Origin of the sequence: Limnohabitans sp. T6-20, from assembly GCF_003063505.1 — a bacterium.
In the GTDB taxonomy this organism is placed as follows: domain Bacteria; phylum Pseudomonadota; class Gammaproteobacteria; order Burkholderiales; family Burkholderiaceae_C; genus Limnohabitans_A.
On sequence record NZ_NERW01000001.1, the window covers coordinates 979,364 to 1,088,844 of the forward strand.

121 protein-coding genes, 5 tRNA genes and 1 pseudogene (2 of these 127 running past the window's edge) are annotated in these 109,481 nt (G+C 59.7%); 84 read left to right on the forward strand and 43 right to left on the reverse strand.

What is annotated here, in order from left to right:
- The 7 genes from B9Z33_RS04670 to B9Z33_RS04700 form a co-directional block, all read right to left on the reverse strand.
- Positions 1–117, reverse strand: the 5' portion of a protein-coding gene (locus B9Z33_RS04670; RefSeq protein WP_108285786.1) for a zinc-finger domain-containing protein. The gene continues 87 nt to the left of window position 1, outside the view; the window shows 117 of its 204 coding nt (coding positions 1–117); the start codon lies at positions 115–117; its stop codon lies off the left edge, out of view.
- A gap of 11 nt (positions 118–128) precedes the next feature.
- Positions 129–1,067 (reverse strand): branched-chain amino acid transaminase, encoded by a 939-nt coding sequence (locus B9Z33_RS04675; RefSeq protein ID WP_108285787.1) that lies wholly within the window; start codon positions 1,065–1,067, stop codon positions 129–131.
- Between the two features lie 102 nt (positions 1,068–1,169).
- Positions 1,170–1,610 (reverse strand): glycerate kinase, encoded by a 441-nt coding sequence (locus B9Z33_RS04680; RefSeq protein ID WP_108285788.1) that lies wholly within the window; start codon positions 1,608–1,610, stop codon positions 1,170–1,172.
- Positions 1,611–1,655: 45 nt separating this feature from the next.
- Positions 1,656–3,041, reverse strand: coding sequence for a DNA repair protein RadA (gene radA / locus B9Z33_RS04685; RefSeq protein WP_108285789.1), 1,386 nt, complete (start codon positions 3,039–3,041; stop codon positions 1,656–1,658).
- Between the two features lie 28 nt (positions 3,042–3,069).
- Positions 3,070–4,119, reverse strand: a complete 1,050-nt coding sequence (locus B9Z33_RS04690) for an NAD(P)H-dependent flavin oxidoreductase (RefSeq protein WP_369916400.1) — start codon at positions 4,117–4,119, stop codon at positions 3,070–3,072.
- Between the two features lie 3 nt (positions 4,120–4,122).
- A complete protein-coding gene (locus tag B9Z33_RS04695; RefSeq protein ID WP_108285790.1) occupies positions 4,123–5,103 on the reverse strand; it encodes a hypothetical protein in 981 nt (326 codons plus the stop codon).
- A gap of 126 nt (positions 5,104–5,229) precedes the next feature.
- Positions 5,230–7,914 carry a response regulator gene (locus tag B9Z33_RS04700; RefSeq protein ID WP_108285791.1) on the reverse strand — a complete coding sequence of 895 codons (2,685 nt, stop codon included), beginning with the start codon at positions 7,912–7,914 and terminating at the stop codon, positions 5,230–5,232.
- A 192-nt stretch (positions 7,915–8,106) separates the two neighbouring features.
- Between B9Z33_RS04700 and hpaR the strand changes: the two genes are divergently transcribed.
- The 12 genes from hpaR (at position 8,107) to B9Z33_RS04755 (ending at position 18,110) form a co-directional block, all read left to right on the forward strand.
- A complete protein-coding gene (gene hpaR, locus B9Z33_RS04705) occupies positions 8,107–8,598 on the forward strand; it encodes a homoprotocatechuate degradation operon regulator HpaR (RefSeq protein ID WP_108285792.1) in 492 nt (163 codons plus the stop codon).
- Positions 8,595–9,227, forward strand: a complete 633-nt coding sequence (locus tag B9Z33_RS04710) for a fumarylacetoacetate hydrolase family protein (RefSeq protein ID WP_108285793.1) — start codon at positions 8,595–8,597, stop codon at positions 9,225–9,227. Before hpaR ends, B9Z33_RS04710 begins: the two co-directional genes overlap by 4 nt.
- Positions 9,224–9,988, forward strand: a complete 765-nt coding sequence (locus tag B9Z33_RS04715) for a fumarylacetoacetate hydrolase family protein (protein WP_108285794.1) — start codon at positions 9,224–9,226, stop codon at positions 9,986–9,988. The genes B9Z33_RS04710 and B9Z33_RS04715 overlap by 4 nt, the downstream gene beginning before the upstream one ends.
- Positions 9,989–10,085: 97 nt before the next feature.
- Complete coding sequence (hpaE, locus tag B9Z33_RS04720) at positions 10,086–11,555, forward strand: 5-carboxymethyl-2-hydroxymuconate semialdehyde dehydrogenase (RefSeq protein WP_108286164.1); 1,470 nt, start codon at positions 10,086–10,088, stop codon at positions 11,553–11,555.
- Positions 11,556–11,557: 2 nt separating this feature from the next.
- Positions 11,558–12,484 (forward strand): 3,4-dihydroxyphenylacetate 2,3-dioxygenase, encoded by a 927-nt coding sequence (gene hpaD / locus B9Z33_RS04725; RefSeq protein ID WP_108285795.1) that lies wholly within the window; start codon positions 11,558–11,560, stop codon positions 12,482–12,484.
- A 94-nt stretch (positions 12,485–12,578) separates the two neighbouring features.
- Positions 12,579–13,010 carry a 5-carboxymethyl-2-hydroxymuconate Delta-isomerase gene (locus tag B9Z33_RS04730; protein ID WP_108286165.1) on the forward strand — a complete coding sequence of 144 codons (432 nt, stop codon included), beginning with the start codon at positions 12,579–12,581 and terminating at the stop codon, positions 13,008–13,010.
- A gap of 107 nt (positions 13,011–13,117) precedes the next feature.
- A complete protein-coding gene (hpaH, locus tag B9Z33_RS04735; protein ID WP_108285796.1) occupies positions 13,118–13,933 on the forward strand; it encodes a 2-oxo-hept-4-ene-1,7-dioate hydratase in 816 nt (271 codons plus the stop codon).
- A 163-nt stretch (positions 13,934–14,096) separates the two neighbouring features.
- Positions 14,097–14,912, forward strand: coding sequence for an aldolase/citrate lyase family protein (locus tag B9Z33_RS04740; RefSeq protein WP_108285797.1), 816 nt, complete (start codon positions 14,097–14,099; stop codon positions 14,910–14,912).
- Positions 14,913–15,050: 138 nt separating this feature from the next.
- Positions 15,051–15,839 carry a class II aldolase/adducin family protein gene (locus B9Z33_RS04745; RefSeq protein WP_108285798.1) on the forward strand — a complete coding sequence of 263 codons (789 nt, stop codon included), beginning with the start codon at positions 15,051–15,053 and terminating at the stop codon, positions 15,837–15,839.
- A 17-nt stretch (positions 15,840–15,856) separates the two neighbouring features.
- Positions 15,857–16,852, forward strand: a complete 996-nt coding sequence (locus B9Z33_RS04750; RefSeq protein ID WP_233252728.1) for a 2-dehydropantoate 2-reductase — start codon at positions 15,857–15,859, stop codon at positions 16,850–16,852.
- A 109-nt stretch (positions 16,853–16,961) separates the two neighbouring features.
- Positions 16,962–17,123 carry a hypothetical protein gene (locus B9Z33_RS15505; protein WP_158270174.1) on the forward strand — a complete coding sequence of 54 codons (162 nt, stop codon included), beginning with the start codon at positions 16,962–16,964 and terminating at the stop codon, positions 17,121–17,123.
- 144 nt (positions 17,124–17,267) lie between these two features.
- Positions 17,268–18,110, forward strand: coding sequence for a DMT family transporter (locus B9Z33_RS04755; protein ID WP_233252729.1), 843 nt, complete (start codon positions 17,268–17,270; stop codon positions 18,108–18,110).
- A 161-nt stretch (positions 18,111–18,271) separates the two neighbouring features.
- Here the strand turns inward: B9Z33_RS04755 and rsmI are convergent, their stop codons facing one another.
- The gene (gene rsmI / locus B9Z33_RS04760; RefSeq protein ID WP_108285801.1) at positions 18,272–19,171 is read right to left on the reverse strand and encodes a 16S rRNA (cytidine(1402)-2'-O)-methyltransferase; all 900 of its coding nucleotides are present in this window, start codon (positions 19,169–19,171) and stop codon (positions 18,272–18,274) included.
- 14 nt (positions 19,172–19,185) lie between these two features.
- On the opposite strand from rsmI, the gene B9Z33_RS04765 reads away from it, so the two are divergent.
- The 3 genes from B9Z33_RS04765 (at position 19,186) to B9Z33_RS04775 (ending at position 20,881) form a co-directional block, all read left to right on the forward strand.
- Positions 19,186–19,572: a YraN family protein gene (locus B9Z33_RS04765; protein WP_108285802.1), complete on the forward strand. Its 387-nt coding sequence runs from the start codon at positions 19,186–19,188 to the stop codon at positions 19,570–19,572.
- Between the two features lie 97 nt (positions 19,573–19,669).
- Positions 19,670–20,254, forward strand: coding sequence for an SIS domain-containing protein (locus B9Z33_RS04770; RefSeq protein ID WP_108285803.1), 585 nt, complete (start codon positions 19,670–19,672; stop codon positions 20,252–20,254).
- Positions 20,255–20,881 (forward strand): BON domain-containing protein, encoded by a 627-nt coding sequence (locus B9Z33_RS04775; protein ID WP_108285804.1) that lies wholly within the window; start codon positions 20,255–20,257, stop codon positions 20,879–20,881.
- Positions 20,882–20,955: 74 nt separating this feature from the next.
- Here B9Z33_RS04775 and B9Z33_RS04780 read toward each other — a convergent pair whose 3' ends face one another.
- Positions 20,956–21,861 carry an NAD(P)-dependent oxidoreductase gene (locus B9Z33_RS04780; RefSeq protein ID WP_108285805.1) on the reverse strand — a complete coding sequence of 302 codons (906 nt, stop codon included), beginning with the start codon at positions 21,859–21,861 and terminating at the stop codon, positions 20,956–20,958.
- Positions 21,862–21,974: 113 nt separating this feature from the next.
- On the opposite strand from B9Z33_RS04780, the gene B9Z33_RS04785 reads away from it, so the two are divergent.
- Complete coding sequence (locus B9Z33_RS04785; protein WP_108286166.1) at positions 21,975–22,658, forward strand: YggS family pyridoxal phosphate-dependent enzyme; 684 nt, start codon at positions 21,975–21,977, stop codon at positions 22,656–22,658.
- 31 nt (positions 22,659–22,689) lie between these two features.
- Here the strand turns inward: B9Z33_RS04785 and B9Z33_RS04790 are convergent, their stop codons facing one another.
- Positions 22,690–23,706: an asparaginase gene (locus B9Z33_RS04790; RefSeq protein WP_108285806.1), complete on the reverse strand. Its 1,017-nt coding sequence runs from the start codon at positions 23,704–23,706 to the stop codon at positions 22,690–22,692.
- A gap of 62 nt (positions 23,707–23,768) precedes the next feature.
- On the opposite strand from B9Z33_RS04790, the pseudogene B9Z33_RS04795 reads away from it, so the two are divergent.
- A pseudogene (locus B9Z33_RS04795) lies at positions 23,769–25,688 on the forward strand (carboxyl transferase domain-containing protein); the annotation flags it as partial.
- Positions 25,689–25,715: 27 nt separating this feature from the next.
- Here B9Z33_RS04795 and fahA read toward each other — a convergent pair.
- From fahA to purU, 8 genes are all read right to left on the reverse strand, one after another.
- Positions 25,716–27,041, reverse strand: coding sequence for a fumarylacetoacetase (fahA, locus tag B9Z33_RS04800; protein ID WP_108285808.1), 1,326 nt, complete (start codon positions 27,039–27,041; stop codon positions 25,716–25,718).
- 10 nt (positions 27,042–27,051) lie between these two features.
- Positions 27,052–27,588 carry a VOC family protein gene (locus B9Z33_RS04805; RefSeq protein WP_108285809.1) on the reverse strand — a complete coding sequence of 179 codons (537 nt, stop codon included), beginning with the start codon at positions 27,586–27,588 and terminating at the stop codon, positions 27,052–27,054.
- A 25-nt stretch (positions 27,589–27,613) separates the two neighbouring features.
- Entirely contained in the window at positions 27,614–27,802 is a 189-nt protein-coding gene (locus B9Z33_RS04810; RefSeq protein WP_108285810.1) for a DUF2783 domain-containing protein, read from the reverse strand.
- A 9-nt stretch (positions 27,803–27,811) separates the two neighbouring features.
- Positions 27,812–29,500: an FAD-dependent monooxygenase gene (locus B9Z33_RS04815; RefSeq protein ID WP_108285811.1), complete on the reverse strand. Its 1,689-nt coding sequence runs from the start codon at positions 29,498–29,500 to the stop codon at positions 27,812–27,814.
- 23 nt (positions 29,501–29,523) lie between these two features.
- The gene (locus tag B9Z33_RS04820) at positions 29,524–30,006 is read right to left on the reverse strand and encodes a MarR family winged helix-turn-helix transcriptional regulator (RefSeq protein WP_108285812.1); all 483 of its coding nucleotides are present in this window, start codon (positions 30,004–30,006) and stop codon (positions 29,524–29,526) included.
- A gap of 154 nt (positions 30,007–30,160) precedes the next feature.
- On the reverse strand, positions 30,161–31,669 hold the full coding sequence (locus tag B9Z33_RS04825; RefSeq protein WP_108285813.1) for an FAD-linked oxidase C-terminal domain-containing protein: 1,509 nt from the start codon (positions 31,667–31,669) through the stop codon (positions 30,161–30,163).
- 237 nt (positions 31,670–31,906) lie between these two features.
- Complete coding sequence (locus tag B9Z33_RS04830) at positions 31,907–32,782, reverse strand: LysR substrate-binding domain-containing protein (protein ID WP_108286167.1); 876 nt, start codon at positions 32,780–32,782, stop codon at positions 31,907–31,909.
- Positions 32,783–32,830: 48 nt separating this feature from the next.
- Positions 32,831–33,679, reverse strand: a complete 849-nt coding sequence (purU, locus tag B9Z33_RS04835) for a formyltetrahydrofolate deformylase (RefSeq protein WP_108285814.1) — start codon at positions 33,677–33,679, stop codon at positions 32,831–32,833.
- Positions 33,680–33,889: 210 nt separating this feature from the next.
- Between purU and B9Z33_RS04840 the strand changes: the two genes are divergently transcribed.
- Positions 33,890–35,224: an aminotransferase class III-fold pyridoxal phosphate-dependent enzyme gene (locus B9Z33_RS04840; RefSeq protein WP_108285815.1), complete on the forward strand. Its 1,335-nt coding sequence runs from the start codon at positions 33,890–33,892 to the stop codon at positions 35,222–35,224.
- A gap of 57 nt (positions 35,225–35,281) precedes the next feature.
- Complete coding sequence (locus B9Z33_RS04845) at positions 35,282–36,364, forward strand: AbrB family transcriptional regulator (RefSeq protein ID WP_108285816.1); 1,083 nt, start codon at positions 35,282–35,284, stop codon at positions 36,362–36,364.
- Between the two features lie 36 nt (positions 36,365–36,400).
- Here B9Z33_RS04845 and B9Z33_RS04850 read toward each other — a convergent pair whose 3' ends face one another.
- From B9Z33_RS04850 to B9Z33_RS04860, 3 genes are all read right to left on the reverse strand, one after another.
- Entirely contained in the window at positions 36,401–36,682 is a 282-nt protein-coding gene (locus tag B9Z33_RS04850; RefSeq protein WP_108285817.1) for a DUF3567 domain-containing protein, read from the reverse strand.
- 70 nt (positions 36,683–36,752) lie between these two features.
- Positions 36,753–37,949: a DUF3108 domain-containing protein gene (locus B9Z33_RS04855; protein WP_233252730.1), complete on the reverse strand. Its 1,197-nt coding sequence runs from the start codon at positions 37,947–37,949 to the stop codon at positions 36,753–36,755.
- Positions 37,950–37,964: 15 nt separating this feature from the next.
- Complete coding sequence (locus tag B9Z33_RS04860) at positions 37,965–38,795, reverse strand: IclR family transcriptional regulator (protein WP_108285819.1); 831 nt, start codon at positions 38,793–38,795, stop codon at positions 37,965–37,967.
- Between the two features lie 103 nt (positions 38,796–38,898).
- Between B9Z33_RS04860 and B9Z33_RS04865 the strand changes: the two genes are divergently transcribed.
- Positions 38,899–39,909 (forward strand): fumarylacetoacetate hydrolase family protein, encoded by a 1,011-nt coding sequence (locus B9Z33_RS04865; protein ID WP_108285820.1) that lies wholly within the window; start codon positions 38,899–38,901, stop codon positions 39,907–39,909.
- On the opposite strand, the gene B9Z33_RS04870 is transcribed toward B9Z33_RS04865, so the two are convergent.
- On the reverse strand, positions 39,902–40,315 hold the full coding sequence (locus tag B9Z33_RS04870) for a type II toxin-antitoxin system VapC family toxin (RefSeq protein WP_108285821.1): 414 nt from the start codon (positions 40,313–40,315) through the stop codon (positions 39,902–39,904). The two genes, B9Z33_RS04865 and B9Z33_RS04870, sit on opposite strands and share 8 nt — an antisense overlap.
- A 9-nt stretch (positions 40,316–40,324) precedes the next feature.
- A complete protein-coding gene (locus B9Z33_RS04875; protein ID WP_108286168.1) occupies positions 40,325–40,585 on the reverse strand; it encodes a type II toxin-antitoxin system prevent-host-death family antitoxin in 261 nt (86 codons plus the stop codon).
- Between the two features lie 156 nt (positions 40,586–40,741).
- Between B9Z33_RS04875 and B9Z33_RS04880 the strand changes: the two genes are divergently transcribed.
- Complete coding sequence (locus B9Z33_RS04880) at positions 40,742–41,863, forward strand: Fic family protein (RefSeq protein WP_108285822.1); 1,122 nt, start codon at positions 40,742–40,744, stop codon at positions 41,861–41,863.
- Between the two features lie 148 nt (positions 41,864–42,011).
- Positions 42,012–42,284, forward strand: a complete 273-nt coding sequence (locus B9Z33_RS04890; protein WP_108285823.1) for a BrnA antitoxin family protein — start codon at positions 42,012–42,014, stop codon at positions 42,282–42,284.
- 47 nt (positions 42,285–42,331) lie between these two features.
- Here B9Z33_RS04890 and B9Z33_RS04895 read toward each other — a convergent pair whose 3' ends face one another.
- Complete coding sequence (locus B9Z33_RS04895; RefSeq protein ID WP_158270175.1) at positions 42,332–43,108, reverse strand: metallophosphoesterase; 777 nt, start codon at positions 43,106–43,108, stop codon at positions 42,332–42,334.
- Between the two features lie 56 nt (positions 43,109–43,164).
- Positions 43,165–43,797, reverse strand: a complete 633-nt coding sequence (locus B9Z33_RS04900; protein WP_146183822.1) for a hypothetical protein — start codon at positions 43,795–43,797, stop codon at positions 43,165–43,167.
- Between the two features lie 139 nt (positions 43,798–43,936).
- Between B9Z33_RS04900 and B9Z33_RS04905 the strand changes: the two genes are divergently transcribed.
- From B9Z33_RS04905 to B9Z33_RS04915, 3 genes are read left to right on the forward strand one after another with little or no spacing between them, the layout of a single operon-like run.
- Positions 43,937–44,740, forward strand: coding sequence for an ADP-ribosylglycohydrolase family protein (locus tag B9Z33_RS04905; protein ID WP_108285826.1), 804 nt, complete (start codon positions 43,937–43,939; stop codon positions 44,738–44,740).
- Positions 44,740–45,528 (forward strand): macro domain-containing protein, encoded by a 789-nt coding sequence (locus B9Z33_RS04910; RefSeq protein WP_158270176.1) that lies wholly within the window; start codon positions 44,740–44,742, stop codon positions 45,526–45,528. Before B9Z33_RS04905 ends, B9Z33_RS04910 begins: the two co-directional genes overlap by 1 nt.
- Positions 45,525–45,776, forward strand: coding sequence for a hypothetical protein (locus B9Z33_RS04915; RefSeq protein WP_108285828.1), 252 nt, complete (start codon positions 45,525–45,527; stop codon positions 45,774–45,776). The genes B9Z33_RS04910 and B9Z33_RS04915 overlap by 4 nt, the downstream gene beginning before the upstream one ends.
- Positions 45,777–45,863: 87 nt before the next feature.
- On the opposite strand, the gene B9Z33_RS04920 is transcribed toward B9Z33_RS04915, so the two are convergent.
- The 4 genes from B9Z33_RS04920 to gatC all read right to left on the reverse strand — a co-directional run bounded on the left by B9Z33_RS04920 (position 45,864) and on the right by gatC (position 50,171).
- Positions 45,864–46,793: an HTH domain-containing protein gene (locus B9Z33_RS04920; protein ID WP_199220281.1), complete on the reverse strand. Its 930-nt coding sequence runs from the start codon at positions 46,791–46,793 to the stop codon at positions 45,864–45,866.
- Between the two features lie 28 nt (positions 46,794–46,821).
- The gene (gene gatB / locus B9Z33_RS04925; RefSeq protein WP_108285829.1) at positions 46,822–48,291 is read right to left on the reverse strand and encodes an Asp-tRNA(Asn)/Glu-tRNA(Gln) amidotransferase subunit GatB; all 1,470 of its coding nucleotides are present in this window, start codon (positions 48,289–48,291) and stop codon (positions 46,822–46,824) included.
- Positions 48,292–48,384: 93 nt separating this feature from the next.
- Positions 48,385–49,863 (reverse strand): Asp-tRNA(Asn)/Glu-tRNA(Gln) amidotransferase subunit GatA, encoded by a 1,479-nt coding sequence (gene gatA / locus B9Z33_RS04930; protein WP_233252731.1) that lies wholly within the window; start codon positions 49,861–49,863, stop codon positions 48,385–48,387.
- Positions 49,864–49,871: 8 nt separating this feature from the next.
- Positions 49,872–50,171: an Asp-tRNA(Asn)/Glu-tRNA(Gln) amidotransferase subunit GatC gene (gatC, locus tag B9Z33_RS04935; protein ID WP_108286170.1), complete on the reverse strand. Its 300-nt coding sequence runs from the start codon at positions 50,169–50,171 to the stop codon at positions 49,872–49,874.
- 211 nt (positions 50,172–50,382) lie between these two features.
- Between gatC and B9Z33_RS04940 the strand changes: the two genes are divergently transcribed.
- The 4 genes from B9Z33_RS04940 to mrdA all read left to right on the forward strand — a co-directional run bounded on the left by B9Z33_RS04940 (position 50,383) and on the right by mrdA (position 54,955).
- Positions 50,383–51,426 carry a rod shape-determining protein gene (locus B9Z33_RS04940; protein WP_100174197.1) on the forward strand — a complete coding sequence of 348 codons (1,044 nt, stop codon included), beginning with the start codon at positions 50,383–50,385 and terminating at the stop codon, positions 51,424–51,426.
- A gap of 72 nt (positions 51,427–51,498) precedes the next feature.
- Positions 51,499–52,461, forward strand: coding sequence for a rod shape-determining protein MreC (gene mreC / locus B9Z33_RS04945; RefSeq protein ID WP_108285831.1), 963 nt, complete (start codon positions 51,499–51,501; stop codon positions 52,459–52,461).
- Positions 52,458–52,979 carry a rod shape-determining protein MreD gene (gene mreD / locus B9Z33_RS04950; protein WP_108285832.1) on the forward strand — a complete coding sequence of 174 codons (522 nt, stop codon included), beginning with the start codon at positions 52,458–52,460 and terminating at the stop codon, positions 52,977–52,979. The genes mreC and mreD overlap by 4 nt, the downstream gene beginning before the upstream one ends.
- Before the next feature lie 2 nt (positions 52,980–52,981).
- Positions 52,982–54,955, forward strand: a complete 1,974-nt coding sequence (gene mrdA, locus B9Z33_RS04955) for a penicillin-binding protein 2 (RefSeq protein ID WP_108285833.1) — start codon at positions 52,982–52,984, stop codon at positions 54,953–54,955.
- A gap of 25 nt (positions 54,956–54,980) precedes the next feature.
- Here mrdA and B9Z33_RS04960 read toward each other — a convergent pair whose 3' ends face one another.
- From B9Z33_RS04960 to B9Z33_RS04980, 5 genes are all read right to left on the reverse strand, one after another.
- The gene (locus tag B9Z33_RS04960) at positions 54,981–55,580 is read right to left on the reverse strand and encodes a MarC family protein (RefSeq protein ID WP_108286171.1); all 600 of its coding nucleotides are present in this window, start codon (positions 55,578–55,580) and stop codon (positions 54,981–54,983) included.
- A gap of 5 nt (positions 55,581–55,585) precedes the next feature.
- Positions 55,586–55,999, reverse strand: coding sequence for a VOC family protein (locus B9Z33_RS04965; protein WP_108285834.1), 414 nt, complete (start codon positions 55,997–55,999; stop codon positions 55,586–55,588).
- 66 nt (positions 56,000–56,065) lie between these two features.
- Complete coding sequence (locus B9Z33_RS04970; protein WP_108285835.1) at positions 56,066–56,440, reverse strand: hypothetical protein; 375 nt, start codon at positions 56,438–56,440, stop codon at positions 56,066–56,068.
- A gap of 21 nt (positions 56,441–56,461) precedes the next feature.
- Positions 56,462–56,821: a TraR/DksA family transcriptional regulator gene (locus tag B9Z33_RS04975; protein WP_199220282.1), complete on the reverse strand. Its 360-nt coding sequence runs from the start codon at positions 56,819–56,821 to the stop codon at positions 56,462–56,464.
- A 77-nt stretch (positions 56,822–56,898) separates the two neighbouring features.
- Positions 56,899–57,546: a glutathione S-transferase gene (locus tag B9Z33_RS04980; protein ID WP_108285836.1), complete on the reverse strand. Its 648-nt coding sequence runs from the start codon at positions 57,544–57,546 to the stop codon at positions 56,899–56,901.
- Positions 57,547–57,659: 113 nt separating this feature from the next.
- On the opposite strand from B9Z33_RS04980, the gene B9Z33_RS04985 reads away from it, so the two are divergent.
- The 6 genes from B9Z33_RS04985 to B9Z33_RS05010 all read left to right on the forward strand — a co-directional run bounded on the left by B9Z33_RS04985 (position 57,660) and on the right by B9Z33_RS05010 (position 63,494).
- Positions 57,660–58,025, forward strand: a complete 366-nt coding sequence (locus B9Z33_RS04985) for a DUF2946 family protein (protein WP_108285837.1) — start codon at positions 57,660–57,662, stop codon at positions 58,023–58,025.
- 72 nt (positions 58,026–58,097) lie between these two features.
- Positions 58,098–60,422: a TonB-dependent receptor gene (locus B9Z33_RS04990; protein ID WP_108285838.1), complete on the forward strand. Its 2,325-nt coding sequence runs from the start codon at positions 58,098–58,100 to the stop codon at positions 60,420–60,422.
- 12 nt (positions 60,423–60,434) lie between these two features.
- The gene (locus B9Z33_RS04995) at positions 60,435–60,989 is read left to right on the forward strand and encodes a YcnI family protein (RefSeq protein WP_369916418.1); all 555 of its coding nucleotides are present in this window, start codon (positions 60,435–60,437) and stop codon (positions 60,987–60,989) included.
- 30 nt (positions 60,990–61,019) lie between these two features.
- Entirely contained in the window at positions 61,020–61,490 is a 471-nt protein-coding gene (locus B9Z33_RS05000) for a copper chaperone PCu(A)C (protein ID WP_108285839.1), read from the forward strand.
- Between the two features lie 61 nt (positions 61,491–61,551).
- Entirely contained in the window at positions 61,552–62,256 is a 705-nt protein-coding gene (locus B9Z33_RS05005) for a PhaM family polyhydroxyalkanoate granule multifunctional regulatory protein (RefSeq protein ID WP_108285840.1), read from the forward strand.
- On the forward strand, positions 62,253–63,494 hold the full coding sequence (locus B9Z33_RS05010) for an FIST N-terminal domain-containing protein (protein ID WP_108285841.1): 1,242 nt from the start codon (positions 62,253–62,255) through the stop codon (positions 63,492–63,494). Before B9Z33_RS05005 ends, B9Z33_RS05010 begins: the two co-directional genes overlap by 4 nt.
- Before the next feature lie 102 nt (positions 63,495–63,596).
- Here the strand turns inward: B9Z33_RS05010 and tgt are convergent, their stop codons facing one another.
- Both tgt and B9Z33_RS05020 read right to left on the reverse strand, forming a co-directional pair.
- Positions 63,597–64,769, reverse strand: coding sequence for a tRNA guanosine(34) transglycosylase Tgt (gene tgt / locus B9Z33_RS05015; RefSeq protein WP_108285842.1), 1,173 nt, complete (start codon positions 64,767–64,769; stop codon positions 63,597–63,599).
- Between the two features lie 138 nt (positions 64,770–64,907).
- Complete coding sequence (locus tag B9Z33_RS05020; protein WP_108285843.1) at positions 64,908–65,843, reverse strand: LysR family transcriptional regulator; 936 nt, start codon at positions 65,841–65,843, stop codon at positions 64,908–64,910.
- Positions 65,844–66,051: 208 nt separating this feature from the next.
- Here B9Z33_RS05020 and B9Z33_RS05030 point away from each other — a divergent pair, with 208 nt between their 5' ends.
- Genes B9Z33_RS05030 through B9Z33_RS05040 form a run of 3 tightly spaced genes read left to right on the forward strand, consistent with a single transcriptional unit; the run spans position 66,052 to position 68,119 of the window.
- Positions 66,052–67,317: an aromatic ring-hydroxylating dioxygenase subunit alpha gene (locus B9Z33_RS05030; RefSeq protein WP_108285845.1), complete on the forward strand. Its 1,266-nt coding sequence runs from the start codon at positions 66,052–66,054 to the stop codon at positions 67,315–67,317.
- Positions 67,318–67,328: 11 nt separating this feature from the next.
- A complete protein-coding gene (locus B9Z33_RS05035) occupies positions 67,329–67,793 on the forward strand; it encodes a nuclear transport factor 2 family protein (protein ID WP_369916421.1) in 465 nt (154 codons plus the stop codon).
- A 14-nt stretch (positions 67,794–67,807) separates the two neighbouring features.
- Positions 67,808–68,119, forward strand: a complete 312-nt coding sequence (locus tag B9Z33_RS05040) for a non-heme iron oxygenase ferredoxin subunit (protein ID WP_108285847.1) — start codon at positions 67,808–67,810, stop codon at positions 68,117–68,119.
- Here B9Z33_RS05040 and queA read toward each other — a convergent pair.
- Together queA and B9Z33_RS15390 are read right to left on the reverse strand one after the other, a co-directional pair.
- Complete coding sequence (gene queA / locus B9Z33_RS05045; RefSeq protein WP_108285848.1) at positions 68,107–69,195, reverse strand: tRNA preQ1(34) S-adenosylmethionine ribosyltransferase-isomerase QueA; 1,089 nt, start codon at positions 69,193–69,195, stop codon at positions 68,107–68,109. The genes B9Z33_RS05040 and queA overlap by 13 nt on opposite strands.
- 157 nt (positions 69,196–69,352) lie before the next feature.
- Positions 69,353–70,069, reverse strand: coding sequence for a hypothetical protein (locus B9Z33_RS15390; RefSeq protein ID WP_146183823.1), 717 nt, complete (start codon positions 70,067–70,069; stop codon positions 69,353–69,355).
- Between the two features lie 128 nt (positions 70,070–70,197).
- On the opposite strand from B9Z33_RS15390, the gene B9Z33_RS05055 reads away from it, so the two are divergent.
- The 4 genes from B9Z33_RS05055 to ubiA all read left to right on the forward strand — a co-directional run bounded on the left by B9Z33_RS05055 (position 70,198) and on the right by ubiA (position 74,670).
- Positions 70,198–70,611, forward strand: a complete 414-nt coding sequence (locus tag B9Z33_RS05055; RefSeq protein WP_199220283.1) for a hypothetical protein — start codon at positions 70,198–70,200, stop codon at positions 70,609–70,611.
- A 42-nt stretch (positions 70,612–70,653) separates the two neighbouring features.
- Entirely contained in the window at positions 70,654–72,723 is a 2,070-nt protein-coding gene (recG, locus tag B9Z33_RS05060) for an ATP-dependent DNA helicase RecG (RefSeq protein WP_108285850.1), read from the forward strand.
- Between the two features lie 16 nt (positions 72,724–72,739).
- Complete coding sequence (locus B9Z33_RS05065) at positions 72,740–73,702, forward strand: LysR substrate-binding domain-containing protein (protein ID WP_108285851.1); 963 nt, start codon at positions 72,740–72,742, stop codon at positions 73,700–73,702.
- Positions 73,703–73,812: 110 nt separating this feature from the next.
- Positions 73,813–74,670: a 4-hydroxybenzoate octaprenyltransferase gene (gene ubiA / locus B9Z33_RS05070; protein WP_108285852.1), complete on the forward strand. Its 858-nt coding sequence runs from the start codon at positions 73,813–73,815 to the stop codon at positions 74,668–74,670.
- A gap of 27 nt (positions 74,671–74,697) precedes the next feature.
- Here ubiA and proC read toward each other — a convergent pair whose 3' ends face one another.
- Positions 74,698–75,522, reverse strand: a complete 825-nt coding sequence (proC, locus tag B9Z33_RS05075; protein WP_108285853.1) for a pyrroline-5-carboxylate reductase — start codon at positions 75,520–75,522, stop codon at positions 74,698–74,700.
- An 87-nt stretch (positions 75,523–75,609) separates the two neighbouring features.
- Between proC and glpK the strand changes: the two genes are divergently transcribed.
- The 20 genes from glpK (at position 75,610) to B9Z33_RS05175 (ending at position 87,915) form a co-directional block, all read left to right on the forward strand.
- Entirely contained in the window at positions 75,610–77,112 is a 1,503-nt protein-coding gene (gene glpK / locus B9Z33_RS05080; protein ID WP_108285854.1) for a glycerol kinase GlpK, read from the forward strand.
- 4 nt (positions 77,113–77,116) lie between these two features.
- Positions 77,117–78,730 carry a glycerol-3-phosphate dehydrogenase/oxidase gene (locus B9Z33_RS05085; protein ID WP_233252733.1) on the forward strand — a complete coding sequence of 538 codons (1,614 nt, stop codon included), beginning with the start codon at positions 77,117–77,119 and terminating at the stop codon, positions 78,728–78,730.
- A gap of 282 nt (positions 78,731–79,012) precedes the next feature.
- Positions 79,013–79,381 (forward strand): 50S ribosomal protein L14, encoded by a 369-nt coding sequence (gene rplN / locus B9Z33_RS05090; RefSeq protein WP_019427444.1) that lies wholly within the window; start codon positions 79,013–79,015, stop codon positions 79,379–79,381.
- 9 nt (positions 79,382–79,390) lie between these two features.
- Entirely contained in the window at positions 79,391–79,711 is a 321-nt protein-coding gene (gene rplX / locus B9Z33_RS05095; protein WP_108285855.1) for a 50S ribosomal protein L24, read from the forward strand.
- 2 nt (positions 79,712–79,713) lie between these two features.
- A complete protein-coding gene (gene rplE, locus B9Z33_RS05100; RefSeq protein ID WP_100120212.1) occupies positions 79,714–80,253 on the forward strand; it encodes a 50S ribosomal protein L5 in 540 nt (179 codons plus the stop codon).
- An 8-nt stretch (positions 80,254–80,261) separates the two neighbouring features.
- Positions 80,262–80,567: a 30S ribosomal protein S14 gene (gene rpsN / locus B9Z33_RS05105; RefSeq protein WP_108285856.1), complete on the forward strand. Its 306-nt coding sequence runs from the start codon at positions 80,262–80,264 to the stop codon at positions 80,565–80,567.
- 18 nt (positions 80,568–80,585) lie between these two features.
- Positions 80,586–80,981, forward strand: a complete 396-nt coding sequence (gene rpsH / locus B9Z33_RS05110) for a 30S ribosomal protein S8 (protein WP_108285857.1) — start codon at positions 80,586–80,588, stop codon at positions 80,979–80,981.
- A 13-nt stretch (positions 80,982–80,994) separates the two neighbouring features.
- Positions 80,995–81,528, forward strand: a complete 534-nt coding sequence (gene rplF, locus B9Z33_RS05115; protein ID WP_108285858.1) for a 50S ribosomal protein L6 — start codon at positions 80,995–80,997, stop codon at positions 81,526–81,528.
- A gap of 11 nt (positions 81,529–81,539) precedes the next feature.
- A complete protein-coding gene (gene rplR, locus B9Z33_RS05120; protein ID WP_108285859.1) occupies positions 81,540–81,905 on the forward strand; it encodes a 50S ribosomal protein L18 in 366 nt (121 codons plus the stop codon).
- Positions 81,906–81,922: 17 nt separating this feature from the next.
- Complete coding sequence (gene rpsE, locus B9Z33_RS05125) at positions 81,923–82,441, forward strand: 30S ribosomal protein S5 (RefSeq protein ID WP_019429274.1); 519 nt, start codon at positions 81,923–81,925, stop codon at positions 82,439–82,441.
- Positions 82,442–82,455: 14 nt separating this feature from the next.
- Positions 82,456–82,638, forward strand: coding sequence for a 50S ribosomal protein L30 (rpmD, locus tag B9Z33_RS05130; protein ID WP_019429275.1), 183 nt, complete (start codon positions 82,456–82,458; stop codon positions 82,636–82,638).
- Positions 82,639–82,648: 10 nt separating this feature from the next.
- Positions 82,649–83,080, forward strand: coding sequence for a 50S ribosomal protein L15 (gene rplO / locus B9Z33_RS05135; protein WP_108286176.1), 432 nt, complete (start codon positions 82,649–82,651; stop codon positions 83,078–83,080).
- Between the two features lie 22 nt (positions 83,081–83,102).
- Positions 83,103–84,422 carry a preprotein translocase subunit SecY gene (gene secY, locus B9Z33_RS05140; RefSeq protein ID WP_108285860.1) on the forward strand — a complete coding sequence of 440 codons (1,320 nt, stop codon included), beginning with the start codon at positions 83,103–83,105 and terminating at the stop codon, positions 84,420–84,422.
- Positions 84,423–84,621: 199 nt separating this feature from the next.
- On the forward strand, positions 84,622–84,735 hold the full coding sequence (rpmJ, locus tag B9Z33_RS05145; RefSeq protein ID WP_011481465.1) for a 50S ribosomal protein L36: 114 nt from the start codon (positions 84,622–84,624) through the stop codon (positions 84,733–84,735).
- A gap of 24 nt (positions 84,736–84,759) precedes the next feature.
- Positions 84,760–85,125, forward strand: a complete 366-nt coding sequence (gene rpsM, locus B9Z33_RS05150) for a 30S ribosomal protein S13 (protein ID WP_019429278.1) — start codon at positions 84,760–84,762, stop codon at positions 85,123–85,125.
- 19 nt (positions 85,126–85,144) lie between these two features.
- On the forward strand, positions 85,145–85,549 hold the full coding sequence (gene rpsK, locus B9Z33_RS05155; protein WP_108285861.1) for a 30S ribosomal protein S11: 405 nt from the start codon (positions 85,145–85,147) through the stop codon (positions 85,547–85,549).
- A gap of 85 nt (positions 85,550–85,634) precedes the next feature.
- Positions 85,635–86,258, forward strand: coding sequence for a 30S ribosomal protein S4 (gene rpsD, locus B9Z33_RS05160; protein ID WP_019429280.1), 624 nt, complete (start codon positions 85,635–85,637; stop codon positions 86,256–86,258).
- A 100-nt stretch (positions 86,259–86,358) separates the two neighbouring features.
- A complete protein-coding gene (rpoA, locus tag B9Z33_RS05165) occupies positions 86,359–87,351 on the forward strand; it encodes a DNA-directed RNA polymerase subunit alpha (RefSeq protein WP_108285862.1) in 993 nt (330 codons plus the stop codon).
- An 82-nt stretch (positions 87,352–87,433) separates the two neighbouring features.
- Complete coding sequence (gene rplQ, locus B9Z33_RS05170; protein WP_108285863.1) at positions 87,434–87,820, forward strand: 50S ribosomal protein L17; 387 nt, start codon at positions 87,434–87,436, stop codon at positions 87,818–87,820.
- 18 nt (positions 87,821–87,838) lie between these two features.
- Positions 87,839–87,915 (forward strand) — tRNA-Met (locus B9Z33_RS05175).
- 84 nt (positions 87,916–87,999) lie between these two features.
- Here B9Z33_RS05175 and B9Z33_RS05180 read toward each other — a convergent pair.
- From B9Z33_RS05180 to apaG, 4 genes are read right to left on the reverse strand one after another with little or no spacing between them, the layout of a single operon-like run.
- Positions 88,000–88,473 carry a CinA family protein gene (locus B9Z33_RS05180; RefSeq protein WP_108285864.1) on the reverse strand — a complete coding sequence of 158 codons (474 nt, stop codon included), beginning with the start codon at positions 88,471–88,473 and terminating at the stop codon, positions 88,000–88,002.
- Positions 88,473–89,009, reverse strand: coding sequence for a phosphatidylglycerophosphatase A (locus tag B9Z33_RS05185; protein WP_108285865.1), 537 nt, complete (start codon positions 89,007–89,009; stop codon positions 88,473–88,475). The genes B9Z33_RS05180 and B9Z33_RS05185 overlap by 1 nt, the downstream gene beginning before the upstream one ends.
- Complete coding sequence (gene thiL / locus B9Z33_RS05190; protein ID WP_108285866.1) at positions 89,006–89,965, reverse strand: thiamine-phosphate kinase; 960 nt, start codon at positions 89,963–89,965, stop codon at positions 89,006–89,008. Before thiL ends, B9Z33_RS05185 begins: the two co-directional genes overlap by 4 nt.
- A gap of 42 nt (positions 89,966–90,007) precedes the next feature.
- On the reverse strand, positions 90,008–90,400 hold the full coding sequence (apaG, locus tag B9Z33_RS05195) for a Co2+/Mg2+ efflux protein ApaG (RefSeq protein WP_108285867.1): 393 nt from the start codon (positions 90,398–90,400) through the stop codon (positions 90,008–90,010).
- Between the two features lie 29 nt (positions 90,401–90,429).
- Between apaG and rpe the strand changes: the two genes are divergently transcribed.
- The 22 genes from rpe to rpoC all read left to right on the forward strand — a co-directional run.
- Positions 90,430–91,110, forward strand: coding sequence for a ribulose-phosphate 3-epimerase (rpe, locus tag B9Z33_RS05200; protein WP_108285868.1), 681 nt, complete (start codon positions 90,430–90,432; stop codon positions 91,108–91,110).
- Positions 91,111–91,112: 2 nt separating this feature from the next.
- The gene (gph, locus tag B9Z33_RS05205; RefSeq protein WP_108285869.1) at positions 91,113–91,847 is read left to right on the forward strand and encodes a phosphoglycolate phosphatase; all 735 of its coding nucleotides are present in this window, start codon (positions 91,113–91,115) and stop codon (positions 91,845–91,847) included.
- Between the two features lie 263 nt (positions 91,848–92,110).
- Entirely contained in the window at positions 92,111–93,610 is a 1,500-nt protein-coding gene (gene trpE / locus B9Z33_RS05210) for an anthranilate synthase component I (protein WP_108285870.1), read from the forward strand.
- A 2-nt stretch (positions 93,611–93,612) separates the two neighbouring features.
- The gene (locus B9Z33_RS05215) at positions 93,613–94,194 is read left to right on the forward strand and encodes an aminodeoxychorismate/anthranilate synthase component II (protein WP_199220284.1); all 582 of its coding nucleotides are present in this window, start codon (positions 93,613–93,615) and stop codon (positions 94,192–94,194) included.
- Positions 94,191–95,258 (forward strand): low-specificity L-threonine aldolase, encoded by a 1,068-nt coding sequence (ltaE, locus tag B9Z33_RS05220; RefSeq protein ID WP_108285872.1) that lies wholly within the window; start codon positions 94,191–94,193, stop codon positions 95,256–95,258. The genes B9Z33_RS05215 and ltaE overlap by 4 nt, the downstream gene beginning before the upstream one ends.
- 10 nt (positions 95,259–95,268) lie before the next feature.
- Positions 95,269–95,940 (forward strand): LysE family translocator, encoded by a 672-nt coding sequence (locus B9Z33_RS05225; protein ID WP_108285873.1) that lies wholly within the window; start codon positions 95,269–95,271, stop codon positions 95,938–95,940.
- Positions 95,941–95,978: 38 nt separating this feature from the next.
- The gene (gene trpD, locus B9Z33_RS05230) at positions 95,979–97,007 is read left to right on the forward strand and encodes an anthranilate phosphoribosyltransferase (protein ID WP_108285874.1); all 1,029 of its coding nucleotides are present in this window, start codon (positions 95,979–95,981) and stop codon (positions 97,005–97,007) included.
- Positions 97,008–97,144: 137 nt separating this feature from the next.
- Positions 97,145–97,933, forward strand: coding sequence for an indole-3-glycerol phosphate synthase TrpC (gene trpC / locus B9Z33_RS05235; protein ID WP_108285875.1), 789 nt, complete (start codon positions 97,145–97,147; stop codon positions 97,931–97,933).
- Positions 97,933–98,694 (forward strand): uracil-DNA glycosylase, encoded by a 762-nt coding sequence (locus B9Z33_RS05240; protein WP_108285876.1) that lies wholly within the window; start codon positions 97,933–97,935, stop codon positions 98,692–98,694. The genes trpC and B9Z33_RS05240 overlap by 1 nt, the downstream gene beginning before the upstream one ends.
- A gap of 62 nt (positions 98,695–98,756) precedes the next feature.
- Positions 98,757–98,842 (forward strand) — tRNA-Tyr (locus B9Z33_RS05245).
- 86 nt (positions 98,843–98,928) lie between these two features.
- A tRNA-Gly gene (locus B9Z33_RS05250) sits at positions 98,929–99,002 on the forward strand.
- Between the two features lie 30 nt (positions 99,003–99,032).
- Positions 99,033–99,107, forward strand: a tRNA-Thr gene (locus B9Z33_RS05255).
- Between the two features lie 73 nt (positions 99,108–99,180).
- Entirely contained in the window at positions 99,181–100,371 is a 1,191-nt protein-coding gene (tuf, locus tag B9Z33_RS05260; protein ID WP_100174243.1) for an elongation factor Tu, read from the forward strand.
- Between the two features lie 12 nt (positions 100,372–100,383).
- Positions 100,384–100,459 (forward strand) — tRNA-Trp (locus B9Z33_RS05265).
- A gap of 98 nt (positions 100,460–100,557) precedes the next feature.
- Entirely contained in the window at positions 100,558–100,941 is a 384-nt protein-coding gene (gene secE, locus B9Z33_RS05270; RefSeq protein WP_108285877.1) for a preprotein translocase subunit SecE, read from the forward strand.
- Positions 100,941–101,522, forward strand: coding sequence for a transcription termination/antitermination protein NusG (gene nusG / locus B9Z33_RS05275; RefSeq protein WP_108285878.1), 582 nt, complete (start codon positions 100,941–100,943; stop codon positions 101,520–101,522). The genes secE and nusG overlap by 1 nt, the downstream gene beginning before the upstream one ends.
- Before the next feature lie 121 nt (positions 101,523–101,643).
- Positions 101,644–102,075, forward strand: a complete 432-nt coding sequence (rplK, locus tag B9Z33_RS05280; protein WP_019430860.1) for a 50S ribosomal protein L11 — start codon at positions 101,644–101,646, stop codon at positions 102,073–102,075.
- Positions 102,076–102,771, forward strand: a complete 696-nt coding sequence (rplA, locus tag B9Z33_RS05285; RefSeq protein WP_108285879.1) for a 50S ribosomal protein L1 — start codon at positions 102,076–102,078, stop codon at positions 102,769–102,771.
- Between the two features lie 258 nt (positions 102,772–103,029).
- Positions 103,030–103,536 (forward strand): 50S ribosomal protein L10, encoded by a 507-nt coding sequence (rplJ, locus tag B9Z33_RS05290; protein WP_108285880.1) that lies wholly within the window; start codon positions 103,030–103,032, stop codon positions 103,534–103,536.
- Between the two features lie 40 nt (positions 103,537–103,576).
- Positions 103,577–103,951 (forward strand): 50S ribosomal protein L7/L12, encoded by a 375-nt coding sequence (gene rplL, locus B9Z33_RS05295; protein ID WP_100120358.1) that lies wholly within the window; start codon positions 103,577–103,579, stop codon positions 103,949–103,951.
- A gap of 349 nt (positions 103,952–104,300) precedes the next feature.
- Positions 104,301–108,425 (forward strand): DNA-directed RNA polymerase subunit beta, encoded by a 4,125-nt coding sequence (gene rpoB, locus B9Z33_RS05300; RefSeq protein WP_108285881.1) that lies wholly within the window; start codon positions 104,301–104,303, stop codon positions 108,423–108,425.
- Positions 108,426–108,448: 23 nt separating this feature from the next.
- Positions 108,449–109,481, forward strand: partial view of a DNA-directed RNA polymerase subunit beta' gene (rpoC, locus tag B9Z33_RS05305; RefSeq protein WP_108285882.1) — the beginning only. 3,182 nt of this gene lie beyond the right edge of the window; the window shows 1,033 of its 4,215 coding nt (coding positions 1–1,033); its start codon is at positions 108,449–108,451; the stop codon falls past the right edge of the window.

Genomic DNA, 109,481 nt, shown 5'->3' on the forward strand with positions numbered 1-109,481 from the left:
GTCCAGATACACCTTCGGGTGGCTGTTCCAGAGTTTCATGTCGGCTTTGGGGCTGGGGCAAAACACACCGCCCTGAGGGTTCAGGTCGGTGGCCAGCAGTTCAACGGTATTGCTCATGTTGTGTTTCCTTAAACCAGTGTCAGCCAATGGGCGTACTTGGGGTTGCGGCCATTGACGATGTCAAAGAACGCGGTTTGGATTTTCTCTGTGATCGGGCCACGACTGCCCTCGCCCAGCTGGATGCGGTCGAGTTCGCGGATCGGGGTCACTTCGGCGGCGGTGCCGGTGAAGAAAGCTTCGTCGGCGATGTAGATTTCGTCACGCGTGATGCGCTTTTGCACGATCTCCAGGCCCAAATCTTTGGCGATGTGGAACACGGTGTTGCGGGTGATGCCATTCAGCGCGCCAGCCGACAAGTCGGGGGTGTAGATCACGCCATCTTTGACCACGAAGATGTTTTCGCCAGCGCCTTCAGATACAAAGCCCGAGGTGTCGAGCAACAGGGCTTCGTCGTAACCTTCGTCGGTCACTTCCATGTTGGCCAGGATCGAGTTGGTGTAGTTGCTCACCGCCTTGGCTTGCGTCATGGTGATGTTGACGTGGTGGCGGGTGTAGCTGCTGGTTTTGACGCGGATGCCGCGCTTCATGCCTTCTTCACCCAGGTACGCACCCCAGGTCCATGCGGCGACCATCAGGTGGATGGTGTTGCCCTTGGGGCTCACGCCCAGCTTCTTGTCGCCGATCCAGGTCAGGGGGCGGATGTAGCCGCTTTCCAGGTTGTTCTCACGCACCACGGCGCGCTGGGCTTCGTTGACCTGCTCTTTGGTGAACGGGATCGCCATGCGCAGGATCTTGGCGCTGTTGAACAGGCGGTCGGTGTGCTCTTGCAGGCGGAAGATGGCAGTGCCTTGCTCGGTTTTGTAGGCGCGCACGCCTTCAAAAGCGCCGCAACCGTAGTGCAGGGTGTGGCTGAGCACGTGGATCTTGGCATCGCGCCAATCGACCATCTGGCCGTCCATCCAGATTTTGCCGTCACGGTCTGACATCGAAGGAATGACAACGCTCATGAAAGTGTCCTTTAAAGAAGGGGCATTGAAAAATGCAAAAAAGTATTTTAAGGGCTGGCGCAGGGCATCGCCGCCGCGCCGGTGCGCATCCGCGACCCCATTTCAGTGGGCGGGGTTAGAGGTTTCGGCGGGTGAATTCTCGGCAGTCTCTTCAGCGGCTGGGCGCTCCATCGCCCAATCGCTCAGCTTGCCGCCCACAAAAGTGCATGTGACGTGCGATTGGCCTGCATCGGTCCAGCGGTAAACCTCGGGCTGGGTGTCTTTTTCGGTCAGCAGTTCGCCCAATGACTTGGTCATGGCGATCACATGCATCAAGGTCGCACCTTTTTGGAGTTTGGCGTTGAGCATCACGGCGCTGGACACATGGCCAATAGGGCGGTTGGCCGCTTTTTTCAGGATGGTCACTATGCGGGTGAAATGCAGCAAGATCCACATGACCACACCGCCCGCCGCCAGGGCAATGCCTGCCCATTGAAAAGCGTGCCAGGCACCCACGGTGAGAACGACGATGGCCGCTGGCGCCAGTATTTTGTTGAAATTCATGGGGGCAGATTGTGCCCTGATTGACCGGGTGCTTTGTGGAGAGCCTCAGTCCAGCCCCCGCACCACCTGCATGGCTTCTTCGATGCGCTCGACCGGGTAGATGGTCAGGCCTTCAAAAGCCTTGTCGTTTTTCTTGGGGGCATTGGCCTTGGGCACCACCGCCACTTTGAAGCCCAGTTTGGCCGCTTCTTTCAGACGATCTTGCCCTCGCGGTGCGGGCCGCACTTCTCCGGCCAGACCCACTTCGCCAAAGGCGATGAAGCCCTTGGGCAGGGGTTTTCCGCGCAGGCTGCTGGTGATGGCCAGCATCACGGCCAGGTCGGCGGCGGGCTCGCTGATGCGCACGCCGCCCACCGCGTTCACAAACACGTCCTGGTCCATGCAGGCTACGCCCGCATGGCGGTGCAGCACCGCCAGCAGCATGGCCAGGCGGTCGCGGTCCAGGCCCACACTCAGGCGTCGTGGCGAAGGGCCGCCGCTGTCCACCAGGGCCTGAATCTCGACCAGCAGCGGGCGCGTGCCCTCCAGCGTGACCATCACGCAGCTGCCGGGCACGGGTTCGCTGTGCTGGCTCAAGAAGATGGCGCTGGGGTTGCTCACGCCCTTTAGGCCTTTTTCGGTCATGGCGAACACGCCAATCTCGTTCACCGCGCCAAAGCGGTTTTTGATGGCGCGGATCAGGCGAAAGTTGGAATGCGTATCGCCTTCAAAGTACAGCACTGTGTCCACCATGTGCTCCAGCACGCGGGGTCCTGCCAGTGCGCCTTCTTTGGTGACGTGGCCGACCAGCACGATGGTGGTGCCGGTCGATTTGGCAGTGCGGGTCAGGTGGGCCGCGCATTCCCGCACTTGCGCCACCGAGCCGGGTGCGCTGGTCAATTGGTCCGAATACACCGTCTGGATCGAGTCGATGATGGCAATGCCGGGTTGGCGCGCTTGCAGCGTATGCAGAATTTTTTCCAGCTGGATCTCGGGCAGCACCGGCACCTGCGAGTCGGGCAGGCCCAGCCTGCGCGAGCGCATGGCCACTTGCGCGCCGCTTTCTTCGCCCGTCACATACAGCGTGTTCATGCCGCTGCGCTGCAAGGCGTCCACCGCTTGCAGCAGCAAGGTCGATTTGCCAATGCCCGGGTCGCCGCCGATCAGCACCACGCCGCCTTCGACCATGCCGCCGCCCAGCACCCGGTCGAGTTCGTCGATGCCGGTGGGGTGGCGCTCAAAGTCGGCGGCTTCAATTTGTGACAGCGGCAGCACTTCGGAGGTGGGGGCCAGTGAGGCGTGCACCGAACCAAAGCGGTTTTTGCCGCCCGCAGGCTCGGCAGAGGCTTCAATCAGGGTGTTCCAGGCGTTGCAACTGGGGCATTTGCCCATCCAGCGGGCGCTGGTGCCGCCGCATTCGGTGCAGGTGAATATCGATTTGTCTTTGGCCATAGGACGCAAGTGTGCCTGACGCTGGGGCTCAGACTGCGCACCAGGCGTTCAGAAAATCGCGGGTGATGTCGGCGGCCGCGGCGGTGCGGCAGCCGCTGGTGTTCTGGCCTGCCCACAGCGGGGTGAAGTCGCTGTTGCCTTGGGTTTCGGCCGCCGCGCGCAGCGGAGCCATGTCGGCAGTGGCCAACGGAAAGGCCGGTGCTTGTGGGTGCATGGCCCCCAGCTCGCGCATCACGCGGTTCACGATGCCCCGCGCCGGACGGCCCGTGAACAGGTTGGTCAGCGCCGTGTGTTGCGCTGCGCTGGATTGCAGGGCGGCGCGGTGCAGGGCGCTGGTGGTGGCTTCGTGGCTGCACAGGTAAGCGGTGCCGATTTGCACGGCTGCAGCACCCAGCGCTTTGGCGGCCGCCACGCCGGCTGGGGTGGCGATGCCGCCTGCCGCAATCACCGGCACTTGCACGGCTTGCACGATTTGCGGCAGCAAGGCGAAGGTGCCGATTTGGGTGCTCAGGTCGTCCGACAGGAACATGCCCCGGTGCCCACCGGCTTCCAGGCCCTGCGCAATGATGGCGTCTGCGCCATGGGCCTGCAGCCACAGCGCTTCGGGCACCGTGGTGGCCGACGACAGCACCAGGCTGCCCCAGCCCTTGACGCGGGCCAGCAAGTCCGCCGCAGGCAAGCCAAAGTGAAAGCTCACCACCCCTGGGCGAAAGGCTTCCAGCACGTCGGCCGCCGCGTGGCTGAAGGGCAGGCGCGCTGGGCCGCTGCTGGCCGTGTTGGGCGCAAGCCCCATGGCCTGGTAATAAGAGGCCAATATCGCTTGCCACGCAGCCAGAGCTTGTGCGTCGGGTGTGGGCGGACTGTGGCAAAAGAAGTTGACGTTGTAAGGGCGTTGCGTGGCTTGCTGCAGCGCTTGCAGTTCACTTTGCAGGTCGGCAAGACTCAATATGGCCGCTGGCAGCGAGCCCAAACCGCCGGCTTCGCACACTGCGGCAGCCAAGCGGTGGTTGTGCGCCCCGGCCATGGGGGCTTGCACGATGGGGGGCAGCAGATCGGGGGGCAGTGCCTTGGACATCATGGGTCAGGGTTGAGTGGGTGGATTTTTGATCAGCTTGACCAGGTCGGCCAACATCTTTTCTTTGGCCGAGGGGTCTGATCCTGTCCATGAAAAAGTCAGGTTGTCGGTGCCATAGGTCAGCATTTTTCGATCGATGGGCCCCTGAAAAATGCCATGCGCAGCGTTGTCGTAAAACCAGACATCGATGTCTGCTTTTTGTGCTTTGAGTCGATTCATCCAATCGATCGGTTTTTCGGTGACGTCTGTGGGGTTTTGTCGGCCGTTGCACCGGCCTGCATTGCCCGCAGGAACTTCGGGGCCGGGCGAGCGGTTGACGCGGCAACTGTCTTGTCGTTGCCACATCCAGTCTTCTTGGTGTTTGCCACCGTAGTTGTCGAGTTTGCCAAACACCAATCTGATGGGCACCGCCACGTTGTCAGGCAAACCGATGCCCATGCCGGGTAAACCTTCGGGGATGACGGCCTTGACGTGGTCGGGGCTGACCACACTGGCCAGATTGGCCACCACCGCAGCGCCATTGGAGACGCCTTGTAAAAAGATCGAACTTGTATCGATTTTGTCCGATTGAGTCAGCGCCCACTCGTAGGCCCCTTTGGCCGCTTTGTAGATCATGCGCTGACGCGATTCGTTGGTCGCCTGAGAGCCCCAGAATGGGTAGCCTTGGTAAAAGCCGTTCAGTTGGTAGGCGTCAAACACCAGTGTGGCGATGTCATTTTTTTGCAGTGCAGCGGCCAAGTTCATTTCCAGCGCACCGAGTCCCCCGCCGCCGTGCGCGATGATGACCAAGGGTGGTTTCACGGGCAATGGGGTGCCGTTCCAGCGGCTCGGTACTTTGAGCTGTACGGATTTGTGGCAGGGGTCAAAGTTGGCCAGTGGACCGGAGACCGTATGAAAGCGCGGTCGAATAACCACGATTTGAGCCACATCGGCGGGTGCTGGTTGGCAGTTGTTGGGTGTTTGTGCGGCAGCCCAATGCGTTGCCATACAAAGCAAAAGACCAGTAGCCTTGGCGAGCCAAGCAAGGTATTGGATTTTCATAGGGCGTTGTGTCAGGCCGTTTCGATGCCCAACATATTACGCGGATGGTGCCCATGGCCCCGCTTGGTGGGCTTAAGCGGTATCAGCGATGCGCTCGTTGACCGGCACCAGCCGCGCCATTTCGTTTTTCAGTGTTTCCAGTGAAATGGGTTTAGAAACGTAACCGTCCATGCCGCACGCGATGTAACTTTCCCGATCCCCCTTCAGGGCATTGGCTGTCACGGCAATGATGGGGGTTAGCGGCATTTGGCGGGCCGCTTCGTGTTCGCGGATCAGCCGGGTCGCTTCAATGCCGCCCATCTCGGGCATCTGAATGTCCATCAGGACCACATCAAAGGCATTTTGGGTGAAGGCTTCGACGGCCTCCACGCCATTGTTGGCCAGCGTGACGGTGTAGCCCATGCGGTTGAGCAAAATGGTTTGCAAGGTCTGGTTGATGAAGGTGTCTTCGGCCAGCAAGGCTTTGCGCTGCGGTGGTGGCTGAGTGGTCTCAGCCGCACTGGTTGCCGGCTGTGCGGGTGCGCAGGGCGTGAGTTGACGGTTGAACGCCGCGATCAGCTCTTGTGGATCGACCGGCTTGATCAGAAAGTCCTGGATGCCCATGGCCTGAACCTCTTCAGGGCTGATCTGTTCACTCAAGGCCCCCATCATGACAAGGGTCAATTCACTGCAATGGCGCATTTGGCGCAATTGCGTCGCCAGGGCATAGCCATCGATGTCGGGCATGTTGACGTCGATCAGCGCGTAGCGTGCATGTTTGAGTTGAGGATGGTGCAGTGCCTGTGCTGCGTTCTCGCAAGCCAGTGTGCGCAAGCCGGCAGCCGACAAACGTTGCGTCAGGATGACACGGCTGCTGGCGTTGTCATCGACCACGAGCACACTTTGGCCTGCCAGTTCCGGGTGGAGGCTTTCATCGCGTGTTGCCAGTGTGTGTGCCCGCTGCAATCGGGTGGTGAAGCTGAACGTGCTGCCCTGTCCCAGTTGGCTTTTGACATGGATGTCACCACCCATCATGCGAACCAGACTGCGGCTGATGGGCAGGCCCAGGCCCGAACCTCCAAAACGGCGTGCTGTGCTGGAGTCGGCTTGCGTGAAAACATCAAAGATCAGGCTTTGCTTGTCCGCAGGAATGCCAATGCCGGTGTCCCTGATCTCGAAGTTCAGCCAGATGTCCTGTTCGTTGGGCGGAGATGCCATGCAGGTCACTGTGAGCATGACTTCGCCTTGGGCTGTGAATTTGATGGCGTTCGCCAGCAAATTGGTGATGACTTGCTGCAGGCGGACAGGGTCACCGACCACCAGATCGGGGACATCGGTTGCGATGTCGCAGACCAATTCCAGGCTTTTTTCTGAAGCGCGCAATGACATGGCGCGGGTGGATTGTCTGATCAGACCGTGCAAGGCAAATTCGTGCGGGTCCAGGTGCAGTTTTTGGGCTTCTATTTTGGAAAAATCCAGAATGTCATTGATGACCGCCACCAGCGATTTGGCGGATGCCGAGACCATGTCCAGGTAGCTGCGCTGCTCGGGGGTCATGCGTGTTTGCAGACACAACTCGGTCATGCCCAGAATGCCGTTCATGGGTGTGCGAATTTCGTGGCTCATGTTGGCCAGAAAATGGCTCTTGGACGCATTGGCCGCTTGCGCCGCATCGCGCGCCAGGGCCAAGTCGCTTTCGGCACGTATGCGGGCTTCCACAAATTCATTGAAGGCGTGGGCCACGGTCTGAATTTCTGGGCCGCCCAACTCGGTGATCGGGGCGGTTTTGCCGCCTTCACGCATTCGCCCAGCCGTGTCGTGCATGGCTTGAGCCAGCTGTTCCAAGGGGCGAATGAGTTTTGAAACAAATCCCCACATCAGGGGCACGAGCGTCAGCATCAGCAGCAAGGTGATGGCGATCATCTTGGTGTAGAGATCGTCGATCGGTGCGAACGCTTCTGTCGAGGGAATCACCGAGGCGATGATCCAGTCGGTGGTCTTGAGCCGTTTGAAAGTGAAAAGCCCTTGAAGCCCGCGTGTGGTGGTGCCTTCCTGGGTGCCTTCAAAGCCTTGAATGGCATTTTCGAACGGGATGTTGCTGCTGTTTTCGGGAACCTTTTTCAGGATCAGGCTGGTGTCCGGGTGGGCAATGCGCACCCGGTCCTGGGTGACCAAATAGTAATAGCCTGCTTTGCCGTTTTTGCGGTCGGCGATCGAGCCCAGCAAGTTGGGTTTGTAGAGGTTGAGCACCCCGCCCAGTATGCCGACCAGTTGCTGATGCTTGTCAAAGATGGGGGCTGCCACGACCACAATGGGCTGCTGTGTTGCCCGACCCAAAATGGGTTTCGAGATCACCGGGGCGTGGGTCTTGATCACGCCCTGGATGTAATCCCGGGAAGACATGTCCAACGTGCGTCGTCCGGGTTTGACGGGCCAGTCCACCAGCAAAACCCCTTTGGCATCGAAGATGTAGAGGTCGTCATAGACGGTGAGCAAAGCATGCTCTCGTTGTAGGAGTTGTTCCAGTTGGCCCAAGTCGTTCATGGGCCCTGCGGGCACATGCATGGCGACCTCGGACAGCATGTCCATGCTGTCTTGCAAGCGTTCATCCAGGTTGCCGGCAACGCTGGTGAGCTGGCGAAATTCGTGGGTTTCAATGCGCTCAACGATGTCGCTGCGCAAGACGTAAAACTGCATGCTCAGCTGCACCAATAAAAGCAGCAATCCCATGGCCATGACGCTCAAGGACAGTTGCAGTTTGATGCTGAGCTTGTTCATGCGTGATCAGAAAAGGGCCTTTGTGGGTAACCAGAGGCTTATGGGCTTGTGAGGGTTGCAATTTTAATGTTCCAGTTAATATTTTTTAACTTAAATACTCACAAAAACAAGTCTCTTGGTCATCTCGCACAGGTGCTTTAAGGGAAAACCCTTGACGCATGGGCTTGCTCATTCATTTAACATGTTAAATAAATGAGCAAGCCCACCCCCTTCGTTCACCGCAACCTGCCGCGACTGCTGCTGCAGGCACGCGAGGCCGTCATGGCCCACACGCGCCCCAGCCTGCGCGAGCATGCCTTGTCTGACCAGCAGTGGCGCGTGCTGCGCGTGCTCGGCGAGCACGCCCATGAGCGCGGTGGCATCGAGACTGGCCGTGTGGCCCGCGAGGCCTATTTGCTAGGCCCCAGCCTGACGGGCGTGCTCTCACGCATGGAGCGTGATGGCCTGATCGCCCGCGAGCGCTGCCCGCAAGACGCCCGCCGCACTGTGGTGCGCGCCACCGCTTTGGGGCTGGACAAGGTGCAGGCGCTGTCGCAAACCATTGAGGCGCACTACCAGTGGATGGAGCAGCAGCTGGGCAAAGACAAGCTGGGCCAGCTGTACGCGCTGCTCGACGAAGTGATCGCGCTCGAAACCCCTGAAATCGAAACGCCAGAAGAGCTGGCCGAGGAAGAAGAACGATGAATCCGTGGACACCCCGGGGCACGGTGTACGGCACCCTGCTCAACTTCCGCCGCGAATGGGACCTTTGGGCCCCGCGCATGACGCAAGACCCGCACAAGGCTGCGCCCCAAGCGCCTGTGCTTTACGTCAAGACGGCCAACACATTCAGCCCCGCTGGACAAGACCTGTTGCTGCAAGACGGCGTGAGCGAAGTCGACATCGGCGCCACGCTGGGCTTGGTCATCGGGGACGACGGCCAGGTGGCTGGCGCTGCGCTGCTGTGCGACTGGTCGGTGCCGCACGCGAGCTACTACCGCCCGCCGGTCAAATTCCGTTGCCGCGATGGCTTTCTGGCTTTGCCGCAGCAGGCCACAAAAGGCAAAGTGGCCGATTGGGCCGCGCTGCAGATCGAGGTGCGCCGCAACGGTGAATTTGTCCAAACGGTGGATTTGCGCGAGCTGGTGCGCGATTTGCCCACCTTGTTGGCCGATGTGGGCGAATTCATGACTTTGCAGCCCGGTGACGTGTTGATGGTCGGGACCGATTGCCTGGCCGATGGCACGCGCCCGCGTGCGAAAGCGGGGGATCGGGTGGAGATTTCCGCGCTTGGTTTCTCTTCTGTGTCTGTGCAGGTGGGAGGTGCCGCATGAAACACGCACGCATCGCCTGGTCGGGCGCCATCCAGCAAGCGGTCGAGTCCGACGGCCAGTTGCTCATCACCCAAGGCCCGCACAAGGGTCAGCGCGTGGGCTTTGACGATGTCGTCTGGTTGCCGCCACTCGCACCCGTGCCGCAAGCGCGCACCGTGATCGCGCTGGGCCTCAACTACGCCGACCACGCCAAAGAACTCGCCTTCAAGGCGCCTGAAGAACCGTTGGCTTTCATGAAGGGCGATGCCTCACTGATCGGGCACAAGGCTTTGACCAAGCGCCCGGCTGAGGTGGCCTACATGCATTACGAGTGCGAATTGGCCGTGGTGATCGGTCGCACCGCCCGCCATGTGAAGAAAGCCGATGCGTATGACTACATCGCGGGCTACACCGTGGCCAACGACTACGCCATCCGCGACTACCTGGAAAACTGGTACCGCCCCAACCTGCGCGTGAAGAACCGCGATACCTGCACGCCGATTGGCCCGTGGCTGGTGGATGCGGCCGATGTTCCGAACCCGATGGCGCTCAAGCTGCAGACCACCGTCAACGGCCAAGTGACCCAAAGCGGCAGCACCGCCGACATGATTTTCGACGTGCCCACGCTGATTGAATATTTCAGCAGCTTCATGACGCTCAACCCCGGCGATCTGATCCTGACGGGCACGCCCGACGGCATCGTGAACGTGAACCCGGGTGATGTGGTTGTCACCGAGATTGAAGGCATCGGCCAACTTACCAACACCCTCGTTTCCATTTGATTTTGTGGGAGGCCGCCCCTGCGGCCGAATGCCAAGCCCACCGCCATTTCAAACCATTTGGCCGCAGGGGCGGCCTCTCGCAGAGGTCCGCAGCAACATGAAAATCAACCACCTGATCAACGGCAAAAGCGTCGCGGGCAGCGACTACTTTGAAACCATCAACCCCGCCACACAAGAAGTGCTGGCCGAAGTCGCCTCGGGCGGTGAAGCGGAAGTGAATGCCGCCGTGGCGGCCGCCAAAGCCGCCTTCCCCAAGTGGGCAGCCACACCCGCCACCGAGCGCGCCAAGATCATGCGCAAGCTGGGTGATCTGATCACGAAGCATGTGCCCGAGATCGCGGAAACCGAAACCCGGGATTGCGGCCAGACCATCAGCCAGACCGGCAAGCAGCTGGTGCCGCGCGCGGCCGACAACTTCCACTACTTTGCCGAGATGTGCACCCGCGTGGACGGCCACACCTACCCCACGCCCACGCACCTGAACTACACGCTGTTCCACCCGGTGGGCGTGTGCGCGCTGATCAGCCCGTGGAACGTGCCCTTCATGACCGCCACCTGGAAGGTCGCGCCGTGTCTGGCTTTTGGCAACACCGCCGTGCTCAAGATGAGCGAACTCTCGCCCATGACCGCTGCGCGTTTGGGCGAGCTGGCGCTGGAGGCGGGCGTGCCCCCAGGCGTGCTCAACCTGGTGCACGGCTACGGCAAAGAAGCGGGCGAGCCGCTGGTCTCGCATCGCGATGTGCGCGCCATCAGCTTCACCGGCTCCACCGTCACCGGCAACCGCATCGTGCAGAGCGCGGGTCTCAAAAAGTTCAGCATGGAGCTGGGCGGCAAGAGCCCGTTTGTAATCTTTGAAGACGCCGACCTGGACCGCGCCCTGGACGCCGCCATCTTCATGATCTTCAGCAACAACGGCGAGCGCTGCACCGCAGGCAGCCGCATCCTGGTGCAGCAAAGCATCTATGCCGACTTTGCCGCCAAGTTTGCCGAGCGCGCCAAACGCATCACCGTGGGCGACCCACTCGATGAAAAAACCATCGTCGGCCCGATGATCAGCAAAGCCCATCTGGCCAAGGTGCGTAACTACATCGAACTGGGCCCCAAAGAAGGCGCAACCTTGCTGTGCGGCGGCGTCGATCGCCCGACCTATGCTCCCGAACTGCCGGGGGCCTTGCAAAACGGCAACTTCGTCTGGCCCACGGTGTTTGCCGATGTCGACAACCGCATGCGCATTGCACAAGAAGAAATCTTTGGCCCGGTGGCCTGCCTGATCCCATTCAAGGACGAGGCCGACGCGATTGAAAAAGCCAACGACATCGAATACGGCTTGAGCAGCTACGTCTGGACCGAGAACCTGGGCAAGGCGCACCGCGTGGCTGCAGCGGTGGAGGCGGGCATGTGCTTTGTGAACAGCCAGAACGTGCGCGACCTGCGCCAACCCTTCGGTGGCACCAAGGCCAGCGGCACCGGCCGCGAAGGCGGCACCTGGAGTTACGAAGTGTTCTGCGAACCCAAAAACGTGGCGGTGTCGCTGGGCGGTCACCACATTCCGCATTGGGGAGTTTGACCATGGGCCAACTCGCACTTGCTGCCAAAATCACCCACGTGCCCAGCATGTACCTGAGCGAAATCCCGGGGCCGCGTTTTGGCACGCGCCAGAGCGCCATCGACGGCCACAAGGAAATCAGCCGCCGTTGCCGCGCCTTGGGCGTGGACACGCTGGTGGTGTTCGACACGCACTGGCTGGTCAACGCGAACTACCACATCAACTGCGCGCCGCACTTCAAGGGCAGCTACACCAGCAACGAGCTGCCGCACTTCATCAACCACATGGCCTTCGAGTCGCCGGGCAACCCCGAGCTCGGGCATTTGCTCGCCAAAGTGGCGAACGAGCACGGCGTTGAAACCCTGGCGCACGACAACACCACGCTCGACCCCGAGTACGGCACGCTGGTGCCGCTGCGCTACATGAACGAGGACCAGCACTTCAAGGTGGTGTCGGTCTCGGCGCTGTGCATGGTGCATTACCTGAACGACAGCGCCCGCCTGGGCTGGGCCATGCGCGAAGCCGTGGAAAAGCATTACGACGGCAAGGTGGCCTTTTTGGCCAGCGGCTCGCTCAGTCACCGCTTTGCGCAAAACGGTCTGGCACCGGAGTTTGCCCACAAGATCTGGAGCCCGTTCCTGGAGCAGCTCGACAAACAGGTCTTGCAGATGTGGGCCAACCGAGAGTGGAGCGTCTTTTGCCAGATGCTGCCCGAGTACGCCAGCAAGGGCCACGGTGAAGGCTTCATGCACGACACGGCCATGCTGATGGGCGCTTTGGGCTGGACCGCTTACGACGGCGGCGTGGACATGGTCACGCCGTACTTCGGTGCCAGCGGCACAGGCCAGCTCAACGCGATCTTTGACGTGACCCCGCAGGACGGCGTGCAGGTGCCTGCTGCCGTGGCCAGCAGCGCCGAGGGTTACACCGCTGTGAGCACAAGGTTATGAACTTCCCCCGTAGGTCGGCGGCTTCAGCCCCGACATGGACCTTTACCAAACCCCCAATGTCGGACCTGAAGGTCCGACCTACAAAGACAGATCAATGCCCCACCTTGTGATCCTTTACACCGGCCAGCTCGACTACGAAGTCAGCATGACCGCCCTGTGCCGCCAGTTGGCGGATGCCATGCTCACCGTCCAGGACGAGGAAGGCAAACAGGTCTTTCCGACCGGCGGCACGCGTGTGCTGGCCTACCCCGCGCCGCATTACGCGGTGGCCGATGGCGGCGCAGCCGGGCGTGAGGCTGCGGGCACGGGCGACTACGCCTTTGTGTACCTGAACGTGCGCATGGGCCGGGGCCGCAGCGAGGCCACACAGCAGCACGCTGGGCAAACATTGCTTGAAGTGGCCAAGGCCTTCTTTGCGCCCGTGATGGCGCAGCGCCACATCGGCATCACGCTGCAGATCGACGTTGGGCCTGAAGTGTTTGATGCGAAGCACAGCAACATCCATCCGCTGTTCAACAAGGCCTGACATGCAAGCGATCCTGACTTGTGTAGGGGCGAGCCCCTGCTCGCGAATGCCGGACGATCCAACCACCTTTCGCGCGCAGGGGCGCGCTCCCACAGGGTTTCTGCACCATGTTTGATGATCCATTGATCCAACAGCTCGCACACGAGCTGCACCAGTCCGAAAAGTCCCGGGTGCAGATCGAGCACTTTTCCAAGCGCTACCCGGGCATGACGATCGAAGACGGCTACCGCATCAACCGAGCGTGGATGCAGATCAAGTTCGCCGAAGGGCGAAAGATGATCGGCCACAAGATCGGGCTGACGAGTCGCGCCATGCAGGTCTCCAGCCAGATCGACGAGCCCGATTACGGCACGCTGCTCGACAACATGCGTTACGACTGCACGCCCGGTCAGGTGCTGGACATTCCTTTCACGAATTTCATCGCGCCGCGTGTCGAGGTGGAGCTGGCTTTCATCCTCAAAAAAGAACTGCGCGGCCCCAACGTGACGGTAGAGCAGGTGCTGGATGCCACCGAGTACGTGACGCCTGCGATCGAGATCATCGATTCGCGCATCGAACAGTTCGACCGCCACACCAAGGTCATGCGCAAGGTGTTTGACACCATCAGCGACAACGCCGCCAACGCGGGCATCGTGCTGGGGGCCAAACGGGTCGATCCTTTGACCACCGACTTGCCCTGGTGCGGTGCGGTGCTGCGCCAGAACGGCGCGGTCGAAGAAACCGGGCTGGCAGCGGGCGTGCAAGGCCACCCGGCCGTGGGCATCGCCTGGTTGGCCAACAAGCTTGCGCCTTGGGGCGAGCACTTGCAAGCGGGCGAAATTGTGCTCGCCGGTTCGTTCACCAAACCCGCACCCGCCAAAGTGGGCGATGTGTTCGACGCCGACTACGGTCCGCTGGGCAAGTTGGAGTTCCGCTTTGTTTGAGCCGTTGAATACGTCTTCAGTGGCTCCGTTTTGCGATAGCGGGAGGCTGTTGGGTCCGGGGCGGCGGCCCGGGCTCAGAGGCGCTTCGCTTTGCCACATCGCCCGAGCCGCCACCCCGGACCCAACACCCCGCAAACCTTGATCACCACAAAGGAATCGCCTCATGAACACCCCTGTGAATTCATTCAAAAAAGCCCTTCAAAACAAACAGCCTCAAATCGGCCTGTGGATGGGCTTGGCCAATGCCTACAGCGCAGAGATTTGCGCGCTGGCTGGCTTCGACTGGCTGGTCATCGACGGTGAACACGCACCGAATGACCTGCGCAGCATTCAGGCCCAGCTGCAAACCCTGGCCGCTTACCCCACCAGCCACCCGGTGTGCCGCGTGCCTGTGGGCGAGACGGCGCTCATCAAGCAATACCTCGATTTGGGCGCGCAAAACATCTTGGTGCCCATGGTCGACACCGCGCAGCAAGCCGCGCAACTGGTGCAGGCCATGCGCTACCCACAGGACGACGGGCTGGGCGGCGTGCGCGGCATGGCTGGGACGCGCGCCTCGCGCTGGGGGCACTTTCCGGATTACTTCAAGCGCGCCAACGAAGAAGTTTGCTTGCTGGTGCAGGTTGAATCGCGTGAGGCACTGAAGAACCTCGACGCGATTGCTGCCACGCCCGGGGTCGATGGCGTGTTCATCGGTCCGGCCGACCTCTCGGCCTCGATGGGCCATGTGGGCAATGCCGCGCACCCCGAAGTGCAAGCCGCGATCGCCGACGCCATCGCCCGCATTTTGAAAGCGGGCAAGGCCCCCGGCATCCTCACGCCCGACCGCCAGCTGGCCGGGCATTACCTGTCGCTGGGCGCGGTGTTTGTGGCTGTGGGCCTCGACACCCAAATCCTGATGCGCCAGACCACGGATTTGGTCGCGCATTTCAAATCGACCTTACCCGCCGCCGCGCCCGCCAAAGGCGCAACGTATTGAGCCCGTCGATGCATCTCACGCTATATCCCTGTAGGAGCGAGCCCCTGCTCGCGAATGTCAGCGGGACCAGCAAAAATTCGCGCGCAGGGGCGCGCTCCTACAAAACAAATGGGTTCTGACCCCAATTAGGAGATCACGATGTTTCCATCCCCCCAACCTGTTGTGCCTTCGCTGCAAGCGCGGGTGCATCCCGACGAGTGGCAGGCGCGTTTGCAGCTGGCCGCGTGCTACCGCGTGTTTGCCATGCTCGGCTGGACCGAGATGATCTACAACCACATCACGCTGCGCCTGCCCGACAGCGTGACCGGGGGCGAGAAGCACTTTTTGATCAACCCTTTTGGCTTGCACTACAGCGAGGTCACGGCCAGCAACCTGGTCAAGATCAACCTGCAAGGCGAGGTGCTCGATGGCTCGCCCTACAAGGTCAACCCGGCCGGGTTTGTGGTGCACGCGACTTTGCACGGCGGCATCGACGGCGCGCATTGCGTGATGCACACCCACACCACAGCAGGTGTGGCGGTGGCGTGCCTCCAAGACGGTCTGTCGCAAAGCAACTTTTATTCGGCGCAACTGCACGACATGGTGGCCTACCACGACTTCGAAGGCATCACCATCCATGCTGAAGAGGGGCCACGTGTGCTGCAAAACATTGGCCGCAAGCCCGCCGTGATCTTGCGCAACCACGGCCTGCTGGCCTGGGGCGCGAGCCTGCCGCAGACTTTTGCGATTTTGTGGACGCTGCAACGCGCTTGCGAAATCCAGCTGGCCACGCAGAGCATGGGTCAACCGATCCCGGTGCCTGAAGACATCGCTGCCAAATGCACCCGCGACGCCTTGCAGTTCAACCCGAACCATGGGGCGGGGCAAGACGTTTTCGAGGCGCTGGTGCGCCAGATGGACCGCATGGACACAGGGTGGCGCGCATGAGCTTGACGGACAACACCATGAAATTCAACAAAATTACCATCGTTGGCGCAGGTGCCATTGGGGGTTGGCTGGGTGTGCATTTGGCGCAGGCCGGGGCACAGGTCAGCGTGCTCGCTCGGGGTGACACGCTGGCTGCTTTGCAGACCCAAGGCTTGCAACTTCATCAGGGGGGCGAGCTGCATACCGTGGCTGTGACTGCATCCAACGACGCGACGGCCCTGGGTGTTCAAGACCTGGTGGTGATCTCAGTCAAGGCCCCGGCGCTGGCGGCGGTGGCTGCGCAAGTCGGCCCCTTGATCGGCCCGAACACCGTGGTGCTCACGGCCATGAACGGCGTGCCCTGGTGGTTTTTGCAAGGCTTTGGCGGCCCGGTGGCGGGCCGCTCACTCGGCACAGTGGACCCGGACGGTGCGATTGCCCGCGCCTTGCCTTCGCCTCACATCGTGGGTTGCGTGGTGCATGCCAGTTGTTCGGTCGATGCGCCAGGCGTGATCCGCCACCACTTTGGCGATGGGCTCATTGTGGGCGAGCCTTCGGGGCAAGCCACGCCGCGCGTGCAAGCCTTGCATGCACTGCTGCAAAAGGCTGGTTTCAACGCCAGTGTTTCACCGCAAATCCAGAAAGACATCTGGTACAAACTTTGGGGCAACATGACCGTGAACCCCATCAGCGCCATCACCGGTGCGACCACGGACCGCATCATGGACGACCCTTTGGTGCGCCAATTCATCTCCAGCGTCATGCTGGAAGCCAAAGCGGTTGGCGAAAAAATCGGAATTCCCATCGATCAGCAACCCGAAGACCGCCATGCGGTGACGCGCAAACTGGGTGCATTCCGGACCTCCATGCTGCAGGACGTGGACGCGGGCAAACCCGTTGAGCTGGATGCTTTGGTCAGTGCTGTTCGGGAGTTGGGGCAGCTTACCCATGTCGTCACACCCTTCACCGATGCTTTGCTGGGGCTCAGCCGTCTGCACGCGCAAGGCCGTGGGCTGTATGGGGTGACCGTTTGAATCGCCAATGCCGAGACATCTAACAATTCTTAACAAATACACCTGGGTTTTTCTTTGATAATCGCGTCAACGAACAGATTTAAGTACTTCGGTATTAAAAGGATTTAACATGTTGATGCTGACAGTTTTTGCGATTATCTTGATGTTGGGTCTGGGTGTTTTGTATTTCAAAACGGTTCAGGACATCGAGCAGGACGACATCAATGAGGCCATGGCCCGCGCTCAGCGGTTCAAAAACAAACGTGCTTCCAATCAGTGGGCGGGTGCCTGAGCTTTCAGCTCACCAGTCGCTTTCTTGTCATGTCCAAGGCGAATGGGGCGTTAAATTGCCCCCATGTCGTCCAGTTCAACTCCCCCCGCTTCCTTTTCTCGGCTCACCCTCACGGGTTTTCTGACGCTGTTGTTGATTGCCCTCATGATGGGCTCCAACCATGTCGCAGCCCGTACCGCGTTCAACCACGGCGTTGACGTGGTGACCGCAGTCACCTTTCGCAGCAGCGTCACGGCCTTTGTGGTGGCCTTGATTCTTTGGCAGCAAAAGGTGTCGCTTCAGCTGTCGGGGCTGCACAAAAAAAACCTTCTGCTCATTGGCGCCTTGATCGCCGTGCAAAGCGTTTGTCTTTACTCATCGGTTGCCCGTCTGCCCGTGGCTTTGGCGCTGTTGGCGTTCAACACCTATCCTTTGCTGACCGCTTTCTGGGCGCGGGTCTTGTACGGCCACCGTCCAGAGCGTGCCGTGTTGTTGGCCATGCCCGTGATGCTGTTGGGGCTGGCTTTGGCCCTTGACGTGCTGGGGGCTGCTTCAGGGCTGGGTGCCGCTCAGCAATGGGGGCAAATTGGCGCGGGCGTGGCTTTTGCACTGGCCGCATCCGCCACGTTTGGCTTGGCGCTGGTCATCACCCAGCATGAAGCGGCCGATGTGGATGGCCGCCTGCGCACCTTCACCACCATGGGCACCGTGGCTGTGCTGGCCGCTGTGGTGGCCTCCACCCAAAGTGGTTTCCATTTGCCCACGGCGACGGCGGGCTGGTGGGGCTTGGGGGCACTCACCTTTTTGTATGGAACGGCCTTCACCATCATGTTCACCGTGCTGCCCAAGTTGGGTGTGGTGGGCAACTCGGCCATCATGAACGTGGAGCCGGTGTTTGCCTTGGTGCTGGCCTGGGCGGTGTTGGGGCAGTCGATTGCGCTCATGCAGCTGGTCGGTGCCTTGGTGGTGGTGGCCACCGTCATGTGGCTGGGCTTGCGCAAACGCTAGTGCTGGTGCTGGTGCTGGTGCCAGTGGCGGGTGACGGCAATAGAAGCTGTACAAGGCTGAGTGTGTGAAGTGAGTCTGTGGGAGGCCGCCCCCGCGGCCGAATGCCTGAGTGACCAAAGTAGACATTTGTGAGCAGGGGGCCGCCCCCACCCGAAGCGTCCTCAAGCGTTCTTCAACGCCAGCGCTTTGTCGTACAGCACGTTCTTTGATTCGCCCGTGATCTCGGCGGCCAGTTTGACCGCGGTTTTCAGGGGCAACTCGGGCAAGAGCACTTGCAGCACGCGCAGGCCTTCGCCGGTGGATTCGGCCACCGGGGCGTCGTGCACCACCAGCACAAATTCGCCGCGCTGGCGGTCGGGCTTTTCGGCCAGCCAGTCGGGCAAGTCTTGCGCGCTCACGGTTTCAATTTGTTCAAACTGCTTGGTCAACTCGCGGCCCAGGGTGATGCGGCGCTCGCCCAAAACCGACAGCGCTTGCGCCAGCGCTTCAATGCGGTGCGGTGCCTCCAGCAGCACCACGGCGCGGCTTTCCTGTGCCAGGGCTTGCACGGCTTGTTGGCGCTCGCCCGATTTGCTGGACAAAAAGCCTGCAAACACGAAACCGTGGTCGCCCGTCATGCCCGAGGCGCTGAGCGCTGTGGTCACGCTGCTGGCCCCTGGCAAGGGCAGCACCCGGTAACCCGCTTGCCTGACGGCGGCCACCAGCCGCGCCCCCGGGTCGCTGATGGCCGGGGTGCCGGCATCGCTCACGTAGGCCACGCGTTCACCTTGGGCCAGGCGGTCGATCACGGTTTGCGCCGCTTGCGCTTCGTTGTGCTGGTGCACGGCCAGCAGCTGTGCGCCGGGGCGGTCCAGGCCATAGGCGCGCAGCAGTTGCTGGGTGTGGCGGGTGTCTTCGCAGGCCACCGCATCGACAAGGGCCAGCACATGCAAGGCGCGCAAGCTGATGTCGGCGAGGTTGCCAATCGGGGTGGCCACGACATACAGTGTGCTGGCCGGGTTGTTTTGCGATCCGGCAGCGTCGTGCGCAGCCTCCAGGGCTTTGGCAAACGAGGCAGACAAGGGAGACGGAGTCAATGCAATTCCTCAAAAAAGACACGGTGGGCCAGACCACCAAAGCCCGGGGTGATGCGGGCGAAGACGAGGCGCTGGCCTATTTGCAAGCGCGCGGCTTGCGCTTGCTGCAGCGCAATTATCGGACCCCCGGCCGTGGGGGTGGCGAAATCGACCTCATCATGCAGACCGCCGACGGGACGGTGGTGTTTGTCGAGGTCCGACAACGCAGCCGCAGCGACCATGGCGGGGCGGCTGCCAGCATCGGGTTTCAAAAGCAAAGGCGGATCCTGTTTGCTGCGCAGCATTACTTTTTGCGGTGGTCCCGTTTGCCGCCCATGCGCTTTGATGTGGTGACCATCGAGGCGGCAGGACCGCAATGGTTGCAGGCGGCTTTTGACGCAAGCTGAGGCCGCAAATCAGAATGTGTGAACAGGCTTGAATTCTCCGGGGCTTGGCTGTTTTTTCACAGAAGTGCGCCTTGGTCGGGGTTATCATCCCCAGCGCATGCTAGACCTTCGAATCCAACAACATTTCATCGACAGTGCCGATTTGCACTATCAGGTGGCCGAGACTTTGGCCAAGCCTGTGGACGCGGCTGTGCAGGCCGTCCTGGCTTGCGTCACCGGGGGCGGCAAGGTGCTGGCCGGGGGCATGGGCCCTTCGGCTGCATTGGCCCAATACCTGGTCAATCTGTTGGTGGGTGGTTTTGAGAGGGAGCGCCCGGGTTTGGCCGCCATCGCCTTGTCGTCAGATGCCTTGATGGCCACCCGCTGGGCCGATGGCCAGGCGTTGGCTCGGCAGGTGCTGGCCTTGGGGCAAACCGGCGATGTGTTGGTCCTCATCAGCGTCGACGGTGGTGAAGTCGCTTTGGTGGAGGCGGTGCAAGCCGCTCACGATCGGGAGATGACCGTCCTGGCTTTGACCGGTCACCATGGGGGTGGTTTGGCACGCCAGTTGCGCGAGACCGATGTGCATGTGTGTGTGCCGCATGAGCGCGCCGCTCGAATTCGTGAAGTCCAGCACTTGGTGCTGCACTGTCTGTGTGATGGAATTGACACCCAGCTTTTGGGTGAACAGGAGCCTCTTTAAATGAAACGCAATCTTCAATCTCTGGTTTTGTCAGGTGCTGTGTTGGCCACCGCTTTGTCGGCCTTGCCCGGATGCGCACCCTTGATCGTGGGCGGCGCGGTCATGACCGGCATTGTGGCTACCGACCGCCGCACCACGGGTGCGCAAGTCGAAGACGAAGGCATTGAGCTGAAAGTTGCCAGCGCCGTGAGCCAGGACCTGGGCGACCGTGTGCACCTGAATGTGACCAGCTTCAACCGCAAAGTGCTGCTCAGCGGTGAGGCGCGCAGCCAAGCCGACAAAGACCGGGCAGAAAAATTGGCCCAAAACCAGGAAAACGTTCAGTCTGTCGTGAACGATTTGGCTGTCGCGCCTGCCAGCAGCTTGACCCAGCGCTCCAAAGACACCGTGACCACCAGCCAGGTCAAGGCCGCATTCATTGACGCGAAAGACCTGCAGGTCAATTCGATCAAGGTCGTGACCGAGCGCGGGATTGTGTATCTGATGGGCCGCGTGACCGCCCGTGAAGCCAAACGTGCCAGCGACATCGTGCGCGGCATTGGCGGCGTGGTCAAGGTGGTGCGGGTGTTCGATGAGATCTCGGAAGAAGAACTCAAACGCTTGAGCCAGCCACCGCTTTCAAAGTGAGCTGACGCCATCATTAAAAAGAGCGACCCGCGGGTCGCTCTTTGCTTTCTGGCGCTGTAACGGCGCGCGTGTGATCAGCGCAAACGGCGGATCAGGCTGGAGGTATCCCAGCGGCCGCCGCCCATTTTTTGCACATCGGCATAAAACTGGTCCACCAGCGCGGTGACGGGCAGGCGGGCACCGTTGCGCTTGGCTTCGTCCAGCACCAGGCCCAGGTCCTTGCGCATCCAGTCCACCGCAAAGCCAAACTCGAACTTGTCGTCGGCCATGGTTTTGCCCCGGTTGTCGAGCTGCCAGCTTTGCGCCGCGCCCTTGCCGATCACGTCCAGCACCTGGTGCATGTCCAGACCCGCCTGTTGGCCAAAGGCCACGGCCTCGGACAAGCCTTGCACCAGCCCGGCGATGCAGATCTGGTTGACCATCTTGGCCAGCTGACCGGCGCCCGACTCGCCCAGCAAAGTGAAGGCACGCGAGAATGCCATGGCCGCAGGCTTGACGTTGTCGAAGGCGGCGGCGTCGCCACCGCACATCACGGTGAGCATGCCGTTTTGCGCGCCGGCCTGACCGCCAGAGACGGGCGCATCGATGAACTGCAAGCCCAGTTTTTGCGCTTGGGCCGACAGCTCGCGCGCCACCGAGGCCGACGCGGTGGTGTGGTCCACAAAAATCGCGCCGGGCTTCATGCCAGCAAAAGCGCCATCGGCTCCGAGCACCACGCTGCGCAGGTCGTCGTCGTTGCCCACGCAGGCGAACACGATGTCGGCCCCCGCAGCCGCTTCGCGCGGGGTGGGGGCGCTGGCGTTGCCGGGGCACTCGGCAACCCAAGCGACGGCTTTGGCGGCGCTGCGGTTGTACACGGTGACATGGTGGCCAGCACGGGCCAGGTGTCCGGCCATGGGGTAGCCCATGATGCCCAGGCCCAAAAAGGCCACTTTGCGGGCGGGTGCGGGTTCGTAGGTTTTGGCGGCGATTTGGCTCATGGGTGTCTCGGTTGGCATTGAAGAAGCTGCGAATTTAGCAGCATGCGGGTCATTTTGCGGTCACAGGTGTTTTGATCAACATGGGCGCTGCCCGGTTTTGGTACCCTCAGGCCATGAATTCTTTGATTGCCCAGAACCTGGCGCAGGTCCACGCACAGATCCAGGCCGCTTGCCAAGCGGCAGGGCGCCCATTGGGCTGCGTGCAATTGCTGGCGGTCTCCAAAACCTGGGGGCCGGATGCCGTGCGTGCGGCCCATGCCGCAGGGCAAACCGCTTTTGGCGAAAACTACATCCAGGAAGCGGTGGACAAGATCACGGCTTTGCGCGATTTGCCGCTGGAGTGGCACTGCATCGGCCCGATTCAGAGCAACAAAACGCGGCTGGTGGCCGAGCACTTTGACTGGGTGCACAGCATCGACCGCCTCAAAATCGCCCAGCGCCTGTCCGAGCAACGCCCCGAGCACCTGCCACCCTTGCAGGTGTGCATCCAGGTCAACGTGGATGGGGGTAAGACCAAGTCGGGCGTGTCGCCGTCAGAATTGCCAGCGTTGGCGCGGGCCGTGGCGGCTTTGCCGCGCCTGCAGCTGCGCGGCCTGATGACCATTCCCGAGCCCGCTGAGACCGATGCGCTGATGCGCGCCGTGCACCGGCAGGCCAAAGACCTGTTTGAGCAATTGCGTGCGCAGGGCCTGCCACTGGACACGCTATCGATGGGCATGAGCGCTGACCTGGCCGCCGCCATTGCCGAGGGCAGCACGATGGTGCGGGTGGGCACGGCGATTTTTGGCAAGCGCTGAGGCGGCTGCGCAGTGCTGCGCATACCCCGCCTCAGGCGTGCTCGCCGGGCTGCAGCTTGAACATGCTGCGCCGCTCGCCCACCGGCATCCCCGCCACGTTCAGCAGCACCTGGGCGCGCCAGGGCTTGAGGCTTTCTCGCTGCGCATCGTCCAGCCAGCCCAGTTGGTCCAGCGCCTCTACGGTGGCGGCAAACAGCGCGGCCTTGTTGCCGTCCATGACCTTGATCGCCAGAGCCTGGCCCCGCGAACGGCTGGCCACCACTTGCACGCCGTCGGCCCCCACTTTGGTGACCCAGTCGCCGCGCCCTGCGCGCATGAAGTCCGCGTCGTTGCGCCCGGTGCCCGAGACCAGCTCGGGGTGCGCGCTCATGGCCTGGCCTAGCTGCGCCAGGCTCTCGCCATACAGGCCGTCCGATTCGGGTTGCGCCAGACGCGCATAGCTGCGCGCCAAGCGTGACAAAGGCATGGCGTAGTTGGGGGCCGAGCAGCCGTCGATGCCCAGTGCCAGTTCTTCTTCGCTCAGCCCGGCCAGGTGCGCCACCGCTTGGCGAATGCGTTGCTGCAAGGGGTGGTCCACCTCGGTGTAGCTGTCGGTGGGCAAGCCGTGCTGCACGCAATACGCCAAAAAGCCGCTGTGCTTGCCGCTGCAGTTGTGGTGCCGCTCATCAAAAGCAAAGCCTTCGGGCATGGGCTTGTCGAAAAACGTGAAGCGGTAAGGCACATGGCAGCCGCAGCGCATCTGGCGCGTGCTGGTGCCGCTTTTGCGCAAGATGGACGTCACCTGCTCGACGTGCATCTCTTCGCCGTTGTGGCTGGCACACATCATCGCCAGCTCGGATGGCGTGAAGCCGAAATGCGCCACGCCGCCCGACTGGATCAGCGGCAGCGCCTGCATGGCCTTGAGGGTGGAGCGGGTGAAGCACAACCAATGCGGGTTGCCCACTTGCGCCAGCACCCGGCCCTCGGTGTCGGTCACGGCCAGTGCACCCATGTGCACGCATTCCTGCACGCCGTTGCGGGTGAGTTCGATCAGGGGTTCGAAGTTCATGGGCTTGTCTCTGTATTTTTGAAAAATCCCAGTTTAAATTGTCCCGAACTTGACCTGCTGTCGCCAGGGCAGCGCCGCACAATGGCCGGATGCAAAACATTCGATCCCCCCTTCAAGCGCAAGTGGTGCAGTGGCTCGTTCAGCCCGGTGAGTCAGCGGCTGCAGGCGATGTGCTGGTGATTCTGGAAGCCATGAAGATGGAGCACGAAATCCGTGCGCCCTATGCCGGGCGCTTGGCCGAGCTGTACTTTCAGGCGGGCGAGACAGTGGGGGAAGGCGAGGCCTTGGCGAGCTGGACGCCGCTGGACTCAGCGCCTGAGCGGGGTGACGCAGGCACCAACGCATTGATCGGCGCATTGTCCAGTGCATTGACCAGCGCAGCGGCGGCCCCGGCCTGGGTCGGCACAGCACAAACCGCAAGCCATGCCCCAGCAAGCACAGCAGGCCAGACCAGCCCTCGTGCCGACCTCCAAAAACTGCAAGACCGCCTGGCCTTCACGCTTGACGCGCAGCGCCCCGAAGCCGTGGCCAAACGCCACGCCACCGGCCTGCGCACCGCCCGCGAGAACATCGCCGATCTGTGCGATCCCGATTCCTTTGTCGAATACGGCGCACTGGCCGTGGCCGCCCAAAGCCGCCGCCGCAGCGCCGATGACCTCATGCGCAACACGCCCGCCGACGGCATGGTCACCGGCATCGGCTGCGTGAATGGCCAGCGCGTGGTGGTCATGGCCTACGACTTCACCGTGCTGGCGGGCACGCAAGGCATGCGCAACCACCAAAAGACCGACCGCATGCTGGGTGTGGCTTTGCAAAACAAGCTGCCCGTGGTGCTGTTTGCCGAAGGCGGCGGGGGCCGACCCGGTGATGTGGATGTCGCCATCGTCGCGGGCCTGAACCTGGCCACCTTTGCATCCTTTGCCCGCCTCAATGGCCTGGTGCCGGTGGTGGGCGTGGTGGCGGGGCGCTGTTTTGCGGGCAATGCGGCATTGCTGGGCTGCTGTGACGTCATCATCGCCACCCGAGACAGCAACATCGGCATGGGCGGCCCGGTCATGGTCGAAGGTGGCGGCCTGGGTGTCTTCAAGCCCGAGCAGATTGGCCCGAGTGACGTGCAGCAGGCCAACGGCGTGATCGACATCCTGGTGGACAAGGAAGCGCAAGCGGTGGCCGCGGCGCGGCATTACCTGTCGTGCTTTCAAGGCGCGCAACTTGAATGGCAAGCCCCGCCCGCCCAAGCCCTGCGCCATGTGGTGCCCGAGAACCGTGTGCGCGTGTACGACACCCGCGCCGCCATGCAGGGCATCGCCGACGAGGGCAGCTTGCTGCCTTTGCGCACGGGTTTTGGCACGGGCATCCACACCGCGCTGGCGCGCATCGCGGGCCGTCCGGTGGGTCTGATGGCCAACAACCCACTGCACTTGGGCGGTGCGATTGACGCCGATGCCGCCGACAAAGCCGCCCGCTTCATGCAGCTGTGCAACGCGCACGGGCTGCCCATCGTGAGTTTGGTGGACACGCCCGGCTTCATGGTCGGGCCCGACATCGAAGCGCTGGCGCAGGTGCGCCACGTCTCGCGCATGTTTGTGGCGGCCGCGCACCTGCGGGTGCCGCTGCTCAGCGTGGTGCTGCGCAAGGGCTATGGCCTGGGCGCGATGGCCATGACCGGCGGGGGCTTTCACGAAACCCTGAGCACGGTGGCCTGGCCCACCGGCGAGTTTGGCGGCATGGGCTTGGAGGGCGCGGTGCGGCTGGGTTACCGCAAGGAACTGGAGGCCCTGCCCGAAGGCCCCGAGCGTGAAGCGCTGTTTGAGCAGCTGCTGGCGCAGCAATACGACAACGGCAGCGCCATCAACATGGCAGCCACGCTGGAGATCGACGCGGTGATCGACCCGGCCACCACCCGCGACTGGCTGGTGGCGGGCTTGCAGGCTGGGCGGGTGAGGCCCGCCGATGGCACGCTGGCCATCGACACCTGGTGAGTTGTGGGCGGCTTGAGCCGCCTGAGTTCAGCCCTTGAGCACCCGCGCAGGCAGCACCGTGCCCACACATTCGCCAAAGCCAATCCGCGCAGCGCCTGCTTTTTCGCACCAGCCGCGCAGCACCACGCTGTCGCCGTCTTCCAGCCAGGTGCGCTGCTCGCCATTGGGCAGGGCAATCGGGTTCTTGCCGCCGGTGGTCAGCTCGATCAGGGCCGCCGCTTGGTCCAGCGTGGGGCCCGACAGGGTGCCGCTGCCCAGCAGGTCGCCTGGTTGCAGGTTGCAGCCGTTCACTGTGTGGTGCGTGACCATTTGCGCGACGGTCCAGTAAGCGTGGCGGTAGCTGGTGCGGCAGATGCTGGCATCGGCCTGACCGGCTGCGCGCATCTTGGGCGTTTGCAGGCCCACTTGCAGTTGGATGTCGAATGCGCCGCCGCTGCGGTTGGCGTCACTGTCCAAATAGGCCATGGGTTGCGGGTCACCCTCGGGGCGCGTGAAAGCCACCCGGTAAGGGGCCAGCGCTTCGAGCGTGACGACCCAGGGCGAGATGGTGGATGCGAAGTTCTTGGCCAGGAAAGGCCCGAGCGGCTGGTATTCCCAGCCCTGAATGTCGCGGGCCGACCAGTCGTTGAGCAGGCAGATGCCAAACACATGGTCTTCGGCTTCGGTGATGTCGACGGCCTCGCCCAGCGCGTTGCCGCTGCCGACAAAGATGCCCAGCTCCAGCTCGATGTCCAGCCGCTTGCAGGGGCCGAATGAGGGTTCTGCCGCGCCGGGTGGCATGGTCTGGCCGACGGGACGGCGGAATTGCTGGCCCGACACGCCGATGCTGGACGCGCGGCCGTGGTAGCCGATGGGCACCCATTTGTAGTTGGGCAGCAGCGGGTTGTCGGGGCGGAACTGCTTGCCGATGTTGGTGGCGTGGTAGACCGAGGTGTAGAAGTCGGTGTAGTCGCCGATGCGGGCGGGCACGTCGTATTCGGCCTCGGCTTGCGGCACCAGGCAAGCTTGCAGCGTGGCTTGCTCGGCAGAGCCTTCGCGCAGGGTGCGTGACAGGGCCAAGCGCAACGCGCTCCAGGCTGCAGTGCCCAATGCCATCAGCGCGTTGAGCTTGTCGTGTGCACCGGCTTGCGCGGCGGCAGCAGCTTGCCCCGTCAGCACGCCTGATTGGGCGACCGCTGCCAAATCCAGAATCTGGTCACCAATGGCGACGCCGCAGCGGAAGGCTTCGACAGCGCCCTTGCGGCGGAACACCGCAAACGGCAGGTTCTGGATGGGGAAGTCAGTGCCCGCTGTGTTGGCCGAGGCGACCCAGCTTGTGAGCGCCGGGTTGTGGGTTTCATTGAGCATCGTCATGGGGCGTCTTTCAGGAGGCCATGCTGCCGTCGTGCATCCAGGCTGCGTGTTTGGGGGCGCGCTTGGTTTGGCTCCATTCGTTGAGCATGTCCCACTTCACGTCGTCGAGTTTTTTCATCATCTCGGGCGTGCCGCAGTCGGCGGCCAGCTCCAGGCGGTGGCCGCTCGGGTCAAAGAAATAGATGCTCTTGAAGATGGTGTGGTCCACCGGGCCGAGCACGTCGACACCGCCAGCCACCAGCTTGTCTTTGGCCGCCAGCAGCGTTTCCATCGAGTCGACTTTCAGCGCCAGGTGCTGCACCCAGGCGGGGGTGTTTTGGTCACGGTCCATGGGCGCTTGGCTGGGCAGCTCAAAGAAAGCCAGGATGTTGCCGTGGCCCGCATCCAGAAAGATGTGCATGTACGGGTCGGGCGCTTTGGTGGACGGCACTTCGTTTTCGGCAATGGCCAAAACGAATTTCATGTCGAGGTGCTTTTGGTACCACTCGACGGTTTCTTTGGCGTCTTTGCAGCGGTAAGCGACGTGGTGAACGGATTGAACGAGCATGGGAGTCTCCTTGGAAGTGAGGGGGTCAGAGGTCTTGCAGGGCAGCGGTGATCTGCTGCTGAAACAGGTTTTCGTCGGCCAGTGCGTTGGCGTTGAGCAGGGCGAGTTTGACGAGGAACAGCTGGGCTTTGTCCGCGCCCGCTTGGTCGATGGCCGTGGCCAGTGCGTCGTAGACGGTTTCGAGCCCGCCAATAGAAAGTGCTTTGTCGGTCATGGTGTTTCCTTATTGCGGCAAGGCGTTGTCGAGGGCCGCTTGCAGGCGCGTGGCGTCCAGGGTGATCCACCGTGCGCAGATGTGTTGGTCCGGGCGCAGCAAATACGCGCCGCCATGGGCCGGTATGCCGTAGCGCTGGCGCAGGTGGCCGTCGGCGTCGGGCAGGTGCTGGTAGGCCCCCGCCACAGGCTGGGCTGCACCGACCGCGATCACGTTCAAAGGCATGCCTTTCGCACGCGCTGCGTTGATGACTTGTTGCAGAGCTTCGGGCAGGTCGGTATCGGTGAAGTACAACAAGTCAAAGCCGCCACCCAGGTGGTCGAGCAAATAATCATTGGCACCCAGGCGCACGTTCTGTGGCGGTGCGCCGTGCGCCGGGCCGCTCTTGAACAAGCCGTTGTCGTCGCCCGTGCTGTTGAGCATGGAGTGGGTGTACTCGTGCGGCCGCGAGGTGCGCCAGTGGTAGAGCGGGCGCACAAATTCTTGGGTGAGCGAGAGCGACAAGACCGCGTCGCGCAGCAACCGGAAGCCGGGGCTGGGCGGTGCCATGAAGCGGGTGCTTTTACCTGCCTCGGTGATGATCTCGCGTGCCGTGCCCACGCGCTCGGCGCTGTGGTTGGCCAGCAGCTTTTCGCTTGCCAGACCTTTGACCACAAAGGCCAGGTGCCAGCCCAGCGACTGCGCGTCTTGGAACGCGGTGTTGGCCCCGCGCACACCAAAGATGGGCAACAGGTGCGCAGCGTCGCCCGTGAAGATGACGCTGCCGTGCACAAAGTCGGGCAGTGTGAGGGTGCGTGCCGAGTAGACCGAAGACCAGTCCATCTCCCACTTCAGACCCGCGTGGCCGATCATGGCCAGCTGCGCGTCGATGCGGGCCTTGAGTGACTCGGGGCGCAGCGCTTCTTCGGGTGTTTCACCCGGCGGCAGCTGGTAGTCCACACGCCAGATGCCGTTGGGCTCGCGGTGCATCAAAATGGTGTTGCCGGGGTTCCACTCGGGGTCAAAAAAGGCCAGTCGCTCGGTGGGAAAGGGCAAATCGATTTTGATGTCGGCAATGACGAAAAAGCCTTCGTAAGACGCGCCTTCCATTTGCAGGTTCATGGCGCTGCGGATGCCCGACCGGCCCCCATCGGCGGCCACCACCCAGTCGCTTTCCAGCGTGTAGGGGCCTTCGGGGGTGTCGATGTCCAGCACCGCGTAGCCGTCCTTCTGGTCGATGTTTTCCAGCTTGTTGCCCCAGCGGAAATCGATCAGCGGGTTGGCTTTGCAGGCGTCGTGCAGGTATTCCTCCATGAACTGCTGTTGCACGTTGATGATCGGGAAAAAACGGTCATCGGCGTCGTGCGGCGCTTCCATGCGGAACACGCGCTGGCCCCGGTAAAACGAGTTGCCAAAGCGCCAGGGCAAACCGCCCGCCGTCATGCGGTCGGCCACGCCCACTTGTTGCAGGATTTCCATCGAGCGGCGTGTGAAGCAGATCGCGCGGCTGCCTTGCGAAAACTGCAGCTCGGCCGACAGCACCACGCTGGGCACGCCGTGGCGGGCCAGCTCCAGCGCCGTGACCATGCCCGCAGGGCCGGAGCCAACGATCACGACCTTCTTGCGGTCTTGTTTGGGGTGAGCTGATGCCAGCCAAGGCTTGAAAACCTCGTACTGGTAATAGATCGAAGGGCGGGCTTCGGTGGTGGGGGTGTGCATGGTGTGGAGTGGGGGAATGGGTTTCAGCGGGAACGGGAAGCCTTGCCAAGGTCCGGGGTGGAGGTCGTGACGACGCCGGGACGGGCATGCTGGATCAAGCGGTCGAACAGGCCGCTCAATGTGGCTTGTTCTTTGTCCGTCAGGCAGCCAAAAATGTCCTGATTGCGTTGGTGCACCATGGCCATGGCGCGCTCGAACACTTCGCGCCCGTCGGGCGTCAGCGTCAGCACCACGCCCCGGCCATCACCCGGGTGGTCGGCTTTGAGCACCAGGCCCTGATCGACCAGTGCCTGCGCGGCGCGGCTGGCCTGGCCTTTGTTCAGGTTGGCTTTGTCGGCCAGTTCCTTCACCGACAAGGGCTCAAAAGTGCCAATGGTCGTCAGGCAGCGCCCGTCGCTCATCGACAGCCCCGTGCGCTCCGGATAGACCGACTGGCTGTCCATGTCGGTCAGCTTGTGCAGTTGGTGCAGACGGTAAGTCAGCGTTCGGTCGAGTGGCTTGGGCATTCGGCTCTTCAGTCTGAAGGGGGTGAAAGAAGGCTCAATCTTAGGTTGATTTGGTTGCGTTCGCAACTAAGTAGAAGCACTAATGGTTGTGTGCGCAACCAAATGGATGTAAAAAAGCCTGAGACTTGCTCAGGCTTTTTGGGCTGCGTTGGGCTCAGAACCGTGGCAAATCCGGGTGTTTGATCGCCCCCGCCCGCACCAGCATCTTGCCGTATTCGGCGCAGCGGTTGAGCGTCGGAATCACCTTGCCGGGGTTCAGCAGGCCCTGCGGGTCGAAGGCGCGTTTGACGGCGAACATCTGTTCGTTTTCTTCGGCACTGAACTGCACACACATGCTGTTCACTTTTTCGATGCCCACGCCGTGCTCGCCCGTCACGGTGCCGCCCATGGCCACGCTGGTTTCCAGAATGTCGGCGCCAAACAGTTCACAGCGGCGCAGCTGGTCTGGATCGTTCGCATCAAACAAAATCAACGGATGCAGGTTGCCGTCGCCCGCGTGAAACACGTTCAGGCACTTGAGGCTGTATTTGATTTCCATCTCGGAGATGGCTTGCAGGATGTCTGCCAGGCGCTTGCGCGGGATGGTTGAGTCCATGCACATGTAGTCGGGGCTGATGCGGCCCGATGCCGGGAAGGCGTTTTTGCGGCCACTCCAGAATTTCATGCGCTGGGCCTCGTCGCGGCTAACTGTGATGGCGGTTGCGCCGCAGTTGCGCAGCACCTCGCTCATTCGGCCGATTTCTTCTTCGACTTCTTCGGGCGTGCCGTCGCTCTCACACAAAAGAATAGCGGCGGCAGTCAGGTCGTAGCCGGCATGCACAAAGTCTTCCACCGCAATCGTCATCGGCCCGTCCATCATCTCCAGACCCGCCGGGATGATGCCCGCCGCGATCACGGCGGCCACGGCCTCACCGGCTTTGCGCACGTCGTCAAAGCTGGCCATGATGCAGCGCGCCAGTTGGGGCTTGGGCACCAGTTTGACGGTGACTTCGGTGGTCACCGCCAGCATGCCTTCGCTGCCCACCAGCACGGCCAGCAGGTCGTAGCCGGGGGTGTCTAGCGCGTCGCTGCCAAATTCGATCGGGTCACCTTCGATGGTGAATCCCTTGACTTTGAGCACGTTGTGCACAGTGAGGCCGTATTTGAGGCAGTGCACGCCGCCCGAGTTTTCTGCCACGTTGCCGCCAATCGTGCAGGCGATCTGGCTGGATGGGTCGGGCGCGTAATACAGGCCGTAGGGCGCAGCCGCTTCGCTGATGGCCAGGTTGCGCACGCCGCATTGCACCACCGCGGTGCGGCTCACGGGGTCGACGGTTTTGATCTGATTGAAGCGCGCCATCGACAGCGTCACGCCCATGCGGTGCGGCATGGCCCCGCCCGACAGGCCTGTGCCCGCGCCGCGTGCCACCACAGGCACCTGCAGGGCGTGGCAGGCTTTGAGCACGGCTTGCACCTGCGTCTCGGTCTCGGGCAAGGCCACCACCAAAGGCCGCTCGCGGTAAGCGGTCAGGCCGTCGCACTCGTAGGGCGTGGTGTCTTCGGGGGTGTAGAGGATGGCATCAGGCGGCAGCACCCGGCCCAGGGCCTGCACCACAGCGCGTTGGCGCTCGGCACGTTCGGTGACGGTCAGTTCACGGGTTTCGGCGGGTGTGTGGGCGCTCATGGCAATCCATACCTTGAAAGAATGCCCAACTGTAAGCCCAAGCCCGCCGCGTGAGGCTGAAGAATCTTTGAAGGGCTTGTGAATTTCAGGCGCTGTCACGTCGGCGCTGAAGCGCTGACCGACAAAACCCGACGGTCTGAGTGGGAGGCTGCCCCTGCGGCCGAATGCGTGCAGTGGCGCAGCGCCCGTATTCGCGAGCAGGGGCTCGCTCCCACAGGGAGGCTGGAGAGGCTGATTTCAGGCCAGTGCTTTTTTCAGCCAGTCGGCAAAGGTGGCGCATTCCCAGCGCTCCATGGTGCCGGTACGCCAGCACAGGTAATGGGCGTGTGGGCTGGGCACGCTGCGCTCGAACAGGCGCACCAGTTGGCCGTTTTCCAGCCAGGGGGCGCCCAGCTTGGTGCGGATCAGGCCCACGCCCAGGCCTTGGGCGGCGGCGTCACACATCAGGCCAATGTCGTTGAACGACGAGCCATCCGTCGGCTCGGGCCAGTCGAGATCGTGCGCTGCGAACCAGGTGCGCCAGGGCTCCAGGGGGCTGCGCAACAGGGACACGCCTTGCAGGTCTTCGGCGCTGGCAAAGGGGCCGTTCTCGCGCAACCAGGCGGGCGATGCCAAGGGCGTCACTTCGTCCTTGGCCAGACACACATGCTCCACGTCCGAATAGCGGCCGGTGCCAAAGCGCACCGTCAGGTCGGCGTCTTCGGCCACCACGTCCAGCAGGGGAATGCTCACTTGCAAGGTGATGTCGATTTCGGGGTAGGCGTCCAGAAAATGCTTGAGCCGAGGCATCAGTACCGAGCGCGCAAAAGTGGGCGTGACCGCCAGGCGCAACTTGCGGCGGCCTGGCGTGTTGCTGGCGCTGGGAAATCGCTGCAGCGACACCAGACCTTCGCGCACATGCGCCAAATACTCAATGCCTTCGGTGGTCAGCGAAAAATCGGCCCGGCCAAACAGCTTGGTGCCAATGATTTGCTCCAGCTGCTTGACCCGGTGGCTCACGGCGCTGGGTGTGACGCACAATTCCTCGGCCGCCTGGGTCACGCTGCGCAAACGCGCCAGCGCCTCAAAGGTCAAGAGGCACTGAATGGGCGGGATGCGCGATGCGTTGGTCATGGGTGAGTCAGTTGGGGGCAGCACTGGAGCGCCGCCCCGCAAAGCCATTTATTTGAAAATCACGGTTTTGTGGCCGTTGATCAGCACGCGGTGTTCGCTGTGCCATTTCACGGCGCGGGCCAGGACCTGGCTTTCGGTGTCGCGGCCCAGGGTGGTCAGGTCTTCCACCGTCTTGCTGTGGTCCACACGGGCCACGTCTTGCTCGATGATCGGGCCTTCGTCCAGGTCGGCCGTCACGTAGTGGGCGGTCGCCCCAATCAGCTTCACACCCCGGTCGTGTGCCTGGTAATAAGGCTTGGCCCCTTTGAAGCTGGGCAAGAAGCTGTGGTGGATGTTGATGGCGCGCCCCGCCAGTTTACGGCACAGGTCATCGCTCAGGATTTGCATGTAACGGGCCAACACGACCAGCTCGGCGCCTTCGGCCTGGATGATTTCGTATTGTTTGGCTTCGGCCTGTGCCTTGTTGTCCTTGGTCACCGGGATGTGGTGAAACGGCACGTTGTAGCTGGCGGCCAGTTGGTAGAACTCGCGGTGGTTGCTGACGATGGCTCGGATGTCGAGCGGCAGCAGGCCACTCTTCCAGCGGAACAGCAGGTCGTTCAGGCAGTGGCCTTCCTTGCTGACCATGAGCACGGTGCGCATGGGCTGGGTCGTGGCGTGCAGGTCCCACTTCATGTCAAAGGTCTTGGCAAATTCGCCCCACTGCGCATTCAGCGCCGCGCCGTCTGCCTGGGCACAGGCGAATTGCACCCGCATGAAAAACAGGCCGGTGTCGTGGTCGTTGTACTGCGCCGCTTCTTCGATGTTGCCGCCACGCTCCAGCAAAAAACCCGACACGGCATGCACGATGCCGGTGCGGTCAGGGCAGGAGAGGGTCAGGATGTAAGTGGTGGTCATGGCTGAAATGCAGGAAGTCCGTCCAAAAACAAGGTGTTGGACAAATGTGTCGATTGTAGAGAGTCAAGGCACTCGCCTTGCACGCCGCGTCAGAAAGACAAAAGACCGCTGCCCCTGTGCCTGTTGTAGGTGAGGCTGTCACGTCTGAGCGTGCGTAACACGCTTCTGGTCGTAAACTTTGCGTTTTGATTGCACACAGAAAGCCCCGCCATGGCCCACACCGACTTGCACATGGACAACCAGTGGTTGCCCTTCACGCCCAACCGCACTTTCCGCCAGGACCCCCGCGTCTTTGTGGGCGCAGAAGGCATGCACTTCACCACGCACGACGGCAAAAAGGTCATCGACGGCATCTCCAGCCTGTGGTGCGTGGGTGCGGGCCACAACCGCAAGCCCATCAACGAAGCCATCAAAAAGCAGCTGGACACACTGGACTACGCCACGGCTTTTCAGGCCAGCAACGACAAGGCTTTCAAAGCGGCGCAGATGATTGCCGACATGGCCCCCGGTGACCTGAACAAGGTGCTGTTTTGCAACTCGGGCTCTGAAGCCGCCGACACCGCGCTGAAAGTGGCGCTGGCCTACCACCGTGCCCGGGGCGAAGGCCACCGCACCGTGTTCATCGGCCGCGAAAAGGGTTACCACGGCGTCAACTTTGGCGGCATGAGCGTGGGGGGCTTGCCGGCCAACCGCAAAGCGTTTGGCGCGCAGCTGCTGCCCCGCGTGGACCACATGCGCTTCATCCACGACCCGGTGAACCACGCCTACATCCACCACGAAGAGCCCGTGTGGGCCGAAGACCCGCTGCTGGAGCTGGAAAACCGCATTTTGGTTCTGCACGACCCGAGCAACGTGGCGGCGGTGATCGTCGAGCCGATTGCGGGCAGCGCGGGCTGGTACATCCCGCCCAAGGGTTATGTGAAGCGCCTGCGCGAGATTTGCGACAAGCACGGCATCTTGCTGATTTTTGACGAGGTCATCACCGGCTTTGGCCGTCTGGGCGTGAACTTTGGCGCTGACTACTACGGCGTGGTGCCGGACATGCTGAACTTCGCCAAGGCGGTGACCAATGGCGTGATCCCGCTGGGCGGCGTGATTTGCCGCGACTTCATCTACGACGCGATGATGAACGCCAACTCGCCTGCGCATGCGATCGAGTTTTTCCACGGCTACACCTATTCGGGCCACCCCGTGGCTTGCGCAGCGGCCATTGCCACGCTCGATTTGATGAAAGAAGAAAACCTGTTTGCCCGTGCGGGTGAGCAAGGCATCAAGTTGGGCAATGCCATGCACAGCGCGCTCAAGGGCTTGCCCAACGTGATCGGCATCCGCACGCTGGGCCTGGCCGGCGCGGTGGAGCTGGCCAGCATCGCGGGCTCACCCGGCAAGCGGGCGTATGACATCTTCATGGACTGCTTCCACAAAGGCGTGTGGGTGCGCCCGGCGGGCGAAAACATCGTCATTTGCCCGCCCTACATCGTGGAAGACGCGCACATCGACCAGATCGTGCAGACCGTGGCCGACAGCATCCGCCGTCACGCCTGATCGGTTATTTGTTAACCGGAACCCGACCGCCCGTTTGGGCGGTCTTTTTTTGACCCGATGAATTTTCGTGAACTGACCCGTGTGGCGCTGACCTTGCTGTGGGCGCTGGCTGCTGCTGAACTGTGCGTCTGGCTGCGCACGCCCATTCCGTGGATGCTGGGGCCTTTGCTGGCGACGGCGGTGGCTTCGGTGCTGGGCTCACCCACACGCAGTGCCGCCTTGTTGCGCAATGGCGGGCAATGGGTCATTGGCGCGGCTTTGGGCCTGTATTTCACGCCGCAAGTCAGCGCGCTGGTGGTCAGCCTGTGGTGGGCGATTGTGCTGGCCGTGCTTTGGGCGCTGGCGCTGGGCGGCTTGTTTGGCCTGTGGCTGCAGCGCCAGCATGCGGCCGATTTTTCGCACCTGCCGTCCGGGGCCTGGCGGGCCACCAGCTACTTTGCCAGCGCCATCGGCGGCGCGTCCGAGATGACTTTGCTGGCCGAGCGCCACGGCGCACGCACTGATCTGGTGGCAGCCGCGCACAGCGTGCGGCTGGTGATCGTGGTGGTGTCGGTGCCCTTTGCGATGCAATGGGCGCAAAGCCATTGGGGCCTGCAGGTCGATGCGCGTTTATTGCCGGGGCCACAAGTGGCGCATTGGCCCGGCTTGCTGTGGCTGGCGCTGGCCACCGCAGCGGGTGCCCTGCTCATGACCTGGCTCAGGCGCACCAACCCGTGGTTCATGGGCGCTTTGTTGGCATCGATGGCGCTGACCTTGTCGGGCGTGTCTTGGTCGGCGGTGCCCACGGCTTTGTCGAATGCGGCGCAACTGGTCATTGGCGTGAGCCTGGGGGTGCGGTTTCAGCGCGAGTTTGTGCACACCGCGCCGCGCTGGCTGGCGTCGGCCGCCATCGGCACCCTGGTCATGATGGCGCTGTCGGTGGGCTTTGGCATGTGGATGGCCTGGGCTACTGGGCTGCACCCGGCCACGCTGATTTTGGGCACCTCGCCTGGCGGCATTGCCGAGATGGCGATCACGGCCAAGGTCTTGCAGTTGGGGGTGCCGGTGGTCACCGCGTTTCAGGTGTGCCGCCTGGTGGCCGTGTTGATTTTGGTGGGGCCGATTTTTCAGTGGATTAACCGGCGAAAAAAAACCGCCTGACTTGGCAGGCGGTTTGATTTGGGGGCGGGTGGCTGCTCAGTGCACCACCACCGGCTGCTGGGCCAGGCCGGTGTAGCCTTCGAGCGTGTCTTCCACCTCTTCTTGCGTCGGGGTGTGCTGTTGCCAGGCCTGGATTTGCTGCTGGAACATTTCTGCCCAAGAACCGTCCAGGTACACCTCTTTGCCCGAGCGTTTGTCCACGATTTCAAAACCGTGGCGCTCCAGCAGTGGAATGCTCGTTTGGGGTGCGGCCTCGGCGGGCGCGTTGGCCAGCACATGCATCACGGCAAAGGTTTCAGATTCGTACAACAGGTTCATGCGTTCATTCTCCCTCAACTTATGACTCATAAGTGGGGCCTGGTGCATCAACTTCAAGATCGTGTGGTTTTTAACCGGCAGCAGCCACTGTGGGCAGCGGTGGCAGGGCCTCTTGGCCGCGCAGCAACAAGTCGATGAAACTGCCGCTGACCTGGGTGATTCGGATGCGCACCGGCATCCAGGCATGCCGGGGTGACACCCAAAACTCTACCTTGGCGTCAAAACGGTTGCGCGGCTGGCACACCCATTTGACGGTGGGCAAGGCCTGACCGTCCAGCGTCAAAGTCTCGGGCGGCTCCAGCGTCAACAACCAGGGCAGGGCATCCTTGAGGGTGGCCGTCTGGACTTGCAAGCGCGTGCCGGGCTGAAAGCGTTGCGGGTCCCCCGCCATCGCGGCGGCCAGTTGCACATACAAGCTGATCTGGTCTTGCGCGCCAGGCTCCAGTGCTGCAACGGGGGCATTGTTGCTGAAGACCACGCGGTTGTTGGCCCGGTCAAAGTGCGCGGCGCGTTCGTTGCGCCAGCTGTCTGAAAAGCGTGTCGGCGCCAGCCCTGCGCCCGTGATTTCGCCCTGGCTTCGCCAATGCCGGGAGCCGACCAAAAAAGCCTTCACCGACAAGCTCAGTGCATAGGCCGCCGCGTTGTGTTGCCAGCGCAGTTCGCCATTGGCGTAGTAGGTCAAACCCTTCTCTTGGCCTGTCAATCGGTAGCTGAGCAAGACCGGCGGCGGCAAGGCCCCCAGCGGGATCGGGGGCAGCGATTCATTGGCGGTGGCGGGTGGTGGTGCAGCGGCAACTGCCGGGTCGCGTGCGTCAGGTGCGCGCGTTGGCGCTGAGTTTGATGCGCTTGCCTGGCTGGGCGAAGCTTCGCTGGCCGCAGGGGCCGGGTGGGTGCCTGGCACCAAGACACCCTCGTCGGCGGGTAGCGAAGTTGAAGCTGCAGCCACATCGGCGCTTGCCGGTGTTGCTTTTGCCGCAGGGGGCGCAATGGCTTGTTGGGGTTCGGTCGCCACGCGTGTGCGGGGTTTGGCGGGTGTGGGCGCTTGGGTTGTGGTGCGGGGGGCGGGCGCAGGTGGCACCCATCGGGTTCGCATGGGCGCGACACGCATCGATTCGGTGGTGGGAAGCCGCCAGTCCAGTGTGCCCGTCAGGCTCAAGAGCAAGGCCACATGCAGCACCAACACCCTGCCCACCAGCCAGCCGAGTGTGCGGCGCGAAGGCCGACCTGAGCCTGGCTGCGTTTCGGTTGGCGTTGGACGTGTGGGCACCGCAGACACCGTGGTTCAGCGGGCACGCCAGCCCAAATCGGCCGACAGTTGCTCGGCAAATTGGCGCAGGCTTTGCGCAATCGGCCCGTCCCATGCGGTGTCGAGCGTGGCCGACGAGCCCAGCGACACCACACCCAAAACCAGGTGCCCATCGGCATCAAACACCGGGGCGCAAAACCCCGAAATGCCGGGCAACAACACATTGACCACGCGGCCCAGGCCTTGTTGGCGCGTTTCTTTCAGCATGGCCTGCACTTGCGCGGGGGTGCTGGGCAAGTCGCTGCGCCCGAGTTTGCGGGCCAGTGCCAATTCTTCTTCGATCATGGGCGCGGCTTTGTCGGCCGAGCGGCCGTGGCTGATGAAGGCCGCAAAGCAGCGCCCCGTGGCCGACGACAGCAGCGGCATCACATCGCCCAGACGCAGACTGACGGGCATGGCCAGCGGTGTTTCTTGCCAGTGCACCAGGGTCGGCCCCCGGTTGCCCCACACGGCCAGCGCCATGGTGTGGCCAGAGGCTTCGATCAATGCAGGCAAACGGTCGCGGGCCATCTTCACGGCATCCATTCGCGACAAGGTGGCCAGCCCCAAGCGCAGCGTGGCGGGCCCCAGTTCGTAACGGGTGTTGGCGCTGTCTTGCACCACCAGCCCCAAGCGCTGGAAGCTGACCAGATAACGGTGGGCTTTGGCGGCGCTCATCTGAGCCGCCGCCGCCAGGTCGCGCAGCATCAAGGGGCCAGGCGCTTGCGCCAACACATCCAGCAGCGCAAAGCCGACTTCGACCGACTGAATGCCGGCGCGTTCCTTGTCGCTTTCTTTGGGGTGGGAGGCTGTGCTGTCTGAGTCCATATCGCCTAAAATCCGGTTTCGTTTAGTTAAACGAGTTTAATAATGCGTAACTTCTCGGTGGTGCACACTGTAGCGCATCAAGTCACGAACGGACACATTCAACATGAAATTGGCGACCTACAAAGACGGCTCACGCGACGGACAACTAGTGGTGGTCTCGCGCGACCTGAGCACCGCTCATTATGCGACCGGCATCGCCAGCAAAATGCAGCAAGTGCTGGACGACTGGAACTTTCTGGCCCCCCAGCTGGAAGACCTTTACACCACGCTCAACCAGGGCAAATCGCGCCACGCATTTCCGTTTGACCCGGCGCAATGCATGGCCCCCTTGCCCCGCGCCTACCAATGGGCCGACGGCTCGGCCTACCTCAACCACGTGGAGCTGGTCCGTGCGGCACGCAGCTCGGAAGTGCCCAGCAGCTTCTACACCGACCCGCTGATGTACCAGGGCGGCAGCGACGATCTTCTGGGTCCCTGCGATCCGGTGGTGTGTGCCAGCGAAGCCTTTGGCATCGACTTTGAAGCCGAGATCGCCGTCATCACGGGTGACGTGCCCATGCAGACCAGTGCCGACGACGCCATCGAAGGCGTGCGCCTGATCATGCTGGCCAACGACGTGAGCCTGCGCAACCTGATCCCGAACGAGTTGGCCAAAGGCTTTGGCTTTTTCCAGAGCAAACCCGCCACCGCCTTCAGCCCCGTGGCCGTGACCCCCGATGAGTTGGGCGAAGCCTGGCAAGGCGGCAGGGTGCACCTGACGCTGCAGTCCATCTGGAACGGCCGCAAGGTCGGCATGTGCGAAGCCGGCCCCGAGATGACCTTCCATTTCGGCCAGCTGATCGCCCACATCTGCAAAACCCGCAACGTGCGTGCCGGCTCCATCGTGGGCAGCGGCACCGTGAGCAACAAAAGCGTGGAAGTGAAAGGCAAACCCGAGTGGCCCAAGGGCTACAGCTGCATCGCCGAAAAACGCGCCATCGAAACCATCCTTGACGGCAAGCCCTCGACCGAATTCATGAAGTTCGGCGACACCATCCGCATTGAAATGAAGGGCTTGAACGGTGAGAGCTTGTTTGGGGCGATTGAACAGGAAGTCGTGCCGTTGGCTAGCTGAGCCAAGGGTTCAAAACTGCCACGCCTGTCGGCTCAAAGTCCGACATGTTGCGTGTCACCACAGTGAATCTGTGCTCAATCGCTGTGGCCGCAATCATGGCGTCCCGGTCTGAACGTGGGTTGGGAATGTGCAGCCCCGCACACACGGGTGCGGTGTTTTCCGCAAAAGGCAAGATACGGCCCGCAAAAGCGGCGCGAACGCCGCCTAGCCAATGGCGCAAAGCGCTGCCCTGCGGCGGTGTTTTGCGCTCCAGCGCCTGAATGCCCAATTCCAACTCCAGCAGTGTGATGGCCGACAAAAACAGTTGGTTGCTGGGCTGGCCTGCGGCCCATTGGCGCACCGCCATGGAGGGGTTGGGCTTGCCTTGGCGCAGCTCGGAAATAACGTTGGTGTCCAGAACGAACATGGATCGCCTTCAGTCCAAGCTTGCGGCTTGAATCTGAAGGCCCAGCTTGGGCGGATCGAAATCTATGCCTTCACCGCCCGGAATGCTGTCCATCATCTCCAGCAAAGAAGGTGCTGCCTTTCCGGCCATTCGGTAGTAGTCGTCGATTTTGAGCAATGCGAACGCGGGGCGCCCCCGGTCGGTGATGAACACGGGCCCATCCACGGCAGCGCGTTTGGCGGCGGACACATCGCGTGTGAAGTCGCGGCTTGAAAACGTGTGAATGCTCATGGGCGCCACCTCTTGGATTTAATGTTTGTATGTTACGACAATTGGTTGATTTGTCAATGATGAGGGCGTGCTGTGCTGGATACCGTTCGAAGGCGTGAAGCGTAAAAAAGCCATTTACGCTTCACATATGAAGCGTAAATCCTTAGAATACGCTTCATGTACCTCTGGCAATCCCCCCAATGGCCTGAATTCCAGTTCGATTTAGTCGCGCTGCAACCGTTATTGGCCGCTGCACGCTATGCGCAAGGGCGTGCCATGGGACTGGCCAGTCATCTGCAACTGATGGACCTGGGCGCATTGGAACTGCAAGGCTGGGCCGACGAAGCCGTGGCCACGGCGCAGATCGAGGGCGAATTGCTGCAAGTCAATTCGGTGAGGGCCTCTGCCGCCCGGCGTTTGGGTCTGGCCGACGCCAAAGCGCTGGAGCGTGACGCACGCACCGAAGCCACACTCGACGTGCTGCAAGCGGCCATCGAACAAAGCCAGCAGCCGTTGAGCCACGACACCTTGTACGGCTGGCAAGCAGCCTTGTTCCCGACCGGGCGCAGCGGCATCCAGAAAATCCGCACAGGCGCTTACCGCGACCACGCCGAACCCATGCAGATCGTTACGCCCCGCATGGGCAAGCCCGACATCGTGCATTACCAGGCCCCCGACTCGGACGAGGTGCACGCGCAGATGGCGCGGCTGATCGACTGGTTCAACAGCAGCCAGGGCCAAACCGATGGCTTGGTGCGCGCAGCGCTGGCGCACCTGTGGCTGGAAGCCATTCACCCCTTTGAAGACGGCAATGGCCGCGTGGGTCGGGCCTTGGTCGAAATGACGCTGGCGCAAGACCTCAAAACCGACAAACGCCTGTGGAGCTTGTCGCAGCAAATGTGGCTCGACAGGGCGGGCTATTACGCCCAACTGCAAGCGGCCACCGGCCAGGGCAACATGGATGTGACGCCTTGGGTGCAATGGTTTGTGGGATGTGTGCACAAAGCAGCCGATGCCACCTGGGACCACATGCAAGCGGCCATGCGCAAAACCCGCTTTTGGACCGAACTGCGCGAGCAACACCCGCAGCTCACGCCCACACAAACCAAGGCGATCAACAAGCTTTATGACGTGGGACCGGAAGGTTTTGTTAACGGCATCAGCACCGAGAAATACGTGAACCTCTGCCGCGTGTCACGCGCTACGGCCTACCGTGAACTCACGGCGCTGTGCGAGATGGGGGTGTTGGTGCAGACGGGGACGGGGCGTGGGACTCGGTATCAACTCATCCAGCACTGACAGGCCTGTGAGCGCGATCAGTGCTAGGGTGCTTCATATTTTGTAGATGATGGTCGGCAATTGCACATCACTTTCACCTTGCGCAGCTCCGCAGAATTGATCCGCGTGATTTCGGCTAGAGACATGCACAGAAAGGAGCGCAGTGTTTATGAACAAGCAGACAGCTAAACAAGCCATCCCCAAGTTCCAGACCGAGGCGCAAGAACGCGCCTATTGGGAATCACATGACTCCACCACGCATGTGGACTGGAAAAAAGCGCAAAAGGTGAAACTGCCCAACTTGCGACCAACGACCAAAACCATTTCGTTGCGGCTGCCCCAGCACTTGCTCGACAGCATCAAGGTGGCGGCCAATGCTCGGGATGTGCCCTATCAGTCACTCATTAAGGTGTGGTTGCAAGAGAAGTTGCACAGTCGTTGAGGTGCGCTGGGGCATTCGCTTCAAGTGTCTTGGTCTTAACGCTCGCCTCACAGATCAAACAGCGCAATTTCTGGCGCAGCACCCCAGCGCAGCGGCACGATAGATGTGCCCAAACCCTTCGACACATACAAGCGACAACCCGGTACATCGTAGAACCCTTCCACGAAGCGTCCGCTGCCCACGGGTCTGAAAGGTGCCCAACCACCCACGGTGATCTGACCGCCATGGGTGTGCCCCGACAGGCACAAGGAGAAGCGTTGTTGGCGCATCCGGCGGTTGACTTCGGGTGCATCAAAGAAACCAGGTGAGTGCTGAACAAGAACAGTCACATCGTCTGACATGGCAAGAGACAGCAGCCGTGCATCAGGTTGTCCGGCAGTGAAGTCGTCCAGTCCGATCAAATGGATTTTTCGTTCCCCTGATGTGAATGACACACGCTCATTGAGCAGGAACCGACCATTGGGTTGATCTGCAAAAAGCGCAATCAATGCCGGGAAATCCACCCCGCTCCAGTGCTCCCAGTTGCCGGGCACGGCAACGACGGGTATGGAGCCCAGGGCCGCCAAAAAATCCTTCAGCACCGGCAGTGCATCGGCACGGTCTATGGCATCACCTGTGAGCACCACCAAATCAGGCTGCAGCGCCTGGACCTGAGTCACGATGACTTTCTCTTCCTCGCCAAAGCGCTGCAAGTGAAGGTCGGACAGTTGCATCACACGGAAGCTGATTGCTTGAGATGGTCCGCGCAAGTCGTGATGCGTGATTTCAAGGTCAGAACCGCTGCGCCAGAACAGGCCGAGTGCAATGAACAGGCCTGCGGCCAAAACCAGAGAAACAAACCAGATGGGCCGAGAAAACATGCGCAGGTAAACCGTAACCGTCAGGTAGCGTGCACTGACAACCACCGATCCAGCAGCGGTCTCACATAGGCTTTGCCCAAGTCATGCCCGCCGTTGGGCACTACCGTGACTGGAATGCCTGTTAACCGGCCAAAGGCCTGCACGTTGGCTGGGATGCTTTGCCAGTCTTCTTCCCCGACATGAATTTCACAGCGGGCAGGTGCATTGAATTGCCCTGCCTCCGCCAGCGTTTTCAGCCGTTCTGGTCTTGGTGGCGAAAAACTGGTTCTGGCTTGTTCGTTCGTGAACTCGCCAACGATGGGCGACAGCAAAAGCACCCGGCCCACGAAAGATGGCATTTGGGTTTGCGCATGAAGGAACAGGTATGAGCCAAAGGAATTGCAGATCACCCGTGCCTGTTCATGCCAGAAATGGCTTTGCAGATCATCGACGATGGCCTGCACTTGTTCATCAAAAGGCAGTGCTCGGAAGTCGCCACGCGTTTCGCGCCCTGTGACATCGAAACCCCGATCCATCAGGCCTTGACCAAGACCGGTGGCTAACTGGCCACCGTGACCGGGGAGGTAGTAAATGGTGCGATTGGGGTTCGAGGGCATGGGCGGATTGTGGATGATGGGTACTCTGTCAGTGACGCTTGCTGAAGAAATTTTCACTAATCAGTTTATTTCAGGGTTACTTTTCAAAGGCGGGGTAAAGGACGAAGAAAACGACATATGCATCCAAGTGCTCACCATTCAGATGCACTTGGCATGAGATATCCGACAATGTCCCATACAGAGGAAGGTAACAGGCATGCTCGGCACCGTAATTGGCGACATCATTGGCTCGGTTTACGAATTTAAAAACTACCGTAGCAAGGGCTTTGCCCCCCTGTTTCACAAGCAGGCGCACTTCACCGACGACACGGTTTGCACTGTGGCTATCGCCGATGCTCTGGTACGCGGTGCAGAGCCGCAGGGCACGTTGATCGACTGGTGCCGCAGCCATGCAGAAAATGGCGGCTGGGGCAAAAGCTTTGCTGAATGGTTCATGGATGACAACCCGCAGCCTTATGGCAGCTGGGGCAATGGCGCAGCCATGCGCATCAGCCCAGTAGGCTTGTTAGCCAGTAGCGAGGAAGATGCCATCGCCTGGTCTGATGCCGCCACGGCAATTACCCACAATCACCCAGATGGCATCGCCTCGGCCCGTGCCGTAGCGCTGAGCATTTATTGGGCAAGAGGCAAGGTAGACCCGCAAAGCATCGCCTCCCGCCTGACCGAACGTTTTGGCTATGACCTGAGCATCACGCCCGACGACATCCGCCCCACCTATGTACGTACTGAAAGTGCAGCAGGCTCGGTGCCACAGGCCATCGTCTGCGCCCTGCAAAGTACGAGCTACGAAGATGCCATTCGCAACGCCGTATCCATCGGTGGCGACAGCGACACCATTGCAGCAATTACCGGCGGTATTGCAGAAGCACTGCATGGCCTGCCGCAAGAGATTGCCCTAGAAGGTTGGAAATTTTTGACGCCGGAAATGCGGCATGTGCTGCAGCAGTTGTATGCGGAATCCAACGCTGTTCGTCAATTGATTGCTGAGCAAAACAAATGATGAAAATAGAGAAAAAATGTCTTGCCTATGCATCGACGCAGTCCATGGTCGAGGCGATTGTCTGCAGTGTTGATTTAAATGGTAATCCCGACACTCCGGATTCACGGGAGTCTTTCAAGGTGGGCGGTAAAGAACTGGAAGTCTTCAGTCATGGGCGGTCGTCAATCTCTTTTGGCCATGCTGTTATTGCTCCTGGATTTAATCTGCAAAATAAATGGGTAATCTTGGTTCGTTCGCCGCATTACACGCATGAGGCTGAGTCTGAAGTAGTGTTGCGCAGGACATGGCAATCAATCTTGCGGTTGTGTGCTGAGACCCAAATTCAAAGTCTTGCCGTACCCGTGATTGGGGTTGGTTTATTTGAATTTCCCAGAGAAACGGCTGTAAATATTCTTGTTGAAGTGTTAACGCAGGACGCACTAGAACTGGCACCTGATTTGGAGTTGATACATGCTTGTTTACCTCTAAGTCACTTTGAACTGGATTTTGATGCGGCAATGAAATTGAGTGAGCCAGCAGATCAGCGCCCGAGAACGGTTGAAGCCGCCGTCGAATGCCTGATGAAAGAAATGTCGAAATCGGCACTCAAGGACCTTACAGCTTTGCCGGAAGATCAACTGCATCAAACCCATTACGGACTGGCAGCAGGCATTCGCAATGACATGCTGCATCAAAATCCTGCTCTCTACAAAGCTACAGGCTGTAGGCACCGTGACGATGCTTCAAGCGTGATAGTCAGGGCCTTGTGGACGCATCTACAAAATAAAACTGAAACACTTCTGTCATGAGTTTCCACAAAAAAGCACTGATCTCATTCGTGATCTTTCACATCGTCGTCACTTTGGGTGGCGTGCTTGCTGAAAAACTTCAAACGCATCCGGAGCCAACCAACGACCGAGACATGATTGCTCAAGGCGTCGGGCTTTATGTGTGGGTACTGTTCACTGTAGTGATGTCGTTTATCGGACTTGGTGTTGCCTATTTGACCCGGGGAATTGTGAAATTGGTTGGCCGCATGCGTAAACCTAAGTTCTGATCGCAACAATCAAGAGAGCAAACAAGCATGCTGCAATCAGCCAACGGCTTCCACGCTGGTGCGCATGTCACGGCATGGTGAAAACTATCAGCTTTGTTTACCTGCAGTTGCAAGCATTTCTTTGATTTTTTCCGCTGTCTCAACTCGATCGTATTTTTCAACCCGAGGCTCATTATTATTAAGGTCAGCCCGTACTCTGTGCAAAAAAACTTCAAAGTCCGTGTTGATCTCGCAAAGCTTGTTAATAGCATTCCAATCCAGTTCATGCTCTTTGGCTTGATACAAAATTGCTGTGGAATCAGGATCATTCAGATCAAATTCGATGACGCCGATGCCAAACGAGTTCGAAAGGCGTTGCAATTCTGAGCGAAAGTCAAGGTCGGCAGAAATTTTGGAGGCACATAGATAGCCTTCATTCGCCCATGAAGAATTGGACACTGCCTGAAAAAAAGACTCCCGTAGGTTCTGAAACGTGAGATGACGTTTCAGCTCGAACGAGTACAGCCGCAGCTTGGGTGAACCTAATGCTTTGCTGAGTTCACGAGCCGCAGGTTCCATATCTGGGAAGAAGCAACCCACCATGTCGGGGTGAGTCCATTGTGCGTAGGTGGACTTGCTGCTTTTTTGGTGATTGATGGTCTTGCAATAAGCTTGGAACTCAGACTGAGCAAAGTAAGCCATCAAAGGATGAAGCTCCTTTTCTAGCAATGGCTTCAGCTCTAAGCTCACTGGTTCATCGGGCGGCTCCTCAATCGATTCAGTGTCGACCGTCGTCTCCATTGAGCGAAGATAAAACCGCTTTGGACGATTTCCAATGCTCACAAAATTGGATTCCACCCCTGGCTTGCAAGCTCCATACAATTTTGAGCCCAGAGTATGAATCGGTGTTTTCCCTGTTGAGTTCAGTTGAGCCACATAATCGGCTGACAAAGCAAGCTGCCATATCTCATCCACGCTGAGTGCCCTGTTTTGTTCAGCGAGAACTTTTTCTGCCAGCTGCAAAAATGTCAAACTCATAACAGATCTCCTACAAGCACTGAAATTTTTATCTCAGCTTCTTCATCAACAGCGCATTCACCTGCCCCGGATTGGCCTTGCCTTTGCTGGCTTTCATGATCGGGCCGACCAGGCCGTTGAGAGCCTTAGCGTTACCGGCCTTGAACTCCTCCACGTTCTTGGGATTGGCGGCCAACACGTCGTCGATGATCTTTTCCAGCTCGCCGGTGTCGTTCATCTGCTTGAGGCCTTTGGCTTCGATGAGTGCGTCAACATCGCCTTCGCTACCGGAGGGGCCTTCGCCGTTCCACAGACCTTCAAACACCTGACGCGCTGCGTTATTGCTGATGGTGTTGTCGCTGATGCGGCCAATCAGGGCGGCCAATTGGGCGGCGCTAACAGGTGCTTGTTCGATGGCCATTTCGCTGGCGTTCAGGCGGCGTGAGACTTCGCCCATGATCCAGTTGCTGGCCAGTTTGGGCTGGCCGCAGGCTTTGGCGGTGGCTTCAAAGTAAGCGGCAACCGCCTTGCTTTGGGTCAGTTGCGTGGCGTCGTATTCGGGCAGGGCGTAGTCCTTGACGAAGCGCTCGGCCATTACGCGGGGCAGTTCTGCCATTTCGCCTTTGACGCGCTCCACCCAGTCGCGGCCGATCACCAGCGGTGGCAGGTCCGGGTCGGGGAAGTAGCGGTAGTCTGCAGCGTCTTCCTTGGTGCGCATGGCGCGGGTCTCGCCCGTGTCGGGGTCGAACAGCACCGTGGCTTGCTGGATGGCGTGGCCGTCTTCGATTTGGTCGATCTGCCAGCGCACTTCGTAGTCGATGGCCTGCTGCATGAACTTGAAGCTGTTCAGGTTCTTGATTTCGCGGCGGGTGCCGAGCTCGCCACCGGGCTTGCGCACCGACACGTTGGCGTCGCAACGGAAACTGCCCTCCTGCATGTTGCCATCGCAGATGCCGATCCAGGTCACGATCTTGTGCAGCTCTTTGGCGTAGGCCACCGCTTCTTCGCTGCTGCGCATGTCGGGCTGGGTCACGATCTCCAGCAGGGGTGTGCCGGCGCGGTTCAGGTCGATGCCCGACTGACCAATGAAGTCTTCGTGCAGCGATTTGCCCGCGTCTTCTTCGAGGTGGGCGCGCTCCAGGCGCACGGTTTTGCGCACGGTCTCTTTGCCCACTTCCAAAAAGAACGACACCTCACCGCCTTGCACCACCGGGATCTCGAACTGGCTGATCTGGTAGCCCTTGGGCAGGTCGGGGTAGAAGTAGTTTTTGCGCGCAAAAATGCTGCGCTCAGCGATGTGGGCGTTGATGGCCAAGCCGAACTCGATGGCGCGCTCAACAGCACCAATGTTCATCACCGGCAGCGTGCCGGGCAGGGCCATGTCCACCGCGCAGGCTTGCGTGTTGGGCTCGGCACCAAACGCCACTGAGGCGCGGCTGAAAATCTTGCTCTTGGTTGAGAGTTGGGCGTGTGTTTCGAAGCCGATGACGACTTCGTAGCCTTGGACGAGTTTGCTCATATGTGGTTCACCTGATGAATCAGAACTTGTGGGAGGCCGCTGCTGTATTGAAAGCATTCGCGAGCAGGGGCTCGCTCCCACAAAGACCTGGGTTCACTGAAGGCCCTCCGGCTTGCGAAGGTGGAAATCGGTCGCTTGTTGCAGGCGGTGTGCGGCGTTCAGCAACTGGGCTTCCTTGAAGTAGTTGCCGATCAGCTGCAAACCTACAGGCATGCCCTGTGCGCCAAAGCCTGCGGGCACGCTCATGCCCGGCAGACCGGCCAAAGAGGCTGGCAGCGTGAAGATGTCGGCCAAATAATCGGCCACCGGGTCGTTGGCGTTTTCGCCAAACTTCCAGGCCACGGATGGGGCCACGGGACCGGCGATGACGTCGCATTCTTTGAACGCGTTCTGGAAGTCATCCGCGATCATGCGGCGGATTTTTTGGGCCTGCAGGTAGTAGGCATCGTAATACCCATGCGAGAGCACATAAGCGCCCGTCATGATGCGGCGTTTGACCTCGTTGCCAAAGCCTTCGGCGCGGGTCTTTTTGTACATGTCCACCAGGTCGGTGTAGTCCTTGGCGCGGTGGCCGAACTTCACGCCGTCAAAGCGGCTCAGGTTGGAGCTGGCTTCGGCCGGGGCGATGATGTAGTACACCGGAATGGACAGCTCGGTGCGCGGCAGGCTGATGGGCACCAGCCTGGCGCCCAGCTTTTCATACTCGCGCAAAGCGCCATCGACGGCAGCGCGCACATCGGCGTGCAGGCCTTCACCAAAGAACTCTTTGGGAATGCCAATGCGCAGGCCTTCCAGCGATTGGTTCAGTGATGCGGTGAAGTCTTCGGCAGGCATGTCCAGCGAGGTGGAGTCGCGGTCAATGTCGGGGCCGCACATGGCGCTGAGCAGCAGTGCGCAGTCTTCGGCCGTGCGGGCCATGGGGCCGCCCTGGTCGAGGCTGGAGGCGTAGGCGATCATGCCGTAACGGCTGGCGCGGCCATAGGTGGGCTTGATGCCAGTGATGCCGCAAAAGCTGGCAGGTTGGCGGATCGAGCCGCCGGTGTCGGTGCCAGTCGCTGCTGGTGTCAGACGGGCCGCCACTGCGGCGGCGCTGCCGCCCGACGAGCCGCCGGGCACGCGGGCCGTGTCCCAGGGGTTGGTGACTTTGCCAAAGGCCGAGTTTTCGTTGGCCGAACCCATGGCGAACTCGTCGCAGTTGAGCTTGCCCAAGGTCACCATGCCTGCGCCGCCTTGTGCGGATGCGCCGAGTTTTTGCACCAGCGTGGCGTCAAAGGGCGAGCGGTAGCCGGTCAGGATCTTGGAGCCCGCAGTGGTGGCGAAGTCGCGGGTCACAAACACGTCTTTGTGGGCCACGGGCACACCTTCGAGCAGACCGCCCGTGCCAGCGGCCAGACGGGCGTCGCTGGCTTGCGCTTGCGCCAGCGTCACTTCGCTGTCGATGTCGAGGAACGCGTTGTGCGGGTTGCCACCCAAACGGGCCAGAAAGCCGGTGGCCACTTCGACGGCGCTCACCTGTTTGGCCTTGAGGGCCTGGGCCAGTTCGGCCACGGTCATGTCATGCAGAGAATTCATCGTGCGGCTCACTCGATCACCTTGGGCACCAAGAACAGCCCGCGCTCGACGGCGGGGGCGCTGCGCTGGTTCAGGTCGCGTTGGTTGGGTTCGCTGGCCACGTCGGGGCGCAGGCGCAGCGTGATGTCCTGGATGGCAGCCACGGGGTGGGCCATCGGCTCGATGCCGGTGGTGTCCACGGCCTGCATGGCTTCGACGATGCCAAAAAAGCCGTTGATCTGGGTCAGCATGCGCTCACTCTCGTCGGGCTGCAGTTCCAGTCGGGCGAGGTTCGCGATGCGGGCAATATCCTGCGGGGTCAGGGACATGGTTTGAAAAGAGTTGTAAATGACGGGGTTTTCCAAGCCAAACGGGGCTTCAAAGCACCTGTTTTGCCGGGGGATCGGGTATTATCCTGTGTTTGGCGCAGCTCACAGCATAGCCTCTGAGCCAGCCCTCACGACACACCCGATTTGACAGCCGCGCCGTCCCCAATTTGCCTCCATCGGGCCTTGGGTTTGAGCGTCAAAGGACTCCCGAATGTTTTCTTCATTTCGCCGTTATTTTTCCAGCGACCTGGCCATTGACCTGGGCACCGCCAACACCCTGATTTTTGTGCGCGACAAGGGCATCGTGCTCGACGAGCCTTCGGTGGTCGCCATTCGCCACGAAGGCGGTCCCCAGGGCAAAAAGACTTTGCAAGCTGTGGGCCACGAAGCCAAGGCCATGCTGGGCAAGGTGCCCGGCAACATCGAAGCCATTCGCCCGATGAAAGACGGCGTGATTGCCGACTTCACCGTGACCGAGCAGATGCTCAAGCAGTTCATCCGCATGGTGCACCCCCGCAGCACCTTCCGCCCCAGCCCCCGCATCATCATTTGCGTGCCTTGCGGCTCCACCCAAGTCGAGCGCCGGGCGATCCGCGAGTCCGCTTTGGGCGCAGGTGCTTCTGAGGTGTATTTGATCGAAGAGCCCATGGCCGCTGCGATTGGTGCCGGCTTGCCGGTGTCGGCAGCTTCGGGCTCCATGGTGGTGGACATCGGCGGCGGCACCACCGAAGTCGGCGTGATCTCGCTGGGTGGCATGGTCTACAAAGGCAGTGTGCGCGTGGGTGGCGACAAGTTCGACGAAGCCATCATCAGCTACATCCGTCGCAACTACGGCATGCTCATCGGTGAGCCCACCGCAGAAGCCATCAAGAAAAACATCGGCTCGGCCTTCCCCGGCAGCGAAGTCAAGGAAATGGAAGTCAAGGGCCGCAACCTGTCGGAAGGCGTGCCACGCAGCTTCACCATCAGCTCCAACGAAATTCTGGAAGCCCTGACCGATCCGCTCAACCAGATCGTCTCGGCCGTCAAAACCGCGCTGGAACACACCCCGCCTGAACTGGGCGCCGACATCGCCGAACGCGGCATGATGTTGACCGGTGGTGGCGCACTGCTGCGCGACCTGGACCGCCTGCTGGCCGAAGAAACCGGCTTGCCCGTGCTGGTGGCCGAAGACCCGCTGACCTGCGTGGCCCGTGGTTGCGGCATGGCGCTGGAGCGCATGGACCAGTTGGGCAGCATCTTCACCAGCGAATAAGCGATGCACCTGGCTGCTTGCCCACGGCCAGGGTTCAAGCTTGACCTAACCTGAATCCGGCGCACCTCCCCCATGGCTCTGGATACCCTCGAACGCAGTGCCCCGCCGATTTTTCGGCAGGGCCTGTCTGCGACCACCAAACTGGTGCTCTTGGCGCTGCTGTCGATTTTGTTGATGGCCTCGGACCACCGGTTCAAAATTTCTCAGCCGCTGCGTTCGGGCATTGCCATCGTGTTGGCCCCCTTGCAGTGGTTGTCGTTGCAGCCCGGGCGGGCGGTCAACGGTTTGGGCCAATATTTTGGCAATCTCGAAGAAGCGCAAGATGCGGCGCAAAACTTCCATACCCGCACCATCGCGCAAGCCCAGCGTTTGCAGCAAGTTGAGCAGTTGACGCAAGAAAACGCCCAGCTGCGGCAGTTGCTGGATCTGCGCAAGCAAATGGCGGGACCATCCCAGGCGGTGGAGGTGCTTTACGACACCGCCGACCCTTATACCGATCGCGTGGTGGTGGACCGTGGCCAAATCGGGGGCATCGTGCAAGGCGCTGCCGTCATTGATGCCGGTGGCGTGGTGGGGCAAGTGACGCGGGTCTACCCCCTGGTCAGTGAGGTGACCTTGCTCACGGACCGGGACCAAAGCATTCCCGTGATGAATGCCCGCACGGGCAGTCGGCATGTGGCGATGGGCGACCCGTTCATGCCAGGCGGAGCACTGGAGCTGAAGTTTGTACCCGCCAGCACCGATGTCAAACAAGGTGACTTGCTCACGACCAGTGGCATTGACGGCGTGTATCCGCCGGGCCTGCATGTGGGCACCGTGAGCCAGATCGACCGCCGTGTCGATTCGTCATTTGCGCGGGTGCATGCCACTCCGGCTGCCAAAGCCCGTGGTCGGCATTTGCTGGTGCTGATGCCGGTCAAGGACTGGCCACTAGCGCCTGCCGCCCATCCTGAACCCAAGCGCAGTGGCAAAGGTCGGCCAACTGCGTCTTCTGCGCCTTCTGCCGCACCCGCATCTTCAGGAGCCAAGCCATGATCATGCCCGCAGGCCGACCGCTGCTGCTGCCCGCCAACCCTCGCTTCATTGCCTTGACCTTGGTGGTGGGGCTGCTGACGAACATGTTGTTGGGTTTGACGGGTTGGCGCTGGCTGCCCGATGTCCTGGCCATCGTGGTGGTGTTCTGGAATGTTTACCAACCCCGACGTGTTGGCCTGGTGTTGGCCTTTGTGCTGGGCTTGGCGCTGGATGTGCATGAGTCGGCTTTGTTGGGACAAAACGCTTTGTCGTATGTGGTGCTGAGCAGCATGGCGATTGCCGTGCAGCGGCGCTTGCTGTGGTTTCCTTTGCGCGAGCAAGCGCTGCAAATTGCGCCGCTGTTTGTGATCGCATCTTTGCTGGAGTGGGTGACCCGCCTGATCGTGCAGGACGCCTGGCCCCATTGGAGTCAGCTGTTTGCACCCTTGATGCAAGCGGCCCTGTGGCCTCTGATGGGCGCTTTGTTGCTCGCACCGCAGCGGCGAGCGGTTGACCCAGACAACATCCGGCCGCTTTGACCATGCCAATGTGGCTGCCTTCACTTGCCGAGCTGCGGGATAACCAGGCCGATCTTTCCCGGTTTCGCAACCGTGTGTTCGTGGTTCAGGTGGTCGTGCTGGTTTGCTTTTTGCTGGTGGCGGCCCGTTTGTCGTATCTGCAAATCGTGCGCCATGAAGACTTGTTGGAGCAGGCCGAAAACAACCGCACGGCCGTGATCCCCACCGTTCCGCCACGCGGCAGCATTCTGGACCGAAATGGCGTTGAGCTGGCCAGCAATTACTCGGCCTACACGCTCGAAATCACGCCGTCCAAAGTGACCGATCTGGAGGCCACGATCGATGCGCTGGGCGAGCTGGTGGAAATTCAGGGCAAAGACCGCCGCCGTTTTAAACGCCTGCGTGAAGAGTCGCGCAGCTTTGACTCTTTGCCCATACGCACCCGCTTGACCGACGAAGAGGTGGCGCGTTTCAGTGCGCAGCGCTACCGGTTTCCGGGCGTTGAAATCAAGGCGCGCTTGTTCAGGCAGTACCCCTATGGCGAGTTGGCCAGCCATGTGGTGGGTTACATCGGTCGCATCAATGCGCGTGAAAAAGAACGCATTGAAGACGACGACGATGTGGGCAATTACCGGGGCACGGAATACATCGGCAAGCTGGGGGTTGAGCAGCGTTACGAGCGCGAGTTGCATGGCATCACCGGCGTGAACCGGGTTGAAACTTCGGCCGGTGGCCGGGCCACCCGAAGCCTGTCCAGCCACTTGGCCACGCCGGGGCAGAACGTGGTGTTGTCGATCGATATCCATCTTCAAAAAATGATCGAGGATTTGTTTGGCAACCGCCGTGGCGCATTGGTGGCGATGGACCCGCAAACCGGTGAGGTCTTGGCCTTTGTCAGCAAGCCCACGTTTGATCCTAATTTGTTTGTCGAGGGCATTGATGTCGAGAGCTGGCAGTCGCTCAACGAGTCTCCTGACAAGCCCTTGCTCAACCGTGCGTTGCGTGGCACCTATCCACCAGGCTCGACCTACAAACCTTTCATGGCCCTGGGCGCATTGACCACGGGCAAACGCAGTGCCAGCACCATCATCAACGATGCGGGTTCGTGGTCTTATGGCGGGCACACCTTCCGTAGCCATGGCGACTCCGGGCTGGGCCCGGTCGACATGGTCCGTTCGATCACCTTGTCCAGCAACGTCTATTACTACTCATTGGCCAACGAGATGGGGGTCGATGCCATCCACGACTTCATGAAGCCTTTGGGCTTTGGCCAGATCACCGGCATTGATTTGCCAGGCGAGGTGCGTGGCGTGCTGCCCAGCACCGAGTGGAAGCGCAACTATTACAAAAAGCCTGAGCAGAAAAAATGGTTCGGTGGCGAAACCATCTCGCTGGGCATTGGTCAGGGCTACAACGCTTTCACCATGGTGCAGCTGGCATCGGCCACTGCCACCATCGCCAGCGGTGGGCGAAAATTTGCCCCTCGCGTGGTGCGTGCCACGCAAGACGCCCTGACCCACGCCCAAGTGGCAACCACCACGTCTGAGCCTGTGGATTTGGGTTACGCGCCCGAACACATTGCGGTGGTGCGCAACGGCTTGGTCGGGGTGGTCACATCGGGCACTTCGGCTCAGGTGTTTGCCGGAGCGGGCTACCAGAGCGCAGGGAAAACCGGCACGGCGCAGGCCGTCACCATTGGTCAAAAAGACAAATACAACGCCGCCAAACTGGCGGAGTACCAGCGCGACCATGCCTTGTACATGGCCTATGCACCCGCTGATGCGCCCAAGATTGCGCTGGCCGTGGTGGTTGAGAATGCTGGCTTCGGCGCAGCCGCAGCGGCCCCCATTGCCCGGCGTGTTTTTGACTATTGGTTGTTGGGCCAATACCCCAGCGAAGAAGACATTGCGGCCACCCAAAAAGGCCAATCGGGCAGACCGATTGGCACACCCCGGTCTAAAAAGGATGTGCCGCTGGAAAGCAGTCGGCTGAACTGATCAGCCTAAAGTCACTGCCAGCGGCTCAGTGAGGCCAGCTTTGTGCCAAAGACTTCAAGCCCCGGATCAGCATCTCTACCGAGATGGACACCAAAATCAGACCCATCAAGCGCTCAAAAGCCGAGACCACGCGCAAGCCCACCAAACGCTGCAAACGCTCGGCGAGCAGCAGCACCACAGCGCACACAGCCATGGTCACCGTCAGAGCGGCCACCCACTCTAATCGGCGTTCGGGCGCTTGGCTGACCAGCAGTAAAACGGTCGCCATGGCCGAAGGTCCGGCCAAGGCGGGGATGGCCAAGGGAACGATCAAGGGCTCAGTCAAAGGCACAGTTGAGTCTTGTGGCGGTGGCGGAAAGATCATGCGCAAGGCGATCAAAAACAGCACCACCGCACCGCCAATTTGCAAGGACACATCGGACAGGCTCATGGCCTTCAGAAACGATTGCCCCACAAACATGAAGGCCAGCAGCAGGCCAAAAGCGATCAGCACTTCGCGCACGATGACGCGGGCACGCCGCTCGGGGGGCACGGCCCGCAGGGTGTTCACAAAAATCGGGATGTTGCCCAGCGGATCGGTGATCAGCAGCAGCAAGATGGTGGCCGAAGCGAAGCTGTGTTCCATGGCCATCAGCTCGCGTACACCGTGCTCAGACTGGTGAAGCCCTTGACTTCGATTGGGTTGTCAAACGGGTCCATGAAGAACATCGTCCATTGCTCGCCAGGTTGGCCTGCAAAGCGCAGATGGGGTTCGACCACAAATGCCATGTGCGCCGCTTGCAAGCGGTCAGCCAAGGTTTGCCAATCGTCTTTTTGCAAGATCAAGCCAAAGTGAGGCATGGGCACCAGCTGATCACCGACACGGCCCGTGAGGGTGGTTTTGAAGGGCTCACCCAAATGAAGCGAAATCTGGTGCGAAAAAAAGTCAAAGTCCACCCAAGTGTCGGTGGAGCGGCCTTCTTTGCAGCCAAGCAAGCCGCCATAAAAGCGGCGGGCCTCGTTGAGGTCGGTGACGTGAAACGCCAAGTGAAATAAGCTGTGCATGCCTCAAAGCATATCAGCCTGCAGGGGCGTGCCAAGCCATGCCCCTGCCCGCCCCTCAAGAGCCGTTTATAACCGACTGGGGTCAGCCGCCATGGCGTCGAAAGCCTTGAAATACTGCTTGGCCAATGCCACGAGTTGAGGGTCGGTCGGGTGGTCGCTGGGCACGTTGTCCACAATCACCTGGGCCACAGTGGGCCTGTTTTGAATGCACCATGCCCGGAACTCGTTGCGTGCACCCCCCGAACCGGTGAGCAGCACTTCATGTGTCCCATTCAGGGCAGTGGCCACATCGGCAAAGAAGGCTGCGGTGTCGTTGGCCTGACCTTGGTGTTTGTGGTGGCTGCGCGACCGGATGCGCTGTGCCTGTATGTGTGCACGGTCGAACATGACGACATGGGCTTCTTGGTGGTCCATCCAGACCACGGCGTGAAAAGTGCTCATTGGCGGGTTCGCTTTCAAAAATCAGGATGATTTTTCTGCCAAGGTTTGGCAGGAGATGCATCGCAGGGCGGAAGGGTAGGCGGCCAGACGTTCCTCTGGAATCGTCACGCCGCAATCCTTGCATTGGCCGTAGTGACCGGCATCCAGACGTTCCAGCGCCGCATCCAGTGCGCCCAGCTCGGCTGTTTCATGCTCGTTCATGGCGAACTCGTCGTCGCGTTCTGAGAGGGCTTGCGCCCGATTTTCAAAATCACGCACGTCATGCTCCGCTGCCATGTCGACGCGCGAAACCAAACCGCCACGCTCTTGAGCGATGTGGGCCAGCAATTGAGCGCGCTCTTGCAAGAGTCGCTCGCGGTGGGGGGATTGGGATGAGTTCATGTGCTCATCCTGAACCTGAGCAAGGCGGCCGGTATTGATGCAGGTCAACCGGCCCCTTGTCAGTGCATGCCGTTGGCTTATTTGGCTTTCATGCGCGCCATCATCAAATCCATGTTGGCTTTGCGGTCGGCGTTGATTTTTTGCATGTGGGGACGCTCGCCCATCATCTTGAGGTAGTCGCGTACCGGCAGATCGGCCAGGAAATCTTTGCCGTAAACCAGCTTGGTGGCACCCGAGACCAAGGGCAAATGGGTGACGGCGGCGCAATCGGCCAGCGTCAGGCTGTCGCCCGCCACAAAAGGCGTGAATTTGGCAAGCTTGGCGAAGGCGGCGACGTTCTTTTCAAGCTGCGCCGCAGTCTTTTCCTTGACCGAGTCACTCACCTTGCCGCCAAAAAAGGCTTCGGGATAGAGGTTGCGGGCCACGAGTTCCAGGTGCAGGTCCAGAAACAGTGCCAACTCTCGCACCTTGGAGGCTGCAAACGGGTCGGCCGGCAGCAGCGGGTTTTGCGGGTACTTTTGCTCGATGTATTCGAGCATCACGGCCGACTCGCACATCGCGCCCTGCTCCGTTTTCAGGTAAGGCACCTTGCCCAAAGGGCTCGCCGAGGCGTCGGTGGCGCCCACCCAGGCAAGTTCTTCTTCAAAGGGCACGCCTTTTTCGAGCAGGGCGAATTTGACCTTGTTGTGGTAGTTGCTGGCTGCGAAGCCGCAGAGTTTGAGCATGGGGTCTCCAGTGTGTTGAAAAGTGTGAGCAGGTTAGCGCCTGGCGGCCAGCGCCTGCGTCGCAAAGATGACGTTCCAAGAAGCTGGGCTGGCCCATGGGATAATTTCAGCCCATGTCCTCCCTGCAAACCCTGCGCAATGCCCACCTTCTCACCCGCCTCGTGCTGGTGTGGTTTGCGTTGTTCATTGGGGTTTCGGTGGCTTCCCCATTGGTCAAGCCCCAGGCCACCCAAATGGTTTGTTCTGCCATGGGTGGCATGAAAATGGTGATGGGGGACGACGCTGGCGACAGCCAAACGTCTTCGGGCGGCATGGACTGCCCTTTGTGCGCCCACGTCAGCGCACCGCCACCCTCGGTGGTGGTGGGCTTCGCAACCGTGAGCGCCTTGGCCCATGCCCTGCGCCCCATACCGTCGGCCCACATCGCCTGGCTGACCGGCACCCCGCTGCCGCCGCGCGGCCCGCCTGCACTTTCCTGAACTTTCGCCTTGACGCCGCAGCGGTGAACGCCGCCTGGCCGCGTCGCTCGTGTTTCGTTTTCAGGAATTTTCATGCGCAAAACCCGCATCGCCTTGGGCCTGGCCCTGGCTTACCCTTTCGTCATCTCTGCCCAACCAGTCGATAACGCCCCCAGCAAAGAAGTGGGCGTGGTCACCATCGTCAGCCAACAACCCACCTCCCTGCCCACCCAGATTCCGGCCACCATGGAAGGCATTACGGCCGCGCAGATCGAGCAGAACATCAACGCCACCGACAGCGAAGATGCCCTCAAGTACTTCCCCAGCCTCTTGGTGCGCAAGCGCTACAACGGCGACTACAACCACGCCATCTTGTCCAGCCGCGTCTCGGGCACGGGCAACAGCACCCGCTCGGCGGTGTATGCAGATGGCATTTTGCTGAGCAACTACCTGGGCAACGGTGTCAGCGGCCTGAGCTTTCCGCCGCGCTGGGGCATGGTCACGCCCGAAGAAATCGAGCGTGTGGACGTGATGTACGGCCCGTTTTCTGCGGCTTACCCGGGCAACTCGGTGGGCGCGGTGGTCGAGTACACGACCAAAATGCCCGAAAAACTCGAAGGCTCGGTCAAAGTGGGCTACGCCCACCAACCCTTTGACCTGTACAACACCCATGCCACTTATGGCGGCTGGCAGTCCAGCGCGTCCTTGGGCAGCCGCTCGGGCGACTGGTCGTGGTTTGTCAACTTGAACCACACCGACAGCCAGGGCCAGCCCCTGACCTTTGCCACGCGCACTGTGAGCACAGGTACCGTGGGCTCGGCAGGCACGGCGGTGACGGGTGCAGTTGCAGGCTTGAACAGTGCGAATGTGCCTTGGGTGATTTTGGGAGCGCTCACCCAGTACCACACGGTGCAAGACCATGTGAAAGCCAAAGTGGCCTATGACTTCAGCCCCACCGTGCGTGCCACGTATTCGTTGGGCATCTGGCAAAACACGTCCGAGGGCCGTCCACAGTCTTACCTCACCAATGCCTCGGGCCAAACCGTCACCAGCGGTGCGATCAACATCGGTGGCCGCAGCTACTCGGCGCTCAACGGCGGTGACTTCGCCCTCACCAATGAAAAACTCAGCCACACCCTGCACGGCCTGTCGGTCAAGAGCCGCACGCAAGGCACCTTCGACTGGGAAGTGGCCGCCAGCCTGTACGACTACGGCTCGGACACCAAGCGCCAGAATGCTGGCAGCAACACCTTGCCCAACGCCGCAGCAGGTGGCGCTGGCACCATTGCCGACGGCTCGGGCACGGGTTGGAACAACCTGGCTTTGCGTGGCACTTGGCGCCCGCAAGGACCCAAAGGCGAACACGTTGTGGATTTTGGCGCGCAGCAAGACAGCTACAAGCTGCGCTACCTGACCTCCAACATCGCAGGTAACTGGACCACCGACGCTGCAGGCAGCGTGGCCAGCGAAGTGGGGGGCCGCACCCAGCTGCAAAGCCTGTACGCGCAAGACACTTGGCGCTTTGCCCCTGACTGGCGCGTCGTACTGGGCTTGCGGGCGGAACACTGGAGCGCCACGCAAGGCTTGACGCGCTTCTCGGCCAGCAGCAGCCAAGCTTTTGCAGACCGCAGCGAGCACCACCTGTCGCCCAAAGCGGCCTTGTCCAAACAGATCGCCGAGGACGCCTTCCTCAAATACGCCGTGGGCCGCGCCGTGCGCATGCCCACCGTGAACGAGCTGTACGGCGCCACCTCGACCACCAACTCGCAGTACATCAACGACCCGAACCTGCGTCCTGAAAAATCGTGGACTCAGGAGCTGAGCTACGAAAAAAACCTGGACAAAAGCCAGTGGCGTGTGACGGCATTTGCCGAAGATACGCAAGACGGCATTTACTCGCAGTCGGTGGTCGACCCCGCTGCGGGCAACCGCACCATCAGCCGCGTGCAAAACGTGGACCGCATCCGCACGCGCGGACTTGAGGGTGCCTTCACGGTTCAAGGCTTTGGCCTTGTGGGTCTGGATGTGACGGGCAGCGTGACCTATGCCGATTCGGTGATCAAGGTCAACCAGGGCTTTGTGGCAGTGGCTGGAGACACCCTCGGCAAGATGCAACCCAACATCCCCAAATGGCGCGCCACATTGTTGGCAGGCTACCGTTGGAACGCGGCTTGGACCAGTTCGGTGGCCGTGCGCTACAGCGGCCAGCAGTTCCGCACACTCAACAACTCGGACGTGAACGGCTATGCCTACATGGGCGTGAGCACTTTCACTACGGTGGACGTGCGTGCCCGTTGGCAGATCACGCCCCAGCTGGTCGCCGCCTTTGGCATCGATAACCTGAACAACGACAAGTACTGGAACTTCCACCCCTACCCACAGCGCAGCTACACAGCTGAGCTGAAGGCCAATTTTTAAAGGACACCGATCATGAAACTTTTCAATCCCCTGTTGTGCGCCATGTTGGCTCTCTTGGGCTTAGGTTTGGGTTTGGGGGCTTCGGCCCACACCGTGCTCGAGTACCAGGTGGCCACCGCTGGCCAGAGCTACAAGGCCACCTTCAAGGTGGGCCACGGTTGCGGCGCGTCGCCCACGCGCCAGATCGTGGTCGACATCCCGGCGGGCGTGCAGGGCGCCAAGCCCATGCCCAAGGCGGGCTGGCGACTGGAGGTGACCCGCGACAAGCTGGCTCAGCCCTACACCAGCCACGGCCGTAACATCACCGAAGACGTGACCCGGATCAGTTGGACGGCCAAAACCGTCGAAGACATGTTGCCCAGTGGCCATTACGACGAGTTCGTGCTGGTGGGGACTTTGCCTGGCCAGTCGGGCATGATGTATTGGCCTGTGCAGCAGGTGTGTGAGCAGGGTCGCAACGACTGGACGGAAGTTCCCAAGCCAGGCCAAAAACTGTCGGACCTGAAGTCGCCCGCTGCAGCGCTGGAACTCATGCCCAGTGCTGCAGCAGCCGGACACGCACACTGAAGACCCACTATTTCAATCTGAGGAGAAAACATGAACAAGACATTCAAACAAGCCTTGTGGCTGTGCCTGGGCTTGATGGCCACCAACACGACCTGGGCCCAGGTCAAGGTGGAGGGTGGATGGGCCCGCGCTACCGTTCAAGGCCAAAATGCCACGGGTGCTTTCATGAAAATCACAGCCCCCCAGACCACCCGTTTGGTGGCGGTGTCTACCCCCGCCGCGGGCGTTGCCGAAATCCATGAAATGAAGATGGAAGGCTCGGTCATGAAAATGCGCGCAGTGCCTGCATTGGACTTGCCTGCCAACCAAACGGTGGAGCTCAAGCCTGGCAGCTACCACTTGATGCTGATGGACCTCAAGGCCCCGCTTGTGAAAGACGGCAGTGTGGCCCTGACCCTGATCTTCAAGGACGCCAAAGGCACCGAGAGCAAGCAGCAGGTGAGCGTGCCGGTGACCACGGGCATGCCACAAGCGCATGGCCATGCAGACCACAAACACTGAAAGCCGTGTGCCAGACATTTCGATTAAGCTGTTGCATCCACCATCTGCGTGAGGAGACACCATGAGCGATACATCGGCTTTCGGCTTTGGCCAATTTGTTCCGGGGTTTGATTTTTTGCAAAACCTGTCCAAAACGGCGGCTCAGGCTGCACCCGCGACAGGGGCCATCCCGGGCATGGCCAGTTGGGTGGCGCCCACACTGAGTGTTGAGGAAATCGACAAGCGCATTCAGGAACTCAAGTCGGTGCTGTTTTGGCTGGAGCAAAACACCACCGCACTCAAGGCCACTGTCCAGGCGATGGAGGTGCAGAAGATGACCTTGTCCACGTTGCAAAGCATGAACGTGAACATGGCCGATCTGGCCAAGGCCTTCACAGCCAAGGCGCCTGCCACCGAACCTGTACAGCAAGCCACGCGCCCGCCTGAACCTGTTGCGCCAAAGCCAGCCGTCGAAGCCGAAGCGGCCAAAGCCAAGTCGACGTCCAAGTCTGCGGAAAACCCCTCGGCCAAGCCGGCGGTGGATCCAATGCAGTGGTGGGGTGCTTTGACACAGCAGTTTCAGAGCATTGCAGCCGCTGCAGTGAAAGACGTGGCTGCCGAGGCCATGAAGGCCGGCATGACGGCCAAGGGTGCCAGCACCTCAGCGGCCAGCAAAAAATCACCTGCAGCCCCAAAGGCGCCCGCCAAAAAAGCCACCAACGGCAAAGCCAAACTGAGCGCCAAATCTGCGCCTCGCAAGCCGCTCTCCAAGCGCACAAAGCCATGAAGCTGTTTCCCTATGGGCACGCCACCCATCCGCATTGGCTGATGGCTGCAGGTTTGGTCTTGGCCCAGTTGCGAGCGCAGATGAGCTTGCCCAAATGCGCCGCAGACCCCAAGTTGGCGCTGCTCTACATCACTGACCACTACGCGGGCCATGCGCAGGCGATTCTTGACCATTTGCGTCAAGAGTTGCCCGCCGTCAGCGATTGGGTTGGGACCGTGGGGGTGGGCATTGCCGTCAACAACGCCGAGTACTTTGACGAACCGGCCATGGCGGTCATGTTGTGCGATCTGCCACCCGAGCATTACCGCGTGTTTTCGGGTCGTGCCCCTTTGGCCGACAACGGGTTTGCCTCTGTAGCGCTGGTGCACGCCGACCCGGCCACGCCCGACTTGGCCGAGTTACTGGGCGAAATGGCGGCGCGGACCGAACAAGGCTATTTGTTCGGTGGCCTGACTTCCAGCCGCACCCGTAGCGTGCAGTTTGCCGTTCACAACGGACAGAACCTGGACGATGGCGGTGTGCTCGAAGGCGGCTTGAGTGGTGTGGCCTTGAGTGCCGATGTGGCCTTGCTGTCACGCGTGACCCAGGGTTGTCAACCCGTCTCGCCTGAGCGCGAGATCACCGAGGCCGACAGGCATGTGGTGCTCAAACTCAATGGAGAACCGGCACTGGACGTGATGCTGGCTGACTTGAAGATCAGCTTGAGCGAGCCGCAAAAGGCCATTCCGGTGGTGCGTTCAACTTTGGTGGGTCTGAGCCCGGTCGGGCAAGTGGGCGTAGGCCGCACGGGCAACTTGGGCAGCTACGTGCTGGTGCGCCACATTGTGGGTCTTGACCCTTTGCGTCATGGCTTGGCGGTGGCTGAACACCTGGAGCCCGGCATGCGCTTGACGTTTTGCAAGCGCGATGTGCACGCAGCCCGTGCCGACTTGGTGCGCGTGTGCGCTGAAATCCGCGAAGAGCTTGAACCCGAGATGCTGTCCGTTGAAGCGATCCATGCCCTGAGCGATGACCCTATGCCGAGCTTGCCTCAAGTGGGCAAGCGCATCGCAGGCGCTGTCTATGTGAGCTGCACTGGCCGGGGTGGCCCGCACTTTGGTGGCCCCAGCGCCGAGCTGCAGATCATCCGCCACGCTTTGGGCGATGTGCCCTTGGTCGGCTTCTTTGCCGCAGGCGAAATCGCGCGGGATCAACTGTACGGTTACACCGGGGTGTTGACGGTGTTCACCACCGACTGAAAGAGGGTGTGGGCGCTGGGCTTTGTGGGAGCGAACCCCTGCTCGCGAAAATCTTACGATGGCAAAGCGTGCATTCGGCCGCAGGGGCGGCCTCCTACGAAATCAAACGCCCCGAGCCCGCTCGCTCTTGAATTGCGCCCGGAACTGCGCGAACTGCCCCGCGTCCAGCGATTCGCGCACTTCGCGCATCAGGTCCAGGTAGTAGTGCAGGTTGTGGATGGTGGTCAGCATGGGGCCGAGCATTTCGCCGCAGCGGTCCAGGTGGTGCATGTAAGCGCGGCTGAAACCGTCTCGGCCACCGTTGTCCCACGACACGCCAGACGTTCCCGCGCAGGCATGGCAGGTGCAACTGGTGTCGAGTGGCTGCGGGTCGTTTTTGTGGCGGGCGTTGCGCAGCTTCAGGTCGCCAAAGCGGGTGAACACCGTGCCGTTGCGGGCGTTGCGGGTGGGCATGACGCAGTCGAACATGTCCACGCCATCGGCCACGCCTTGCACCAGGTCTTCGGGCGTGCCCACGCCCATCAGGTAGCGCGGCTTGTGGGCGGGCAGGCGGTGCGGGGTGTGCGCCATGATTTGCAGCATTTGCTCTTTGGGCTCGCCCACGCTGACGCCACCGATCGCATAGCCGGGGAAGTCCATCTCCACCAGCGCGTCCAGCGATTCCTGGCGCAGGTTTTCAAACATGCCGCCTTGCACGATGCCAAACAGCGCATTGGGGTTTTCCAGGCGAGCAAATTCGTCTTTGCTGCGAACGGCCCAACGGCGGCTCATCTCCATCGACTTGCGCGCCTCGGCCTCGGTGGTGAGGTGCCCCTTGGTCTCGTAGGGCGTGCACTCGTCGAGCTGCATCACGATGTCGGAGTTCAGGATGGTCTGGATCTGCATGCTCACTTCGGGCGACATGAACAGCTTGTCGCCGTTCACGGGGCTGGCAAAGGTCACGCCTTCTTCGGTGATCTTGCGCATGTCGCCCAGCGACCAGACCTGAAAACCGCCCGAGTCGGTCAGGATGGGCTTGTCCCATTTTTCAAACTGGTGCAGGCCACCAAAGCCTTTCATGATGTCCAGCCCCGGGCGCATCCACAGGTGGAAGGTGTTGCCCAAAATGATCTGTGCGCCCATCTCGTGCAGGCTGCGCGGCATCACGCCTTTGACGGTGCCGTAGGTCCCCACGGGCATGAAGATGGGCGTTTGCACCACGCCATGGTTCAGGGTCAGCACCCCGCGTCGGGCGTGGCTGGAGGGGTCGGTTTTGAGCAGGTCGAATTGGAGCATGGCAGCGATTGTAGGAGGCCCGCCCACGGGCCAATGGTTGGATGTGTGGGAGCCGCGCCCTCGCGGCGAATGCTGGTGGTTTGCGGACGCTGGATCGCGGCGGGGGCGCCGCTCCCAGAAGAAAACGTTTGAGTGGCTTTACACCGTTTGTTCCGCGGCGGGTTTGCTGCCGTCACCAAACAGTTGGGCGACTTGCCCGCGCAGCCACTGGTGCCCCGGGTCTTTGTGCAGTCGGGCGTGCCAGAACTGGTGGATGGCGCTGCCGTCCACTGCCAGTGGCAGGGCGCGGGTGGTCAGGGCAAAAGGGGCGGTCACGCGCTGCGCAAAGCGCTCGGGCACGGTGGCAATCAGGTCCGAGTGGCCCAGCACATCGCCCAAAGCTACGTAGTGCGGCACCGTGAGGCGAATGCGGCGCTGCAGGCCTTGGCGCTCCAGCGCTTCGTCCACCCTGCCGTGCCCTGTGCCTGCGGCAATCACGCGCACATGGCTGGCGGCGGCAAAGTCGATGAGCGACAGGGTGGTGGCTGTCGCCAGTGGGTGGCCTTCGCGCATCAGGCACACATAGGGCTGGCGAAACAGCGCTTGCTGAAAAAAGCCCGCCTGCAGCTGCGGCAACAAGCCCAGCGCCAAGTCGGTGCGGCCAGAGGCCATGTCGTCTTTCAGGCTGTCGCTGGTCACGGCCACCACGTTGAGCGTGACGCCCGGAGCTGCATGAGCCAGCGCGTCCATCAGCACGGGCAGGAAATACATTTCGCCCACATCGGTCATGGCCAAAGTGAAGCTGCGTTCGCTGGTGGCCGGGTCAAACGAGGCGCGCACATTGAGCGCTTGCTGCAAGCCGTCGAGCGCGGTGGCCACGGGTTCGGCCAGCTGTAGGGCGTAGGGCGTGGGCGCCATGCCGCGCTGGGTGCGTAAAAACAGCTCGTCGCCCAGACTGCTGCGCAGGCGGCCCAGCGCGCTGCTGACGGCGGGCTGGCTCATGCCCAGCACGGTGGCCACGGCAGACACGCGCTTTTCGCGCAGTAGGTGGTGAAACACCAGCAGCAGGTTCAGGTCGAGGCGGGCGAGTTCCATGGCGGGTGAGAGTTATATTTGAAATTTGGATAATGATTATCTTTGAATTTCGATTTACCGAATTTGATGGGTGCGACATGATGCAGGCCAAGATCTGTGGGAGGTCGCCCCTGCGGCCGAATGCTTGCCGTGCCAAGGCGGCCATTCGCGAGCGGGGGCTCGCTCCCACATGCTCAGTGCAAACCTACACATTGCAGGAGACCCACCCATGACCGAACAACCCATCCACTGGGAAACGGACGGCACCAGCCGCGTGCCGTTTGCCGTGTACACCGACGAAGACCGGCACAAGAAGGAGCTGGAGCGCTTCTTTTACAAAAGTCACTGGAACTACGTGGGCCTGGAGGCCGAGATCCCGAACCCCGGCGACTTCAAGCGCACCGTGGTGGGCGAGCGCTCGGTCATCATGACGCGTGCCACCGACGGGCAGATCCATGTGGTCGAGAACGTCTGCGCCCACCGGGGCATGCAGTTTTGCCGCGAGCGCCACGGCAACAAAAAAGAGTTTGTCTGCCCCTACCACCAGTGGAGCTACACGCTCAAGGGCGACTTGCAGGGCGTGCCTTTTCGGCGTGGCGTGCGCCAAGACGGCAAGGTCAACGGCGGCATGCCCGCCGACTTTGACCCCAAGGACCACGGCCTCACAGCCCTGAAAGTGGCCACACGCGGTGGCGTGGTGTTTGCATCGTTCGACCACAACGTGGAGTCGCTCGAAGACTTCATGGGTCCCACCATCCTGAAATACTTTGACCGCCTGTTCAATGGCCGCAAGCTGGTGGTGCTGGGTTACAACCGCCAGCGCATTCCGGGCAACTGGAAGCTGATGCAAGAGAACATCAAAGACCCCTACCACCCCGGCTTGCTGCACACCTGGTTTGTGACCTTTGGCCTCTGGCGTGCCGACAACAAGAGCGAGTTGCGCATGGACGCGCACCACCGCCATGCGGCCATGGTGTCGACCCGAGGCAGTGCTGGCCAAGCCACGGGGCAGGCGTCGCAGGTCACACAGGTGAGCAGCTTCAAAGAAAGCATGCAGCTCAACGACCCGAGCTTCTTGGACATCGTGCCCGAAGACTGGTGGAAGATGGAGGACCAGATGCCCTCGGCGGTGATGATGACGCTGTTCCCGAGTGTGATTTTTCAGCAGCAGGTCAACAGCGTGTCCACCCGGCACATCCAGCCCGATGGGCATGGTGCGTTTGATTTTGTCTGGACGCACTTCGGCTTTGAAGACGACACGCCCGAGATGCACGAGCGCCGCCTGCGCCAGTCCAACCTGTTTGGCCCGGCCGGTTTTGTGAGCGCGGACGACGGCGAGGTGATCGAGTTTTCGCAGCAAGCGTTTGAGACCAAACCCGAGCACCGCATGCTGGTGGAGCTGGGCGGTCGCGATGTGGGCGAGACCGACCACATGGTGACCGAAACGCTGATCAGGGGCATGTACGAATACTGGCGCAAAGTGATGGAGGCTTGATGATGGTCGATATGAATACCTGGTTCGGCATCCAGCAGCTCTATGCCGATTACGCCAGCGCCGTGGACAGCGGCCAGTGGGACCTGTGGCCCGAGTTTTTCACCGAGCAGTGCGTCTACAAACTGCAGCCGCGAGAAAACTTTGAACGCGGCTTTCCGCTGTGCACGCTGTCCTTCACCAGCAAAGGCATGCTCAAAGACCGCGTGTACGGCATCCAAGAAACGCTGTACCACGACCCTTACTACCAGCGGCATGTGGTGGGCGCGCCCATCGTGCGCCGCGTGGCAGACGGCCGCATTCACGCAGAAGCCAACTATGCGGTCTTTCGCACCAAGCTCGACAAGGAAAGCACCGTGTTCAATGTGGGCCGCTACATTGACACCATCGTGCAAACCCCCGAAGGCTTCAAGTTCGCCGAGCGCCTGTGCGTGTACGACAGCGAAATGATCCCCAACTCCATCATTTACCCGATCTGATCAAGAGCCACCCTATGAGCAACTGGATTGACGTGGCCGCCGAGGCCGATTTGTTTGAAGGCGCAGGCATCGCCGTGGCCCCCGATGGCCAGGACATTGCCCTGTTCAGCGTGGACGGCGAAGTGTTTGCCATCAACAACCTGTGCACCCACGGCAACGCCAAGCTGTGCGACGGATTTGTCGAAGGCCACCATGTGGAATGCCCCTTCCACCAGGCGCAGTTCAGCTTGCGCGATGGTTCGGTGGCCTGTGGTCCGGCGACCGAGCCGGCCAAAACGTGGCCGGTGAAGATCGAAGGTGGGCGGGTTTTTCTTCAGCTGACCTGAGATTCAGGCGGTGTGCGTGTCAGCAGCATCGCATCCCCATAACTGAAAAAGCGGTACTGGTTCGCGATCGCGTGCCGGTACAGACCCATGATGTGCTCGTAGCCCGCAAAGGCGCTGACCAGCATCATCAGCGTGCTTTTGGGCAGGTGGAAGTTGGTGACCAGGCGGTCCACCAATTTGAAATCAAACCCCGGCGTGATGAAGATCTGCGTGTCGCCGCTGGCCTGCCCGAACTTGGCCCACGACTCCAGGGTGCGCACCGTCGTCGTGCCCACGGCCACCACCTTGCCGCCCCGGGCCTTGCAAGCCGCAATCGCCTGCTGCGTGGTTTCGGGCACTTCGTACCATTCGCGGTGCATGGTGTGGTCGGCGATGTTCTCGGTTTTGACGGGCTGAAAGGTACCCGCGCCCACATGCAGCGTCACGCTGGCGCGTTGCACGCCACGGGCCTCCAGTTGGGCCAGCAGGCCTTCGTCAAAATGCAGCGCCGCCGTGGGGGCTGCCACCGCGCCGGGTGCACGTGCAAACACGGTCTGATAGCGCTGGGCATCTTCTTCTGAATCGGTGTGGGTGATGTAGGGCGGCAGCGGCACATGGCCGTGCTTTTCCATCAGCGCATGCGGCTCGTCGCTCAGCTTGAGGTGAAACAACTGGCCGTTGGCATCGGGCCAGCGGCCCAGCAGCACCGCGTCAAAACCGCCGTTGCGGGCACCGCCCATCATGTACATCTTGCCGCCCACCAGCGGCTTTTTGCTGACCTTCATGTGTGCCACCACCTCGTGGCCGGGCAGCACACGCTCGATCAGCAACTCCAGCTTGCCGCCAGAGGCCTTCTCGCCAAAGATGCGGGCCTTGACCACCTTGGTGTCGTTGAACACCAGCAGGTCGCCCGCGGTCAGCAGGCTGGGCAGTTCGTGAAAGATGCGGTCGACCACCGCAGGCGACGAGCCGTCGAGCAAACGCGAGCCGCTGCGCTCGGCGGCAGGGTGCTGGGCAATCAGTTCGGGGGGCAGCTCAAAGTCGAAATCGCTGAGCGTGAAAGCGCGGGGGGCGCTGGGGGATGCAGAAGGAGACATGGCGCAGGGCTGGACAGGCCCTTATCAATTGATAAACGGCGTGATTTTCTCACGCCGTTTCACAGTCAATCACGCATTAACGCGCCTGAACTAAAGATTCAATGCTTACTTTTGTCAATGCAATAGCGGCGACCAAATAAGACTTGGGGGAATCGGTTCAGTTCTTAGTCCACACCATGTGCGATGAGTTGGTCGTACTGTATTGAATGTCCCGCGAGACGATACTCAATTGACCGCTGGTGTTAATGCGGTAACGGCTCTGCTGCGTGTAGAGCAGCTGGTTGTATGCGTTATAGCCTTTAGCGATCAGGTTGACGATTGCCGTGCTGCTGCTGTCCGCTTCAACGGTATAACTCAGTACCCGGGTTCCGCTTCTGACTTGTTTTGTGCTAGAGGAATACACGTCAACAGCCGCGAACTGAGTGGTGTCGCCCACTTTGACGCTTGTGGGCAAGTCGTTGCTTGTGCCGTAAACAGCATAGTCAGTTCCAAGGTTCTCGCTGCCCACAGGTTTGTAGTTGGTATCGTAATAACTGATGCTTGTACCTGCAAAAGATGCTGGAGTGCAGTTGCTGTAAGTGCCTGTCAGTGTAGTTGTGGTCGAAACACCAGGAACGCCTTCAAACGTAGCGGCGGTAGCAGCGCTACGCGTCTCAGTGGCGCTGCCTGTACAGGTTCCACTGATAGAAAAACTGTTTATTTCACTTTGGCTGACCAGGGCTTGATAAGCACTTCGCAATGGGAAGGTTGCGGTCGATGCAGTTGTCGATGTAGCCGTTTCGTTACTGCTTGCACTAGAGCCCCCGCCTCCGCCTCCACAGCCCGCCACAGCCAGCAGCGCACCAATGGCGAAAAGTGAGTTAAGGAATTTCATGCAGTGGCTCCTGTTTGATGTGTTTATCGTTTACACGGTATCCAATTACCGTAAAAATGTAATTTACTTTAACATAATTTGTAATTAAAAATCACTTTCGAGATCAAGTCGCCAGCTACTTTCACAGCATGGCAACCACATCCGAAACAGAAGCATTTGCGCAGCGGCTCAAGCAGGCGCTTGAGGGTTCAGGCGTACGTGCTTCGCCAACCGCGGTGGCCAACGAGTTCAACCTTCGCTACTGGGGTCGCAGCATCACGCCGCACACGGCGCGCAACTGGTTATTGGGTAAATCCATTCCGACGCAGGACAAATTACGTGTGTTGGCCGATTGGTTGCAGGTCAGCCCAGACGAGCTGCGGTTTGGGCGGTCTGGTGGTGCAATCAAGGCCGCAGAGGCGACGACAGATCCGGCCAGTTTGAGCATGGCAGACCGAGAGATGGTGAGCCGTTACCTGGGGTTGGATGTGAACGACCGCAAGACAGTGCGGGAGGTGGTGACGGCCCTGTCATTGGCAGCGAGTCACAAGCCCAAAGCTTGAGTTGACACCCTGATGGGTATTCAGACGCGGCACAATCGGCTGATGCCCTCCGCGCCAACATCTTCCCCCGCCAAAACGCTCAGCGCCCCTCAAAAGGCGTTGATCAAGCTCGGCCTGAAGCGCGACATCGATCTGGCGCTGCACCTGCCGTTGCGTTACGAGGATGAAACCCGCATCGTCAAATTGCGTGATGTGCGCGAGGGCGATACCGCGCAGATTGAGGCGACGGTGACGGCGTGTGAGATCACGATGCGGCCGCGCCGCCAGTTGCTGGTGACGGTAGACGATGGTTCGGACACTTGCGTGATGCGGTTTTTCAGCTTCTACCCCTCGCACCAGAAGGCGCTGGCGGTGGGCAACCGCATTCGGGCGCGGGGCGAGGTCAAGGGCGGTTTCATGGGCTTGACCATGATGCACCCCAGCTTCAAGGCGGCGGGCGGTCACTTGGCCGAAGCGTTGACGCCGGTTTACCCGACGGTGGCGGGGTTGGCGCAGGCCTACTTGCGGCGGGCCGTGATCACGGGCCTGAACCATGCCGACCTGAGCGAGACGATGCCTCAAGGCATCGCCTGGCCCGACCAGCGCGGCGCTTGGCCATTGCGCAATGCTTTGCAGTTTTTGCACCACCCCACACCCGATGTGTCGCTGGCGGCGCTCGAAGACCGCAGCCACCCGGCCTGGGTTCGCCTCAAGTGCGAGGAGTTGCTGGCGCAGCAGTTGTCGCAACTGACCGCCAAGCGCGAACGCGATTTGTTGCGTGCCCCGGCCTTGAAGATGAAACCCAAAGGTTTGCACGGCCAGTTGCTGGCCGCTTTGCCCTTTGGCCTGACGAATGCCCAGCAGCGTGTGGGGCAGGAGATTGCCAAAGACCTGGCCCGCCACGTGCCCATGCACCGCTTGCTGCAAGGCGATGTGGGGGCGGGCAAGACGGTGGTGGCGGCGCTGGCGGCCATGGTGGCCATCGATGCGGGCTGGCAATGCGCCCTGATGGCGCCGACCGAAATCTTGGCCACCCAGCACTTTGCCAAACTGGTGGGCTGGCTGGAGCCTTTGGGCGTGAAAGTCGCTTGGCTGATTGGCAGCCAAAAGAAGAAAGAGCGCGCCGCCATGTTGGCGCTGATCGAGTCGGGCGAGGCGGCGTTGGTGGTGGGCACGCACGCGGTGATTCAGGAACACGTCAAGTTCAAGAATCTGGCGCTGGCCGTGATCGACGAGCAGCACCGCTTTGGCGTGGCCCAGCGCCTGGCCCTGCGCGGCAAGATGCAGGCCCCCGGCATGGAGCCGCACATGCTGATGATGACGGCCACGCCGATCCCGCGCACGCTGGCCATGAGCTATTACGCCGATCTGGACGTGTCGGTGATCGACGAGTTGCCACCGGGGCGCACCCCCATCGTGACCCGCGTGGTGTCCGACCACCGCCGCCATGAAGTGGTCGAGCGCATCGGTGCCCAGATTCAGCAGGGGCGGCAGGTCTATTGGGTGTGCCCGCTGATCGAAGAAAGCGAGGCGCTGGACCTGACCAACGCCACGCAAACCCATGCCGACCTGAGCGAAGCGCTGCCCGGCGTGATGGTCGGCCTGCTGCATTCGCGCATGCCGGTGGCAGAAAAGAAGGCGGTGATGGAGCTTTTCACCGCAGGCGCGATGGGCGTGCTGGTCAGCACCACCGTGATCGAGGTGGGGGTGGACGTGCCCAATGCCTCGCTGATGGTGATCGAGCATGCCGAGCGGTTTGGCTTGTCTCAGTTGCACCAGCTGCGGGGCCGGGTGGGGCGGGGCGCTGCGGCGTCGGCCTGCGTGTTGCTCTATGGCACGCCCGAAGGTGGCCGCTTGAGCGAGACCGCCCGCGAACGCCTGCGCGCCATGGTCGAGACCAATGACGGTTTCGAGATCGCTCGGCGCGATCTGGAGATCCGCGGGCCGGGCGAATTTCTGGGGGCCCGCCAGTCGGGCGCGCCCTTGCTGCGCTTTGCCGACCTGGAAACCGATGGACATTTGCTCGACTGGGCGCGTGCGCTGGCCCCGCAGATGCTTGACCAGCACCCGCAATTGGCCGAGCGGCATATCCACCGCTGGCTGGGCGGGAAATCCGAGTTTCTGAAAGCCTGACTGTTAAATTCAAGCCATGACCCTGACCGAACTCAAATACATCGTGGCCGTGGCCCGCGAAAAGCACTTTGGCAAGGCGGCCGAGGCCTGCTTTGTGTCGCAGCCCACGTTGTCGCTGGCGATCAAGAAGCTGGAAGAAGAGCTGGAGGTCAAGCTGTTCGAGCGCAGCGCCAGCGAGGTGTCTGTCACTTTATTGGGCGAAGAGATCGTGCGCCAAGCGCAAAGCGTGCTGGAGCAGGCCGCCGAAATCAAGGAAATTGCCAAGCGCGGCAAAGACCCCTTGGCAGGCACCATGCGATTGGGGGTGATTTACACGATCGGGCCTTACCTGTTGCCCGATTTGGTGCGCCAGATCATCACCGACATGCCGCAAATGCCTTTGATGCTGCAAGAAAACTTCACCGTGCGACTGCTGGAGATGTTGCGCACAGGCGAGCTGGACTGCGCCATTTTGGCGGAGCCGTTTCCCGAGTCTGGCCTGGCCGTGGCACCTTTGTACGACGAGACCTTCATGGCGGCTTTGCCCTTGAACCACCCCTTGGCCCAGGAAGCATCCATCACGCCTGAGCAGTTGAAAAACGAGACCATGCTGTTGCTGGGCGCAGGGCATTGCTTTCGTGACCATGTGCTGGAGGTGTGCCCCGAATTTGCCCGTTATGCGAGCCAGACCGATGGCATCCGCAAGACTTTTGAGGGCTCGTCGCTGGAGACCATCAAGCACATGGTGGCCGCAGGCATGGGCGTGACTTTGGTGCCCCGTTTGTCGGTGCCCGAGCTCAAGCCGGTGCACAAGCGTTCGGGCGGGCGGCATGACTCACCTGTGCGCTATTTGCCCATTGTGGACCCTGCAGGTGGCAAGCCGCCCACGCGTCGCGTCGTGTTGGCCTGGCGCCGCAGCTACACCCGCTACGAAGCCATTGCTGCCATGCGCAATGCCATTTATGCCTGTCCGTTGCCGGGCGTGACGCGGCTGTCTTGAGTGTTCCCTGTGGGTGTGAGCCTTTGCTCTCGAATGTAGGCTTGGGCCATTCCATGCCTTCTGCGGCAGGGGGGCCTCCCACATGACATCCCCGCACCGATAATTCATCCATGACCGACAAACTCAAGCTTTACCTTGACCTGATCCGATGGAACCGGCCTGCCGGTTGGCTGTTGTTGCTGTGGCCTTCGTTGGCGGCTTTGTGGGTGGCTGCGGGCGGTTTTCCAGGTTGGCATTTGATCGTGGTGTTCACCTTGGGCACTGTCCTCATGCGCAGCGCGGGTTGCTGTGTGAACGACGTGGCCGACCGCGACTTTGACAAACATGTCAAACGCACGGCCCATCGCCCTGTGACCAGTGGGCGCATCGGCACAAAAGAGGCCCTCTGGGTGGGGGCCGTGCTGGCGTTGTGTGCGTTTGGTTTGGTGCTCACGACGAATGCGGCCACCATCCGCTGGTCGTTTGCTGCACTGGTGGTGACGCTGGTGTACCCGTATGCCAAGCGTTATGTGTCCATGCCGCAGGCGGTGCTGGGGGTGGCGTTCAGTTTTGGCATTCCGATGGCGTTTGCGGCGGTGCAGGGCGATGTGCCCTTGTTGGCTTGGGGCTTGTTGCTGGGCAACCTGTTTTGGGTGCTGGCCTATGACACCGAATACGCCATGGTGGACCGCGATGACGACCTCAAAATTGGCATGAAAACCTCGGCCATCACGCTGGGCGACAAGGATGTGCCCGCCATCATGGGCTTTTACGCGGCGTATTTGTTGATCTGGGCGTGCTTGCTCAATGCCGCCCAGCAAGGCCTGTGGTTCTGGCTGGCTTGGGCTGTTTCGGCGGGCCAGGTGGTCTGGCATTATTTTTTGATTCGCCAGCGCAGCCGCGAAGGCTGCTTCAAGGCCTTTCGCTTGAACCACTGGCTCGGGTTCAGCGTGTTTTTGGGGGTGGCACTGAGTTACAGCGCGGCCTGAAGCTTTGGGCTTTCAGGCCAGTGCTTTTCAGGCTTTGCCAAATTCGTCACCCAATTCGCGAGCGCGGACTTCTGCCGCCTGCATGGCTTTCACGAAAGAGGCTTTCACGCCCGACTCCTCCAGCGACGTGATGGCGGCAAAGGTGGTGCCGCCTTTGGATGTGACGCGCTGACGCAGCACTTCTGGAGATTCCGTCGAGGCGGCAGCCAAGGAAGCGGCACCCGAAAAAGTGGCCACCGCGAGTTGGTAGGCCTGTTCGGCACTCAGGCCCATGCCCACGCCAGCTTGGGTCATGGCTTCGAGGAAATAAAACACATAAGCCGGGCCAGAGCCTGACAAGGCGGTCACGGCATCCAGTTTGGATTCTTGATCGACCCACACATATTGCCCGGTGGTGCCAATGACTTGTTCCACCAGCGCTTTGTCGGCGTGGGTGACCAATGGGCAGGGGAAAAGGCCGGTGATGCCTTGGCCTACCAGCGCGGGCGTGTTGGGCATGCAACGCACCACACGCTCGGTGCCCACCCAGCGGCAAATGCTGTCGGTGCGGATGCCTGCGGCCACCGACAGGTGCAGTGCGCCTCGGGTGTGCGGCATGACGGGGGCAGCAGCTTCGCTGAAGATTTGAGGTTTGACCGCCCAAACCACGAGGTCGGCCTGACCCAGCGCCGCACTGGCGGCGGGCAAGGCGGTGATGCCGAAATCCTTGAATAACTTGGCCGCGGTTTCGGCAAAGGGCTCGACCACGGTGATTTGCTCAGGTTTCATGCCTTGGCGGATCAGGCCGCCAATGATGGCGCTGGCCATGTTGCCGCCGCCGATGAAGGCGATGTGTTGCTGGGAAGGTGTCATGACGGGTGTCTCAGGGGTGTCTGTGGGTTGGGTTCAATCGGGGAATTGTCGCTGTTTGTGGACCACAGTTTGCGTTAGTCTCTGAGCATGGACTACATCCTTTCATTGGATCAAGGCACGACCAGCTCGCGCGCGGTGGTGTTTGACCGCACAGGCCAAGCCGTTGCAACGGCTCAACGCGAGTTTGGCCAGTATTTCCCCCGACCAGGCTGGGTGGAGCATGACGCCCGCGAAATTTGGCAAACACAACGTACGGTCATGCAGGACGCGATGGCGCAGGCGGGCATTGGGGCAGGTCAGTTGCGTGCGATGGGCATCACCAATCAGCGAGAAACGACGGTGTTGTGGGATCGCCGCACCGGGGAACCCGTGGCACCCGCCATCGTTTGGCAAGACCGTCGTACAGTGGCGCATTGCGCAGCATTGCGTGCCGCAGGGCATGCGAACAAATTCGCACGCAAGACCGGCTTGGTGCTGGATGCCTATTTTTCAGGCACCAAGTTGGCTTGGCTGTTGGACCATGTGCCGGGCGTTCGCGCTCGCGCCGAACGCGGCGAGCTGGCCTTCGGCACGGTGGACAGCTGGCTGGTCTGGCAGCTGACAGGCGGCCGTGTGCACGCCACCGATGCGAGCAACGCCTCGCGCACGCTTTTGTTCAATTTGAAAACAGGCGCATGGGACCCCGAAATATTGGCGCTGTTGAACATTCCCTCCGCCGTTTTGCCCCAGGTGTTGCCTTCGTGCGGCATCGTGGCCGAGACCGAGCCGCATTTTCTGGGGCGGGGTGTTCCGATCGCGGGCTGGGCTGGCGATCAACAGGCCGCCTTGTTCGGGCAGGCCTGCTTTGAGCCCGGCATGGCCAAAAACACCTATGGCACCGGTTGCTTCATGCTCATGAACACAGGAGATCGACCTGTGGTGAGCCGCCATCAATTGCTCAGCACGGTGGCTTGGCAAGGTCCCGTGAATACTTCTCGCCCCATGGCATATGCGCTCGAAGGCTCGGTGTTCATGGCTGGTGCCACGGTCCAATGGTTGCGCGATGGATTGCAGATCATTCAGAGTGCATCAGAGGTGGAGGCGTTGGCGGCCAGCGTTCCCGATGCGGGCGATGTGTTTTTGGTGCCCGCTTTTGCAGGGCTGGGTGCACCCGATTGGGACGGACAGGCCCGAGGCACTTTGGTGGGCATGACCCGTGGCACGGGGCGTGCGCACATCGCCAGGGCTGCCTTGGAGGCCATTGCCTTGCAAACTGCCGATGTGTTTTCTGCCATGGCCGCTGACAGTGGCTTGGCTTTGACCGAGTTGAGGGTGGACGGGGGCGCATCCCGCAATGACTTGCTCATGCAAATTCAGGCCAATGTGCTGGGCGTGCCGGTGGTTCGCAGCCGGGTGACCGAAACCACAGCCTTGGGCGCGGCCTATTTGGCAGGTTTGGCGACGGGTTATTGGGCGGATGCCGGCGAAATATCAGCGCAATGGCAAGAGGATCGGCGTTTTGAGCCCGAATGGGGTGTCGAGCGGCGGCAGCAAATGACGCAGCGTTGGCGTGAGGCGGTGGATCGCTCTCGCGCTTGGGCCAAGGATTGATGTGTTGAACAGGGATCAAGAGGCTTTGGCCGCCCCGCTGCTCACGCGCCGCGAAGACTTGCTGGCCCGTTTACAAGCCCCTGGCCAATGGGATTTGGTGGTGGTCGGCGGTGGTGCGACCGGCTTGGGGGTAGCGTTACAGGCTGCCCGTGAAGGATTGACGGTCGCGCTCCTGGAGGCCAATGATCTGGCCCAGGGCACGTCATCCCGTTCTACCAAGCTGGTGCACGGAGGGGTGCGTTATTTGGCCCAAGGCCATTGGCCATTGGTGCGTGAGGCGCTGCATGAGCGTCGGGGCTTGTTGGATCGCGCGCCGCATCTGGCCCAGCCCTTGGCGTTTGTGATGCCCACGTACCGATGGGGTGAACAGGCCTTTTATGGGGCGGGACTCAAGCTGTATGAGTGGTTGGCAGCTTCGGCCAGTTTGGGCAAAACCCGGTTTTTGGGCAGACAAGCGACGCAGGCCTCGATTGCTGGTGTTCGCACCCAGGGCTTGCGTGGCGGTGTGCAATATTGGGATGGCCAATTCGACGATGCCCGTTTGGCCGTGGCCTTGGCGCGCACCGCAGCCCGTGAAGGCGCGTGCGTGATCAACCATGTGACCGTGAAAAGCCTCATCTATGAAGAGGGGCGCGTGGTTGGTGTGCGAGCGCAAGACGCAGAACAAGGCGCCGAGTTCGAGCTGAGGGCCTCATGCGTGGTCAATGCCACAGGGGTGTGGGTCGATGGCTTGCGCTTGGCCGATGGTCGTCAGCGTGGGCAGGCTTTGCCCGATTTGGTGTCTCCCAGTCAGGGGGTGCATTTGGTGGTCGACGCCTCGTTTTGGCCGGGCGACAAGGCCTTGCTTGTGCCCAAAACGGCCGATGGACGGGTGTTGTTTGCCGTGCCCTGGTTGGGCAAAGTTTTGCTGGGCACCACGGACACGGCGCGTGCGGACGCGCCCCGTGAACCCCGTCCGGCCCACGAAGAGGTCGATTTGATCCTGAAAGAGGCGAGCCGCTATTTGCGCAAAGCCCCCGTGCGTCAAGATGTTTTGAGCGCATGGGCCGGATTGCGCCCCTTGGTCAAGGCCGAGGCCACGCTCTCGCCCCCAAGCGGGGCAACCCAAAACATCAGCCGGGAGCACCATGTGGAGGTCTCCGCATCGGGTTTGGTGACGGTGACCGGTGGCAAATGGACCACTTACCACGCCATGGCCGAGGATGTTTTGCGTCAAGCCCGAAAGCAAGCCGGCCTGAAAATGCCCATGCGCGCCATGGCCGAGGCCTACAGATTGGTCGGTGCGCCGTCGCCAGGCTCTCCGGCTGCGGGGCTGACCCTGCCAGCAGGTGCTCATCTTTATGGTTCAGAGCAAGACTGGGTCAAGGCCTTGCCAGGTGGCGACACCGAGTTGACGCCGGGACTGACGGAAGGAATGGTCCGATTTGCAGCACGCCATGAATATGCGCGGACTGTTGAAGATGTGTTGGCCCGGCGTTCAAGGTGCCTGTTTTTGGATGCAGCACTTGCCAAAGCCTTGGCACCCAGAGTGGCGGAAATTTTGGCTGAAGAATTGGGCATTGATCCTGGCTTGGCCAACTTTGAAGCCTTGGCGGATGACTACGCGCGTTGCCCTTGAGTGCTGCCAGGAGTCATCCGCCTTCAGCAGGGTGCTGAATAGCCCCTGTAAAGCCGTAGAAGAGGCCTCTTGTATGGGCTCAAATGGAAATTAATTGCAAAAGATGTTGCGCCCCCGGATTTTTTCAGACATAATCGAGGGCTTCGCTTTGCAAAAAGCGTAAGTATCTGCCCAATCTGAAGTGCTGCGAGTGGTTTGCAGTGTGAATGACGGGTCCAAGACTGATTTCTGTGGGCTGGCTGCAAGGCTGGTTGGCAAGAAATACAAGTTGGGAATAAAGAAATGATCCAGACAGAATCTCGGTTGGATGTGGCCGACAACACCGGCGCCAAGTCCGTGCTGTGCATTAAGGTGCTCGGCGGGTCCAAGCGTCGCTATGCAAGTGTTGGCGACATCATCAAAGTGAGCATCAAAGAAGCCGCTCCACGTGGTCGCGTCAAAAAAGGCGAGATCTACAGTGCTGTGGTGGTTCGTACTGCCAAGGGCATCCGCCGTGGCGATGGCTCCCTCATCAAATTCGATGGCAACGCTGCTGTGTTGCTGAACGCCAAGTTGGAGCCTATTGGCACCCGCATCTTCGGCCCGGTCACGCGTGAACTGCGTACCGAGAAGTTCATGAAGATCGTGTCCTTGGCTCCTGAAGTACTGTAAGGACGCGCCATGAACAAGATTCGCAAAGGCGACGAAGTCATCGTCATCACAGGTCGGGACAAAGGCAAGCGCGGCGTCGTGTCGTTGCGCGCTACTGACTCTCACCTGGTGATCGACGGTATCAACATCGTCAAAAAGCACGCCAAGCCAAACCCCATGAAGGGCACAACTGGCGGCATCATCGAAAAGGCCATGCCGATTCACCAATCCAATGTGGCGATTTTCAATGTCGCAACAGGTAAGGCTGATCGCGTGGGCATCAAGCTGCAAGCTGACGGTAAACGCGTTCGCGTTTATAAGTCGAGCGGCGAAGAAATCAAGGTGGCATGAGCATGGCACGTTTGCAACAACTCTTCCGCGAGAAAATCGCTGCTGAACTGACGGCCAAATTTGGTTATACGTCGCCCATGCAGGTGCCTCGCATCACCAAGATCACTCTGAACATGGGTGTGTCTGAAGCCGTGGCTGACAAGAAAGTCATGGACCACGCTGTGAGCGACTTGACGAAAATCGCAGGCCAGAAGCCTGTGGTGACCAAGGCCAAGAAAGCGATTGCCGGCTTCAAGATCCGTGAGCAACAACCTATTGGTTGCATGGTGACTCTGCGTGGCGTTCAGATGTATGAATTCCTGGACCGTTTCGTGACCGTGGCTTTGCCTCGCGTTCGTGACTTCCGTGGTATCTCTGGCCGCGCATTTGATGGCCGTGGCAACTACAACATCGGCGTTAAAGAGCAGATCATTTTCCCTGAGATTGAGTACGACAAGGTCGATGCCTTGCGCGGTCTCAACATCAGCATCACCACAACGGCCAAGTCTGACGAAGAGTGCAAAGCGCTCTTGACAGCTTTCCGCTTCCCCTTCAAGAACTGAGGTGTCACGTGGCTAAAGTAGCTTTGATCGAGCGCGAGCTCAAGCGTGAAAAATTGGCAGCAAAGTACGCGAAAAAATACGCGGAATTTAAAGCCATCGCCAACGATGCCAAGCGCACCGATGAAGAGCGTGCAGTTGCCCGTCTGGGTCTGCAAAAGCTCCCGCGCAACGCCAACCCGACCCGTCAACGCAACCGCTGTGAAATCACCGGTCGCCCACGCGGTACGTTCCGTCAATTTGGTCTGGGCCGCGCCAAGATCCGTGAATTAGCCTTTGCAGGCAACATTCCGGGCGTGACCAAGGCCAGCTGGTAATCGGCAGGAGATAACAACATGAGCATGAGTGATCCTATTGCCGATCTGTTGACCCGCATCCGTAACGCACAAATGGTGTCAAAAGCCAACGTGTTGGTTCCATCTTCCAAAGTGAAGGTGGCCATCGCCCAAGTGCTGAAAGATGAAGGCTACATTGACGGCTTCCAAGTCAAAACCGAAGATGGCAAAGCCACCCTCGAAATCGCCCTGAAGTACTACGCTGGCCGTCCGGTCATCGAGCGTATTGAGCGCGTGAGCCGTCCTGGCCTGCGCGTGTACAAAGGCCGTGATGCTATTCCTCAAGTCCAAAACGGCTTGGGCGTGGCCATCGTCACCACCCCTCAGGGCGTGATGACCGATCGCAAAGCACGTGCAGCCGGTGTCGGCGGCGAAGTGCTGTGCTACGTCGCTTAAAGGGAGAAAAAGAATGTCCCGCGTAGGAAAAATGCCTGTGACCATCCCCGCTGGTGTGGATGTGTCGATCAAACAAGATCAAATCAGTGTGAAGGGCGCTGGTGGTCAATTGGCCATCGCCTCCAACATGCTGGTGAATGTGAGCAACGAAGGCGGCAAACTCAGTTTTGCCCCTGCCAATGATTCACGTGAAGCCAACGCCATGAGCGGCACCTTGCGTCAGCTGGTGAACAACATGGTGACTGGCGTGACCAAAGGCTTCGAAAAGAAGCTGAACCTGGTCGGCGTGGGTTACAAGGCGGCCGCCTCTGGCGCCAAATTGAACCTGGCTGTTGGTTATTCACACCCTGTCAACATCGATATGCCTGCTGGCATCACGGTGGCCACCCCAACCGCGACCGAAATCGTGATCAAGGGTGCCGACCGTCAACGTGTTGGCCAAATTGCTGCTGAGATTCGTGCTGTTCGTCCACCTGAGCCTTACAAAGGCAAAGGCATCCGTTATTCGGATGAGAAGATCACGATCAAAGAGACCAAGAAGAAATAAGGAGCTGCATCATGTTGACCAAGAAAGAGCAGCGTCTCCGTCGTGCACGTCAAACACGCATCCGCATTGCACAGCAAGGCGTGGCCCGTTTGACCGTGAACCGCACCAACCTGCATATCTACGCCAGCGTTATCTCTGGTTGCGGTACCAAAGTGTTGGCCAGTGCATCCACAGCCGAAGCCGAAGTGCGTACGGTCCTGGGCGCCACAGGCAAGGGTGGCAATGCCGCTGCTGCCGCAGTCATTGGCAAGCGCATTGCTGAAAAAGCAAAAGCTGCTGGCGTTGAGAAGGTCGCCTTCGACCGCGCAGGTTTCGCTTACCACGGTCGTGTCAAGGCTTTGGCCGAAGCAGCCCGTGAAGCAGGTCTGCAGTTCTAAACGGATCGGAGTTACAAATGGCTAAATTTACAGCAAAACCGCAGAGCGACGGTCCTGAAGACGGTCTCCGCGAAAAGATGATCGCGGTCAACCGCGTGACCAAGGTGGTCAAGGGTGGCCGTATCTTGGGTTTCGCGGCATTGACTGTGGTCGGTGACGGCGATGGCAAAGTGGGCATGGGCAAGGGCAAGTCGAAAGAAGTGCCAGCAGCCGTGCAAAAAGCGATGGAAGAAGCCCGTCGCAACTTGGCCAAAGTCCACCTCAAAAATGGCACCATTCACCATGCAGTGCACGGTCACCACGGCGCAGCCCGCGTCATGATGGCTCCAGCTCCAAAGGGTACCGGCATCATTGCTGGTGGTCCTATGCGCGCTGTGTTCGAAGTGGTGGGTATCACCGACATCGTGGCCAAGAGCCATGGTTCGTCCAACCCTTACAACATGGTTCGTGCCACTCTGGACGCTTTGTCCAATTGCACAACAGCTTCCAACGTGGCCGCCAAGCGTGGCAAGTCGGTTGAAGAGCTGTTCGGCTGAACCGGAGATCGAACATGACGACACAATCAACCGTGAAAGTCCAACTGGTTCGCAGCCCGATTGGCACCAAAGTTTCGCACCGCGCCACTGTTCGTGGCTTGGGTCTGCGCAAGCTCAACTCCGTGAGTGAGCTGCAGGACACACCCGCAGTGCGCGGCATGATCAACAAGATCAGCTATCTGGTCAAAGTTCTCTAAGAGGCCGATGATGGAACTCAATAGCATCAAGCCAGCAGAAGGCTCCAAGCACGCAGCACGTCGTGTTGGCCGTGGTATCGGTTCGGGTCTGGGTAAAACCGCCGGCCGTGGTCACAAAGGTCAAAAATCCCGTTCGGGTGGCTATCACAAGGTGGGCTTCGAAGGCGGTCAAATGCCTTTGCAGCGTCGTCTGCCCAAGCGTGGTTTCAAGTCGCACCTGCTCAAGTACAACGCAGAAATCACTTTGACAACCTTGTCCCGTCTGGACCTGGCTGAAGTGGATGTGTTGACATTGAAGCAAGCCGGTCTGGTGTCGCAAATGGCCAAGGTGGTCAAAGTGATCAAGTCTGGTGAGCTCGCAAAAGCTGTCAAGTTGACAGGTATTGTGGCGACTGCTGGTGCCAAAGTAGCGATTGAAGCTGCTGGTGGCTCTGTAGCCTGAATGTTGATAGGCGAGACACATCGTGGCAACCAGCGCTAATCAGACAGCAAAAGCAGGCAAGTTCGGCGACCTTCGTCGCCGACTGGTCTTCTTGCTGCTCGCGCTGGTGGTTTACCGTGCTGGCGCGCACATTCCTGTTCCTGGCATCGACCCTGTACAGCTCAAACAGCTGTTCAATGGTCAACAAGGCGGCATCCTGAGCTTGTTCAACATGTTCTCGGGTGGTGCGTTGTCGCGGTTTACCGTGTTTGCCTTGGGCATCATGCCTTACATCTCTGCATCCATCGTGATGCAGTTGCTGACCTACGTTCTTCCTGCTTTTGAGCAGATGAAGAAAGAGGGCGAAGCAGGGCGACGCAAAATCACCCAATACACGCGCTTTGGTGCATTGGGTTTGGCGTTGTTCCAGTCTTTGGGTATTGCGGTTGCTTTAGAAGCTTCTGCCGGCTTGGTGATTAACCCTGGCTTTGGTTTCCGCATGACTGCGGTCATCAGCTTGACGGCAGGCACGATGTTTTTGATGTGGCTGGGTGAGCAAATCACTGAGCGTGGGCTGGGCAATGGTATTTCCATCCTGATCTTTGCTGGTATTGCTGCTGGTTTGCCAAATGCCATGGGCGGTTTGTTTGAGCTGGTTCGTACCGGTGCGATGAATCCTTTGGTGTCCTTGTTGATCATTGCGGTTGTGGTTCTTGTGACCTATTTCGTGGTCTTCGTGGAGCGCGGTCAGCGCAAGATATTGGTGAACTACGCACGCCGTCAGGTGGGCAACAAGGTTTACGGCGGTCAGTCTTCGCACTTGCCGCTCAAGCTGAACATGGCGGGTGTGATCCCTCCGATTTTTGCTTCGTCGATCATTTTGTTGCCAGCGACCATCATCAACTGGTTCAGTTCTGGTGAAACAGACAGCGTGGTTGTCCGTTTCTTCAAAGATGTTTCCAGCAGCTTGACACCAGGTCAACCGATCTATGTCATGTTGTATGCAGCAGCCATTGTGTTTTTCTGCTTCTTTTACACAGCCTTGGTCTTCAACAGCCGTGAAACAGCAGACAACCTCAAGAAGAGTGGTGCGTTCATCCCGGGCATTCGTCCTGGTGATCAAACGGCGCGCTACATCGACAAGATTTTGCTTCGTTTGACACTGGCTGGTGCTGCTTACATCACATTTGTCTGTTTGCTGCCCGAGTTCTTGATTCTGAAATATAATGTTCCGTTTTACTTTGGTGGCACATCGTTGCTGATCATTGTGGTCGTGACCATGGATTTCATGGCTCAGGTACAGAATTATTTGATGTCTCAACAATACGATTCGCTTTTGAAGAAAGCAAGTTTCAAATCCTGAGCGGTTCGCAAGGTGTTCACATCTTGCCAACTTGCAGCTTGAAGTGATCGCAAGTTTTGATAGATCGTCCCGCAAGTCCCTCATTGGTCTTGCGTTGGACGAGTTGGTTTCGGTAAAGAATCCCTGTACTTTGGTACGGGGCCACAAATTTCACCTGGTCTGACAAGGTCTGGGTAACGATGAGTTTTAGGAGAAAACCATGAGAGTTTCGGCTTCGGTGAAAAAAATTTGCCGCAACTGCAAAATCATTCGCCGTAAAGGCGTTGTTCGTGTGATCTGTACAGATCCACGTCACAAGCAGCGTCAAGGCTGATTGAATTAGTTTTAGAGGACGAAAATGGCACGTATCGCTGGCATCAACATTCCGCCGCACAAACATGCTGAAATTGGCTTGACAGCCATTTTCGGTATTGGTCGCACCCGCGCTCGACAAATTTGCGAGGCTTCTGGCATCGCTTATTCCAAAAAGATCAAAGATCTCACGGACGCTGATCTCGAAAAAATCCGCGATCAAATCGCAGTTTTCACCATTGAAGGTGATCTGCGCCGCGAGACCACCATGAACATCAAGCGTTTGATGGATATTGGTTGCTACCGTGGTTTCCGTCATCGTCGCGGCTTGCCCATGCGCGGTCAGCGTACACGTACCAATGCACGTACTCGCAAGGGTCCGCGCAAAGGTGCAGCGGCTCTGAAGAAATAAGCAGGATTGAGAGACCACCATGGCTAAAGCACAATCAAGCAGCGCATCGCAACGCGTTCGTAAAAAAGTCCGCAAGAACATTGCAGACGGCATTGCACACGTTCACGCGTCGTTCAATAACACCATCATCACGATCACCGATCGCCAGGGCAATGCCTTGTCGTGGGCTTCTTCGGGTGGCCAAGGCTTCAAAGGTTCGCGCAAGTCGACACCTTTTGCAGCTCAGGTTGCTTCTGAAGTCGCTGGTCGTGCAGCGCAAGAACAAGGCATCAAAAACCTGGACGTCGAGATCAAGGGCCCAGGTCCTGGTCGCGAATCTTCGGTTCGTGCCCTGGGTGCATTGGGAATCCGCATCACCTCCATCGCGGATGTGACACCGGTTCCGCACAACGGCTGCCGCCCTCAAAAGCGCCGTCGTATCTAATTTCAAACCAAGCCCACCGCCAGGCCATGCTTGCATCGCCTGGCTCCCGCATTTCTGATGCGGCAGATGTATAAAAGGATTTCACGTGGCACGTTACCTCGGCCCTAAGGCCAAACTCTCACGCCGTGAAGGCACTGACTTGTTCCTGAAGAGCGCACGTCGCTCGATCGCGGACAAGTCCAAATTTGACACCAAGCCAGGCCAACACGGTCGTACTTCGGGTCAGCGTACTTCGGACTACGGTCTGCAATTGCGTGAAAAGCAAAAAGTCAAACGCATGTACGGCGTGTTGGAGAAGCAATTCCGTCGCTACTTTGCTGAAGCTGATCGTCGTAAGGGCAACACCGGTTCCAACTTGCTGGGTTTGCTGGAGTGCCGTTTGGACAACGTGGTTTACCGTATGGGCTTCGGCTCCACTCGCGCTGAAGCACGTCAGATGGTTTCTCACAAAGCCATCACCGTGAACGGTCAATCCGTGAACATTCCTTCGTACCTGGTCAAGGCCGGTGACGTGATTGCTGTTCGCGAAAAGTCCAAAAAGCAAAACCGCGTGGTGGAAGCTTTGCAATTGGCATTGCAAGTGGGCATGCCTGCTTGGGTCGAAGTCAACGCCGACAAGGCAGAAGGTACCTTCAAGAAGGTTCCTGATCGCGATGAATTCGCTGCAGACATCAACGAATCGTTGATCGTCGAACTGTATTCACGTTAATTCGTTGTTTCAATCGTTCCCGGCGCACAAGGCATTGTGGGCCGGGTGCTTCATCAGCCTTACCGGTGTAACGAACCGGGGGTATTGAGAGGAAGTCTGAATGCAAACCAATCTGTTGAAACCCAAAGCCATCCAAGTCGAGCAATTGGCTGCCAACCGTGCCAAAGTCACGCTGGAGCCATTCGAGCGTGGTTATGGCCACACACTCGGCAACGCGCTGCGTCGCGTTTTGTTGTCTTCCATGGTCGGTTACTCCGCCACTGAAGTCACCATTGCTGGTGTTGTGCACGAGTACTCTTCCATTGACGGTGTTCAAGAAGACGTGGTCAACATCTTGTTGAACCTCAAAGGTGTGGTTTTCAAACTGCACAACCGCGACGAAGTGACCCTGAGTTTGCGCAAAGACGGCGAAGGCGCCGTCACTGCTGCGGACATCCAGACACCTCACGATGTTGAAATCATCAACCCTGAGCACGTCATTGCCAATTTGTCACACGGTGGCAAGCTGGACATGCAGATCAAGGTTGAAAAAGGTCGCGGCTATGTGCCCGGCAGCATGCGCCGTTTTGCTGACGAGCCAACGAAGGCCCTGGGTCGCATTGTTCTCGACGCATCGTTCTCTCCGGTCAAGCGCGTGAGCTACACCGTTGAAAGCGCCCGTGTCGAGCAGCGTACCGACCTTGACAAGCTGGTCATTGAAATCGAAACCAACGGTGCCATCACCGCTGAAGACGCTGTGCGTTCTTCGGCCAAGATCCTGGTGGAGCAGTTGGCGGTGTTCGCACAGCTTGAAGGCAGCGAATTGTCTGCGTTCAATGAGCCTGCTCAACGCGGCGGTGCTGGCAGCTTCGATCCGATCTTGCTGCGCCCTGTGGACGAGTTGGAACTCACTGTTCGTTCGGCCAACTGCCTCAAAGCAGAAAACATCTACTACATCGGTGACCTGATCCAGCGCACCGAGAACGAGTTGCTCAAGACCCCTAACTTGGGTCGCAAGTCACTCAACGAAATCAAGGAAGTTCTGGCTTCCCGCGGTCTGACTTTGGGCATGAAGCTCGAAGCTTGGCCACCAGCGGGTCTGGAAAAGCGATAATACGAAGTTCCCGGATGATTTCCGGGGTGTGCACGGGCAGTACCTGATACGGCTGCCTGTTTAATAAAGAAAGGTAAGCACCATGCGTCACGGACACGGCCTCCGCAAATTGAACCGCACCAGCGAGCACCGCCTCGCGATGTTGCGCAACATGATGAATTCGCTCATCGAGCACGAAGTCATCAAAACAACTCTCCCTAAAGCCAAAGAGCTGCGTCGCGTCATTGAGCCGATGATCACTTTGGCCAAAGAAGACAGCTTGTCCAACAAGCGCTTGGCATTTAACCGCCTGCGCGACCGTGACAGCGTCGTCAAATTGTTTGCCGATCTGGGCCCCCGTTTTGCCAAGCGTCCTGGTGGTTACACACGTATCCTGAAAATGGGTTACCGCGTGGGTGACAACGCACCTATGGCCTTGGTTGAATTGGTTGATCGTGCTGAATCTTCTGCAGAACAAGCAGCAGAGTAAGGTATAATTCAAAGATACCGCGGGGTGGAGCAGTCTGGTAGCTCGTTGGGCTCATAACCCAAAGGTCGTTGGTTCAAATCCGGCCCCCGCAACCAAATTTCAACTTAGGTTGAATCTCAAAAAACCCTCTCCGGAGGGTTTTTTCGTTTCTGCGCTGATGTCCGCTGCTTCAGTCTGGGTCAACCCGGTAGGCGGTTGAGCAGACCTTCGAGGGCGTGTTCAACGGTCGCATGCCTGATGCTGCTGCGGTCCCCTTGAAAAAGCTTAACCTCTGTCGTGACAACACCGTTAACGCACCAGCCGAACCAAACGGTGCCGACCGGCTTTTCTGGGCTACCACCGCTCGGGCCCGCAACACCTGTTACGGCCACAGACACCTGCGATTTGGACCTGTAAAACGCCCCGATGGCCATGGCATGCGCAACAGACGCGCTGACAGCACCCTGAGCGGCAATCAGCTCTGCGGGGACGCCCAGCATTTGCGTTTTGGCTTCATTCGAGTAGGTGACAAATCCACGGTCAAACCATGCACTCGAACCTGCCAAGTCGGTGCAGCGGGCAGAGATCATGCCGCCAGTGCAACTTTCGGCGCTGACCATTTGCCACTTGAGAGCGCTCAAACGCGATGCCAGCTTGAGGGTTAAATCCGACATCAGAACCACCTCAACAAAGCGATGGCGAACATGGTGCAAAAGGCCGCCACAAGGTCATCAAAAATAATCCCGAATCCGCCGCGCCAGCCAAAGCCTTTGAACAATTGATCTGCCCAAGCCACAGGCCCGGGTTTGGCGGCGTCAAAAAAACGGAACAGGGCAAAAGCAGCCAACTGCCCCCCAAAGTTTGTCGGCAAGACGAAAAAGAAAATTAACCACATGGCCACGATCTCATCCCACACGATGGCACCGGGATCGCAGATGCACATGTGGCGCGCGGTGAGCGTACAGGCCCACCACCCGATCAGGAAAGATGCGGCAATGAGAAGGGCTTGCTCAGGCAAGGAGAGGTAATTTTGGAGGACCAGCCAAGATAGCCAGCCCCAAAGGCTGCCGACCGTTCCAGGGGCCTTGGGGCTCAATCCTGATCCAAGGCCCAAGGCGATGGCATGGGCTGGATGCGCCAGCATGAAAGCGACCGTTGGTTTGCTCGGGCGATGGGTCGTTCCGGAATCAGAAGGATGGGGCATCGTCATGCAAAGTGATCAAAAGAGCTGAACCGTGAATGCACAGTCTGCCCCTGGGCATCCAGCAGAACCAGTGTGGGTGTAGAGGTGATGCGACCAATTCGGGTGACGCGCGTCCCCGAAGCTTGAGCAGCAGCTTGTACGCTGGCGGACGCAGAGGGTGGAGCACAGAAGACGAGTTCATAGTCATCGCCTCCTGAAAGGATGCAGGTCAATGCCAGGTCTGACGGGCATGACCAGAGGTGTGCCGTTTGCATGAGGTCAGACGTGGCGGACAGCTCGATTTCGGCGCCCACGTGGCTGGCTTTGAGAATGTGACCCAGGTCGCCGAGCAAACCATCGCTGATGTCAGCCATGGCATGGGCGATACCGCGAAGGGCTTGGCCCAAGGCGATGCGGGGTGTAGGCGTTTCCATGCGCAGGCGTGCGGCTTCGAAGACGGCTTGTGGCAGGCTGACCGCGCCACGAAAAGCTTCCAGTGCCAAGCGAGCATCACCCAAATTGCCGCTCACATACAAGTCATCGCCCGCTTGCGCCCCACTGCGCAAAATGGCCTGCCCTGCAGGGACTTCGCCCATCACGGTGATGGCAATGTTCAAGGGGCCTTGTGTGGTGTCGCCGCCCATCAGTTCGCAGCCATGGGCATCGGCCAGTTCAAACAGGCCTTGAGAAAAACCGGCCAACCAGCGTTCATCTGCACGGGGCAAAGACAAGGACAGCAAGAATGCCTGAGGCGTTGCGCCACAAGCGGCCAGGTCGCTCAAATTCACCGCCAGTGCTTTGTGGCCCAGGCGGACTGGGTCAACGGTCGATAAAAAGTGCCGTCCTTCCACGAGCATGTCGGCAGAAAAAGCCAACTGATGGCCCGCGCGAGGCGACCAGACCGCGCAGTCGTCCCCTATGCCCACATCCGCCCTTCTTGGCGGGCGTTTGAAAAAGCGTTCAATCAGCTCAAATTCACCCATGGCAAGAGCTTAACCGCAATGCAGGCGCTGCAGCTGCAGGCTTCAATGAAGCGTGCGTCCCGTCATGCCGGAGCCCGAGGATTCGAGCAGAAAGGTGGCGATGGGGACATCAAAGCGGTGGCCATCTTCGGCGACAAAAAAGTAACTGCCGTGCATGGTGCCGCTCGCCGCGTGCAGGCGACAGCCGCTGGTGTACTGAAAAGACTCGCCCGGACGGAGAAAGGGTTGTTGCCCCACAACGCCCAGACCTTTGACCTCGTCGGTGTGGCCGCTTTCGTCCTGAATGACCCAGTGCCTTGAGATCAGTTGCGCGGCGACGTTGCCGGTGTTGGTCACGGTCACGGTGTAAGCAAAAGCGAAAACCTTTTGAAGGGGGTTGCTTTGGTCTGCCACGTATTGGGGCTGGACATCAATTTGAACGGTGTAAGAAGACATTCGCGCATGTTAACTGCGACAATTCAGGCATGACGACGACCTACAGAATTGCCCCTTCTATCCTCTCTGCTGACTTCGCGCGTTTGGGCGCTGAAGTCAAAAGCGTCATTGACGCGGGAGCCGACTGGATCCACTTTGACGTGATGGACAACCATTACGTGCCCAACCTCACATTTGGCCCCATGATTTGCCAAGCCCTCAAGCCGCACGCCAAAACGTCGGCCGGGGTGGCGGTCCCGATCGATGTGCATTTGATGATTTCCCCCGTCGATGCGCTGGCGGCCTCTTTTGCCGAGGCGGGCGCTGACCTGATCAGTTTTCACCCCGATGCCAGTGGCCATGTGCACCGCAGCATCCAGGCCATCAAAAGCAAAGGCGTGAAGGCGGGCTTGGTGTTCAACCCGGCCGAGCCCTTGGATGTGCTGGAGTGGACGATTGACGAGATCGACCTGATCCTGATCATGAGTGTCAACCCGGGCTTTGGCGGGCAGAGTTTCATCGATTCGGCCTTGCGCAAAATCGAGCAAGTGCGCAAGCTGATCGATGCCAGCGGCCGCGACATTCGCCTTGAAGTGGATGGCGGCATCAAAGTCGACAACATCCGCCGCGTGGCCGATGCCGGTGCCGACACCTTTGTCGCGGGCAGCGCCATTTTTGGCAAACCCGATTACAAAGGCGTGATCGACCAGATGCGCGTGGCGCTGGGTTGAGCATGGCAGGCTTTGCACAGGATCTGACGCAGATCGAAGCGGTCATTTTTGACTTGGATGGCACCATGGTGCACACCTTGGGCGATTTTCAAGTGGCCTTGCACCGGACCATGGCCGATCTGGATCTGCCTCCGGTGTCCAACGACCTGATCGAGCAGACCATTGGCAAAGGCTCCGAGCACCTGATTCGAACCTTGCTGGCCCACCAGGTCGCGCGGCCCGAGGTCAAAGGCGTGGGGCAGGCTTGTCCGGCGCTCACTGTGGATGCCTTGTTTGAGCGGGCCTGGCTGCGCTACCAACACCATTACCTTCAGATCAACGGCCAGTTCGCCGATGTGTACCCGGGCGTGCTGTCGGCTTTGCAGGCCTTTGAAGCGCAGGGCTTGCCCATGGCATGCCTGACCAACAAGCCCTTGTCGTTTGCCGAGGCCTTGTTGAAAGAGAAGTCGCTGGACCATTTCTTTGCACACGTCTTTGGTGGTGACAGTTTTGAGCGCAAAAAGCCCGATCCCTTGCCCATCCTTAAAACCTGCGAAGCCTTGGGTACGGCCGCTGGCAAAACCTTGATGGTGGGCGATTCGAGCAACGATGCGCAAGCTGCCCATGCCGCAGGGTGCCCGGTGGTGTTGGTCACTTACGGCTACAACCATGGGCAACGTGTACAAGATACGCCCGCCGCAGCTTGGCTGGATTCTTTGGCCCAGCTCCCAGATTGCCTGCGCACCACCTTGCCATGAGCGCGATACCGCTGGTTTGAGAACTGCCCGCCAGCTTTGCTACACTTGTCCCATCATGTTCATCGTCCTCAGTCACTCCTGCGCAGCCTGCCTGCCGAGCCATTCCCCAGCGGAAGGCCGGGGAGCCTGGCCCTGGCGTCAGCCAGCCTGACACCATCGACCGTGCGGCCCTGCCCGCCACCCGCGCCCGGCATCGGCTGGGCACCTAGATGAATGAAAAGCACCTCGCCCGAGGTCGCTGAGCGCTTTGGAGGCTTTAGCCTGTGATCACCGAACTTGAATTCAAAAGCCTGGCCAGTCAAGGCTACAACCGCATTCCACTCATGCTGGAAGCCTTTGCGGACTTGGAAACCCCCCTGTCGCTTTACCTGAAACTGGCCCACACCAAGGACAACGGCAAATACAGCTTTTTGCTCGAATCGGTGGTGGGCGGCGAGCGTTTTGGGCGCTACAGCTTCATCGGTTTGCCCGCCCGCACCCTGTTGCGCGCCAGTGGTTTTGGTGAAGAGGCCAAGACCGAAGTGGTGCGCGATGGCGCGGTCATCGAAACGGCCACGGGCAACCCGCTGGACTTTATTGAGCAGTACCAAAAGCGTTTCAAGGTGGCCTTGCGGCCCGGTCTGCCGCGCTTTTGCGGCGGTTTGGCGGGCTACTTTGGGTACGATGCCGTGCGCTACATCGAGAAGAAGCTCGAAAAAACCTGCCCGCCCGATACCCTGGGTACGCCCGACATCTTGCTGCTGCAGTGCGAAGAACTGGCCGTGATCGACAACCTGTCGGGCAAGCTGTACCTGATCGTGTACGCCGACCCCGCCATGCCCGAGGCCTATGTGGGGGCCAAAAAACGCTTGCGTGATCTGAAAGAGCAGCTCAAGTACTCGGTCAGCGCCCCGGTGGTCAAGCCCACCCAGTCTTACCCGGCCGAGCGCGACTTTGCCAAGGCCGATTACATCGCTGCGGTGGAAAAAGCCAAAGATCTGATCGCGGGCGGCGACTTCATGCAAGTGCAAGTGGGGCAGCGCATCAAGAAGCGCTACACCGAGAGCCCGCTGTCGTTGTACCGGGCGTTGCGCTCGCTCAACCCCAGCCCCTACATGTACTTCTACAACTTTGGCGATTTCCATGTGGTCGGCGCCAGCCCTGAAATTTTGGTGCGCCAAGAACTCACCGAAGAGGGCGCCAAAGTCATCATCCGCCCGCTGGCGGGCACACGCCCACGCGGCGCGACGCCCGAAAAAGACAAGGCCGCCGAGCAGGAGCTGATCAACGACCCGAAAGAGCGGGCCGAGCATGTGATGCTGATCGACCTGGCGCGCAACGACATTGGCCGCATTGCCCAAATCGGTTCGGTCAAGGTGACCGAGGCCTTTGTGGTCGAGCGCTACAGCCATGTGATGCACATCGTGAGCAACGTTGAAGGCGTGCTGAACGACGGCATGACCAACATGGACGTGCTCAAAGCCACGTTCCCGGCCGGTACTTTGACGGGCGCACCCAAGGTCCATGCGATGGAGCTGATCGACCAGTTTGAGCCCGTCAAACGTGGCATTTACGGTGGGGCTTGCGGTTACATCAGCTATGCGGGTGACATGGATGTGGCGATTGCGATTCGCACCGCCGTCATCAAGGACCAGACGCTCTATGTGCAGGCCGCTGCCGGCGTGGTGGCCGATTCGGTGCCCGAAATGGAGTGGCGCGAAACCGAGCACAAGGCGCGTGCCTTGTTGCGGGCGAGCGAGTTGGTTGAAGAAGGCTTGGAGTGAATATGTCGAAAAAAATCAAACTCCTGATGGTCGACAACTACGACTCCTTCACCTTCAACATCGTGCAGTATTTTGGTGAATTGGGCGCAGAGGTCGAGGTGTTTCGCAACGACGAAATCACCCTGGAAGGCATTGCCGCGCGCCAACCCGATCGCCTGGTGATCTCGCCGGGCCCTTGCTCACCCGCAGAGGCGGGCATATCGGTGGCGGCCATGCAGCACTTTGCAGGCAAGCTGCCCATCTTGGGTGTGTGCCTGGGACACCAAAGCATTGGCGCGGCCTTTGGCGGCAAAATCGTGCGTGCGCAAGAGCTGATGCATGGCAAGACCAGCGTCATCACCACCACGCAAGAAGGTGTGTTTGCGGGCTTGCCCGAAAAATTCACCGTCAACCGCTACCACTCGCTGGCGATTGAGCGGGCCACTTGCCCGCCTTGCCTGAAAGTCACGGCCTGGACTGACGATGGCGAGATCATGGGTGTGCGCCACACCGAGCTCGACATCGAAGGTGTGCAGTTTCACCCGGAATCCATCCTCACCGAGCATGGCCATGCCATGCTCAAAAACTTTTTGGAGCGGCCATGATTGATTTGCGCAGCGACACCGTCACGCAACCCACGGCGGCGATGCGCCAGGCCATGCTGAGTGCTCCTTTGGGTGACGATGTGTTTGGCGATGACCCCACGGTCAATGCCTTGCAAACACGCATCGCGCAGATCACAGGCAAAGAGGCGGCCTTGTTCATGCCTTCGGGCACGCAAAGCAACCTGTGCGCCCTGATGGCGCATTGCGAGCGGGGTGATGAATACATCGTGGGCCAAAACGCCCACACCTACCGCTACGAAGGCGGTGGTGCGGCCGTGCTGGGCAGTATCCAGCCGCAGCCGCTCGCGCAAAACAGTGTGGGCGAAATGGCGTTGGCCGACATCGCGGCCGCCATCAAGCCCATCGATTGCCACTTCGCCCGCACACGATTGCTGGCACTTGAGAACACCTGGAACGGCCACGTCATGTCGCAAGACTACCTGTCGCAAGCCACGGGCCTGGCCAGGCGGCATGGCCTGGCCGTGCATCTGGATGGTGCCCGGCTGTTCAATGCGGCAGTCGCCGACGCCCAAGGCGGCACGGTGGTCGACCGTGTTCGCCGCATCGTGGACCACTTTGACAGCGTGTCTGTGTGCTTCAGCAAGGGCTTGGGGGCTCCTGTGGGTTCAGCCCTGTGCGGCTCGCACGAACTGATCGCCAAAGCCTTGCGCTGGCGCAAAGTGCTGGGCGGTGGCTTGCGCCAATCGGGTGTGTTGGCTGCTGCGGCTTTACACGCGCTGGACCACCATGTAGATCGCTTGGCCGATGACCATGCTTTGGCCCAACGTCTGGCGCAAGGCTTGCAGGGCATGCCCGGCTTGAGTGTGCGCTCGGCGCAGACCAACATCGTGTTTGTGGACGTGGCAGATGGCCGAGGTCCGGCTCTGCTGGAGGCCTTGAAGGCCCAGGGTGTTCTGGCGACTGGTTTGATTGGGCTGCGTTTTGTCACCCATCTGGGTGTGGACGCCGCAGGCATTGACCATGCGTTGGCCTGCACTCGCCGCTTCATGCAAACCCCGGCGGGAGACGTGGCGCAAGGCCTCGCACGTTCGGCCGTTTACTGATTTTCAAACCATGCCAGACGCTCAGCAACTTTGGATGTTCATGGCGGCAGGCGTGTTGCTCAACCTCACGCCCGGACCTGACGTGCTTTTCATCATCAACCAGTCTTTGCGCGGAGGTGTGCGTTCAGGCTTGGTGGCCGCATGGGGCATCACAGCCGGGTGTTTTGTGCATGTGGGGGCGGCGGCCTTGGGTGTGGGCGCGTTGCTGGCCACTTCTGCCACTGCGTTCAATGCGGTCAAATGGTTGGGGGCGGCTTACCTGGTGTGGATCGGGGTGCGCTTGCTGATGGCCACGGCCAAGTCGCCTAGTGTGGCTTGGGATGCCAACAATGCCATGTTGCCCCAAGTGGAGGGCGAGAAGACGCCTGGCTTGCGCTGGGTTTTCCTCAAGGCGTTTGCCACGAATGTCTTGAACCCCAAAGTGGCGCTGTTTTTTCTGGCATTCGTGCCGCAATTCATTCCGGCCAACACGCTCGATCCTGCCTGGACCTTTGTGTGGCTCGGATGCTTGTTCAATTTCAATGGCCTGTTGATCTGCATGGCCTGGGCGCTGGCGGCCTCCTGGTTGTCGCAACGTGCCCGCTTTTTGCAGCGCGGACTGCAGCACCAGGACCGTTTGGCAGGGTGCATGTTTGTCGGCTTTGGTCTCAAACTGGCCCTGACGGATGCGCCCGCGCATTGACGCCTTTACCCCCTTCGATTCATTGCAAGGAAACCCCCATGCCCATCACCCCCCAGGAAGCGTTGCAACGCACCATTGAGCACCGCGAAATCTTTCATGACGAGATGCTCAAAATCATGCGCATGATCATGAACGGCGAGCTGTCGCCCGTCATGACGGCGGCGCTCATCACTGGCCTGCGCGTGAAAAAAGAGACCATCGGTGAGATCACCGCTGCCGCACAGGTCATGCGCGAGTTTTCGACCAAGGTGCATGTGGCCGACCCCACCCACTTGGTGGACATCGTGGGCACAGGCGGGGATGGCGCGCACACCTTCAACATCTCCACTTGTGCGATGTTTGTGGCCGCGGCTGCGGGGGCCAAAACCGCCAAGCACGGCGGGCGCAGCGTCAGCAGCAAATCGGGCAGCGCCGACGTGGTCGAGGCATTGGGGGGCAACATCCACCTCACGCCTGAGCAGATTGCGCGTTCGATTGAAGAGGTGGGCATTGGCTTCATGTTTGCACCCAACCACCACCCGGCCATGAAAAACGTGGCCCCGGTGCGCAAAGAGTTGGGTGTCCGCACCATTTTCAACATCCTGGGTCCGTTGACCAACCCGGCCAGCGCCCCCAACATCCTGATGGGCGTTTTTCATTCGGACCTGGTGGGCATTCAGGTGCGCGCCTTGCAGCGCTTGGGCGCGGAGCACGCTGTGGTGGTTTATGGCCGCGATGGCATGGACGAAATCAGCCTGGGTGCCGCCACGCTGGTGGGCGAGCTCAAAAAAGGGCAGATCACCGAATACGAAATCCACCCCGAAGACTTTGGCCTGACCATGGCCAGCAACCGTGCTTTGAAGGTGGAAACCCCCGAGCAGTCCATGGCCATGTTGCGGGGCGTGCTGGACAATCAGCCCGGCGCGGCGCGGGACATCGTGATGATCAATGCTGGAGCCGCTTTGTACGCGGCCAATGTGGCCAGCAGCATCGCAGATGGCCTGGAGCGTGCCCGTGTGGCCATCGAATCTGGTGCGGCCAAAGCCAAGCTGGCGCAGTTTGTGGCCTTTGGCCAGTCGGCGGTTTGAGCCATGTGGCATGACGAAGGGGCCTGGATCGCTGTGGGCGTATCGGCTTTGTTGGTGGTGGTCGGGTTGGTGATGCACCGCATTTTTGTTCGAATTTTGAAAACCGGTGCCATTGAGCCCGGACAGGAAAGAAAACCATGAGTGACATCCTCGACAAAATCGTCGCCGTCAAACGCGAAGAAGTCGCTGCAGCCTTGGCCAAGAAATCTTTGGCCATGGTTCGGGCGGATGCCGAAAGCCGCGTGCTGACACGCGACTTTGAAGGTGCCTTGCGCGCCAAAATTGCCGCAGGGCAGGCTGCAGTGATTGCTGAAATCAAGAAAGCCAGTCCATCCAAAGGCGTGCTGCGTCAGGAATTCATCCCGGCCGACATCGCCCAAAGCTATGCCGAGCATGGGGCGGCCTGCCTTTCGGTCTTGACGGACAAGCAGTTCTTCCAGGGCAGCGTGGATTTTCTGAAGCAAGCCCGTGCCAGCTGCGACTTGCCTGTGCTGCGCAAAGACTTCCTGATCGACGTCTACCAGGTCTATGAAGCACGTGCGATGGGCGCTGATGCCATTTTGTTGATTGCTGCTTGTCTGGACGATGCGCAAATGGGCGAGATGGAGGCGGTGGCGCGCAGCCTGGACATGGCGGTGCTGGTCGAAGTGCATGACCGGGCAGAATTGGACCGTGCGCTGAAGTTGAAAACCCGCTTGGTGGGCATCAACAACCGCAACCTGAAGACATTTGAGGTCTCTTTGCAGACCACGCTGGACATGTTGCCTTCGGTTCCTGCAGACCGCTTGTTGATCACCGAGAGCGGTATTTTGTCTGCCGACGATGTCAAGCGCATGCGTGAAGCCCATGTCAACGCTTTCCTGGTCGGCGAGGCTTTCATGCGCGCAGCAGAGCCTGGTGAAGCGCTGGCCAAACTCTTTGCTTGATGCCCAAGGCCGCAGCTCAGCAGACCTTGGCCTTTGACGATCCGGCCACTCAGGCCGACTGTTTGAAGCAATGGCCACCCGATTTGCACGGTCTGGACGAGGGCTGGGCACCGTTGGTGCGGGAGTTCCTCGCTTCTTCTGCAGGACAGTCCTTGTCTGTGCGTTTGTCAGAGGCGTTGAGCGCAGGGAAAACCATCTATCCCCCAGCGCCGTTCAGGGCGCTCACCTTGACGCCTCTGAGTCAAGTTCGTGTGGTGATTCTGGGCCAAGACCCTTATCACGGACCGGGTCAGGCCGAAGGCCTGGCCTTTTCGGTCGCCCCCGGGGTGCGTCTGCCGCCCAGTTTGCGCAACATCTTCAAGGAGTTGCAGCAGAGTTTGCAAGTTCCTGTTCCGGCGCAAGGCTCATTGGTGCGTTGGGCTCAACAGGGCGTGTTGCTGCTCAACACTTGTTTGACGGTGGAGGCGGGGCAGCCCGCCAGTCACGCGCGTTGGGGTTGGGAGGTTTTGACCGATCAATTGGTGGCTGCTGTAGCGAAAAGCCCGAGCCCTGTGGTGTTCATGCTGTGGGGTGCCCATGCGCAGGCCAAAAAACAGTGGATTGATGCCATCGGTGGTTCGCAGCACCATTTGATTTTGCAAGCCAATCACCCTTCGCCCTTGTCTGCGATGCGGCCTCCGGTGCCTTTTTTGGGGTGTGGTCACTTCACGCAAGCGAATGAGTTCTGGATGCGAATCGGAGAAAAACCCATTGAATGGTGAAAAAGTTGTGCGTAAATTTGCGGGGCGTCATAAAAAGATGGCATAATCTGAGACTCGCTTCTGGAGGGGTGCCCGAGTGGCTAAAGGGGGCAGACTGTAAATCTGTTGGCTTACGCCTACACTGGTTCGAATCCAGTCTCCTCCACCAGCAAACTGGCTTATGCCGGTTGATTTGAGCAATTGGAAATGGTTTCCAAGCATTGGCGTCGCATCCACTCGTGCGGCGCAATCAGTGCGGGAGTAGTTTAATGGTAGAACCTTAGCCTTCCAAGCTAATGACACGGGTTCGATTCCCGTTTCCCGCTCCAGTCACCAGGATGAGTTTGTAAGAAGATTTTGCCCTTGTGGCTCAGTGGTAGAGCACTCCCTTGGTAAGGGAGAGGTCGCGGGTCCGATTCCCGCCAAGGGCACCAGTTTTGGGGCGCGCAATGAGAGTTGTGCGCCCTCTGTCTTGGTTGTTGACCACTACTTTTCGGAGTCGAAGATATGGCAAAAGAGAAATTCGAACGGACCAAACCCCACGTGAACGTGGGCACCATCGGTCACGTTGACCACGGCAAAACCACACTGACAGCCGCCATCACCACCGTGTTGGCAGCCAAGTTCGGCGGTGCAGCCAAAGCGTACGACCAGATCGACGCAGCGCCCGAAGAAAAAGCCCGTGGCATCACGATCAACACCGCCCACGTGGAGTACGAAACAGAAAACCGCCACTACGCTCACGTTGACTGCCCAGGCCACGCTGACTATGTGAAAAACATGATCACCGGTGCTGCCCAGATGGACGGCGCGATCCTGGTTTGCTCCGCTGCTGACGGCCCTATGCCTCAGACCCGCGAGCACATCTTGTTGGCCCGTCAAGTTGGCGTGCCTTACATCATCGTGTTCCTGAACAAGTGCGACATGGTTGACGACGCTGAGTTGTTGGAACTGGTCGAGATGGAAGTGCGCGAGTTGTTGTCCAAGTACGACTTCCCAGGCGACGACACACCGATCATCCAGGGTTCTGCCAAGCTGGCCCTCGAAGGCGACAAAGGCCCATTGGGCGAAGAAGCCATCATGAAGCTGGCTGCAGCTTTGGACACTTACATCCCTACGCCTGACCGCGCAGTGGACGGTGCTTTCTTGATGCCAGTGGAAGACGTGTTCTCCATCTCGGGTCGCGGCACTGTGGTGACTGGCCGTATCGAGCGCGGTATCGTTAAAGTCGGCGAAGAAATCGAAATCGTGGGTATCAAAGACACCGTCAAGACCACTTGCACAGGCGTTGAGATGTTCCGCAAGCTGCTGGACCAAGGTCAAGCTGGTGACAACGTCGGTATCTTGCTGCGCGGCACCAAGCGCGAAGACGTCGAGCGCGGCCAAGTGCTGTGCAAGCCCGGCTCGATCAAGCCCCACACCCACTTCACGGGCGAGATCTATGTCTTGTCCAAAGACGAAGGTGGCCGTCACACGCCTTTCTTCAACAACTACCGTCCACAGTTTTACTTCCGTACGACTGACGTGACAGGCGCGATCGAATTGCCAGAAGGCAAAGAGATGGTGATGCCTGGTGACAACGTGTCGATCACTGTGAAGTTGATCAACCCCATCGCGATGGAAGAAGGCTTGCGCTTCGCCATCCGCGAAGGCGGCCGCACTGTTGGCGCTGGCGTCGTTGCCAAGATCATCGCCTAAAGAGGTTCATGTAGGGGTATAGCTCAATTGGCAGAGCGTCGGTCTCCAAAACCGAAGGTTGTAGGTTCGATTCCTACTGCCCCTGCCACCTGAAAAGGTGGATTTTCAAGCCCGCTAGACTCTAGCGGGCTTCCTTGTCTGATAAGAGTCCTCTTGAAAGGGGGCTCAACAAAGGTTTCAAGCCGTATGGCAACGTCCGAAGTTCAAACCGTGGGTGCTACTGGCGACAAGATGCGTCTGGCATTGGCCGGTGCATTGGTCATCGCTGCATTGGTGGCCTATTACATGTTGGCCGGCCAAGGCAGCTTGGCCCAATGGGCTGGCTTGTTGGTCTGCCTGGTGGTGGCGGTTGTGGTTTTCCTGACTTCTGAGTCGGGTCGCCAGTTGATTGCTTTTGGCCGTGATGCGGTGCGTGAAGTCAAGAAAGTGGTCTGGCCGGAGCGCAAAGAAGCCATGCAGATCACCGCGTATGTGTTCGCCTTTGTGGTGGTGATGGCGCTGTTCTTGTGGCTCACCGACAAAACTCTGGAATGGGTTTTCTACGATCTGATTCTTGGGTGGAAAAAATAATGAACGATGCAGTAGTCAACGCGCCGATGGCGGGCTCCTCTACCAACCCAGACCTGAAATGGTATGTGGTCCATGCCTACTCGGGCATGGAAAAAGCGGTTGAGCGCAACATCATTGAACGCATCGCGCGCTCGGGCATGGAGTCCAAGTTCGGCCGCATTTTGGTCCCGACCGAAGAGGTCGTGGAAGTCAAGAACGGTCAAAAGCGCACCACCGAACGCAAATTTTTCCCTGGCTATGTGCTGGTGGAAATGGTGATGGACGACGAAACTTGGCACTTGGTGAAGCACACCAACAAAGTGACGGGTTTTGTGGGTGGTGCCAAAAACCGTCCGGCGCCTATTTCTGAAGCCGATGTTCAGAAAATCGTGAGCCAGATGCAAGAGGGCACCGACAAACCTCGCCACAAAGTCGAGTTTGAAGTGGGTGAATACATTCGCGTCAAAGAAGGTCCATTCACAGACTTCAACGGCACCGTTGAAGAAGTCAATTACGAGCGCAACAAGATGCGTGTCTCGGTCACCATTTTTGGTCGCGCGACACCGGTTGAGTTGGAGTTCGGGCAAGTCGAAAAAACCTGACCTGTTTCCATTTTCTGTTTGGCGCTTACCGACTCGGCGCCAAGCAATATCTCAGAGTCGTTAACCCCGGGGAGCTCAGGATCAAAGCATCTTGAGCGTTTGCACCCGAAAGGAGAAAAGCATGGCGAAAAAAATCGTCGGCTTCATCAAGCTGCAAGTGCCAGCTGGTAAAGCCAATCCATCACCACCTATTGGTCCAGCATTGGGTCAACGTGGTTTGAACATCATGGAATTCTGCAAGGCGTTCAACGCCCAGACCCAAGGCGTTGAGCCGGGCCTGCCATTGCCAGTGGTCATCACTGCGTTTGCAGACAAGTCCTTCACCTTCATCATCAAGACGCCGCCTGCAGCGACGCTGATCAAGAAGTCCATCAAGATCGACAAGGCTTCGACCAAGCCAGGTCTGGAAAAGGTGGGCAAGATCACTCGCGCTCAGCTGGAAGAAATCGCCAAGACCAAGATGAAAGATCTGACTGCCGCCGATATGGATGCAGCCGTTCGCACCATCGCTGGTACTGCCCGCTCGATGGGCGTGAATGTGGAGGGCGTGTAAATGTCCAAACTCACTAAAAAGCAAAAAGCCTTTATCGGCAAAGTGGACAGCAACAAGCTGTACGCCTTGGCCGATGCCTTGGTGATCGTGAAAGATTGCGCCAATGCCAAGTTCGATGAGTCCATCGACGTGGCCGTGCAACTCGGTATCGATGCCAAGAAATCTGATCAAGTGGTTCGTGGTGCTGTCGTGTTGCCTAACGGCACCGGTAAAACTGCACGCGTCGCTGTGTTCGCCCAAGGTGCCAAGGCTGACGAAGCCCGTGCCGCTGGTGCTGACGTGGTCGGCATGGACGACTTGGCTGCCCGCGTGAAAGCTGGCGACATGCCTTTCGATGTGGTCATCGCAGCCCCTGACGCCATGCGCGTTGTGGGTACTTTGGGTCAAATTCTGGGCCCACGTGGTCTGATGCCTAACCCCAAAGTTGGCACCGTGACCCCTGACGTCGCTACTGCTGTGCGCAACGCCAAAGCTGGTCAGGTCCAGTTCCGCGTTGACAAAGCCGGTATCGTGCACGGCACTATTGGTCGCCGTTCGTTCGACGCTGACAAGTTGCAGGGCAACTTGGCTGCATTGATCGAAGCCTTGGTGAAAGCCAAACCAGCAACCAGCAAAGGTGTTTACCTGCGCAAAGTGGCTGTGTCTTCGACCATGGGTGTGGGCGTTCGCGTTGACACACAATCCATCGCAGCTTGATTGCGATAAAAATTTGAGCGGGCTGTAAAGCCTGCTCAATGTGGTGGGCTGCAAACCTTGCAAAAGGACTGCAGGCCATCCAAGACCGTTGGTGCACACATTGCTGTGCTTAATCAACAAACTGACAAGTTCACTTGAAGGTTTGGGCCAACGCAGATGGCGATCCCGCTGCAGATGGATGAAGATCCTGAACAGTTGGTCGCTGCAAATAGGCGTGTTTCAGGGGGGACCCGAAAAACACATAAAAAGGAGTAGACCTTGAGTCTGAATCGCAGTGAGAAAGAAGCGGTCATTACCGAAGTGACCGACCTCGCCGCTAAAGCTCAAACGCTTGTGATGGCGGAATACCGTGGTATCACGGTCGCTGACATGACAAACTTGCGCGTCAAAGCTCGCAGCCTCGGCGTTTCGCTGACGGTGTTGAAAAACACCTTGGCGCGCCGTGCTGTGACAGGTACGCAGTTTGAAGTTGTCGCCGACCAGATGACCGGCCCGCTGATCTATGGCTTCTCTGTTGATGCCGTTGCCGCCGCTAAGGTGGTGGCTGACTTCGCGAAAACCAACGACAAGTTGGTGATTCGCGCAGGTGCATTTGCAGGTAAAGCCCTGGACGTCAATGGCGTTAAGCAATTGGCAAACATCCCTTCGAAAGAAGTGTTGTTGGCTCAGTTGTGTGGCTTGCTGATGTCGCCAATGTCCCGCACCGCTGTGGTGTTGGGTGCCCTGGCGGCCAAAAAAGGCGAAGGCGAAGCTGTTGCCGCTTAAGGCCAGCGTTCGTGTTTTAACCAATTGTTAGGAAATAAAAATGGCATTCGATAAAGACGCATTTTTGACCGCGCTGGACAGCATGACGGTCATGGAACTCAACGAACTGGTGAAAGCCATCGAAGAGAAGTTTGGCGTGAGCGCTGCCGCTATGGCGGCTCCTGCTGCTGCTGGTGGCGGTGCCGCTGCTGCTGCTGAAGAGAAGACTGACTTCAACGTGATGTTGTTGGAAGCCGGCGCGAACAAAGTGTCCGTGATTAAAGCTGTGCGCGAAATCACAGGTCTGGGCTTGAAAGAAGCCAAAGACTTGGTGGACGGCGCTCCTAAGGCGGTCAAAGAAGGCCTGCCAAAAGCTGACGCTGAAGCCGCTAAGAAGAAGCTGGAAGAAGCCGGCGCCAAGGCCGAACTCAAGTAATTCGGTTGCGATCCAAGGCTGGAGTGTCCGAAAGGGCCTCCAGCCTTTGGTGCTTGAAGGACGCACAGAAAATTAGGTCGATAAGGCCTGCGTTTTGATTGTTCTGAAAGCACTGAAAAGCAGATTTCAACAAGTCTGCTTTCCAGTGTTTTAGCGAAACACCGGAAAGTGGATTTACAAAAGTCTGCTTTCCAGTGTTTTCTGACCCGACTGCAGAAAACCCTTGGTTCGGGTTGCGTGCAATGCGCAATCGTCCGCCAACGCTGGTAGAGGCCAGCCGCCAAGCCCGTTGTGCGAGTCTAAAAGCTCGCGCAGCACACAGTTCTGAAAGATCAAGCCCGGAGATCTCATGGCCTATTCATACACCGAACGCAAGCGAATCCGCAAAAGTTTCGGCAGCCGCGAAAGCGTGCTCGAAGTTCCTTACCTGCTGCAAATGCAAAAAGACGCTTACACGTCCTTCTTGCAAGCAGGTGTTGTTTCATCCAAACGCACACACGAAGGTCTGCAAGCTGCTTTTGAATCGGCTTTCCCCATCGTGTCCCACAACGGTTTTGTGGAGATGAAATTCGTCGAGTACAACTTGGCCAAACCAGCGTTTGACGTGCGTGAATGCCAGACCCGTGGTCTGACTTTCTCCTCCGCTGTGCGTGCCCGTGTACAACTCATCATTTACGACCGCGACTCTTCGACTTCGCAGAACAAAGTAGTCAAGGAAGTGAAAGAGCAAGAGGTCTACATGGGCGAAGTGCCCTTGATGACCGACAAAGGCTCTTTCATCATCAACGGCACCGAGCGCGTGATCGTGTCCCAGTTGCACCGTTCGCCCGGCGTGTTCTTTGAACACGACAAGGGCAAGACCCACAGCTCGGGCAAATTGCTGTTTTCCGCCCGCATCATCCCTTACCGTGGTTCGTGGCTCGACTTCGAATTCGACCCCAAAGACATTTTGTATTTCCGTGTCGACCGTCGCCGCAAGATGCCTGTGTCGATCCTGCTCAAGGCCATTGGCCTCAACCCCGAGTCGATCCTGGCGAACTTCTTCGTCAACGACAATTTCCGTCTGATGGACAGCGGCGCACAAATGGAATTTGTGGCTGAACGTCTGCGCGGTGAAGTGGCTCGTTTTGACATCACCGACAAGTCCGGCAAAGTGGTGGTGGCCAAAGACAAGCGGATCACCGTTCGCCACACCCGTGAACTCGAGCAATCGGGCACCACGCACATCAGCGTGCCAGAAGACTATCTGTTGGGTCGCGTTGTCGCACGCAGCATTGTCGAAGCGGATACTGGCGAGATCATCGCCAAGGCCAACGAAGAACTGACCGAAGCCTTGCTGAAGAAGCTGCGCACCTCGGGTATTCAGGATTTGCCTTGCATCTACACGAACGAACTTGATCAGGGTGCGTACATTTCGCAAACCCTGCGCATCGACGAAACCGTGGACGAGTTTGCTGCACGTGTGGCCATCTACCGCATGATGCGTCCTGGTGAGCCACCCACAGAAGATGCTGTGCAAGCCCTGTTCCAGCGCTTGTTCTACAACCCCGACACGTACGACTTGTCGCGCGTCGGTCGCATGAAGTTCAACGCACGTGTGGGTCGTCCTGACTCCACGGGCCCCATGGTGTTGACCAACGAAGACATCTTGGCCGTGGTCAAGATCCTGGTGGACTTGCGCAACGGCAATGGCGAAGTCGATGACATCGACCACTTGGGCAACCGCCGCGTGCGTTGCGTGGGCGAGTTGGCAGAAAACCAATACCGCACCGGTTTGGCACGTATCGAAAAAGCCGTGAAAGAGCGTTTGGGTCAGGCCGAGCAAGAGCCACTCATGCCGCATGACCTGATCAACTCCAAGCCGATCTCGGCTGCGTTGAAAGAGTTCTTCGGTGCTTCCCAGTTGTCCCAGTTCATGGACCAGACCAACCCGTTGGCCGAGATCACTCACAAGCGCCGTGTTTCGGCTCTTGGCCCAGGTGGTTTGACCCGCGAACGTGCTGGCTTTGAAGTGCGTGACGTGCACGTGACCCACTACGGTCGCGTTTGCCCTATCGAGACACCTGAAGGTCCAAACATTGGTTTGATCAACTCGCTGGCCTTGTACGCCCGCTTGAACGAGTACGGTTTCATTGAAACCCCGTACCGCCAAGTGATCGACGGCAAAGTCACGATGAACATCGATTACTTGTCTGCCATTGAAGAAGGCAAGTACGTCATTGCCCAGGCCAACGCCACATTGGACAAAGACGGCAAGCTGACTGGTGATCTGGTTTCTGCCCGTGAAAAAGGCGAATCCATTTTGTGCGGCGCCGAGCGCATCCAGTACATGGACGTCTCACCTGCCCAGATCGTGTCGGTTGCGGCCTCTTTGGTGCCGTTCCTTGAGCACGACGATGCCAACCGCGCTTTGATGGGTGCGAACATGTCCCGTCAGGCGGTGCCTGTGCTGCGCCCTGAAAAGCCCATGGTCGGTACCGGTATCGAGCGCGTTGCAGCGGTCGACTCGGGTACGGTGGTCACAGCCACACGCGGCGGTATCGTGGACTATGTCGACGCGACCCGCATCGTGATCCGCGTGAATGACGCAGAGGCTTTGGCTGGCGAAGTGGGTGTGGACATCTACAACCTGATCAAGTACCAGCGTTCCAACCAGAACACCAACATCCACCAGCGTCCGATCGTCAAGCGTGGCGACAAGCTGGCCAAGGGTGATGTGATTGCCGACGGTGCATCGACCGACCTGGGCGAAATCGCCATTGGTCAGAACATGCTGATCGCCTTCATGCCCTGGAACGGCTACAACTTCGAAGATTCGATCCTGATCTCCGAGCGTGTCGTGTCGGAAGACCGTTACACCTCGATCCACATCGAAGAACTCGTGGTCATGGCCCGCGACACCAAGCTGGGTGCCGAAGAAATTTCGCGCGATATCCCCAACTTGTCCGAGCAGCAGCTGGGCCGTCTGGACGACTCCGGCATCATCTACGTGGGAGCAGAAGTGCAACCTGGCGATGTGTTGGTCGGCAAGGTCACGCCCAAGGGCGAGACCACCCTCACGCCTGAAGAGAAGCTGTTGCGCGCCATCTTCGGCGAAAAAGCCAGCGATGTGAAAGACACTTCGTTGCGCGTGGACCAAGGCAGCTCCGGCGTCGTGATCGATGTGCAGGTCTTCACACGTGAAGGCATCGTGCGCGACAAGCGCGCCCAGCAGATCATCGACGACGAACTCAAGCGTTTCCGTCTGGACCTGAACGACCAGCTGCGCATTGTGGAAGCCGACGCGTTTGACCGTATCGAGAAGTTGCTGGTGGGCCGTGTGGCCAATGGCGGCCCTCAAAAACTGGCCAAAGGCACCAAGCTCGACAAAGCCTACATGGAGTCGGTCGAGAAGTTCCATTGGTTCGACATCCGCCCTGCGGAAGACGACGTGGCCATGCAACTCGAGTCCATCAAGAACTCGCTGGAGCAGACCCGTCACAGCTTTGACTTGTCTTTTGAAGAAAAACGCAAAAAGCTCACACAAGGCGACGAGTTGCCAGCAGGCGTGCTCAAAATGGTCAAGGTCTATCTGGCCGTCAAGCGTCGCTTGCAGCCTGGTGACAAGATGGCCGGCCGTCACGGTAACAAAGGTGTGGTCTCCAAGATCGTGCCTGTCGAAGACATGCCTTACATGGCCGACGGTACCCCTGCGGACATCGTGTTGAACCCCTTGGGCGTTCCTTCGCGTATGAACGTGGGTCAGGTGCTGGAAGTCCACTTGGGTTGGGCCGGCAAAGGCATTGGCCAGCGCATCGGCAACATGCTGCAGGCTGAAACCCAGCGTGTTGAAAAAATTGCTGAATTGCGCAAGCTGTTTGAACAGTTGTACAACAGCATGGGCCGCAAAGAGAACCTGTCGCAACTGACCGACGACGAAGTCTTGGCCATGGCTGGCAACCTCAAAGAAGGTTTCCCATTCGCAACGCCTGTGTTCGACGGTGCGGCCGAAGAAGAAATCCGCGCCATGCTGCACTTGGCTTACCCAGATGACTTGGCCAAGGCCAAAGGCCTCACAGCCACACGCACACAAGCCAATCTGTTTGACGGCCGCACAGGCGATGCCTTTGACCGTCCAACCACCATTGGCTACATGCACTTCTTGAAACTGCACCACTTGGTGGACGACAAGATGCACGCCCGTTCGACCGGTCCTTACAGCTTGGTCACACAGCAGCCGCTGGGTGGTAAGGCGCAGTTCGGTGGTCAGCGTTTCGGTGAGATGGAAGTGTGGGCTTTGGAAGCGTATGGCGCCTCTTACGTTCTGCAAGAGATGCTCACCGTGAAGTCTGACGACGTGCAAGGCCGTACCAAGGTGTACGAGAGCATCGTCAAAGGCGAACACTCCATCGAAGCGGGCATGCCCGAGTCGTTCAACGTGCTGGTCAAGGAAATCCGTTCGCTGGGCCTTGACATCGAGCTCGAGCGTTCTTAATTCACAGGCAAAGGATTTAAACCATGAAATCACTACTCGACCTGTTCAAGCAGTTCACGCCCGATGACCACTTCGATGCGATCCGCATCGGCCTGGCATCGCCCGAGAAGATCCGTTCGTGGTCTTTCGGTGAAGTGAAAAAGCCGGAAACCATCAACTACCGTACTTTCAAGCCCGAGCGTGATGGTCTGTTTTGCGCCAAGATTTTTGGCCCCATCAAAGACTACGAATGCTTGTGCGGCAAGTACAAACGTCTCAAGCACCGCGGCGTCATTTGCGAGAAGTGCGGCGTTGAAGTCACACAAACCAAAGTGCGTCGTGAGCGCATGGGTCACATCGACCTCGCAGCGCCTTGCGCCCACATCTGGTTCCTGAAGTCTTTGCCATCGCGTCTGGGCCTGGTGCTCGACATGACACTGCGCGACATCGAACGCGTGCTTTACTTTGAAGCTTATGTGGTGACCGATCCCGGCATGACTCCGCTGAAGAAATTCGGCATCATGACCGAAGACGACTACGACGCCAAGGTCAAGGAATACGGTGACGAATTCACGGCCAAAATGGGTGCCGAAGGCATTCGTGAGCTGCTGGAAGGCATTGACATCGAAAGCGAAATTGAGCGCCTGCGTGGTGATCTGACCGGCTCCGAACTCAAAGTCAAGAAGAACTCCAAACGCCTCAAAGTGCTCGAAGCGTTCAAGAAGTCTGGCATCAAGCCAGGCTGGATGGTGCTCGAAGTGTTGCCCGTGTTGCCACCGGACCTGCGTCCGCTGGTGCCACTGGACGGCGGTCGCTTTGCGACTTCCGACCTGAACGACCTGTACCGCCGCGTCATCAACCGCAACAGCCGTCTGCGCCGTTTGTTGGAACTGAAGGCCCCCGAGATCATCGCTCGCAACGAAAAGCGGATGCTGCAAGAAGCCGTGGACAGCTTGCTGGACAACGGCCGCCGCGGCAAGGCCATGACCGGCGCCAACAAGCGCGCCTTGAAGTCTTTGGCCGACATGATCAAAGGCAAGAGCGGTCGTTTCCGTCAGAACTTGCTGGGCAAGCGCG

Coding starts and splice junctions, on each gene's coding strand:
- B9Z33_RS04965 (WP_108285834.1), bottom strand. CDS start 55,999: ATGCACAGCTTATTTCACTTGGCGTTTCACGTCACCGACCTCAACGAG.
- rplK (WP_019430860.1), top strand. CDS start 101,644: ATGGCGAAAAAAATCGTCGGCTTCATCAAGCTGCAAGTGCCAGCTGGT.
- B9Z33_RS04890 (WP_108285823.1), top strand. CDS start 42,012: ATGAACAAGCAGACAGCTAAACAAGCCATCCCCAAGTTCCAGACCGAG.
- B9Z33_RS04960 (WP_108286171.1), bottom strand. CDS start 55,580: ATGGAACACAGCTTCGCTTCGGCCACCATCTTGCTGCTGCTGATCACC.
- proC (WP_108285853.1), bottom strand. CDS start 75,522: ATGACACCTTCCCAGCAACACATCGCCTTCATCGGCGGCGGCAACATG.
- rpoA (WP_108285862.1), top strand. CDS start 86,359: ATGCAAACCAATCTGTTGAAACCCAAAGCCATCCAAGTCGAGCAATTG.
- rpmJ (WP_011481465.1), top strand. CDS start 84,622: ATGAGAGTTTCGGCTTCGGTGAAAAAAATTTGCCGCAACTGCAAAATC.
- rplN (WP_019427444.1), top strand. CDS start 79,013: ATGATCCAGACAGAATCTCGGTTGGATGTGGCCGACAACACCGGCGCC.
- thiL (WP_108285866.1), bottom strand. CDS start 89,965: ATGGGTGAATTTGAGCTGATTGAACGCTTTTTCAAACGCCCGCCAAGA.
- B9Z33_RS04865 (WP_108285820.1), top strand. CDS start 38,899: ATGAAATTGGCGACCTACAAAGACGGCTCACGCGACGGACAACTAGTG.
- B9Z33_RS04730 (WP_108286165.1), top strand. CDS start 12,579: ATGCCCCACCTTGTGATCCTTTACACCGGCCAGCTCGACTACGAAGTC.
- B9Z33_RS04755 (WP_233252729.1), top strand. CDS start 17,268: ATGATGGGCTCCAACCATGTCGCAGCCCGTACCGCGTTCAACCACGGC.
- B9Z33_RS04810 (WP_108285810.1), bottom strand. CDS start 27,802: ATGACCGACAAAGCACTTTCTATTGGCGGGCTCGAAACCGTCTACGAC.
- B9Z33_RS05040 (WP_108285847.1), top strand. CDS start 67,808: ATGAGCAACTGGATTGACGTGGCCGCCGAGGCCGATTTGTTTGAAGGC.
- B9Z33_RS04690 (WP_369916400.1), bottom strand. CDS start 4,119: ATGATGTCCAAGGCACTGCCCCCCGATCTGCTGCCCCCCATCGTGCAA.
- B9Z33_RS04985 (WP_108285837.1), top strand. CDS start 57,660: ATGTCCTCCCTGCAAACCCTGCGCAATGCCCACCTTCTCACCCGCCTC.
- tuf (WP_100174243.1), top strand. CDS start 99,181: ATGGCAAAAGAGAAATTCGAACGGACCAAACCCCACGTGAACGTGGGC.
- rplX (WP_108285855.1), top strand. CDS start 79,391: ATGAACAAGATTCGCAAAGGCGACGAAGTCATCGTCATCACAGGTCGG.
- B9Z33_RS04880 (WP_108285822.1), top strand. CDS start 40,742: ATGTACCTCTGGCAATCCCCCCAATGGCCTGAATTCCAGTTCGATTTA.
- rpsH (WP_108285857.1), top strand. CDS start 80,586: ATGAGCATGAGTGATCCTATTGCCGATCTGTTGACCCGCATCCGTAAC.
- B9Z33_RS05055 (WP_199220283.1), top strand. CDS start 70,198: ATGGCAACCACATCCGAAACAGAAGCATTTGCGCAGCGGCTCAAGCAG.
- rplA (WP_108285879.1), top strand. CDS start 102,076: ATGTCCAAACTCACTAAAAAGCAAAAAGCCTTTATCGGCAAAGTGGAC.
- B9Z33_RS04775 (WP_108285804.1), top strand. CDS start 20,255: ATGAAACGCAATCTTCAATCTCTGGTTTTGTCAGGTGCTGTGTTGGCC.
- B9Z33_RS04750 (WP_233252728.1), top strand. CDS start 15,857: ATGAAATTCAACAAAATTACCATCGTTGGCGCAGGTGCCATTGGGGGT.
- B9Z33_RS04780 (WP_108285805.1), bottom strand. CDS start 21,861: ATGAGCCAAATCGCCGCCAAAACCTACGAACCCGCACCCGCCCGCAAA.
- B9Z33_RS04915 (WP_108285828.1), top strand. CDS start 45,525: ATGAGTTTCCACAAAAAAGCACTGATCTCATTCGTGATCTTTCACATC.
- hpaR (WP_108285792.1), top strand. CDS start 8,107: ATGAGCAAGCCCACCCCCTTCGTTCACCGCAACCTGCCGCGACTGCTG.
- fahA (WP_108285808.1), bottom strand. CDS start 27,041: ATGACGATGCTCAATGAAACCCACAACCCGGCGCTCACAAGCTGGGTC.
- nusG (WP_108285878.1), top strand. CDS start 100,941: ATGAACGATGCAGTAGTCAACGCGCCGATGGCGGGCTCCTCTACCAAC.
- rplF (WP_108285858.1), top strand. CDS start 80,995: ATGTCCCGCGTAGGAAAAATGCCTGTGACCATCCCCGCTGGTGTGGAT.
- gatB (WP_108285829.1), bottom strand. CDS start 48,291: ATGAGCAAACTCGTCCAAGGCTACGAAGTCGTCATCGGCTTCGAAACA.
- B9Z33_RS05065 (WP_108285851.1), top strand. CDS start 72,740: ATGACCCTGACCGAACTCAAATACATCGTGGCCGTGGCCCGCGAAAAG.
- B9Z33_RS04785 (WP_108286166.1), top strand. CDS start 21,975: ATGAATTCTTTGATTGCCCAGAACCTGGCGCAGGTCCACGCACAGATC.
- B9Z33_RS04680 (WP_108285788.1), bottom strand. CDS start 1,610: ATGAATTTCAACAAAATACTGGCGCCAGCGGCCATCGTCGTTCTCACC.
- B9Z33_RS04765 (WP_108285802.1), top strand. CDS start 19,186: ATGCAATTCCTCAAAAAAGACACGGTGGGCCAGACCACCAAAGCCCGG.
- B9Z33_RS15505 (WP_158270174.1), top strand. CDS start 16,962: ATGTTGATGCTGACAGTTTTTGCGATTATCTTGATGTTGGGTCTGGGT.
- B9Z33_RS04840 (WP_108285815.1), top strand. CDS start 33,890: ATGGCCCACACCGACTTGCACATGGACAACCAGTGGTTGCCCTTCACG.
- B9Z33_RS04825 (WP_108285813.1), bottom strand. CDS start 31,669: ATGAGCGCCCACACACCCGCCGAAACCCGTGAACTGACCGTCACCGAA.
- B9Z33_RS04905 (WP_108285826.1), top strand. CDS start 43,937: ATGCTCGGCACCGTAATTGGCGACATCATTGGCTCGGTTTACGAATTT.
- ltaE (WP_108285872.1), top strand. CDS start 94,191: ATGATTGATTTGCGCAGCGACACCGTCACGCAACCCACGGCGGCGATG.
- trpD (WP_108285874.1), top strand. CDS start 95,979: ATGCCCATCACCCCCCAGGAAGCGTTGCAACGCACCATTGAGCACCGC.
- gatA (WP_233252731.1), bottom strand. CDS start 49,863: ATGAATTCTCTGCATGACATGACCGTGGCCGAACTGGCCCAGGCCCTC.
- hpaH (WP_108285796.1), top strand. CDS start 13,118: ATGTTTGATGATCCATTGATCCAACAGCTCGCACACGAGCTGCACCAG.
- B9Z33_RS04860 (WP_108285819.1), bottom strand. CDS start 38,795: ATGGACTCAGACAGCACAGCCTCCCACCCCAAAGAAAGCGACAAGGAA.
- B9Z33_RS05020 (WP_108285843.1), bottom strand. CDS start 65,843: ATGGAACTCGCCCGCCTCGACCTGAACCTGCTGCTGGTGTTTCACCAC.
- recG (WP_108285850.1), top strand. CDS start 70,654: ATGCCCTCCGCGCCAACATCTTCCCCCGCCAAAACGCTCAGCGCCCCT.
- glpK (WP_108285854.1), top strand. CDS start 75,610: ATGGACTACATCCTTTCATTGGATCAAGGCACGACCAGCTCGCGCGCG.
- B9Z33_RS05240 (WP_108285876.1), top strand. CDS start 97,933: ATGCCCAAGGCCGCAGCTCAGCAGACCTTGGCCTTTGACGATCCGGCC.
- B9Z33_RS04920 (WP_199220281.1), bottom strand. CDS start 46,793: ATGAGTTTGACATTTTTGCAGCTGGCAGAAAAAGTTCTCGCTGAACAA.
- B9Z33_RS04770 (WP_108285803.1), top strand. CDS start 19,670: ATGCTAGACCTTCGAATCCAACAACATTTCATCGACAGTGCCGATTTG.
- B9Z33_RS05010 (WP_108285841.1), top strand. CDS start 62,253: ATGAAGCTGTTTCCCTATGGGCACGCCACCCATCCGCATTGGCTGATG.
- gatC (WP_108286170.1), bottom strand. CDS start 50,171: ATGTCCCTGACCCCGCAGGATATTGCCCGCATCGCGAACCTCGCCCGA.
- B9Z33_RS05030 (WP_108285845.1), top strand. CDS start 66,052: ATGACCGAACAACCCATCCACTGGGAAACGGACGGCACCAGCCGCGTG.
- secE (WP_108285877.1), top strand. CDS start 100,558: ATGGCAACGTCCGAAGTTCAAACCGTGGGTGCTACTGGCGACAAGATG.
- B9Z33_RS04805 (WP_108285809.1), bottom strand. CDS start 27,588: ATGCTCGTTCAATCCGTTCACCACGTCGCTTACCGCTGCAAAGACGCC.
- B9Z33_RS04790 (WP_108285806.1), bottom strand. CDS start 23,706: ATGAACTTCGAACCCCTGATCGAACTCACCCGCAACGGCGTGCAGGAA.
- trpC (WP_108285875.1), top strand. CDS start 97,145: ATGAGTGACATCCTCGACAAAATCGTCGCCGTCAAACGCGAAGAAGTC.
- hpaD (WP_108285795.1), top strand. CDS start 11,558: ATGGGCCAACTCGCACTTGCTGCCAAAATCACCCACGTGCCCAGCATG.
- rplE (WP_100120212.1), top strand. CDS start 79,714: ATGGCACGTTTGCAACAACTCTTCCGCGAGAAAATCGCTGCTGAACTG.
- mreC (WP_108285831.1), top strand. CDS start 51,499: ATGGCTCTGGATACCCTCGAACGCAGTGCCCCGCCGATTTTTCGGCAG.
- ubiA (WP_108285852.1), top strand. CDS start 73,813: ATGACCGACAAACTCAAGCTTTACCTTGACCTGATCCGATGGAACCGG.
- B9Z33_RS04710 (WP_108285793.1), top strand. CDS start 8,595: ATGAATCCGTGGACACCCCGGGGCACGGTGTACGGCACCCTGCTCAAC.
- B9Z33_RS04695 (WP_108285790.1), bottom strand. CDS start 5,103: ATGGCAACGCATTGGGCTGCCGCACAAACACCCAACAACTGCCAACCA.
- B9Z33_RS04820 (WP_108285812.1), bottom strand. CDS start 30,006: ATGCCCAAGCCACTCGACCGAACGCTGACTTACCGTCTGCACCAACTG.
- B9Z33_RS04850 (WP_108285817.1), bottom strand. CDS start 36,682: ATGAACCTGTTGTACGAATCTGAAACCTTTGCCGTGATGCATGTGCTG.
- rpsE (WP_019429274.1), top strand. CDS start 81,923: ATGGCTAAATTTACAGCAAAACCGCAGAGCGACGGTCCTGAAGACGGT.
- mreD (WP_108285832.1), top strand. CDS start 52,458: ATGATCATGCCCGCAGGCCGACCGCTGCTGCTGCCCGCCAACCCTCGC.
- gph (WP_108285869.1), top strand. CDS start 91,113: ATGGCAGGCTTTGCACAGGATCTGACGCAGATCGAAGCGGTCATTTTT.
- rpsK (WP_108285861.1), top strand. CDS start 85,145: ATGGCTAAAGCACAATCAAGCAGCGCATCGCAACGCGTTCGTAAAAAA.
- queA (WP_108285848.1), bottom strand. CDS start 69,195: ATGTCTCCTTCTGCATCCCCCAGCGCCCCCCGCGCTTTCACGCTCAGC.
- B9Z33_RS04740 (WP_108285797.1), top strand. CDS start 14,097: ATGAACACCCCTGTGAATTCATTCAAAAAAGCCCTTCAAAACAAACAG.
- rpmD (WP_019429275.1), top strand. CDS start 82,456: ATGACGACACAATCAACCGTGAAAGTCCAACTGGTTCGCAGCCCGATT.
- B9Z33_RS04875 (WP_108286168.1), bottom strand. CDS start 40,585: ATGAGCATTCACACGTTTTCAAGCCGCGACTTCACACGCGATGTGTCC.
- mrdA (WP_108285833.1), top strand. CDS start 52,982: ATGCCAATGTGGCTGCCTTCACTTGCCGAGCTGCGGGATAACCAGGCC.
- B9Z33_RS15390 (WP_146183823.1), bottom strand. CDS start 70,069: ATGAAATTCCTTAACTCACTTTTCGCCATTGGTGCGCTGCTGGCTGTG.
- B9Z33_RS05000 (WP_108285839.1), top strand. CDS start 61,020: ATGAACAAGACATTCAAACAAGCCTTGTGGCTGTGCCTGGGCTTGATG.
- B9Z33_RS05180 (WP_108285864.1), bottom strand. CDS start 88,473: ATGTCGGATTTAACCCTCAAGCTGGCATCGCGTTTGAGCGCTCTCAAG.
- rpsM (WP_019429278.1), top strand. CDS start 84,760: ATGGCACGTATCGCTGGCATCAACATTCCGCCGCACAAACATGCTGAA.
- B9Z33_RS04990 (WP_108285838.1), top strand. CDS start 58,098: ATGCGCAAAACCCGCATCGCCTTGGGCCTGGCCCTGGCTTACCCTTTC.
- rpoB (WP_108285881.1), top strand. CDS start 104,301: ATGGCCTATTCATACACCGAACGCAAGCGAATCCGCAAAAGTTTCGGC.
- B9Z33_RS05225 (WP_108285873.1), top strand. CDS start 95,269: ATGCCAGACGCTCAGCAACTTTGGATGTTCATGGCGGCAGGCGTGTTG.
- rplR (WP_108285859.1), top strand. CDS start 81,540: ATGTTGACCAAGAAAGAGCAGCGTCTCCGTCGTGCACGTCAAACACGC.
- B9Z33_RS04845 (WP_108285816.1), top strand. CDS start 35,282: ATGAATTTTCGTGAACTGACCCGTGTGGCGCTGACCTTGCTGTGGGCG.
- apaG (WP_108285867.1), bottom strand. CDS start 90,400: ATGTCTTCTTACACCGTTCAAATTGATGTCCAGCCCCAATACGTGGCA.
- B9Z33_RS04700 (WP_108285791.1), bottom strand. CDS start 7,914: ATGAACAAGCTCAGCATCAAACTGCAACTGTCCTTGAGCGTCATGGCC.
- rplL (WP_100120358.1), top strand. CDS start 103,577: ATGGCATTCGATAAAGACGCATTTTTGACCGCGCTGGACAGCATGACG.
- B9Z33_RS04870 (WP_108285821.1), bottom strand. CDS start 40,315: ATGTTCGTTCTGGACACCAACGTTATTTCCGAGCTGCGCCAAGGCAAG.
- B9Z33_RS04830 (WP_108286167.1), bottom strand. CDS start 32,782: ATGACCAACGCATCGCGCATCCCGCCCATTCAGTGCCTCTTGACCTTT.
- B9Z33_RS05005 (WP_108285840.1), top strand. CDS start 61,552: ATGAGCGATACATCGGCTTTCGGCTTTGGCCAATTTGTTCCGGGGTTT.
- radA (WP_108285789.1), bottom strand. CDS start 3,041: ATGGCCAAAGACAAATCGATATTCACCTGCACCGAATGCGGCGGCACC.
- B9Z33_RS04910 (WP_158270176.1), top strand. CDS start 44,740: ATGAAAATAGAGAAAAAATGTCTTGCCTATGCATCGACGCAGTCCATG.
- B9Z33_RS04675 (WP_108285787.1), bottom strand. CDS start 1,067: ATGAGCGTTGTCATTCCTTCGATGTCAGACCGTGACGGCAAAATCTGG.
- B9Z33_RS04975 (WP_199220282.1), bottom strand. CDS start 56,821: ATGAACTCATCCCAATCCCCCCACCGCGAGCGACTCTTGCAAGAGCGC.
- B9Z33_RS04745 (WP_108285798.1), top strand. CDS start 15,051: ATGTTTCCATCCCCCCAACCTGTTGTGCCTTCGCTGCAAGCGCGGGTG.
- B9Z33_RS04715 (WP_108285794.1), top strand. CDS start 9,224: ATGAAACACGCACGCATCGCCTGGTCGGGCGCCATCCAGCAAGCGGTC.
- B9Z33_RS04815 (WP_108285811.1), bottom strand. CDS start 29,500: ATGCACACCCCCACCACCGAAGCCCGCCCTTCGATCTATTACCAGTAC.
- rplO (WP_108286176.1), top strand. CDS start 82,649: ATGGAACTCAATAGCATCAAGCCAGCAGAAGGCTCCAAGCACGCAGCA.
- B9Z33_RS05215 (WP_199220284.1), top strand. CDS start 93,613: ATGTCGAAAAAAATCAAACTCCTGATGGTCGACAACTACGACTCCTTC.
- hpaE (WP_108286164.1), top strand. CDS start 10,086: ATGAAAATCAACCACCTGATCAACGGCAAAAGCGTCGCGGGCAGCGAC.
- B9Z33_RS05035 (WP_369916421.1), top strand. CDS start 67,329: ATGAATACCTGGTTCGGCATCCAGCAGCTCTATGCCGATTACGCCAGC.
- rpe (WP_108285868.1), top strand. CDS start 90,430: ATGACGACGACCTACAGAATTGCCCCTTCTATCCTCTCTGCTGACTTC.
- purU (WP_108285814.1), bottom strand. CDS start 33,679: ATGACCACCACTTACATCCTGACCCTCTCCTGCCCTGACCGCACCGGC.
- B9Z33_RS04940 (WP_100174197.1), top strand. CDS start 50,383: ATGTTTTCTTCATTTCGCCGTTATTTTTCCAGCGACCTGGCCATTGAC.
- B9Z33_RS05185 (WP_108285865.1), bottom strand. CDS start 89,009: ATGACGATGCCCCATCCTTCTGATTCCGGAACGACCCATCGCCCGAGC.
- rplQ (WP_108285863.1), top strand. CDS start 87,434: ATGCGTCACGGACACGGCCTCCGCAAATTGAACCGCACCAGCGAGCAC.
- B9Z33_RS04995 (WP_369916418.1), top strand. CDS start 60,435: ATGAAACTTTTCAATCCCCTGTTGTGCGCCATGTTGGCTCTCTTGGGC.
- tgt (WP_108285842.1), bottom strand. CDS start 64,769: ATGCTCCAATTCGACCTGCTCAAAACCGACCCCTCCAGCCACGCCCGA.
- B9Z33_RS04980 (WP_108285836.1), bottom strand. CDS start 57,546: ATGCTCAAACTCTGCGGCTTCGCAGCCAGCAACTACCACAACAAGGTC.
- B9Z33_RS04970 (WP_108285835.1), bottom strand. CDS start 56,440: ATGAGCACTTTTCACGCCGTGGTCTGGATGGACCACCAAGAAGCCCAT.